We start from the raw sequence: 115,343 nt of genomic DNA, 5'->3' as shown, positions 1-115,343 counted from the left end.
TTAAATCTCATTAAGTTTGCATTACATTCTTGACACATTTTGAGATAAATATCACATTTAGCTCATTTTTGCGACGTCAGCAGTTAATAATAAGAAGAACTATGAACAGTCATACTGCAAGCAATAAAGAATATTTATTTCCATCAGATACCCCACTCGTTTCCAGTACCGATCCCAAAGGGATTATTACCCATTGCAACCAAGCTTTTATCGATACCAGTGGTTATAGCCGCGAAGAGCTCATTGGTAAACCGCACAACCTAGTTCGCCACCCTGATATGCCAGCAGCCGTTTTCGCCACCATGTGGAAGACACTTAAAGCAGGAAAAGTGTGGATGGGGCTAGTTAAAAACCGCCGCAAAAATGGCGATTACTATTGGGTCAGCGCGTTTGTCACCCCAGTATATGATGGCAAAACCTTAGTGGGTTATGAGTCAGTTCGAGTTAGCGCCGAACCATCAGAAAAACAGCGAGCGACTAAGGCTTATTCACGGATTCTCGCAGGGAAATCAGCAGCCCCATTAATGACTCAGCTAGGTCATCATACGGCAAAGATACTGCCAATTGTTCTACCTAGTCTAGCGCTGATGGGATACTTCGGCTTTCAAGGCAATCACACTGGGTTATTTGCAACGCTGACAACAGCTGTGCTTAGCAGCTTATGGAGTCTTAAACAACAAGCCGGTCATTGGCAGCACCTACTGGATATCAGCCCTAAATCGTTCGCAGACGCTACCGTAGCCCAAACCTACTTTGACGATGTCGGCATGAGTGCTCAAGCAAAGCTTGCCTTTATCAGCGAAATGGCAAGGTGTCGCACTGCGTTAACTCGCATTAACGAGTCGGTTTCGGGTTTAGGTGACATCTCCAATATCAGTAAAACCCAAGTCGCCGTAACTCAGACCTCCGTAGAACAACAAGGTATTGCCACACAACAGATTGCTTCAGCGATCACCGAAATGTCTCAAGCGATTCAAGAAGTCGCCCAAAAAATTGAGGAAAACTCTCATAGCGCTGAAAACGCCATTCAATTTGTGGATGCAGGTTCAAAGCTGGCTGATGAATCCTTGTCATCGATTCATCAACTCAGTCATACCGTCGACAGCATTGCTGTTACCGTTAAGGAATTAGCTGACTCAACCGCTGAAATCGGTCAAGCTGCTAATCTCATTTCATCCATTGCAGATCAAACCAACCTATTAGCGTTAAATGCTGCTATTGAAGCGGCTCGCGCGGGTGAGCAAGGCCGCGGTTTTAGTGTGGTTGCTGATGAAGTCCGCGCCCTCGCATTAAAAACTCGCGAATCAACCGACCAAATTCACAGCGTCATTAACCAGCTCTCACAAAGAACCACCAGCGCTGTAGAAATGTCGACCCAAGGTGAGCTTGCAGCAAAACACGGTGTGGAAGTCGTTGAAAATACCCGTAATGCCCTGAATGAAATTAAAGATGCGGTGGTTAATATTACCGATATGACCTTTCAAATGTCCTCTGCTGTTGAAGAACAAAGCGCCGTGGCCGAACACATTAACCAACAGATTATCGATATCGCAGACGGCGCATCTGAAACAGCCAATGCAGCGAATAAGTCACTTACAGCCAGTGAATCACTTGAAAACACTATCGGCATTTTTCATTCGCTGATCAGACGATTTAGAGTTTAAAAGTTTGGTGCGCGGCGCGCTACACTCCCCCGTGAGTGCTGCGCATCAAGCTTTCTTGTTGTATTAATATAACCCTGCCCTACAGCCCTAGCACTATGATGACCGAGTCGTTATAATCCCTGTCTTAATGCAGACCCATCTCTTTCAGACCTAGGAGCTATTTTTGGCACACACTTACATCCCATTAGATGCATACAAGCGCAAGTGGATTTTTAACCATAAAGATTTGCCTGTGTTAGATACAGATAAAGCGTTAATCAAGCCACTTACCGATAAGAGTGCAATGACTGTCTGGAATCAATGGATAAGTAATAAGTGTAATCGTGCTGAATTATTCTCTAAAGGTGACTGGGCGGCCAAACAAGACGCTTGGAAACAAACTGAACATTGGCAATCTGCATGGGACTCTGATGACAATGCATTGCTAGAGCCCATTGCTGAATTTATCGATTGGGACGACGATACCCAAGTGTTCTTCTGCTACGAAAAATATCAAATTATTGAAACCACTTGGGCGGTGTTTGCCCGTAATTGGAAAGCATTTTTGTTTTTCGATGACGGTCCAATCCTGATTGCTCCCAAGAAAAAACAAGCAATCATGTTTGAACAAAATGGACAATATAAGCTAGGGATGCGCAGCTAAAAACCGATTAGCCACGTTTACTCAAACTTATCAACGTGGCAAGGGCCTGTTGATCTTTCAAGGTTATTTTTGCAGCGAATTGTTATCCATTTATACAAGGCAGAGACTTTGTGGTGTAGTTATTCTACATAAAAAGTCGATAACGCAGTAAAAATGGACAACAAACGCTGCCCAAAGGGTTCGACTAAAAGTGTTTTACTCTTTGTTGGATGCATCTTTTTTTTAAAAGAAGTGCTTAGGTGACTAGGCATCAATCCATCCGCCTTAATTAAAATACTTTTATTTCGAACAAAACTTAACCAGCAAAGATCAACAGGCCCTATCAATACAATTATAAAAAGAGTCCCTCTATGAAAGCATTTTCAACAATCGCTCTAACCGCTGTTCTTTCAACAAGTTTATTTTCATCGACGCTAGTACAAGCTAAAACCGTATCAGGTGTCGAACTTGAAGATAACCTGACAATCGCAGAGCAGTCTCTTGCATTAAATGGCGCAGGTGTACGCAGTAAATTCTTTATGGATTTGTATGTTGGCAGCCTCTATATCGCAACGCCAGCAACCGATTTAACGTCTGTATTAGCACAACCAATAGCAGTTGTTCGCCTTAACATCACCTCAGGTATGATTACCTCAGATAAAATGGTCGATGCCATTAACGAAGGTTTTGATAGCGCAACTGACGGTGACATTAGTCCAATACAAGCTGAAATCACTCAGTTTATGGGCCTATTTACTGAAGAAGTCAGCAAAGGGGATCAATTTACCTTTGTTACTCATAAAAGTGCTGGCGTAACCAGTTTTAAAAACGGCGTTGAACAAGCCACTATTGAAGGCGAAGCGTTTAGACAAGCACTGCTGAAGATTTGGTTAGGCGACGACCCAGCTCAAAAGAGCCTACGCAAGAATATGTTAGCGAATTAGCCCTCGCTATTCTTGCAATAAAAAAGCGACCAATGGTCGCTTTTTTTATTGTTCACAACAATCTAATTATTGACTGATTAAAACTTAATATCGAACGCTAAACCAATAGCTGCTTGACTTTCTAGCTCATCAGTCACTTCTGGCTGACTTAACTCCATTTCACTGTTAAAGAAGTAACCGCCATAAGCATTCACTGTCGCTTTATCACTGATATTCCAGCCCGCTCTTAAAAAGCTCACCCACTCTTCCACTTCAATGGTTTGCTCAGCATCTGAAATCAAAAAGCGCTCTGTGCGTCGAGATGTCCCTAAACCAAAATCCCACTTTTCATTCAAATTATAAGTCAACTCAAGACCAGCAGGTCCACTAAAGCCCGCTTCAAAGGGGTTACCTAGCGTTAACTTATCAGTAATTTTCCAGCGCACGGCAATGTAAGGTACGGTTTTAACTTCTGAAATATCATTAAGATATGCCACACCAAAGCCGAGCATGTTGCCAGACTCAAAACGATACATCGCCGAGCCAACTACACCATAGCTTTGTGCATCTGAAGATGATGCGGTATTGGCATAAGCATATTGCAGCTTAGGCGCAACCATAAACATCCAATTCTGATTTGGACGGTAAATCAGTGACAAACCCGCACTGTATTTATTGATTGAACTCCAAGGCGTGACTTGGCCGTTCAACACACCGCTATCGATGTTTTTAAAGCCATAATCTAAATTGTCATAACCAATATTAGCGCCGATCATCCACTCTTTGTTGATTGGCATCGCACCCGATAACTTTAAGCGCCAAACATCACGTTGTAACTCAGCGTTAGTGTCACCCACTTGGGCTGAGTCTGTGGAAGTGCGCGAGACATGAAACTTAAACGGGGAGTAATCTCTCGCGATAACTTGAGGAGCAAGGAGAAGTCCAGCAAGCGCTGTTAACTTAACCACTTTTTTAACAGAACTTACATCAAGCTGATTAGCCTGGAACAAGCTTGGAATAACTTTCATTAACTGCTTCCTTTCTCATTATTGTTGTGGTCGAAATGATTAATACTCAATAGCAAAAGGTAATACCAAGGCACTACCAATTTGGATCACAATTTCAATATATTATGAGATATTACACAGTTTTAGCATGACACAAAAGCACTGATTTACATTCAAATCTTAAATACGGTGAGCCGTTAAAAATAGGTTAACGCTATCGTTGATATATTGCTCTCGACCTGCAATTAAATCGCTCACATCTAAGCCTAGCTCTAGTCGAAGCTTTACCTCACCAAACAACATTAAACATAACCTCACGGCACAGTCATGCGGCTTTTCAAAATAAAAAACGCCTTGTTTGTTGACTTCATCCAAGTACTCACTTAATAAGCCCAATATGTGTTTGGGGCCAGCATCAAAATAAAGCTTGGATAAATTCGGGTGAGTTTCAGCATGAGCCAAACAGGTTTTAAATACAGCAACGACTTCATCACTAATGATTAGCTCGCCAAACTGGTGCGCAAAGGTACGAATTGTATTTTCAGGATTTGTTGCGTCTTCTAGTAAGTTGCCCGTTAACTGATGAACAACACATTTAGATTCGATAGCAGCAATAAACAACTCATCTTTAGAACCATAGTGAGAATAAACCGTTTGCTTTGATACGCCTGCCTTCTTCGCCACCATATCCATACTGGTGCTCGGAAAGCCTTGAACACAAAAAAGCTCAATGGCCGATTGCAGTATCGTTGCTTTTTTTTGCTCACTTCTTGTTCGCGGCAAGTCATGATTACATGTCACTGGAATATCAGAAATTTTGCTCATAAACTCTTCTTTTTTGTCTCAACAGGCGCACGTTATCGCTTTACAACTAAACAACAATGATAACATTTATTCACAAATTAGACTAGACAGTCTAGTTTTTTGACCATAAACTAAGCCTAAAATGGACTAGACAGTCTAGTTTTAATTATTGAGCATCACACAGATGTCATTCGCAGGTCAATACAATAGCTATGATTTGCCTTGGAAGTTGCATTAGCAATAGGAATGTACCCATGAAAACAGCGACGCGTTCATTATCCGCACTCAGTATTGTCATTTCATTTTTGCTGCTAAGTGGTTGCGGCAATGATGAAACCATCCCAACGCCTTCTGTGGCTGTGCCGAATGTCATCACCCAACCCTTACGGTTTAATTCAAGTTATCAACATCAGCAAAGTTACACAGGCACTGTCCGCTCAGCTGATACCACAGGTGTAGGATTTGAACTTGCAGGCAAGCTAAGTGACATTATCGTCGACAGCGGTGATACTGTGATTAAAGGGCAAAAGCTTGCCACCTTAAACACCCAATTACTTGAAGCTGAGCTGCAACAATTAAGTGCATCACTGCAACAAACCCAAGCGGATTTAGATTTAGCCCAAAGTAACTTGGAACGCTCCATTGAGCTCAAAAAAAAGCAGTATGTTTCTGAGCAGCAATTCGATGAAACCCAGCAGCAAGTCGCTAGTCTTTTAGCCAATCAAAAACGCCTTAAAGCCTCGCTATACGCCACAGAACTTAAACTTGAGAAATCAACATTAGTCGCTCCATTTAATGGCACCATCAGCAAACGTCATCATAATTTAGGTGAAGTGATCGCGTTAGGTAGCCCAGTGTTTACCTTAATCGGCACAAATCAACAGCAAGCCTATATTGGTGTTCCCCATAGCGTCGCTCAAACGCTTAAATCAAATCAAGTCGTTGATATTCGCATTGGAGACCAAACCCATAAAGGCTTAATCGCTGGTATCAGCGCCGAAATAGACCCTGTCACTCGTACTGTTCAATTACGTATCGACTTACCCAACAATAGCCAAGTGATTAATGGCGAAATTGCCTACCTTGAGTATCAACAGCAAATTGCTGATGCGGGATATTGGGTGCCAATCTCATCGCTTACCGACGGTGTTAGAGGCTTATGGAATGTCTTTGTGGTCACGAAAAATGAACAAGGACAAGCCCGAATAGAACGTCGAGACGTTGATATTTTATATACCACAGAAAAACAAGCTTACATCAATGGTGCGATTCAAAAAGACGATGTAATTATTACTCAAGGCTTGCATAAACTGGTGGTAGGACAGCGTGTAAATCCCACTTCTGAGACTGTGGCGAGGTCATTATGATTAAGGCCTTTGTCGAAAACGGCAGACTCGCCAGTCTTATGATTGCATTACTATTGGTGGCTGGTTTAGGCGCTATTAGTAGTTTGCCTCGCACAGAAGATCCCACCATAACCAATCGCTTTGCTTCGGTTATTACCCAGTACCCTGGCGCCTCAGCTGAACGTGTCGAAGCGTTAGTCACTGAAGTATTAGAAAATGAGCTGCGCCGCCTAGAAGAGCTAAAGCTGGTTCAATCCACTTCTCGTCCTGGCATTTCAGTGATTCAATTGGAGTTAAAAGACACGGTACTTGATACTGCTCCCGTATGGTCTAGAGCCCGAGATCTCATTGCAGACAGTAAATATCAACTGCCTACATCGGCGCAAAATAGTTTACTGGACGATCAAACAGGCTATGCCAACACTGCCATTTTAGGCTTGGTATGGAACAGCGACACCCCCATCCGTACTGATGTGCTAAACCGCTACGCTAAAGAATTACAAAGCAAACTTCGGGTATTAAACGGCACTGACTTTGTAAAATTATCAGGCACACCTGATGAAGAAATATTAGTAGAACTTGATGGCAATAAAATCAGCCAACTCAAGTTAACCCCAGCAAGCATTGCAAGCATTCTGTCAAACGCTGACAGTAAAATTTCAGCAGGTGAAATCAATAACGCCACATTCAAAGCCTTAATTGAGGTATCAGGTGAGCTAGATTCCATTACTCGGGTCAGCGAAGTACCGCTAAAAATTGATGCAAGCGGCCAGATTATTCGCCTTGGTGACGTGGCGAATGTCAGTCGTCAACCGAAAACCCCTGCTACCAGCATCGCCTTAATTAATGGCGAACCTGGGGTACTAGTGTCAGCACGTATGATTGATAATAACCGTGTTGATAAATGGCAAGCACAAGTGAGTCAGGTAGTAGAAAGCTATAGTGCAAACCTGCCTGCTAACATTGAGGTGCAATGGCTATTTGATCAACAAGGTTATACCAGTGTTCGTCTTGGCGACTTAGTCATCAATCTGATCCAAGGCTTTTTGATCATTCTTTTTGTACTTATGTTAACACTTGGGCTGCGTAACGCCGTTATTGTGGCGCTATCACTACCGCTAACTGCGCTCTTCACCCTTGCTTGCATGAAATACACCGGCTTACCCATCCATCAAATGTCAGTCACAGGCTTAGTGGTTGCTCTTGGGATCATGGTTGATAACGCCATTGTGATTGTCGATGCCATTGCCCAGCGCCGCAAGCAAGGGCTAACCAAGCTTGAGGCTGTGAGTAAAACCTTGCATCACCTTTGGTTGCCTTTAGCTGGCTCTACTATCACCACGATGTTAGCTTTTGCGCCAATTGTACTCATGCCTGGCGCTGCTGGTGAGTTTGTCGGTGGCATTGCTATTTCAGTCATGTTCGCTTTGTTAGGGTCTTACCTCATTTCCCACACGATTATTGCAGGCCTTGCGGGACGCTTTAGTCAAGATAACGAGTCCATGGCTTGGTACCAAAAAGGCATGGCCTTTCCTCGCCTAGGACACGCTTTTAAAGTCAGTTTACGCTTTGGCTTATCAAAACCCTTACTCACAGCCATACTCATCGGAATATTACCGGTATCGGGCTTTTATGCTTCGACTAAAATGACCGAGCAATTCTTTCCGCCTTCAGACCGAGATATGTTCCAAATTGAAGTCTATTTAGCGCCTCATGTCAGTCTAGATAACACCCTTAAACAAGTTAAAAGCATTGATGAACGTCTTGAGTCGATTGACGATGTTGAAATGATCACTTGGGTGGTTGGCGGTAATACGCCTTCGTTTTATTATAACCTTACCCAACGTCAGCAAGGGGCAACAAACTATGCTCAAGCTATGGTGAAAGTCACTGATTTTAACGCTGCCAATAGATTGATTTTATCGCTGCAACAAGAGTTTGATGCTGACTTCCCTCAGGCACAAATCTTGGTCAGAAAGCTTGAACAAGGCCCACCATTTAATGCACCAGTAGAACTGCGGATCTATGGCCCGTCATTGGATACATTAAACCAGTTAGGCGAGCGAGCGCGTGGCTTACTGATGGACACAGAGGATGTGATTCATACCCGTGCCACCTTGAGTGCAGGATCACCTAAAGTCTGGTTACAAATAAACGAAGATGCCAGCTTAATGAGTGGTCTCAGTTTATCTGATATCGCTAAGCAAATAGAAATGGCGACCACAGGTATTATTGGCGGCAGCATTTTAGAGCAAACGGAATCATTACCTGTTCGAGTTAGGCTTGCTGATACGTCTAGAGAAGAAGCAACGCGTCTAGCAGAACTTAACTTAGTCTCTAGCCAAGGAGACACCATCCCGCTTTCAGCAGTATCACAAAACCAAATTAATGTGAGTCGTGGCGGTATTCCTCGCCGTAACGGCGAGCGAGTGAATACGATAGAAGCATACATCGTCAGTGGAGTTTTACCCGGTAAGGTGCTCAATGACGTTAAAACAAGGTTAGAACAAATTGAGTTACCGTCTGGTTATCATCTTGAAATTGGTGGTGAAAGTGCCAAACGAGACGAAGCCGTTGGTAATTTGCTGTCCAATATCGTCGTGGTAGTGACACTGCTATTGGCCACTGTAGTGTTATCGTTTAACTCATTTAGATTAACCGCCATTATCTTACTCAGTGCCTTCCAATCTGCTGGGCTTGGCTTACTAGCCGTTTATCTGTTTGGTTATCCGTTCGGCTTTACCGTCATCATTGGCTTGTTAGGCTTAATGGGCCTGGCAATTAACGCTGCTATTGTGATTTTAGCTGAATTAGAAGACGTACCAGAGGCCCGGTTAGGCAATAAAGACACCATTATTGCCTTAGTGAGTGGCTGTGGCAGACACATTGGCTCAACCACTATCACCACCATTGGCGGCTTTTTACCCTTGATCATTGCTGGCGGTGGATTCTGGCCACCCTTTGCCATTGCAATTGCGGGCGGCACATTACTAACCACCATGCTGTCACTTATTTGGGTACCCACCATGTACCTTATTTTAATGAAGAAAAAACAACAGAATTCTGAAATATTGTCGCCCGTACAAGTTTAATACAATCAACTACTAACCAACAAAAAACGACGCATTAATGCGTCGTTTTTTATTATAGAATCGCCAATTACACATTCACGAATTTACTCAATCTAGACATGATCTCAATCAAGTCATCTTGGCATTATTTGCTCTAGATTGGAGTGACCTTTAATTCGGAAACTATCAAATGAACTATCGAAGTTGGTCTCTAACAAAACAAATAACGTACTTTTCTTTAGCGCTGACGGTTTTAGTCTTCAGCATCATTTCTTCCGTGTCATATTTCAGCTCATCAAACGTATTAAAAGAAAAAGCCATCGACTCGATGAACGAGCAAATGCAGAGCAATGCAGCGCTAATTGAGCTGCAGTACACAAGCTTACTTGCCCTAGCCCGCCGTAATGCCGACATACTACGTGCAATGTACCCTGGAAACTTTCACAAACCAGATCGCACCGTCAGAGTTTACAGCACTCAAACACCTGCCCTAGTACATGAAAAAGAGCAAATTAACGCCACCAAAAGTAAAGTAGATCGTTTTTCAAACTTAACTGGCGGCACAGCCACCATTTTTGTAAAAGACGGCGATGACTTTCTTCGTATTTCGACTTCACTGAAAAAAGCCGATGGTAAACGGGCATTGGCAACTTACCTAGGTAGTAGCCACCCAGGCTACCAAACATTGATAAACGGTAATGAATATGAAGGTTACGCTAAACTATTTGGTAAAGACTACATGACCGTTTACCGACCAATCAAAAATGCCAGCAATGAAGTCATCGGTATTTTGTATATTGGTTTTGATATCACCGCCTCAATTTCTGAGCTGCAAAAGACAATTAATAATCTCAAAGTTGAAGAAACGGGCCATTACATGTTGGTACGCAACAATGACCAACGACTGATTTCGCATCCCAACTTCGCCACGGGTGAAGCATTAAATAGCGACATATTAAATGGCCTAGACATCAACCAGTTATTGGGCCGCCACCAAAGCGTTGAATATGTTAACCACCAACAACAGCAAATGTTTGCTAACAGTATCAATATACCGGGGTGGAACTGGACATTAATAGGATTAACTCAAACCGCTGAGCTTAATAATGAAAGCCTACAACTCTTGTATATTACCACTGGTGTTGCCGTATTAGGGATACTGCTAATAAGTGGGTTATTAGCTGCTCTGCAAATAAAAGCATTAGCGCCTTTGCAACGTTTCCAGCAACAACTGAAAGCCTTAGGTAAAGGTGATTTATCCCAGCAATTTGAAGTCAGTGATCCTAATAGCAAGAACGAAATAGATTTAATTACGCTCAGTGCTGCCGACATGTCAAACAACTTAAAAGAGCTGATTTTCTCGCTGCAGCACTCAGTAGAGACCCTTGAGTCACAGGCTCAAAAAGCCCAAGAGATGGCAAGGTTAAATGGCGATGAATCGGCATCATTAATGATGCAAACGAACCAAATTGCCACAGCAATTGAAGAGATGTCAGCTTCTATTCGAGATGTTGCTAGTCACTCGAACGAAGGGGCAGTCAAGAGCCAACAAGTGGATCAATCCTCTCGTAGCGGTCATAAGCAGCTTACTGACGTTGTTGAGTCGCTGAATGCGCTTAAAACCCAGCTTAATGAAAGCCAAGATAACATTGAAAATGTCAGTAAAGAGAGTGAAGCGATTAATCAGGTCACAGAAGTGATTAATAGTATTGCCGAGCAAACTAATTTGCTCGCACTAAATGCTGCTATTGAAGCTGCTCGAGCAGGCGAGCAAGGACGAGGTTTTGCGGTTGTCGCTGACGAAGTAAGATCGTTAGCACAGCGCACGCAAAGTTCGATTTCCGAAATCAGTAAAACCATTGGCCAACTGCAAGCGCAAGTTAAGGTTACCAGCCAGCAAATGTCAGACAGCCATAGACTCGGCACTGAATCGGCAGAGCAAGGCTTTGAGACCAGTGAACAGTTAAGCCAAATCACCGTAAGTATTGGTGAGCTTGCCACCTTCACTAGCAGCATTGCGAGTGCAACAGAGCAGCAAAGTGCAGTCGCTGACGAAATCACCCGTAACCTACATCAAATATCGACACTCGCAAACGAAGGACAAGAACGCGCTAGCGAAACCGTCGATGTGGCTGATGGACTCAGTTCTCTTGCCAGCGAACTGAATACTAAAATTAATTTCTTTAAAATCTAATGCGTTTCTTTGAAATAATATCCTGATAACTCAGGTCTTTATAAAGGCATGTCCCATAGGTACATGCCTTTTTTATTTGAACAAACAGCCTAACACACAGTGTATTTGATGTTAGTCCCTGGTGTTAAAAACGGAATCAATATGAAAAAACGAACTCTCGCAGCCCTTCTTGCATCTCACACTTTGGCTCTTGCTATTGGTTTTGGTGGTGGCATTTATGCCTTACCGATTTTAACTGCGCCTGATGCGCCTTCAAGTGAAAAAGTCGCATCGTTAGATACCCAACAACGCTACACAGCAGAGTTCACTCGGGACCTTAAAGACAGCGATGCACTGCACTGGGGAGAAGGAACAGTGATGATTGGCGATGATTACATTACCTTAAACGGTAAGCTATCGCCTGGGCCTGACTTTAAGGTATACCTTGCTAAAGAGTTTGTTGAAACAGAAGCCGACTTTAACCGCCTAAAGTCCTCTATGGTGCAAGTGGCTGACGTCAAAACCTTCGATAATTTTTTAGTGCCAATTACAAAGGATATTGATGTTGGCGATTACAATACCGTCATTATTTGGTGCGAAAGTTTCGGCCAATTTATTACTGCTGCTCAATATCAATAAAAGCAATTACCCCATAATCAATTCGCGATTTAGACTGTTCCTATTAAGAGTTAACATGAACAGCTGGCCTTCATTGAGTTAATAAAGCAATAAAAAACCCTGCACTATGGCAGGGTTTTTTATCAGCTCAAATTACTTACTTATCTTTTGCATCAGCTTCGCTGATACGATCTAAGTTTTCAGTGTTTTCAAGCCAAAGCGCATTAATGATGCCAAAAGCACAGGCTAGTAATACACCTAGTATCCAAGAGAAATACCACATAATGGCTCCTTAATTAATAAAGTGACGCTTTGTTCTTTTCAATAAACTCACGGTTTAGACGACCATACATCTTGAAGTACGTCCAAATGGTGTAGCTTAATACGATAGGTACAAAGATAATCGCAGCCCAAGTCATAACGTTCAGAGTCATTTCACTTGCTGTGGCATCCCACATTGTTAAGCTCACGTTTGGATCAAGCGATGAAGGCATGATGAACGGGAACATTGCTGCGCCACATGTCACGATAATACCTGCAATAGCGAGTGAGCTAAATAAGAATGCAAAGCCACTACGATTCAAACGACTAGCGAGTAATACAAGAATCGGCATAACTAGACCCAATACAGGGAATAACATTGTTAGCGGGTATTTATCGTAGTTAGCTAACCAAGCACCAGCTTCAACAGCAACGGTTTTAGTCGTTGGGTTTGAAGGGCCCGCAGTGTCAATTACCGAAGTAATAACATAGCCATCAATACCATTAACTAACCAAACACCTGCAGCAGCAAATAGTACCGTCACAAGTAAGCCACAAATTTGCGCCGCTTTAGCAGCACGAACACGTAGCTCACCTTCAGTTTTCATTTGTAGCCATGATGCACCTTGCATCATCACCATTAATGCACTGATTAAACCAGCAAGTAAACCGAATGGGTTTAATAAACCAATTAAGCCACCGTGGTATGTCGCACGTAAAAATTCGTCAAAATTAAACGGTACGCCTTGGAGTAAGTTACCAAACGCAACACCGATAATCAGTGGTGGAACAAATCCGCCAACGAATAACGCCCAATCCCACGACTTACGCCATCTTGGATCTTCAATTTTTGAGCGGTAATCAAAACCAACAGGACGTAGGAATAACGCAAACAGTACCAACATCATAGCCACATAGAAGCCAGAGAAAGATACACCGTAAACCATAGGCCAAGCAGCAAATAACGCACCACCAGCGGTGATTAACCAAACTTGGTTACCATCCCAGTGAGGAGCAATGGTGTTGATCATAATACGGCGGTCAGTGTCATCTTTACCAATGATAGGTAATAACGCACCCACACCCATATCAAAACCATCTGTCACAGCAAACCCAACTAGCAATACGCCAACCAGAGCCCACCAGATAAATCTTAGCATTTCATAATCAAACATAATCAGGTCCTCAGATTAAGCATCTTGGTTTTCAAAATGATATCTACCAGTCTTAAGGCTTGATGGGCCAAGACGAGCAAACTTAAACATTAAGAACAATTCAATCACTAATAGAATCGAGTAGAACACAGTGATAGAAATGATACTGAACCATAGATCAGACGTTGTTAGACTTGATGCAGACATAAAGGTCGGCAACACTTCTGAAATCGTCCAAGGTTGACGTCCGTACTCAGCCACGAACCAACCACACTCAATCGCAATCCAAGGTAGTGGTAAGCTGTATAGCGCCGCTTTAAGTACCCAAGGTTTTTCTTCAATCTTGTGACGCGTGCTTTGCCAGAATGCCGCAGCAAACACGAATAACATAATCACACCAGCACCAACCATCACACGGAATGACCAGAACATAGGCGCAACGTTAGGGATAGAGTCTTTCGCAGCAGCTTTAATTTGCTCTTCTGTCGCATCAACTACATTTTCAGTATAACGCTTCAACAATAAGCCATAGCCTAAGTCGCCTTTTACCGCTTCAAAGTCTTCACGTAGTTGTGGACTTTCGTCACCTGCACGCAGTCTTTCAAGGAATGAATAAGCAATCATACCGTTACGAATGCGCACTTCATGTTCATCAATTAAGTCGATGATACCTGTGACTTGCTCATCTAAAGAACGCGTAGCAATGATACCCATCGCATAAGGGATTTTTAGAGCAAAGTCAGTTTCCATTTTTTCTTGATTCGGGAAACCTACCGCAGTAAATGCTGCTGGAGCTGGCTCAGTGTGCCATTCCGCTTCAATTGCCGCTAACTTAACGCGTTGTACTTCACCTACTTTATAGCCAGATTCATCGCCTAGTACGATAACCGATAAAATCGCAGCCATACCGAAACTTGCTGCAATCGCAAATGAACGACGCGCAAATGGTAAATCACGGCCTTTAAGGATGTAGTATGAACTAATTGCAAGAACGAACATTGCACCGGCAACATAACCTGATGCAACCGTATGAACGAACTTAACTTGTGCTACAGGGTTAAATACCACTTCAGCAAAACTAGTCATTTCCATACGCATTGTTTCGTAATTGAATACTGACCCAACTGGGTTTTGCATCCAACCGTTTGCGATCAAAATCCATAGCGCTGACATGTTAGAGCCAATAGCAACTAACCAAGTGACAGCTAAATGTTGGCGCTTACTGAAACGATCCCAACCGAAGAAGAACATACCCACTAGAGTAGACTCTAAGAAGAATGCCATTAAGCCTTCAATTGCTAATGGGGCACCAAAGATATCACCCACATAATGTGAGAAATATGACCAGTTAGTACCAAACTGGAATTCCATTGCTAAACCGGTTGTCACACCGAGTGCAAAGTTAATCCCGAACAACTTACCCCAGAACTTAGTCATATCTTTATAAATTTGATTATCAGTCATCACATAAAGTGACTCCATGATCGCCAAAATAAAGGCTAAACCTAAGGTTAAAGGTACAAACAGAAAGTGATACATGGCTGTTAGCGCGAACTGCAATCGTGACAGCTCTACAACCTCTTCAATAATCATTGGCGACTCCTTACTCGGTACATCCAAATGCCATGATGATTCCCATCAATCACAACAAGTGCCATTGCAGGAAAAAATTTAAAATACTTTAAGTAGCAACATTGCCACGTTAACAACTTGTTAAACACAAGCTTTATTTCATCTCAATCTCGTGGGTAGTTTATCTTGTTAAAACACCTCGTAAATGAGACATTTATCACACTTAAGCGTAAAAAGTGACTTAACACTACAAAACTAAAACCACCAATAATGATTAATCATTAAATATCAACAACTTAAATAAAAAACCAAATACTGTAGACCTGTAATTTATATCACCGAAATTTGACTCCAATCAACATATTCAGCAATAAAAATGTGGTTTTTTACGGGTTTTGAGCATGGGCGCAAAGTACCACTTATTAGGTGTTGACCTCAACTCAAATAACTGCTAGGGATTTGTTTACATTTTTGTAAAATCAACATCTCTAAACCACCTAAAACTAATCAAAGCCCTCCTAAAGCAAAAAATAAACATTTAACATTTAAGACTTAGATTATCTACACCTAAACAGATACTACTCAACATTTAATAACGTTAAAAATCAGGAGGATAAGAGCTTAAATAACATTTCAACCAATATAAACCTTAAGTTTCGGATAAGTTATACTAATAGCTAAGATTAATTTATTTCGTTTGAGTGTTTTACAAGGAGAATATAGAATTCTCCTTGTATTCAGAGAAGGTCGATTGGACTTGAACAAAATGGACATCAAGTTGCATCCCCAACTCTACTAATTTTAATATTACTGAGTGGAGATTTAGCACATGACTAAATTATTTGAGCGTTTCATCAACAGCTACAAAAAAGTATTTGTTGAAATGTACCAAGCGTACTAAACCGTTTTATATTGTTGCTCATGTTTGTGTCTTAGCTTTAGACACCCATTGGCGGCAATACAATGAAAGGTAGATTAAAGTATGCAATTGCTTGCTGACTCTACTCGACATTACCCTTGATGTTTTGTTAGCGCAAAACAGCTCTTGCAGATCACTTGCAACATAGAGTATTGACTAGCCCTTTAGAGTTTCGATTCTAAGGGGCTTTTTAATGCCCCTTATTGATGTCTTTCTTTATCTCAAGTTTCTATATCTAAACTTTCTTTATTTAAAGTAAGAAGTATTCAAACATACGTTTGATATTGAGTTGTTGATCAACTTTTGGCTAAGGTTTGACCAACCGTCAAAATCCGTTTGGATTAAGTCAACGTCGTGGCGCTTCGCCCACACCAGAGCTAAGGGGGAAAGCGCTTGTCCCCCTTAACAATCCCTCAGCGCTCCGGCGAAATTTAAACAGCAAAATTTCCAACGGAGAATCATCCAGCGTTAACCTTCTTTTGCAGCCCGCTTCGTTAAGCTACAAAAATCACTAACGCTTCCGATGGGGCGTCTGATGTATAGAGAATTACGAATGTCACGATGGGATGGATGCCAAAGAGTCACCCTTCCCCTCGAAAGCTAGCTGGCATCTTAAGTGAAGGATACACTAACTGCCTTGAAGCACATGGATGTGCGAGAAAAGGCCGTGGCCAGACTCATGCGATTTTCTTGCTTACCTCAATTCAAATGAAACATTCGAAAAACCATTAAACTTGAATTTATTAAACAAATTCTCTCCGTTGATTTAATCTTATCAATCACTTAAGCTAGCTGGCCTATTACATACACATCAAAAGAAGTTTAATCACAGACATGGAGTTCACGTGATAAAGTATTTTCTTCTATTTACCTTCTTATTCTCTTCCTTCAGCGCTCAAGCAAATAAGTTAATTAACGATGATAGCGTCAGTAATCAGACAAATTGCTTTAGTACTATTTTTGCTGACTACGATACTTGGCATAAATTCATGGAAGAAAAGTATCGAAAGAAATTAAAAATTGAACACAAATTCAATAAAGCATTATCACAATTTGATGCCACGTTTGGCACAGAAAAGTTCAATCACTTTAAAGCGAATTTATCTTGTAGCACATTTAGTTATACGGTAAATAATACCGAGGTGATGGGCTATGTCATAAAACCCAAAGAGCCTGAAGCTAAGTTACCCGTTTTAATTTATAACCGCGGTGGTAACGGCAACTTTGGCAGTGTTGTCTTTGGCACGATGATGTACGAATTATTTCCGATTGTAGAGCAAGGCTTTGTCATCATCGGGAGTCAATACCGTGGAGTTCATGTTAAGCAGCCAAGTGCTAAAGATGAATTTGGCGGAAAAGATGTGAGTGACGTTATTGCTCTACTCGATTTAATCCCCAATACTGAAGGCGCAGATCCGCAGCGCATTGGCATGTACGGAGGCAGCCGCGGCGGTATGCAGACACATTTAGCCATGAAACAAGCAAGCGGCATCAAAGCAATTGCTACAATTGCGGGCGTATCAGATTTACAACAAGGGTTACTAGAACGCCCAGAAATGGAAAATGTTTATAAAAAACGAATTCCTTATTATGGGCTCAAAAAAGATGCAGAGTTATCGAAACGCTCTGTTATCAATTGGGTCAATGATTTATCCCCCAATGTACCTATCTTACTGATCCACGGCACCAAAGATAAACGTGTTGCAGCGGACCAATCCATTGTACTTGCTGATGCATTAACCAAATATGATATTCCCCATAAACTGGTGCTATATTCTGATGACCATTACTTGAGAAACAGCAAAGACAAGGTCAACTTGGAGTTAGTAAACTGGTTTCAAAAGTATCTTTAGACACAGGGGTTACTCAACTTCAACAGAGAGTTACTTATCTCTACTTGTGGAACGTGGCATTTTCCAAACTTCGTTTAGATTAACGTCGTGGCGCTTCGCACACACCAGACTAAAAGGGAGTGAACTGCTACTCCCTCTTACTTTTCGCTAAGAGCTACGCCCCGCAGCTCCGGCGAAATTTAAACAGCAAAATTTCCAACGGAGAATCATCCAGCGTTAACCTTCTTTTGCAGCCTGCTACAGCAAGCTGCAAAAATCACTAACACTTCCGATGGGGCGTTGCTTACCTCAATTCAAATTGTGCATTCTAAGAAGAACAAAACACCTATACAACTTGAGCTGTTTAGCTCTTTAATTTGTCACAAACACAGCCAAATCGAAGAGACAATAAACCCAGTGAAGATGCGTTCAAGACCTTCGAAAACATGGATGTGTTTACGGCGTGTCTTGGATGCATCTGCACATAAGGTCGCTCTTTCACATCTGACCCATAGGTTATGGGAAATGTCATGATGATGTCGGGAACATCATTGACCATGTGTTCACGACATTTCGCTCGTTCAGAACATCCTAGCGGCAAGCAATGGATTAGCTTGTGGTGTTGCCTTTAAGTAAATAAGCCAATTTGAATAAGGTATAAAGTTAGTGTTCGTAACTCGCTTTTTCCCCTAACGAGCTAGCAAGAGAAACTCATGTGGCGGAGAGTGGAAATATCACCTTATATTTTCTAATGTATTGCTCACTATATCTGACCTTAAAGCACTAGATAGATATACAGTTATCATTTTACACGAATGATTCTTGAGTAAAGAGAGTAAAAACTGGCTGATTTACGCTCGATAAACTTCTAGTTATTTGATAAGTTGTTGAATCTAAAGTTATTGATAAAAGGTTGTAGAGACCTCTACATCAAAGCGCTCACTTTTGCGGGCTTGATATTAATAAAAAGGGGGTTAAATTTTCGTTTTATCCATACTAAACAGTCGGTTGGCTTGGCATGGTTGCTGTTAAGCCGAATTTCAACCGGAAGATTATCGAGCAGCTATATAATAAGCTGTTAGGTAACTATGGGTCAATCATCATCACAAGCTTCAGTTTTTTATTCTGAAGTTATTAAAAGTGGTATCGTTTGGGGAATTAAGGATGCCCAAGGTTTTCCTGCGCCTTTAAATTCTGAAGGTAAAAGGGCTATGCCATTTTGGTCGTCTGAATCAAGAGCCGAATTGATAATTAAGAACTCTGAGAATTACAGCTTATTTAAACCTGTAGCGATCCCATTTAAAGACTTTTATGAAAAGTGGATTGATGGTTTAAATCGAGATGGTTTACTTGTAGGCATAAATTGGTCTGGTAAAAACGCTACAGGTTTTGATATTAGTCCTGTTGATTTAAAATCAAACTTAGACGCTAATCAAAACGTTACCTAACAAGTCACTTAAGCGGGACTAAAAACAGTTTGCTTGGTTCCGCTTCGCTTCACAATTTTAGCAAACTATTTATTAGCCCCTTAGTGGGGCGTTATGATTTTGGAGGTAATATTGGAAATTAGTGACTTAGCAAAGAGTATAAAAAGAGCAAAAATATTGGCGTTTTCTCTAATAGCTCTGATACCTACGGCTTATTTAGTTTGGTTTTATTTTATAAATGATCTTTCTCTCTCGACTGATAGTTCGATTTGGGGCACTTTTGGGGACTTTATTGGTGGCATTTTAAATCCACTGATAGCCTTATTGGCTTTCTATTGGTTAACTCAATCGGTACTAATTCAAAAGACCGAATTATCTGAAACTCAGAAAGTGCTCAAGGAAACTGAGAAGGCTCAAAAAGAACAGGCGCTAACTCAAGAAAAAAAGCGATTTGAAGACACATTCTTTTCTTTACTAAACCAACTCAATACCGTCTTTGACGGATTGAATGAGCGTTTGTTAGTCATGGACCGCCCGCAAGCTTCAAAAATCATGAAGCTGCATAGTGCAGTGATTAAAAATGGTACTGGTAATACAATTGAGAAAAGAGTCGCTAAGATGCGTGAATCTTCAAGCGATACGAGCCACTACTTCAGGGTTCTTTACCATATACTCAAGTTTATTTTGGAAAATAGTCGGTTCGATGCTGAACCAATGCTGTTTGAAGCCGCGGTCGAAAAAAAAGTTACTAGAACCGAGAAATTTTACTCCAACATTGTTCGCTCTTTCTTAAATAAGGAAGTTATCCAATTATTAGCCATCAATTGTGTAGTTGTAGATCCTCTAGACCCATACTATAAATATCACCAACTGGTTGAACGCTATTCCTTATTGGAACACCTACATATTGACGCTGAGTGGCAAAAGGAGTTGTTTGGAAAATATGATAAATCGGCTTTTGGTGAACACCCAGAAGTACAATCATAACAAAGCATTTAAGAGTGATTCGCAACACTTGCCAGTTTCGCTTCGCTCAAGTATAGCCAAGCGCCGCTCACACCTTAATGCGGCGTTATATTCGCAGGGAAGATCGGTTGTGCGTACAATATATTTATCTCTAATCATATTCGTCTCTTTTAATGTTTTAGGAAAAGAAATGCAGTACCCAAATGACGAAAACGGTCAAGTATTACAAAGCATGTTTGAGCGTGGAGTAAACCTAAATAGAGAATATGAAATAGACTTCTTTCATCTTTTTAACGACGAAGAGTCCGCTGTAAAAATGGCATATGAAGTCGACCATTCGTACGAAAACATTAAAGTTAAAATTTATACTAATGATGTTTCGAAAGGCTTTGATGTATACGTATCTGTCAACATGGCACCGACGCATGAAAATATTACACATGTAGAGGTGACTTTTGCGGACATAGCTACAAAACACGGCGGGAAAAGTGATGGTTGGGGCTTCGAAAGCGAATATAACAAGCCACTCAAACAGGACAAATAAAGCTTGGCTTTTGTCACTGCGTTCCAAAGTTTAGTCAAGCATTTTTGCGCCCATTAGTAAGGCGTTAAGAGGGGGAATTGTAATGAGCATCGTTAATATTCTTACCACGATCTATGGAGCTATGTTACTTCCATCATTCTTTATCTTTGCAACAATGAATGCTATTCGAGATGAGCATTTTGTTGGGGTTAATGCTTTTAAGATGCCATTCAATTTTGTTTACACAATGGCATTTCTGGCTTTACTTGTGCTAACAGCTTATTCTTTTTATCACCGATTCAAAAAGAAAACTAAGTTCCAGCTTGGAATAAATATATCAATTACAACATTTAGCATTTGCGGGATCATAATCCTTTTGGCTGCAATGCCGTGTTTTGTTGACTCAACAATAAGAGAAACATTAACTGATGTAGTTAAAAAATCTATGTTTTGTACCAGTTATTCGAATCGTACATATATCGGTGTTATACAATTTTCATTTATTGCGGGTGTATTATTGTTACTATCATCCGGTATAAAACGTGGCAGCTCTTAACAACGCCAGGCAACGGAAGCTATGCGATTCATCCTCACAATTTCACTCTTATTTCTAGCTAGTTGTGCCAACCTTAAATACTAGCCTGAAGATGGGCTCATAAAAATAGAGGTTCAGAAATTAGTACCAGCTGAAGATTGTAGTGACAAAGGCATTCGTGCATATTCGATAAAAGGTTCTAGTAAACGTCATTTGCTAGACAAAGAGATATTTTATGTATCTCCCGGCAACTGGGAAATTGCTTACTAGCCAACCTATGAAGAATCATAAAATGGTATGTGTGAAGAAATGCAGAGGCTAATAACTCATGGAGAATACACTATTTATCATGAGTTTAAACAAGGCTTTAGTTACTTCATCTACCTAAACTAAGAACGTGAGGCAGGCATTAAGCAAAATGCCATATAACAACCTAATAAATAAGGACTAAAAACAGTTTGCTGTTTTTGCTCCTCAACATTTTAGCCAACAATTTTATGCCCATTATTAGGGCGTAAGCACAGGGAGTCCGATGAAGTTTTTAGGTATATTTATCTTTTTCATATTTAGTTCAAATGTTTTAGCAGGCACACCTGCAACTCTTTCATTTGAAGATGCTGAGAAAATGAGAGTATCAGTATCTAGATGGTACGATATACCTGAAAAAGAACGCACTCCACATAAAGAATATCTTTCATGTACACCGTTTGAAATATTGGTTCCTCTCATCGATCAAAAGCATCCTGATTTTACCAAGCTTATTTTCACCTTTGAATTAATTAAAAACGGTAAAGTATTTCTAAACGGTAATTTGTCAACTTCTCCGTTTAAAACGGAACCAACAGGTGTTGGTACAGGATGTCTTCCTTTGGATAGTGAGTATCAAATTAATATGACTTTCTCTTATAATCCAGAGTCAGGATTAACTATGTGTCCACCTGCATATACAATAAATAATTTTACAGCCTTTGTTAAAAGTGCTTATAACAAGCAATTAAACAGGGAGTAACTATATGAATCGCAATTTGGTAATGTTTGGAACTGCAATAATCTTTCTTTCAGGTTGTAGTTCATCTTTTAAACATAATGAATTCCAATCACCTGAAGTAAAATTAGATCAAAATAAGGGCGTTCTAATCTCAACACCAGAAAATGGTTGGTATGATGAAACTGAATATAGAAATTCTGGTCGAATGACTGCAAATGCAGTTAGAAGTGCCTTTTCTAAAAACACTTCTAAAGTAACTATTACAACTGACTGTAAAGGTAAGGACTGTTTAGAATCTATTGATACGAATGTATATGGATACTTTGTTCAACCTATTATTTTGCATTGGGAAGATAGGGCTACAGAATGGTCTGGAAAATCGGATAAAATCGAAATTCAAATTATTACTTACGATTCACAGACCCAAAAAGAGATTGGAAATACAACGTACACAGGTAAAAGTAAGTGGTTAACATTCGGTGGAGATCATCCTCAGGATCTCCTTGAAGAACCAACCCATAAATACGTTGAAAGCTTGTATAAATAATTGCTAACAAGGCATTTAAACTCATTTCGGTCAAAAAATGAGTTAGCAATACTCCCTACACAAATCCCATACAATAAAAAAGGCGACCATTTGGTCGCCTTTTTGCTGTTCACTCAATACTAGGTTAAGTTACAACTTAACCTAACTTAACGCGTGCATTACGGAACATACGCATCCATGGGCTGTCTTCTGCCCACTCGTCTGGGTGCCATGAGTTAGCAACGGTTCTGAATACACGCTCTGGATGCGGCATCATGATGGTTACTCGACCATCTGTTGTCGTTAGTGCAGTAATTGCATTTGGCGAACCATTCGGGTTTTGTGGGTATTGCGTTGCGATTTGACCGTTACCGTCAACATAACGCAGTGCCACTGTACCTGATGCTTCAGCTGCTGCTAATGCTTCAACAGATTTAAATTCAGCGCGACCTTCACCGTGTGATACAGCGATTGGCATGCGTGAACCTTCCATTCCTTCAAAGAAGATTGATGGACTCTTTTGCACTTCAACCAAACTAGCACGGGCTTCAAAACGCTCTGAACGGTTACGGACAAAGTGTGGCCAATGTTCACTACCTGGAATGATTTCTTTCAGGTTAGATAACATCTGACAACCATTACAAACACCCAGCGCTAATGTCGCATCACGCTCAAAGAACTGAGAAAACTCACTGCGAGCACGCTCGTTAAATAAGATTGACTTAGCCCAGCCTTCACCAGCGCCCAGTACGTCACCGTATGAGAAACCACCACAAGCTACTAGACCTTGGAACTCTTCAAGACTAATGCGACCCGATAAGATGTCTGACATATGAACATCGCGGCTTTCAAAACCTGCGCGGTCAAATGCGGCTGCCATTTCAACGTGAGAGTTAACGCCTTGCTCACGAATAATCGCCATCTTAGGTGCTGCGCCTTTTAAGATATAAGGTGCTGCTACATCTTCACTTGGGTTAAAGCCTAATTTAACTGTTAGACCTGGGTCTTTAGCTTGCTGTTTAAGCTCAAATTCTTCTTTGGCGCATTCTGGGTTATCACGCATGGCTTGCATACGGTAAGTGGTTTCTGACCACATAGTACGAAGCGATACACGGGAATCACTGAATACTGCACGTTCACCGTCAACCACTGTGATGTTATCGTCAGTCGTTAATGTCGCAACGCTATGGCAATCAACGCCAGCAGCGGCAAATTGCGCTTTAATCGCTGCGCTATCTGCTTTAGCCACTTGGATAACCGCACCTAGTTCTTCGTTAAATAAACGTTCAAGGTCGTTACCTTTCAGTGCTGCTAAATCGATGTTTAGGCCAGTGTTACCAGCAAATGCCATTTCCACTAATGTGGTGAATAAGCCACCGTCACTGCGGTCATGGTAAGCCATCACTTTTTGCTCAGCGACTAATGGCTGAATGACTTCGAAGAATCCACGTAAGCTTGCAGCATCATCTAAATCTGGCGCAACATCACCCAGTTGGCTGAATACTTGTGCTAAACAAGAACCGCCTAAACGGTTTTGACCTTTGGCCAAATCAACCAATAACAGCTCAGTTTCGCCTTTGTTTGTGCGAAGCTCTGGTGTAACAGTATGACGAATGTCTTTTACCACACCAAAAGCAGTGATAACTAACGACATTGGCGATGTGACTGTTTTGTCTTGACCTGCATCATTCCACGCAGTCTTCATCGACATTGAGTCTTTACCCACAGGGATAGTTAACTCAAGCTCTGGACAAAGTTCTTCACCGACAGCTTTTACTGCTTCATAAAGACCCGCATCTTCACCTGGGTGACCTGCTGCTGACATCCAGTTAGCTGACAATTTAATGTCTTTGAATGAGCCAATATCAGTACCAGCAATGTTTAAGATTGATTCTGCTACAGCCATACGCGCTGATGCGCCAAAATCAAGTAGTGCAAGCGGTGTACGCTCACCAATCGACATAGCTTCACCAGCGTAGCTGTCAAAGCTTGACGCAGTAACAGCACAATCGGCAACTGGAACCTGCCAAGGGCCAACCATTTGGTCACGGTTAACTAAACCTGTCACTGAACGGTCGCCAATGGTGATAAGGAATGATTTATCTGCAACCGTTGGTAAATGTAGGATACGAGAAACCGCATCTTTTACATTTATTTCTGCTTGATTAAGCGCTGGCGATTTAGCTTTAGCCGAGACCACATCACGGCTCATTTTAGGCGCCTTGCCTAATAGCACTTCAAGCGGTAAATCAATTGGCTTGTTATCAAAGTGGCTATCTTCAAGGGTTAAGTGCTGCTCTTCAGTTGCGTCACCCACTACAGAAAATGGAGCACGTTCACGCTCACAAATCTGTCTGAAGGTTTCTAAGTTTTCAGGCGCAACAGATAACACATAACGCTCTTGAGATTCGTTACACCAAATCTCAAGTGGGCTCATGCCTGGCTCGTCTGAAGGCACGTTACGTAAGTTAAACAATGCGCCACGATCAGCGTCATTCACAAGCTCAGGGAAGGCATTTGATAATCCGCCAGCGCCCACATCGTGAATAAATTGAATTGGGTTGTCATCACCCATTTGCCAGCAGCGGTCGATCACTTCCTGACAACGGCGTTCCATTTCTGGGTTTTCACGTTGTACTGAAGCAAAGTCTAAATCTTCACTAGATTGGCCTGATGCCATTGATGAAGCAGCACCACCACCTAAACCAATGTTCATTGCTGGGCCACCTAAAACAATAAGCTTAGCGCCTACGGTGATTTCGCCTTTTTGAACATGATCTTCACGAATGTTACCTAAACCACCAGCAAGCATAATTGGCTTGTGGTAACCACGAACTTCAACACCGTTGTGGCTTGATACTTCTTGCTCGTAAGTACGGAAGTAACCCACAAGTGCTGGACGACCAAATTCGTTGTTAAAAGCAGCGCCACCTAATGGGCCTTCTGTCATAATTTCTAACGGAGTAACAATACGGCTAGGTTTGCCGTAATCGCCTTCCCATGGCTGTACAAAACCAGGGATTTTAAGGTTAGAAACACTAAAACCAGTTAAGCCCGCTTTAGGTTTTGAGCCACGGCCTGTAGCGCCTTCATCACGAATTTCACCACCTGAACCTGTTGCCGCACCTGGGTATGGGCTGATGGCTGTTGGGTGGTTATGGGTTTCAACCTTCATCAAAATATGCATTGGCTCAGTGTGATAGTTATACACACCGTCTTGATCAGGGAAGAAGCGACCCGCAACGCTACCGTTCATTACCGCAGCGTTATCTTTATAAGCCGATAACACGTTATCAGGTGTCACCTCAAAGGTGTTTTTAATCATTTTAAATAATGATTTTGGCTGAACTTCACCGTCAATAGTCCAGTCAGCATTAAAGATTTTATGACGACAATGCTCTGAGTTCGCCTGTGCAAACATCATTAATTCAATGTCGTTAGGGTTACGGTTTAAACGTACGAAGTTATCGACTAAGTAATCAATTTCATCTTCTGCTAGGGCTAAACCTAGTTCTACGTTGGCAACTTCTAATGCACGGCGACCTTCAGCAAGAATATTAATACTCTTAAACGGTAGCGGCTCAGTGCGTTCAAATAACACTGATGCTGCGGCAAACTCAGGTAAAATCACTTCAACCATACGATCATGGATTAAGCCTTTTACTTGCTCAAGTTGTTCGGTAGTTAATGAGGTACCGGCAACGTAATAAGCTACACCACGTTCTAAGCGTTTTACTTTGCTTAAGCCACAGTTTTTAGCGATATCGGTTGCTTTAGATGACCAAGGAGAAATGGTGCCAGGACGAGGGGTAACAAAAAATAACGAACCTTCTGGCGCATGAGATTCGATAGCAGGCCCGTAAGTTAAAATCGTTTCAAGCTGCTGATACTCTTTATCATCAAGCTTGTCACTTAAATCGGCTAAATGGATATACTCAGCGTAAATTTGCTCAACAGGAAGGGCTGCGCTTTCGCAGGCCTCCATAAGCTTTTGAACTCTAAAAGCTGAAAGTGCTGGGGCTCCGCGAATGATCTCAATCACGTCAATTCACCTTATTGATTATATTGGTAGGGTAAGAATTGGCGCTATTATAGGGAATCAGACTATATAAATCACCTAAGAAGGCTTGCTAGAACAGTGTTTCCCGTTAACGAAAACAATCAAAAATAAACTGCTGAATATCGTGTTATTATTTCAGCAACAAATTATGATAATTTTATTTTTTTAAATTCGAATTTACTAATAAATTCAACCGTATATTTTAACAGTTACCACCAGCAGACTAGGTGAAATACAAAACTACTGCTACAGTATATTTATACCGTAAAGGTTAACGCTGTTATGTTAATTCAGGTTATGGACAATCTGATTAGCAAACCAGCATCGATATAGGCATAAAACTAGCCGCAATATCAGAGCAAGCAACACTTAATCTTGCCTAGCGATACGCAGCCATAACAAGACTATTTATCATTAACGGATTTAACAAAGAGGGATATGAGTAAACTCTTAACGATAGTCTCTATCATTTCAATCAACTTTTTACTCAGTGGATGTCATCGAGCTGACATTACTATCACTGACTATGTTGAACAGCTCCCGCAGCGTACCGTGTTAAAGGTAGGGACGCTTTACGGCTCACAAACTTACCTTAATTCAGACCAAGGTGAGAGTGGCTTTGATTATGAAATGGCCGCTAAGTTTGCTGAATATCTCAATGTTCCTCTTGAAATGGTGCCCTACCACAATCGTCAGCAGCTATTTGAAGCATTACGCCAAAATGACATTGATATTGTGGCCGCAGCGATCACAACGACTAACAATCGACGTGAGCAGTTTCTTCTCGGTCCCACATTATATGAAGTCAACCAAGTCTTAATATACAAGTCAGGGAACCTTAAACCACGAGACTTTAATGATCTACAAGGTGACATTAGCGTTATCTCAGAGTCTGCCGCGGTCGATACCTTAATTAAGTTAAAGCAATCCAACCCGAACTTGTCTTGGAAACAAATTGTTGATGGCGACAATGAAGAGCTATTTTCAATGGTCGCCTCAGGCGAAGTGCTTTATACCATTGCAGATTCCAACAGCTTACTGATCAACCAACGCTACTTACCTGAACTACGTGCAGGTATTGTCCTTGATGAGAAAACCCAAGTGGTGTGGTTACTGCCACCAGTTAACAGCGATTATTTACTGAGTTCATTACTGTCTTTTTGGCACATTCAAAAACGTAATGGCACCCTAGAGCACCTTAACGAAAAATACTTTGGCCACGTAAAGCGTTTTGACTATGTGGATACTCGTGCTTTTATTCGTGCTATCGACAATGTGTTACCAGAGTATCAAGCACTATTTGAAAAGCATGCTGGCGATTTAGATTGGCGTAAACTTGCTGCAACCGGTTATCAAGAGTCTCATTGGAACCCGCACGCCCGCTCTCCTACGGGTGTCCGTGGCATGATGATGTTAACCCAACCAACGGCAAGCTCTGTTGGTGTCGATAATCGACTTGATGCTGAACAAAGTATTCGAGGCGGCGCGATATACTTACAAAAAATGATCGATCGTTTGCCTGAGTCTATTCCTGATAGCCAGCGAATTTGGTTTGCTCTTGCGTCATATAATATTGGCTTAGGTCATGTTGAAGATGCACGTAAAATCACTCAAGGTATGGGGAAAGATCCCAGCGCATGGCGCGATGTAAAACAAGTTTTACCGTTATTGCAGCAGCGTAAGTATTACAAAAATACTCGTTATGGTTACGCAAGAGGCAACGAAGCTGCCCATTATGTTGATAATATCCGTCGTTATTACGACACCTTAGTTTGGGTTGATAATCAAAATAAAGAACAAGCGATGCTCGCGGAGTCAAAAGCCAAAGAGGCAAGCGAGCAAGAATCGACTACCGAAGAGCAGCAAGATGATAAGCCTAACGAGCTCCTTAAATCATCGGCGCAATAAGCTCATGCACACGTCAAGAAGTGTCATTTAATAAAGCATTCATAATTACTTGGTATTAATAGTGTCAGGACATGATACTGACGTTTGAGTGCCCTACTGAATGAGAACGCCTGACTCGCCATTAACGTTAAGCGACAGGGCTTTACTGATGCAATTAAAAGAAAGATTCAGGGGGTTATAAGACATTCGTTCTAATGTCTTCACTTATACCTTATGTTCTAATAGCTTATGTTTTAACACCTTAGGTTTTAACACATTCGGTTTTACTGCCTGAGACTTTAACGAATAACTTTTAACGAATAACTTTTAACTAATAGATTTTAAATAATAGATTTCAACAAGTTAACAGGTGAAATATGAAAAGAAATAATAACGCTCGCCGCCGTAATATCATTAAGCTAAAGCAGCGCAAAATGCTTAACCGTCAAAAACTATTCTTCGCCTTTTTGCAGCAACAAGTCTGATTGCGCTTTAAATTGTTTTTTTAACGCTTTTTTCTCTTCTCGGCGTCGCTTAAAAAACTGACTTAATTGGCTCGCGCACTCATCAGCTAATACGCCTGAATCCACGCTAAGTTGATGATTAAAATGCGAGTCTTGTAGTAGGTTTATCACACTCCCCGCCGCGCCCGTTTTTAAATCTTTAGCACCAAAGACCACTCGTTCAATTCGACTGTGGACCATCGCGCCTGCGCACATTGGGCATGGTTCTAAGGTAACGTACAACGTGGCGCCTAACATACGGTAGTTTTCAAGCACTTTGCCTGCCGCTCTTATGCACTGCATTTCAGCATGGGCACTAGGATCATGCTCAGTAATACTTAAATTAAATCCTGATGCAATAAGCACATCGTCTTTGACCAAGACAGCCCCAACAGGCACTTCACCTAATTCTTCAGCTTTAGTCGCCAGCGCTAAAGCCACTCGCATCCACTTTTCATCTTGAGCTGCACGTACCGCTAACTCTTCAGCAGTTAATGGCTTAGCCTGACTCCTTTGCTGCTTTTGGCTGATATGGACTTTGTTTTCTAACGTCATGAGTATCTCTTAGGCTTTGCTATGTTTAACTTGTTGCATATAGCTTAATCATTAAATCTTATCGTGTATGGCAATACATCAAACTTCATTAGATTATACGGCAAACAGCAATAAATTTATCTCAATAAAAAAGGCGCCTAAGCGCCTTTTTTAATTAATGGAAACTTATTCCCATTCGATTGTCGCAGGTGGCTTACCCGAGATATCGTAAACCACACGTGAAATACCATCGATTTCATTAATGATGCGGTTCGATACACGACCTAAGAAGTCGTATGGTAAGTGTGCCCAATGCGCCGTCATAAAGTCGATAGTTTCAACTGCACGTAGTGAAACAACCCAGTCATATTTACGGCCATCACCCATAACACCTACAGAGCGTACTGGTAGGAATACAGTAAAGGCTTGGCTGACTTTATGGTAAAGATCTGCTTTATGCAGTTCTTCAATAAAGATAGCATCAGCTAAACGCAGTAAGTCACAGTACTCTTTTTTCACTTCACCAAGAACACGCACACCTAAACCCGGTCCAGGGAACGGATGACGGTAAAGCATGTCGTATGGCAGACCTAGCTCTAAACCAATCTTACGGACTTCATCTTTAAATAATTCACGTAAAGGTTCTACTAAACCCAGCTCCATATCATCTGGTAGTCCGCCTACATTGTGATGAGACTTAATCACGTGGGCTTTACCGGTGGCGCTGCCTGCTGATTCAATAACGTCAGGGTAAATTGTGCCTTGCGCTAACCATTTAGCATTGACACATTTCTTTGATTCTTCATCGAAGATATCAACAAATACATGACCAATGATTTTACGTTTAGCTTCTGGATCAGCTTCACCAGCCATCGCGTCTAAGAATCGATTTTCAGCGTCAACATGGACAATGTTCAGTCCGAAGTGGTCACCAAACATTTCCATCACTTGATTAGCTTCGTTTAAACGTAGTAAACCGTTATCCACGAACACACACGTTAATTTGTCACCAATGGCGCGGTGAAGCAGCATAGCGACTACTGATGAATCAACACCGCCAGATAAGCCTAAGATAACTTCATCATCACCGATTTGTTTTTTCAAACGTTCAATTGCATCTTCGATAATTGAAGAAGGTTTCCAGTTGGCATCACAACCACAAATGTCTAATGCAAAGTGCTCAAGCATGCGCTTGCCTTGACGAGTATGGGTAACTTCTGGGTGAAATTGAACGCCGTAAAAACGCTTGTCTTCATTCGCCATTGCAGCATATGGACAGGTTTCTGTTTTAGCGACAGTCACAAAACCTTCTGGGATTTCAGAAACTTTATCGCCGTGACTCATCCATACATCAAGCAAAGGTTTGCCTTCAGCGCTAATCGCATCTTCAATGCTTTTAAATAACGCCGATTCAGTTTGAATTTCAACTTGTGCGTAGCCAAACTCACCTTCACCTACACCTTGAATCACTTTACCGCCAAGCTGCTCAGACATAGTTTGCATGCCATAACAAATGCCTAAGACAGGCACGCCGGCATTAAATACATATTCAGAGGCACGTGGTGAGTTTTCTGCGGTCACACTTTCTGGACCACCTGCTAAGATGATGCCGTTTGGAGCAAATTCTTTAATTTGCTCCTCAGATACATCCCAAGCCCAAAGCTCACAATAAACACCGATTTCACGAATACGGCGGGCGATTAACTGCGTGTATTGCGATCCAAAATCTAGGATCAGGATTTTATGCTCATGAATGTTGCTCATGGGATACCTTATATCTGGGTTTACTTTTAAAAACAGTATTCTTCGTAGGTGTACTTCAACCTTGTCTCATTGTGTATTGTTAGTCACCACTGACGAGAAAAGTTTGAAAAAAAGCGGCATAACAATATGCCGCTTTATGATTTAAGAACCGCTACGATAATTCGGCGCTTCTTTACTGATCGTAACGTCATGAACATGAGACTCGCCCATACCCGCTGAGGTAATTTTTACGAATTCAGCTTTTTCATTTAATTCTTTAATGGTGGCGCAACCCGTCAGACCCATACAAGAACGTAAACCGCCCATGTGTTGGTGAATGATTTCTTTTAACTTACCTTTATAAGCAACACGCCCTTCAATACCTTCAGGTACTAATTTGTCAGCAGCGTTGTCGCTTTGGAAGTAACGGTCAGAAGACCCTTGAGTTTGCGTCATCGCACCTAATGAGCCCATACCACGGTATGACTTATAAGCACGGCCATTGTATAGCTCTGTTTCACCCGGTGCTTCTTCAGTACCCGCAAACATTGAACCTGCCATGATGCATGATGCACCAGCAGCTAAGGCTTTAGCTAAGTCACCCGAGAAACGAATACCGCCATCAGCAATAACTGGGATATCTAAATGTTTAACCGCTGCAGCAGCGTCAGATACCGCTGTAATTTGTGGCACCCCCACACCAGTAACGATACGAGTGGTACAAATAGAACCTGGGCCAATACCCACTTTAACGGCATCAACACCAGCGTCTACTAGGGCTAAAGCGCCTTCAGCAGTGGCAACGTTACCACCTACGATTTGTAAATCAGGGAATGAGGCACGAGTATCACGAATACGTTGCAGCACACCTTCAGAGTGACCATGAGATGAATCAATCAGCAATACGTCAACACCCGCTTTAACGAGCGCAGCAATACGCTCTTCGTTGCCAGCACCTGCGCCAACAGCTGCACCAACACGTAAACGACCTAATTCGTCTTTACATGCATTAGGCTTACGCTCTGCTTTTTGGAAATCTTTAACCGTGATTAAGCCTTTTAGCTTAAAGTTATCGTCAACCACTAATACTTTTTCAACGCGGTGTGAATGCATTAGTGTTTGCACTTCATCTAACTTAGTCCCTTCAAGCACAGTCACTAGACGATCTTTCGGCGTCATAACTTGCTCTACAGTACGGCTCCAGTCAGTAATGAAGCGAACGTCACGGCCAGTAATAATACCCACAAGCTCATTAGCATCGTTAATCACTGGATAACCAGCAAAGCCATTGCGTTCAGTTAATTCTTTTAACTCAGCAAGTGTGGTGCTTGGCGTGACGGTTACAGGTTGTTGAACGATACCCGCTTCGTAAATTTTAACTTTACGAACTTCTTCAGCTTGTTGTTCAATCGTCATATTTTTATGAATAAAACCTAAACCACCTTCTTGCGCCATGGCGATCGCTAAGCGAGCTTCAGTGACCGTATCCATTGCAGCAGAAACGATTGGGGTGTTTAATTCAATTTTTTTAGTCAGACGAGTTTTTAGAACAGCGGTATTTGGGAGGACGGTTGAGTGAGCAGGCACAAGTAGTACATCATCAAATGTTAGTGCGTCATTTCTTAATCTTAACATGCAACATCTCCCAGAAAGTGTAGGGTTTGGAAAGGGTAAATATTGCGGCGGGATTATACCTTGCATATTTAGGTTGGTAAATGGAAAATAGTTAAAAAATACTCTTAGTCGGTTGAATTTGATGAAAAGCTCGAAAAATAATGTTTACACGGTTTCCCGTTTAAACGGCGAAGTCCGCCAGCTGCTTGAAGGTGAGCTAGGTAAGGTGTGGCTTGAGGCCGAAATCTCGAACTTTGTTTCCCCAAATTCAGGTCATTGGTATATGACATTAAAAGACAGTCGCTCACAAATTCGCTGTGCGATGTTTAAAGGTCGTAATCAAACCGTGCCATTTAAACCTGTTAATGGCCAACAAGTATTAGTTAAAGGTTCTATCAGTGTTTATGAACCTCGTGGCGACTATCAATTACTTTTAGAGTCAATGCTGCCAGCTGGAGATGGATTACTTGCACAGCAATATGAAGCGCTTAAGCTTAAATTAGCTGCCGAAGGCTTATTTGCAACAGAAACCAAGCGACCATTACCGCAAAATATTCAACGAATTGGTGTTATTACTTCTGCCACTGGTGCTGCGGTTAGAGATGTGGTTAAAGTGCTTTCTACTCGCGACCCGTCAATTGAAGTGGTCGTTTACCCAACCCAAGTACAAGGCGCGACTGCAGCGAAACAAATCATCAAGGCAATCTCCACGGCCAATAGACGTTTAGAGGTCGACATTTTATTGCTTACCCGCGGTGGTGGCTCTTTAGAAGATTTATGGTGCTTTAACGATGAAGACTTAGCCCATGCTATTTATAATAGCGCCCTGCCCGTTGTCAGTGCGGTAGGTCATGAAATTGATACCACGATCAGTGATTATGTCGCAGATGTAAGAGCTCCAACGCCTTCTGCTGGCGCAGAGTTATTATCAGATGATAAAGGTAATAAGACCCAAAAGCTTAACTTGACCTTTTCACGGTTACGACAATCAATGCGTCATTACTTATTACATCAAAGTGCGCAACTCAGTGAATTAAGCCACCAGCTACAACGTGAAGATCCTAAAAGGCAGCTACAACAACTTGAGCAGCGCTTTGATGAGATGCAGTTAAAGCTTGAATCAGCCCTGCGTCATAAGCTTGCTAATGCAACATTAGCTCAGCAACAACTTAAGAGTCGACTGCAACAGCGATCACCCGCTCATAAGCTAACCTTAGAGCAAAACAAAGTGGGTTATCTCACCAATCGTTTAAAAGAAGCAATGAAAGCAAGGCTAGTAAATGCCAATCAGCAAGTGAATTACAGTGCGCATCAACTAGAAACCGTTAGCCCATTAGCGACATTAAGCCGTGGTTACAGTATTACTCGTGATGGTAAAGGCAATATTTTACAAAATGCCCAACAGGTAAAAGCGGGCGAAACGCTAACGACCAAGCTGCATCAAGGTGAAATTAAATCAGTGGTGGTGTAATTGGCCCCAAACGGCCAATGATAGAAATCACTGATAACAAAATCCCGCATTAAGCGGGATTTTGTTATTTGGTTTATGACTTTCCATCGTTGCAAGTTTAATCAGTATTGTTATTTAATCGCTTTGTTGGTAACACTGTTCGCTGTACACCTAACAACAAGAGTATGAGTAACGAAGTCCACGCCATACTGCCGCCACTGACATGCACCTCTGTTTCAATCACTTCAACGTATTCTTCCTCATAAACCCTATCTCTATCACTACTTTCTAATGGTAATGCATATAATCCATCAGACTCTTCACTACTTAATGTCGCCACAATGTCCTCGTACCCGAGTTCATATAAATCAATCAACACATCGTAATAATCAGTTTTATAACCTTGAGCTAATGTCGTTAATACTTCGTAATCGTCATCGGTAGCATCGCCATAGATAGTAAACACATCGGTAGAATAATAATGCTCCCAAGGGCCTCCATTACGACTTAAATAAAGTTCGGCATAAACATTAGCCGCCTCTCCTTGAGTAAAACCATAAACATCGGCATCAAAGGTCACGCTAAACGTTTGGTAAAAACCATCTTCGTCTAAATCATCAAATAAACGACTGTAAGCGGCATAAATTTCAAAATCTCGATAACCGACAATAGCCTGCTGATTTACCTGAGCCTTTTGTATTTTACTTAGCCCTGTGCCATTCGATAAGCTTTGCGCTGTAGGCAAGCCTTTTTGCACTTTTGCAGACATTACACCACTTGCCCGAAGCGCTATGATCTCGCTGCGGCTCAGTTTCTCTGCATGATTTTTTCCTGCGGACTCACCAGCTTGTCGCTGTTGCTTCTCTTTTAACACAAGTTCATTCAGGGTACTTTTTTGTTGTTCAGTCAATACGCCATGTTGAGCCTTAAACGGATCCCCCTGCTCAATGCTTGAGAGTTGACGCCCCTCACTGACAATTATGCTTTGCTGTGAAGTACTTGCCATTACTGACATCGAAGCACCCCCCAGCACTAGCATCAAAAAACGACTTATTGAGCTTATAGCGAACAATCTAATACGTCTTAAACATTGGTATTGTCTATTCATGTGTGTTCCCTCTTAATTGATATCACAGCCATCAATGGGTGATTGAATCACCGTGATTCCGTATCGTTAATGAGGGTTATTTAAGAACACTGAAAATGAATGCAAGCTGAACAGTGGAAGTAGAATATTGATAACAAGTTCTAGTTAACCATCAGAAATTGGTGATTAAATACAATTAAACGGCCATTCATCTTACATTCATATTCGCCGCGCAATACTTCATTTTCACAAAGGGAATGCAACTTCATACATAGCAGATGTTTCTATATTGAAAGGGATCTTTTACACTGATGACTGATTTCAAAGATAAATATTGAATTGGATTTGGCAATGAGCAAAGTAACAATGAAATTAAGCATACCTGTGTTAACGCTAATGTTGAGCTTTCTCAATATTGGATTAACCCAAGCTGCGCCTATTTCAGCTGTTTCTTCTATCGCATGGGGACAATCAACTCATCATGCTTCTCATCAAACACCGAACCAAAATAAACGAAATCAACCTAAGAAATTAGCAATCAACAGTTCACAGCAAGCGGCACAAGTTGCTAAAAGGCAATACGCTGCCAAAGTGCTTTCTGTTCAGTCAACATCAGTGAATGGTTCTCCTGGCTATCGAGTCAAACTGCTTTCTAATAAAGGCATGGTGTTTTACGCCACCGTGAATGCACGTACCGGTTCAGTTTCGAGGAATTAACCATGAGAATATTGTTAGTTGAAGATGATTTAGGCTTGCAAAGAAACCTAACCGAGCATTTACAAGCAGCTAATTACAGTGTCGATATATCATCGGATGGTGAAGATGGCTTGTTTCAAGCAACAGAGTATCCCTACGATGCTGCTATTATTGATGTGGGTTTACCTAAGATTGATGGATTAAGTTTGATTACTCAGTTACGCAATCAACAAATTGATTACCCTATTTTGATCCTCACCGCCCGAGATGGTTGGCAAGATAAGGTCCTAGGGTTAGATTCTGGGGCCGATGATTATCTCACCAAGCCGTTTCAGCCAGAAGAGCTGGTTGCTCGCCTGAATGCGCTTATTCGCCGTTCAGTCGGTCAGGCAAGTCCTATTGTTTCTAATGGTCCATTTAATTTAAATACACGCACGCTTGAACTAACCCATAATCAAGAGTCAATTATTCTCAGTAGCTCTGAATTTAAATTATTCGAATATTTCATGTTGCATCAAGGTGAAGTGATTTCTAAACCAACTTTGATAGAGCATATTTATGATCAAGATTTTGATTTAGACTCAAATGTCATTGAAGTTTTTATTCGCCGTTTACGAAAAAAGCTCGACCCTAACAGTGAATATAAATTGATTGAAACCTTGCGTGGGCAAGGCTATCGCTTACGCACGTTAAGTTAATCTTATGCACACTAAAATGACGAGGTTTATCGCAAATCAATTATCTAAGTTGACTCATTTAGTGCAGCTTAAGAACAAGTCATTTTCGTTAAAATCTGCTCAGCTAGATTCGCTTAAGTTAAGGCTAATGCTTAGCGGGTTATTGCTAATTGTGGTGTTACTGCCATTAATTGGTGTGACAGTTAATAGCGCTTTTCAGCATCAAATAACGCAATCAATTAACCAACAATTACGTGCTTATGTTTACTCTGTGTTAGCTGTAGCAGAAGTAAAAGACAATAGCGTAGTCATGCCTAATTATTTACTCGAAAATCAATTTAATGTGATTGGCTCAGGTCTATATGCTCTTATTACTACTGATAATCAAATGGTGTGGCAGTCAGAGTCTTTCTTTGGGTTAAGCCTCCCAACGCCAGCTAAAACAGAACTCGCGCTGCCTACTCCACCTATGGGGGAAGGAAAGCTGACTCAAGTAAGCTTTGATGACTTGGCAGGCAATGGCGATAACAATCATGTGGTTTATAGTTTCAGTGTCAGTTTTGAAACACCCAACGCGCCGCTACCTATTACAGTCCATATCATCAAGGACGATGCTGATTATCAAAAACAGATCAGCGAATTTAGCGCTACATTGTGGACTTGGCTGATTATTTTGATGCTTGTATTAGTGCTAATCCAAGCAATTTGGCTATTCTGGACGTTAAAACCCTTAAACCAATTTACGCGTGAGCTCGCCCTGGTAGATCAAGGTCAGCAAACTCGACTGAACTCTAACTACCCAGCTGAACTAAATGCAGTCGCAAAACAGCTCAATGTTTTACTCAGCACTGAACAACAGCAACGTCAGCGATATCGAAATGCACTAGCCGATTTAGCCCACAGCTTAAAAACCCCATTAGCAGTATTGCAAAGCCAAAGCGATTTAAGTGAAGACTCTAAAGAACAAGCAAGCAACATTAACAACATCATCAGTTATCAGCTAAATAAAGCAAAAATGTCAGCCAATACTGCATGGCATTTAGGGGTAAGTATTGATGAGGTCGCAGGGAAGCTGATTAGAACATTATCGAAAATTCATCAACACTCATCATTAGATATTGATTATCAATCACAAGCTGGGTTGATATTTAAAGGTGATGAAACGGATCTAAGCGAAATGTTAGGTAATTTACTCGATAACGCCTGCAAAGCAGCGAAGTCTCAAGTGTGTTTGTCAGTAACGCAATCGGAGTCATGTTTATTTTTTATTATTGAAGATGATGGTAAAGGCTTAACGGAGCAACAAAAAGAGACCATCTTTGAACGTGGTATGCGTGCTGATACTTACCACCAAGGTCATGGCATTGGACTTGCCATTGTGAAAGATTTAGTCACGAGCTATGAAGGTACACTCACTGTAAATGAGTCCGCCGAATATGGCGGCGCTAAATTTATGCTCAGTTTTGCTCGCTGATATTATTGGGTAGCTGACCTGCTGCTAGACTTTTGCTAAGGATTGCTAATCTATTATCATAAATGGCTAGCGTATTGCTAAAAACTGCCGCTAATGCTTTCTTCTAAAAACTCGTTTTACTCAACCTCGTTGCTGTTACTGCCACTATGTTTTACTGCAAATAGTGCTTTTAATTATTTGTTGCTCATCCTTGTGGTCACTTTTCTATTAATTTCTACGCTCATAATGGCCGCTTTCATCTTACGTTCATTTTCACTTGGTTAAGCTAGTTCTATCATTCGCAAAGTATCGATATTCGATATCTGGAGATTTTATGAGACGACTGCATTTTCCACATAAGCTACTCAAGGCTGGCATTATCAGTCTGAGCTTGCTGGTGCCTTTCTCGGTCATCGCCTCTGACAATAATGACACGCAGTATCAACAAACTCTGCCATCTGAAGCTGAATTGGCGCAAATGCTCGCGCCAATAGCGCTTTATCCTGATAGTTTACTGACGCATATTTTAATTGCATCGACATACCCGCTAGAAGTTGTACAAGCTCGTCGCTGGGAGGAACAACACAAGCATTTATCAAGCGAGCAGAAGATGCTGCAAGCTGAATCACAGTCATGGGATCCAAGCGTGACCGCATTAGTGGCCTTTCCTACAGTACTTGAAAAGCTCAATGAAGACTTAGCCTGGACTCAACATTTAGGGGAAGCATTTTTACAAGATGAAGCAAGTGTTCTTGCAAGTATTCAAACACTAAGACAACAAGCAGATGATGCTGATAGCTTCGATAATATGGATAACATGACCGTTACCCGTGTTGAAAAACAAATCATTATTGAACCGGCAAAACCTGAAGTCATTTACGTGCCGGTTTATGACCCAAGAATTGTATACGGTCACTGGCGCTGGCATGCTTACCCACCAGTCTATTGGCATTACCCCGCTTACGCCTACTATCGACCACATCGTCCGATATATTGGGGGCCGAGTGTATACATCAACTTTAATTATTTTTTTGGTGCAGTCCATTGGTCACATCATCGAGTTGTCGTGGTTAATCACCGTCACACCCGTTATTACCGCAAGCCACATAAAATAGCTTATAGCAGCGGCTCAAAGCGTTGGAAGCATAATCCGACTCATAGACGAGGTGTTGCGTATAAGTCGCCGAAAGTCAGCCACCGTTACGATAAGCTACGTCATAACAAGGTCAAGGTGGCTCATCATTCAACTAAGCATGGCATCAAAAGCAGCCAGCTTAATAAATCACATTATGCCAAGCAGTCGCAGCAGCAAAGAGTCAATAAAGCGCTGAAGCACAATAAGGCGCATGCTGTCAGTAAATCGGTTAAATCCGATAAAGCATACAAGGCAACAACGGCGAATAAAGCGGCGCATTTGAACAGAAGCACACATGTGAACAATAGCGCCCATGGGAAGAAAAGTGCCCATAAGTCGACAGCCTATAAAAGCCCGTCGAACGTGAAAGCATCAAGCCATCAAAATAAGGTGAAATCACATCAAATGAAAACTGCAGCGAGCTCAAAACAGTACGCTTCGAATCGTACAAGTGCTACCCGTTCAAGTACTCATAAGACGATGACCCAATCAAGAAATTCATCTTATAAAGCGTCAACTCAAAGGATGTCGTCTCAAAGAAGTACAGCTCAACGAAGTCATCGTACAAGCGCACCTAAACAGAAAGTACGTTAAATAGTGAGCTATAAATTTCTGCCATAAAAAAAGCCTGAACATCATTCAGGCTTTTTATTGGCAATAAATACCGTTTAATACTACTTTTTACGGCTGTTAATATGGCTCATAGCGCGTTTACGTCGACGCTCTTGGCTAATCGTTAGCTTTTCGTTCTTACCTTGGAACGGGTTCGCACCTTCTTGGAAACGAATTTGAATCGGCGTACCAATCACTTTTAATGAACGACGGAAGTAATTCATCATATAGCGTTTGTATGAATCCGGTAATTTGCTCACTTGGTTACCATGCACCACGACGATTGGCGGGTTATATCCACCTGCGTGAGCATATTTCAATTTAACACGGCGACCATGCACTAACGGTGGCTGATGATCATCTTGTGACATTTGCATAATACGTGTCAGCATTGAAGTACTCACACGACGAGTCGCACTGTCGTAAGCTTCTTCAATAGACTCATATAAATGGCCAACGCCTGTTCCATGAAGTGCTGAAATAAAATGAATGCGGGCAAAATCAATAAAGCCTAAGCGGCGATCAAGTTCGCTTTTAACACTTTCTTTAAAGTCTTGGTCAAGACCATCCCATTTATTCACTGCTAATACAATTGCACGCCCTGCGTTTAACGCAAAACCTAATAGACCAAGATCTTGCTCTGTAATACCGTCTTGCGCATCGATAACAAGCAGAACAACGTTTGAATCCTCAACCGCTTTCAGGGTTTTAATAACAGAGAATTTTTCGATTGTTTCATGCACTTTGCTACGGCGGCGAACACCTGCAGTATCAATCAACACGTACTCACGACCTTCACGTTCCATAGGAATATAAATACTGTCACGAGTCGTACCGGGTGCATCATAAACAACAACACGTTCTTCACCTAAAATACGGTTAGTCAGCGTTGATTTACCTACATTGGGTTTACCGATAATAGCCAATTTGATTGGCAAACTTTGTAAGCGCTCTTGCTCAGCTTCAGCTTCTTCTTCGGTATACTCACGAACGTCTTCGTCTTGCTCATCTGTTTCTTCACGCTTGATACCCATCGCTTCCGCATACGGTGCTAGTGAGTATTCAATCATGTTTGTGACACCACGACCTTGAGCCGCAGCCATTTGGTAAACTTCACCTAAACCCAGTGACCAAAATTCAGCACAAGCAGAATCAGCATCAATACCGTCAACTTTGTTTGCAACAACGAAAGTCGTTTTATCACGGCTTCGTAAATGCTCAGCAATGGCTAAATCCGCTGCTGTTAAGCCGGCACGAGCATCCGTTAAAAACAGTACAACATCAGCTTCTTCAATCGCCGCTAGCGACTGTTCAGCCATTTTGGTTTCGATCCCTTCTTCAGTGCCATCGATACCGCCAGTATCAACCACAATAAATTCGTAACCAGATAAAAAAGCACGACCATATTTACGGTCACGAGTTAAACCTGGAAAATCGGCGACAAGCGCATCTCTTGTGCGAGTAAGACGGTTAAATAAAGTTGACTTACCAACATTAGGTCGCCCGACAAGGGCCACTACAGGGATCATGATTTTGCCTCTAAAAACTTTTAAATAAAAAGCCCCCGGAACACACTTCCAGGGGCTCTAATAGGGTTTCAGGTTTAATTATGGCAGAACAACAGTCGCTAGCTTTCCGCTACGACCTTGTACATATACCTTGTCTCCAACCACAACCGGTTGTGAGAATAAACCATCACTATCAACCTCAACTCGCCCAGCAACTTCGCCAGTGTTGCGGTCGATAAAGTGTAGATAACCTTCAAAGTCACCTACAACAATATAAGAACCAATAACGGCAGGAGATGTTAAGCTACGGTTTGTTAACGTAGTATTACTCCAAAGCTCTAAACCATTTCGTCTGTCTACTGAATAGATACGACTATGGTCATCAACTAAGTATAGCCCAACACCTGCATAGGCCAATTCATTAAAGCTTGAATACTTACGTGTCCAAACAACACGACCCGTTCTCAGCTCCATTGACACTAGGTTACCATTGTAACTTACCGCGTATAAATTATCGCCCAAAATTAACGGTGTCATGTCCACATCGGCCATACGAGTAAACTCGTTACCACCGGTTGGATTATATACCGCTTGTTCCCAAGCAACTTGACCGTTATTTTTTACTACTACCGCTATTTTACCATCAGCAGTACCAAGGAAGAAACCACCAGAATCATATGCTGGAGAACCTGTTCCACGAAGGGTCAAGTTAGGTAGTTGCATTTCATGACTCCATAACTTGGTGCCATCTGCAATTGAAAAAGACTCCAGGTTACCATCACTGGTATGCACTGCGACAGAATCTTCCGATACCGTAGGAACTGACAGTAACTCACCACTTGCGATAGCGCTCCACTGGGTTTCACCCGTTTTTGCATCTAAAGCAACTAATAAACCTGACTCACCACCCACAAATACTTTGTTACGGCCAACGGTTACACCCGCAGCGATACGTGCTTCTTTTGTTTTAGCCAGCGCAGTATCTTTAAATTCTGACGCTAAATCTTTACGCCAAGCTACTTCACCAGTTTCTTCATTATAAGCAACAACTGTCCCATTACGATCAGCGGCATACACGTGACCATAAAAAATAGCTGGTTTTAACTGCGAGTAGTAATCGCCTACACCATTGCCAACGTTTACTTCCCAGTTCACTTCAGGAAAGACAGTGGCTTGAATTTCTGTAAGTTCTGTTACGACTTCTTCTTCGGTATCACTTGAAGAGCAAGCCGATAGCATTGCGACACTTAATCCAGCAGCAAGCAAGGTTTTGCATAAAGACTTCATTCGGCTAATTCCTTATGCCTTGTTTAAATTGTCTAGCTTCATTTGTAGCGCAGGGCTTGCTAATGCACCGCCATTATCAATTGCAGCTTGATAAGCAACTCGTGCTTTATCCATATCGCCTTGACGCACTAAAAAGTCACCTTTCAATTCATCACGCTGTGCATTAAATGCTTCATCTGTCACTTGATCTAATGTTGCAAGTGCAGTGCCTAAGTTACCTTGCTCAGCTTGAACTCGTGATAAACGAATTGTTGCTAGTGACGCTAAAGAAGCACCTGGATTTGAAGCAATAATTTTTGTAAAAGCAGTTTCTGCTTTATCTAAATCACCCGCTTCAACAGCTGCTTTTGCCGCCATTAACTCTAGCAACGCTTGGTAACCTTGTTGATCGTGTTGTTGACCAAACTCGCTCACTGCAGCCATTACCGCTGCGCTATCAGCTGAATTAGCACTGATACTTTGGAATGCTTCAGAAGCGGCTTCTGCATTTTCTAATTTGACGTCAGAATAATAGTTCCAACCGTATAATCCACCCAGACCTACTACAGCGCCAACAATGATTGAGCTGCCGTAATCTTTCCAGAACTGCTTAATAGCATCGACTTGTTGTTCTTCTGTGCTATAAATTTCCACGCGCACTTCCCCTTTCTATTCAGTTCTGTTTTATATCAGCGTCACGCTGACATTAAAATAATGATTTAATCGTGGTCGCCAAATCAGCTCGGGCAACCAAAAGTTGTTCGTTTTTATTTCTCAATGGTTTAACGGCGACTTGCTGGTTAGCAATTTCATCTTCACCAATGATAAGTGCGTATTCAGCGCCACTTCTATCTGCACGTTTCATCTGCTTTTTGAAGTTACCGCCACCACAATGAGTCATGACTTTAAGCGTTGGCAGGTTTTGACGCAACTCTTGAGCAATTTTAATTGCTTCAACAACACACTTTTCACCCATTGCTGTGACATAAACATCAACAACAGGTGCCACATCTTTATCAAGCTCTAGCGTTTGCAGTAGTAATACAATGCGCTCAAGGCCCATTGCAAAACCAACAGCAGGCGTATCTTTACCGCCTAACTGACCCACTAAGCCATCATAACGGCCACCAGCAAGAACAGTACCTTGCGAGCCTAAGCTGTCTGTTACCCACTCAAAAACCGTACGATTATAGTAATCTAATCCACGAACAAGACGAGGGTTAACTGTGTATTCGATGCCAACCGCGTCTAAGAGTTCACATAAGGTTGAAAAATGTGTTTTTGATTCTTCACCTAAGTAATCCATCAGTGCTGGTGCATCAGTTAAAATAGCCTGAACCTGCGGTGATTTAGAATCTAATACTCGTAATGGGTTTGAGTACATGCGACGCTTAGAATCTTCATCTAATTGTTCTTTGTGTTGCTCTAAAAATGCAATTAGCGCATCACGATAAGCAGCACGTTCCGCTGTATCACCAAGTGTATTCAGTTCCAGTTTTACGTGTTCTTTAATACCAAACGAATCCCAAAGGCGTGCAGATAACATTAATACTTCAGCATCAACATCAGCACTTGGAATACCATACACTTCTACACCAAACTGGTGGAATTGACGGTAGCGGCCTTTTTGAGGGCGCTCATGGCGGAACATGGGACCCATGTACCATAAACGTTGCTCTTGGTTATACAGTAAACCATGCTCATTACCAGCACGAACAGTAGACGCTGTACCTTCTGGACGCAGCGTTAAGCTGTCTTCATTGCGATCAGCAAAAGTGTACATCTCTTTTTCAACAATATCGGTGACTTCACCAATTGAACGTTTAAAAAGGTCAGTAGACTCAACAATTGGAGTTCGAATTTCGCTGTAACCATAAGCACTAACCGTTGAGCGGATAACCGACTCGACTTGTTGCCATAATGGGCTTTGCGTTGGCAGAATGTCATTCATTCCGCGGATTGCTTGGATCTGTTTTGCCACGTTGATTCGCCTACTTACTTGCTCTATTAGATCGATTAATAATCGATGACCGAGAGCCTTAATTTATTTTCACGCCTTACACAAAAAAACACCTACCATCGCTGGTAAGGTGTATTTTTCATGTAAAGCAAACTTATTCTGTTGCGTCTTTGATATCGATTCGATTTTGCATCATCGCCGCTTTTGCACGGATTTTGGCTTCTAATGAATCCACCAAATTATTGTTATCAAAACGCTCTTTTTGACGTTTACCATCGTCATAGTAACCACTTTTACCATGGCTACCTGTTAGCCCAATATCTGATACTAATGCTTCGCCTGGGCCATTAACCACACAACCAATAATAGAAACATCCATGGCAGTAGTAATGTCTTCTAAACGCATTTCAAGTGCATTAACAGTATTGATTACATCAAACTCCTGACGAGAGCATGAAGGACAAGCAATAAAGTTAATACCACGACTGCGAATACGTAGCGACTTTAAGATATCAAAACCGACTTTGATTTCTTCAACGGGATCGGCTGCCAATGAAATACGCAAGGTATCACCAATACCTTCAGCTAATAGCATTCCTAAACCAACAGCTGATTTAACTGAGCCTGCACGAGCGCCGCCAGCTTCAGTAATACCTAAGTGCAAAGGTTGTTTGATTTGCTTAGCCAATAAGCGGTATGACTCAACCGCTAAAAAGACATCCGATGCTTTAACACTGACTTTAAACTGGTCAAAGTTAAGGCGGTCTAAAATATCCACGTGTCGCATTGCTGATTCCAGCAGTGCTTCTGGTGTTGGCTCATGGTATTTATCCATTAAATCTTTTTCTAATGAACCACCATTAACACCAATTCGAATTGGAATATTTTTATCACGCGCGCATTCAACAACGTTGCGAATACGTTCTTCGTTGCCAATATTTCCTGGGTTAATACGTAAACAATCAACACCGTATTCTGCGACTTTGAGTGCAATACGATAGTCAAAGTGAATATCTGCCACCAAAGGCACGTTAACACTTTGCTTGATCACTTTGAATGCTTCAGCTGCATCCATAGTTGGCACAGAAACACGCACAATATCTGCACCGACTTTTTCAAGAGCGCGAATTTGTGCAACTGTAGCTTCGACATCAGTCGTTTTAGTATTCGTCATCGACTGAACTGCAATAGGTGCGCCATCACCGATAGGGACATCGCCGACATAAATGCGGCTCGAAGGACGACGGATGATTGGAGATTCGTTATACATAATCTGTTGCTCTACTGCTTATCTAATTACAATCAAGGTTACACTTTCGGCAAGGTTAGTCGCGCTACACTGCCTTCTGAAAAGTCAGCTAAACTGACATTTTCACCATTAAATTGAAGGGTCACAACTTGTGGAGCCCCTAAGATCAATTTGAACGGGGCAACGCCTTGTGCTTCAACCACTCTATCAACACCTTTGACACCATCAACAATGGTTTTGCCTGTTGCGTCAACGATATTCACCCAACAATCAGCACTGAAGCTCATAGAAATAGCATCTTGTGCAGCAACATTATCAGCAACCAAAGCGGATGCTGATTGTAACGCAGGCTCGACCACATTTTGTTGCGCATTATCAAGCATTACAACATCGGTACTCGTAGGCTCTACAGGTTGAACTGATGATGCCGGCAAATCTGAGTTGTTGCTTTGTTCATTTTGCAGGGCAGCCTGTTCATTTAACTGATCCGCTGGCTCTAAATACGCCATGTTAGGGTCGATTTCTGGCTCTAATAAATCTTCTGTTTGACTAACAACATTTGCAGCTGCAACTTCTTCTACGGTAGGTTTGGATAAATCTATCCCACTTAACATAGAGTCTTTTTGCACCCACCACACAACTAGCAGCGCTAACAAAGCAAGGACAATTAAATATGTCACTATTGTTAAGCGGCTATCACGAGCTTCACGTGTGGTTTTTCGAGAAAAACTCTGCATTGCTGCAGTTTCATCTGGCAATTGTTGCGCTAAACATTGATGTACAGCATCTACATCTGCTTCGATGTATTTGGCATAGTTTTTCGCATATCCACGTGCGTAGGTTGCTGAAGCAATATTATCAAATTTATCATTCTCAATATCTTCGATGATGCCAGGACGTAAATGTAATTGGGTCGCAACCGCATCAATCGATAACCCTTTTTTCTCTCGAGCTGTACGCAGCAACATACCAGCAGTAGATACTGCTTCAAGTATATCTGCCTGTTCAGCGTCACTCCCATTGGTTTGGGATGTTTGATTGTTATTTGTCATTAATGCAAAGTAGCCCTGTATTCTTTCGCTTGTTCTGATGTCGGGTATTTGGCAATTAAGGTAATACCATAGCGTTTAACCGCATCCTCATCTGCTAACTCGCGCGATATTTTTATTCCTAAAGCTAAACTTTCAGGCGTTTGCTCTGCCACTCGATGAAGACGGCTTAAGTTGAATTTAGCGCTATCGTAGTCATTCTCTAAAATAGCTAAATCAATTAACTCCATTAAAGTGGACTTTCTTCTTGGATCATAACGTAATGCATTTTCAAAGTACTGCTTCGCCTTTTCAGGCTCACCTGCAGATAAACTGCACACGCCAAGGTTTTCATAACTTGACGCGGTACGTGTGTATTCTTTTGCATTAATCGCATTTTTGAACATAGCTTCAGCTTGCGAATATTTTTCTTGTTGGCATAAAAATACACCAAAGTTGTTCATCGCATCACCCGTCGCATCACTGGTATTAATTGCTTTTCTGTATGATTCTTCTGTGCGCTCAATATCACCTACAGTCTGGTAATAATAGGCCATCGCTGTGTGAACTGCGCTTAATTGCGGCGCATACTCAACAGCACGGTTTAAGTTGAACTTTGCCTGCTCCATATTGCCACGGTTAAGGTAAGTTAGGCCTAATTGCATTCTTTCTTTTGCAGCAGACTGTTTATCCAAGGTTCTTTCAGAAACAGGGATATCCGTACCAGTATACGTTCTTTCCGTTACACAACCCACTAAAGGCAGTGATAAAGTAGCAATCATTAAAAGCTTCGGCAATCCGTGCATGATTTTTACGCCTATTAATCTATACAAACAATGAGTTAATCCATTGTGACCGAAATAGCACTCTCTTGCATGCGTTTTTTCGCAAGACGTTTAGTGCGGTCACGAATATCACCCGCTAATTGACCACAAGCAGCATCAATATCATCGCCACGTGTTTTACGAACGATAACAGTCAGCCCATATTCCATTAGCACTTTCGAGAATCGGTCAATTCTGGAATTAGAAGAGCGACCATAAGGCGAACCAGGATAAGGGTTAAATGGAATTAAGTTAATTTTACACGGTGTGTCTTTCATTAACTTGGCTAACTCGTGTGCTTGATCAGTACTGTCATTGATATGATCCAACATCACATACTCAACCGTTACACGGCCACGGTTAGCGTTTGATTTTGCTAAGTAACGACGAATACCAGCAAGGAACTCTTCCAATGGGTATTTTTTATTAACTGGAACTAGCACGTCACGCAGTTCATCGTTTGGCGCGTGAATACTCACAGCCAGAGCGACATCTAGCGCATCACCCAGTTTATCAAGCGCTGGAACAACACCAGAGGTTGATAAGGTGACACGACGTTTTGACAAGCTAAAACCAAAATCATCTAACATGATGTCCATTGCAGGGATCACATTAGCTAAGTTAAGTAATGGCTCACCCATGCCCATCATCACTACGTTTGTAATTGGTCGTTCGCCTGTTTCTTTTTGGAAACCTAAAAATTGCGATACTCGCCAAATTTGCCCAACAATTTCGCCAACCGTTAAGTTACGGTTAAAGCCCTGTTGAGCTGTAGAACAGAAGGTACACTCTAGCGCACAACCTACTTGAGATGACACACATAAAGTGGCTCTGTCTTCTTCAGGAATGTAGACAGTTTCCACTTCTTGGCCTTGGCCAACATTGATAGCAAACTTAATCGTGCCATCTTCAGATTTTTGGAATCTAGAAATTTCTGGCGCAACCACTTCACACTTACGAGCTAATTTAGCGCGTAGTGCTTTGTTAATGTTGTTCATTTCTTCGAAGTCGCTAACACCAAAGTGATAAAGCCATTTCATCAATTGATCAGCACGGAACGGTTTTTCGCCCATTTCGGTGAATAACGCTCTCATTGCCTTTCGATCAAGATCCAATAAATTGATCTTTTTCTCACTCATCTTGTGTAACCTCAAAAAAACCTAAAACCTGCTAGCGGGCGGCGAATTATACAGATCCTTACAAAATTTCGCCAGTGTCACTGCATTAAAGCTTTGATACTTTCACGACTGTGCTAAAATTTCGTTGGACTAATATTGGTCTGCCATATGGAGGTGTAATTCCACCTTTATGATAACTCTTATCATTATAGTATTTATCGCCATTGCAATCTCGTTTCTTTGCAGTGTATTTGAAGCGGTATTACTGTCTGTTACCCCTAGTTATATTGCCAACTTGGCAAAAACTAATCCTAAAGCCGCGAAACGGCTTGATAAACAGAAACAAAATGTGGAATCACCACTAGTTTCTATTCTGACATTAAACACCATCGCCCATACCGTGGGTGCCGCTGTTGCAGGTGCACAAGCTGCAAAAGTCTTTGGTGATGAAATGCTTGGAGTATTCTCTGGTGTGCTTACCTTCTTGATTTTATTCTTTTCTGAAATCATTCCGAAAACATTAGGTGCTAACTATTGGCGTTCACTCGCTGCGCCTGTGTCTTTGATTTTGGTTTGGATGGAAAGATTAACTAAACCGCTAATTTGGATGTCTTCTCAAGTGACCAAATTAATGGGGAAAGGCGATGAAGGCCAATATATCAGACAAGAAATGAGTGCGATGGCTGAAATAGGCTTGCGTTCAGGCGAACTAGACAAACAAGAGTCATCAATTTTGACCCAAATGTTGTCAGTAAAAGAAATGCCAGTTTCTGCAATCATGACGCCAAGAACGGTCATGTTTAAATTACCAATTCACTTGTCACAAGGTGAATTTGTACAGCAGTTTCTAGCGAAACCTTTTACGCGTATTCCTGTCTACGAAGATGATCCGGATAATATTATCGGTTACGTTAACCGTAATAATATTATTCAAGCAGAACGATACACTCCAAAAGAATCTATTGGTGTGTTGAAAAAGAATCTGCTTGTGATCCCTGAAACCGCGAAGATATTACCGATTTTCGAGCTCATGATTAAGCGCAATACAAAAATTGCCATGATTGTGGACGAATACGGCTCAGGTGAAGGTATTGTGACATTAGAAGATATTGTCGAATCTTTACTAGGCTTAGAAATTGTCGATTCAAACGACCCTGTCACTGATATGCAGCAATTAGCGCGTAAACTGTGGGGCACGCGAATGAAACATAAAGGCATCGTATTATCTGATGATGGCGAGTTTACAAAACAAACAACCCAGCATACAGCAGAGCCCGAGGTTGCGGCCAAAAATAGTACGATATAAAACAGTTTGATATTTCAATAAAAAGGGAGCCTAGCTCCCTTTTTTGACTATGATTATTGCGACTTTGCCAATAATAATACCCTCACAGAGTATTTATTTTTTGAGTCGTTTCCCAAAAAGGGGTTAACGCATTATCATGTCGCCAAGTTAATTACTTAAGCATTTACTAATAAGGGCTAATATCCAATTCGCTCTTACCATTTTTTGAGGACGAAATGCCGAATACCTATTCTTTATCACTTGCCCATATCAATGACACGCATTCAAATTTCGAGCCGAGTCAGGTTCAATTCTCCTTGTCGTTTAATGAGCAAACTTACCTTGCAGAAACGCAAACCGGCGGCTATGCCCGTTTGGGCCACCAAATTGAAACAGCAAGAATCGCGGCGATGAAAAACCAACACGAATTTATGTTTCTTCATGGCGGCGACAGTTTTCAAGGCACATTGTACTTTCGTGAATTTCAGGGCGCAGCAAACGCACATTTACTGAATATGCTTAAGCCAGATGCCATGGTATTAGGTAATCATGAGATTGATGCAGGCAATAGTCCTGTGTTGGCATTTCTAAATCGAATCGAATTCCCTTTGTTAGCCGGCAATATGGATTTAAGCCAAGAGCTTGAAGATAAAGAAGGTCGCTTAAAGCACCACCCAATGTTATTTGACTACGACACTGAGCAGCAATGTGCCAAAGTACTAATCAAACCCTTTTACGATAAACAAATTGCAATTATTGGGATCACTCTAGATCAAATGCCACTCATTGCTAGACCTGATCCTGACACCCACTTTATCAATGCTATCGACACCACTAAAAACACCATTGCAAAACTTCATCAACAAGGGATATACCACATTGTTGTACTCAGCCATTTAGGGTTAGATCAAGACCGTGAACTGGCTGAAAAAGTGGATGGAATAAGTGTTATTGTTGGCGGCCACTCTCACACGCTTCAAGGTGAGTTTTCAGATTTAGGTCTAAGTCACACAGAATACGGTGAACGTATTAACAGCACCCCTATCATTCATGCCAGTAAATATGCAGAAGTGCTCGGGCTCGCTCAAATTGAGTTCGATGAAAGTGGTCAATGCCTTTCATTAAATGGCAATAATTACTTTATGATTGATGAACAAATTAAAGTGTCACTCGATGCCAAACTGGCGAAAAAAGCTGATTTACAAGACATCAGTCAAGCTGAAATTGATGCAGTCACCTCCCAGTTGTTAGCTCACCCAGGAATATTGAATAATGCCGCAAATGATGAGGTTCACCAAACCATTATGCGAGATTACCGCCCTGCCTTAAATGCACTTGAAGAACAGGTATTGGCACATATTCCTCGAGATTTAATTCATACACGCCTTCCGAGTAAACACTTTCCACATGGCAGTGAAATTGCGCCTTGGGTGTGTCGAAGTATGTATAAAGCCACCAAACTATCAGAACCACAACTAGACTTTGCGCTGCATAATGCTGGCGGTGTTCGTCAGTCATTAATCAAGGGGAACCTGTCATTAGCTGACGTATTAGGGCGCATTTTGCCGTTCGAGTTACCTTTGGTGAAATATCAAATTCAGGGAAAGTTCTTATATCAAGCTTTGGAATCCGCCATTAACTCGGCAACAAATAATGGGGTAACAGGTACTGGCGCAGGAAGCTTTCCCTACACTTATGGTATTCGATACTTTTATGATGGCACTTTGCCTATGAGTCATCGTATCACCTTAATTGAAGAGTTCACTCAAGGCGAATGGCGAGCGATTGATTCACAGAAGCTATATATTGGCGTTTCAAGTGCTTATACCGCTGCGGGTAAAGAAGGTTACGATGCATTGTTAAAGGCGCATTGGCAGCAAGATATGGAGTCCATGACATTACCTGAAGCGTTTGTCGATTTTGTGTCGCAGCACGGTAATTTGATTGAAAATCCGTTACAACCGAATGTTCATTACATCAGTCACCGTTAATGTAGCTGACTTGGGTAATCGCTGAGATTACTAGTACTGAATTTAACAGCAATTACACTTTTACTATGACTTGCCAGTTATTTCGTTAATTGTTGGTAAGCATACTAAGATGCCAATTAACATAAGTCAGTCGTGCATTAGCCTAAGTTAATATAATTTATGATAATGTAGACTTCACAAATCTGCAGCGGATCACAGACCCAATGATCGCTTCATGATTTAATGATGTATCTTTATGTGGATTCATGACTTGAATCATTGCAAATTTTAGCCTAATCAAATAGGAAACAACTTCATGAAAGCAAAACTGATCAAATTAGCTGCAGCAGCAACATTAGCACTAGGCGTATCTTCAGCTTGGGCTGCAGGTATCATGCACCAGGGTGAAGTATTAGAAACAATGAACAGCGGTGGATACACTTACGTTCAAGTTAAAGGCGAAGACAAAACTTTCTGGGCTGCGGGTCCACAGGTTGAAATCGCTAAAGGCGATACTGTCAGCATGAATGAGCAAATGTGGATGAATGACTTCACCAGCAGCACGCTAAACAAAACATTTGACGAATTATTATTTGTTGGAAAAATCGAGAAGAAATAATTCGATTTAACCTCAAACAAGACATAATCGGTTAATGATTTCATTAGCCGATTTTTTTTGGTTAAACTGCCGTAATACGCATCTACATAAAGCAGCATTAACAAAATTTATGGAAAACACCTCTAACCAATCAATAACACCTTTTAGCCCACAATATGCTAGTAACGTTAGCCTGCTTGTCCACGAATGTATTCAGCACATTGACCATCCTCGCTACACACAAGCACATCTAGATGCGTGGTCAACTGCCCCTCGCTCAGCCAGACATTGGCGCCAACGCCTTTTGCGCAGTCAAAGCTGGCTATTATTAAATAACGGCCCATCACAGCCGGAAGTGATTGGTGTCATTAATGTTGAAACGGATTTTAACCATCGTGGGTATATTGATAGTTTATATATCAGCCCAGGCAAGCAGCGACAAGGCTTAGCTGGCAAGCTTTATCAAACACTTGAGCAATGGGCTATTGCTCAGGGTTATCATGCGCTCAGCGTGGATGCATCCTACTTATCTAAAGGCTTCTTTTTAAAGCAAGGGTTCCAGCAAGTGCAGCCAAGCTATCAAATCACAAAAGGACAGGTCATAAACGGTTTTTACATGAAAAAAGACCTCACATAACTCACACTACTTTTTAAGTAATGGCTGCAGCATTTCTTCTAAACCATTAAGTTTAACTTCATACATTAGCGCTAACTGCTCACCTAGTTTTCCTTCAGGAAAGCCTTTACTGTGAAACCAGACTAAATAAGGCTCAGGAAGTTCTAACAATTTACGTCCAGCATATTTTCCAAAAGGCATTTTCTGGTTAATTGCTTCTAATAATAACGCTTCATTCATTTTGACTCTTCCTAACAAATTAGATAATAGATTAGTATCTCGCTTATTCTGCTAATGCAGTGCGCTTTGCTCATCACGATCACGGGACGAATCATACCGTGAGTGATGGCATAGTAACATTACTCATTACCACTTATAGCGTTTAACCATGTACTATCTGTAAGCTTCTAGGTTAGTTTTTGCATATTTTATACCACAAGATATATACCGATTAGGAATAACAAAACTCTAAAAGACAGCTTTTAGCTATTAAAGTTACCCAGACTTTTTTACAAAAACACAAGAACAGAATACAAGCATCCCCTCGTCAATATTTTTACACGCTAACCTACTAAAAAATAATAAGTTCAGTTACCGTTTTATGACAAGAAACAAACCTGTCAATAAGTTGCCTCTAGTCAGTTTTTGTCAAATAAACACCATCAAGTCAAAATGACTTTTTAGTCAATATACTGCCAATTGACCCGTTACAAAACTGCACATAAAGTTAATAGCATTGAAGCTAAATGTTGCTATTTAATGACTGATTTAATCGAAGTTTGAGCTGTTTATCATCTCAATAATTCGGCTTTCAAATCGCAGTTATTGCATCATGCCCTTCTCACCAGGTTCACTGCAGCGAGTGTTTATATAGCCGTTCTCGTTGCACCTATCAGGAGATGTTGAAATGATCATATTAGTTGGCGGAGAAAAAGGTGGTAGTGGCAAAAGTTGCCTTGCACAAAATATTGCCGTTTTTCTCGCAAAAGATGCTAAATCAAGCATTATCATGGTTGATTGCGATCCACAAAGAACAACTTCAGATTGGATCCAAGCAAGAAATAACAACCCAGAATTACCCGGGATTAATTGTGTTCAACTATACGGAAAAATTCGCAACGATCTTTTAAGCCTTGAACAGCATTATGATTACGTTATTGTTGATTGTGGCGGACAAGATAACCTGGCACTGCGAGCGACGTTATCTGTCGCATCTCATGTATTGATGCCATTAAGACCTAAGCGCCGGGACTTAAAAACGGTCAGTCACATGGACGACATCATTGCCACCTGTAAAATGATTAACCCTAAAATGAGAGCCTCATTTGTCATCACTCAATGCCCAAGCTTACCGAACCAAGCAGGGCGTATCGTCGAAGCTAAAGAAGTCTGCAACACGTTCGATATCAATGTACTAGATGCAATTACCTATAGCCGCAATATTTACGATGACAGTGAAGAGTCTGGCTTATCAGTTATCGAAATTGACCCAACAGGCAAAGCTGCAAGCGAAATCAGGGCAATTGCCTGCGAGCTTCTAGAAGTACAAAACGCCGAACAGATTATTCAGCAACGTAATGATTCCGCTAATGTTACTCAACTGAGGGGGACCTATGGGGCTAGCAGATCTCAAGAAAAACGTTACGCCATGTAATACGATGTTTGAGCCACAAATGTCAGTGGATGATTTTATTGAGGCTGCCAACTTGTATGCAATGGGAAAACAGCATTCAAGTTCAAACAGCATTGAAAACGCAAATAAACAAGCAATGGAAAAGTTACTTGCGTTAACAGAAGCTAACGAGCCATTAGCTAAAAAGCCAGCACCATTTAAACGGGCGACCTTTACGCTAAGTGAGGATGCAATTAATCAGCTAACGCTACTCAGCCAAAGTAGCCATACTGCAAAATCGAAATTGATCCGTCAGCTGATACAACAGCATTTCTCACTGCCAGTGGCGGAGCAACGAGAAATTGAACAACAAATACAAATAAGGTAATGAACTCTAACTAGGATTGACAACACTAGCATTGTGACGCAAAAAATAATAAATCTCCCTCCCCCTCCTTTACTGGCAGCAACGTAAGTTGTTTGCCAGTTTTTTTACTCGCAAATCGCATCCTTGATATTATTTTTATTAGCTATACCTAAAATAAGCTTAGCATCTACAGATTAACCCTTGAATTATGACAACTTGCGCCCAATAACTATTTTAGGTTCAGGATATTTTATCTATGATGACTTAACACAAGGAAGGCAAATGTTTGCTCTTATCGCTTTGATTATCGTCTCAACGATTGCTATTGGTCTGATTATCAGTAAGCCAAAACGCAATCAAATAAGACGTGCAAAGGTAACTAAGCAGGCTTTCCCTAAACAATGGCGTCAAATTCTCAAACATCGTTTCCCTTACTTTAAAGCTATGCCAACGGATCTACAGTTACAGCTCAAAAAGCACATACAAGTATTTATCGAAGAAAAAGAATTTATAGGCTGTGATGGCTTTATCATCACTGATGAAGTGAGAGTCACCATTGCGGCACAAGCTTGCCTACTATTATTAAATCGAAAAACAGACTACTACCCTAAACTCAGACAAATTTTAGTCTATCCTTATGCTTTTATAGTGGAAAAGCAGGGAACTGATTTTGCTGGAGTTCAGTCAAACCAACGTAATGTTCTCTTAGGTGAATCATGGGGAAATGGTAAAATCATTCTTTCTTGGAAAAGCACCATAGATGGGGCTGCTGATCCGACAGATGGACAAAATGTCGTCATACATGAGTTTGCACATCAACTCGATCAGGAAAACGGCCAAGCAAATGGCGCGCCGCCGCTGCGAGATATCACGTCCTATTCTGCATGGTCAACGATTCTCGGGCAAGAGTTTGACGCATTGCAGCGCTGCGCGAGTCAACAACTCCCATCACTGTTTAACTATTATGGCGCTACCAACCCAGCCGAGTTTTTTGCCGTTATCACTGAAACCTTTTTTGAAATGCCCCATGATTTTTACCAACAGCATCCTTTGCTGTATAAAGAACTAAGCCGTTTTTATCAACTAGATCCAATTCATTGGCATTAGTCGTGATACCAATATCCGCTAACCTAAGTAACAGGAACTCCCATGCAAAAAGCCATTCTTACCTTATTACTCACCAGCAGTTTATGGGTTATGTCATCCCTCCCATCATCAGCCACAGTGGCGATATCAACCGAGTCGAAACAACTAGCTGACAATGTACTTAACCAACTGCATCAAGATGCTAGTGCGGCAAATTGGGATAGTTATTTTTCTTTATACGATACTGATGCAGTCTTTTTAGGTACCGATGCGACAGAGCGATGGGATATGAAAGAGTTTGAAGGTTATGCCAGACCAACTGATGGTTGGCACTATGAGGTGCAATCTAGGCAACTATTACAGTTCGACAATACCATTGTATTTGATGAGCTATTGAACAGTGCCAGCTATGGTTTGTGTCGAGGTACTGGTGCTCTGCAATTAACAGATCAAGGTTGGAAAATCGTCCAATATCATTTGAGTATTGCAGTCCCAAATGAAAACGCCAAAGCCGTTGCTAAGTTAATTGGTGCGGCTAAATAATCGATTACACAAAGCTCAATGGCCAGCATGTTTAAGCGCTGGCTATTTTCTTTGTATAGAGCTTGAGTAAGCTTTTACAAGGTAAAGAAACGGTAGTAAACCTTAAAACTGCATATGCTCACTGATGATATTGACGATTTCATCTTTAAGCCATTGCGGCCCATAGTCATTCATATCGTTATGTTTAGCATCTTTTATGGTCACCACTGAAATAGTTGTTACTTGTTCACTCGGTAGTGGCAAAACACCTTCATCAGCAGGGTAATCGCTCGCTCTAATCGAAAGCTGCGTGATCTTGGCATTACGCGGTAACGGAACTCGTCGATGATCCAAAGTAATGATTCGCGCGATGTAATCAGCATAGCCTGTTGATGATACTGGTTTTAAATTGCTCTCACTCTCACTCTCACTCTCACTCTCACTAAATAGTGAAATACCTTGGGTTGCTAGCCAAACTGAAATATCACCACCATTTGAATGGCCGACCAATGTCACATGCTCAAAATCGAACTCAGGCAAGTATTGACGACTTTGCTGCAAAATAAAATCAACAGTATTAGCACCTCGTTGCCAATTTTCAGCGCGTGTTTGGATAAATGGCGGCGTTCTTGATAATGCAGGATCTGTTGCTAACTCATGCTGAATCGCCACCACTAAGTATCCATTTTGCTGAAATAGCTGACTTATAAATTGATAATCTGTGTGTAATAGCCCATATCCGGAACCAATTATCATCACAGGACACTGCTGCTCGACATGGCAGGTAAAGCTTTTTTCGGGGAGATATAACTCTATTGGAATCTCTCTTTGTCTGAGAGTATCGACTATTAGAAGAGATTGCGGTTGAAATTGTGCTTTATCGATTTGAGCCATTGAGTTCACAAGTGAATTCGCAACTGAATTACCTGCAATAACACTCAAAATAACAGCCAATAAGATTAACGTACAATATTTGAAAATGTAGGAGCTTTTACCCTGTGATACTAATGCTAATTCCATTTAATTCGTCTTTAATAAAATGATTAAAATAATAGCTGATGACAATACTAGTCTAATGTCATTAACTTAAGTTATTAGCCTAAACCTTGCACAATCCCAAGCTTACTTCATTGTTAAACCAAAACATAAATTAGCCAGCTGACTCAAATGACAAAAACCATCAAAATCCTGTTGAGACAAAGGTCTTTCGGATGCATGCTTATCGGCATAAAACACCCCTATTACTTTGTCGTTTACGACAATTGGCGCAACCATAAAGCCTAAAGCAAAATTCACTTTGCTATTAAGGTCTTCATTTTGTCCTTGTTGAACCAACATTAGTTGGCTATTTTCAGCTGAGTGAATCAAGCTTGGTTTTTTAGCGTCAACGACCTGTGAAAATGGGTTCAACTCCCCTTGCATATCAATTAGTAACTCTTGCTTAAAAAACTCTGCACCCTCGCCAAACACAACCCGAGCAGATAGCTGCTTTCGGTTAAGTGATAGCAACATCACCGCGCATCTATCAACACCAACCCCATCTAAAATACCTTCTAATGCAGTCTGCACCACTTGATTAAAGTCCGCTTTTTGAATGGCATGCTCAGTCAATTCACGCAGCTTTTTCAATTGCAGCACTAAATCAGCATCACGAAATTGCGGTTTTTGTTCTGGCTTATCTAAGCACAAAATGATTTCTGCAGTATCGGGAAGGTATTGAATTAACTCAGTAGCCCCATAATCTTCAGCTAACCTCATTGTGGCTTCTGCGCAGCGACTGATCCTCGACTTACATTGCTCAAGACTAATTCCTTGAATTTCTGCAGCAGCTAAGAGTAAATCATTGAGCTTTTCTGGGTTAACATGAGGCTGATTCAACGCTTCAGAAATTTCATTGGCTAGAAAAATAGTCCTTATTTCAGGCATTCTCTCATCAGGGTGAGACAGTGATGTGGTTAATACGTCACCTAAGCCCCAAGCTCGAGCAATGCTTTGAGTTAATTGCGAAAATGATGTCCCAAGATGCTCACGCACAATAGCCTTTTCATCTTTTACTGATGGGGAGACTAATATCGCTTGATCTAAGTTATCAACAAATTCGCCACCAATGCTCCAAAATGCACTTTCACCAATGCGATATAATAACGAAGCGATAAACACTTCTTCACGAAGTGCTTCATCATAATCTTTAAGCATCACCCGCGAAATCATGGCAGCTTGAAAAGAGTGCGCCATGAGTTTGATTAGTCGTTGATACACAGACTCAGATAAATTGTTATTTTCGAGCAAACTGGTGAGTAGTTTGGCGGTAATACAAATATTGCGAATGGTATCAAAACCCAGTACCACCGCAGCTCTACTGACCGTTGTAACGTGATTAGTGCCTTTATTATAAATAGCACTGTTGGCCACACGTAATATCCGAGTGGTAAGCGCATTATCATGCAGCACACTACGACCTAATGTCGCCAATGATGACACATCATCTTTTGCCAGCTTTTCTAAATCCCTGACGGTTGAACACAAAGCAGGCATTTCTTGTTCACTGATACGCTTGGTCCAGTAGTCGACGCCTTTAGTGATAGGTAAAGAGTTTTTCAATGCTTAAGTCACCAATTGTTACAATAGTTTTACTATAACTCTTTATGTGAGCGGATGAAGCATTCTTAGCAAAAATCATTCGAAAAATTTATCAAAAAAAACGGCTCCGAAGAGCCGCAACACAAGCGATTGGTTGAAAACTTACTGGGTAGGAAGTTAAAAATCCTCGCATTAAGAACGACAACTAGCTTGCGCTAATATTCCAAATACTGGATAAAAACCCGGTGAAACCTGTAGGTGAGTAACACCGGGGGAAATCAGCTGCAAAGCAGCTAAACTGTTACAAGGTTAATAAAGGTTAAAACTGCTCTTCTTCGGTAGAACCAGTCAATGCCGTCACTGATGATTTACCACCTTGGATACAAGTCGTTACTTGGTCAAAGTAACCTGTACCCACTTCTTGCTGATGCGATACGAATGTGTAACCTTTTTCAGCAGCGGCAAATTCAACTTCTTGTACTTTTTCAACGTAGTGCTTCATACCTTCACCACGAGCGTAGTCATAAGCTAAATCAAACATGTTGTACCACATGTTATGGATACCCGCTAACGTGATGAATTGGTACTTGTAGCCCATATCTGAAAGCGCTTGTTGGAATTTAGCAATTGTTGCGTCATCCAAGTTTTTCTTCCAGTTAAATGACGGTGAACAGTTATAAGCAAGTAACTGATCTGGGTATTGTGCGTGAATAGCGTCAGCAAACTTCTTCGCTTCTTCAAGACAAGGTTTTGCCGTTTCACACCAAATCAAATCAGCATATGGCGCATAAGCTAAACCACGTGAAATCGCTTGGTCGATACCAGCATTCACACGATAGAAACCTTCTTCGGTGCGATCGCCGGTGACAAAGTCACGGTCATACGGATCGCAATCTGAAGTCATTAAATCTGCAGCGTTTGCATCAGTACGTGCAATGACTAATGTATCAACACCGCTAACATCTGCTGCTAAACGTGCAGCAACTAACTTTTGTACAGCCTCTTGAGTCGGCACTAATACTTTACCGCCCATGTGACCACATTTTTTAACTGATGCTAATTGGTCTTCAAAGTGAACCCCAGCAGCACCTGCATCAATCATAGATTTCATTAATTCGAACGCATTTAACACACCGCCGAAACCAGCTTCAGCATCTGCTACGATTGGTAGGAAGTAATCAGTGTAATTCTCATCACCTGGGTTAACTTCTTTGCCCCATTGAATTTGATCAGCACGACGGAATGAATTATTAATACGTCCAACAACTGCAGGTACTGAGTTAGCTGGGTATAATGATTGATCAGGGTACATAGTGCCTGCTAAGTTAGCATCTGCAGCGACCTGCCAACCAGAAAGATAAATAGCTTCAATACCGGCTTTTGCTTGTTGAACCGCTTGACCACCCGTTAATGCACCTAAAGAATTAACATAGCCTTTTTTAGCGCCGCCATTAACAAGATCCCATAGTTTTTCTGCGCCACGTTTAGCAATGGTATTTTCAGGTACCACAGAACCACGTAGTTTCACTACTTCTTCCGCTGTAAACGGACGCTTAACACCTTTCCAACGAGGGTTTTCAGCCCAATCCTTCTTAATCGCATCAATCTGTTCTTGACGAGTTAGTTGCTTATTAGTGTTAGACATAGTGTTACTCCTTCCTGTGTAATTCGTTATGTTTTACTGATTAATATCGGTGCTCACACCCCAATGTGAAGCACCATTTTTTAAGCGGTTAACAGCTCATAGCCTGGTAACGTTAAGAAATCGACAAGTTCATCTGAGGTGGTAATTTCATCAAACAAACAAGCAGCTTGATTAAATTTACCTTGGTTAAAACGTGCTGAACCTAGTTCCTGCTCAACATTAGCGAGCTCTTCACTGAGCATCTCTTTGAATAACGCTTTAGTGACAAGTTTGCCGTTAGACAGTGATTTTTCATGCTGGATCCATTGCCAGATTGAAGTACGAGATATCTCTGCAGTTGCCGCATCTTCCATGAGTCCGTAAATTGGGACACAACCGTTACCTTGGATCCACGCTTCAATGTATTGCAGCGCAATGCGGATATTTAAACGCATGCCATCTTCGGTACGTTCCCCATCACAGGGGGTGAGTAACTCGTCCGCTAAGATAGGCGCATCAACATCACGAGTAATGTGCAACTGATTAGTGCCTGCACCGATATAATCGTTGAATATGGTCATTGCTGTATCAGCAAGTCCAGGATGAGCGACCCATGTACCGTCATGACCATTGCGTGCTTCAAGTTCTTTGTCGCCTTTAACCTTTTGCAGTACTTGCTCATTTGCTTCAGGTGTTTTAGCTGGAATAAATGCCGCCATACCGCCCATCGCTAACGCACCACGCTTATGACAGGTTTTAACTAACAAGCGTGAATATGCACTCAAAAATGGTGTGTCCATCGTAACGGCTTGCCTGTCTGGCAATACACGGTCTGCATGCTTCTTCAGTGTTTTGATATAGCTAAAGATGTAATCCCAACGACCACAATTTAATGCCACAATGTTTGAACGTAACTCATAAAGAATCTCATCCATTTCAAATACGGCAGGTAAAGTTTCAATCAAACAAGTACATTTAATCGTGCCAGGTTTTAGACAAAAACGTTCTTCAACAAAAGCAAACACTTTTGCCCACCAACGTGCTTCAACATGGCTTTCCAGTTTTGGAATGTAAAAGTATGGACCGCTGCCTTTAGCTAAAAGCTGATGATAGTTGTGGTAGAAGTACATGGCGAAATCAAATAAGCCACCCGGGATAGCCTCACCTTTAAATTCGACATGCTTTTCTTTAAGATGCAAACCACGTACTCGACAAATTAGTACGGCAGGATCTTCATCTAAGCTGTAATGCTTACCGGTATTTTCGGCTGTAAAACTGATGTCACCTCTGACGGCATCTCGAAGGTTAATTTGGCCTTGAACCACTTTCTCCCAACTCGGCGCTAATGAGTCTTCAAAATCTGCCATAAACACTTTTACGTTCGCATTCAGAGCATTAATAATCATTTTACGGTCTACTGGACCGGTTATCTCAACACGACGATCTTTCAAGTCGTCTGGCATGCCTCGAATTGACCACTCACCGTCTCTAATAGCACGAGTTTCAGGTAAAAAGTCTGGTAATTCACCATTATCAATTCGTTGCTGTTTTTGCTGACGCTTACTTAGTAACTCAGGCACTTCTTGAGTGAACTCTTCACAAAGCGCAGCTAATAAAGATAAAGCACCATCATTAAATATCGTATCTTGTCCTGGGACCTCTGGACCGATTAATGCAAGTTCTGCACTTGTTGGTAATTCAGTATCAGCACTTGGCTGGGATTTCGCATATCTAGCCACTAATTGTTCTGCTGTCATATTAAGCCCCTTGAGCATAAGTCAGTTTCAAAAGAGAGAAGGTAGTCGTTAAATGTCATTCATCGTTAACTTGTCTAAGGTTGCCTTACCTAACCTTGGAAACTTGATGTCTCATTGTTATCCAGTCCTAAGTTAGTAAAAGAAGTTACGTAAAACTCAATAAGTCGTCTCAATGACAGTCTTACACGAACTCTTTAGGCCTTGCTCCTTTCCATCTCTATCTTCAAAACAAACTAGCCAATATTTAACCGTCAAATGTTTGTTTCGTACTAAAACCTAACGACAAACCTTTGCATTTGCAACAGCTTGAAATTGCTCTCGAGCGAATAAAAATAGCAATATAAATTGGTATGACCATAACAAATAAAAGATAAACACTTGATTAAAAACAACTTAAAATAAATCCATTTTGTTTTTATTTTTTCATTGGTCAATTGTCTTACAAGTTAACCAAAGACAAATCAAAGAAAATTAATCCGTAATTAAAATACGTAATGTAAATTTTTAATTACAGCATTTTTAGGGTTTTATACCAAAGTAGAATTAGATGTTTGTTTTGAACTGCCCTTAAGGTAAAGCAATTAAAATCAACAAATACAATATATTAGCTAAAGCGCCACCCCAACCCAATTCAAACAACCGTTTTAATTTTACGTTAACGTAAACGTAATGAACAGTGTAGAATATTTACTCTAGACAGTAACCGATGTAGTCCGATCAACATCACAAAAAATATTGGTTCAGCTGAAAAAAAAGACGTTTTTTTTTACAAAAAAGTTAAAAAAAACTGTGATTTCGAGTTTTACACTGAAAAAGCGCCATTGTGAGCAGCAAAAAAGAACACCATGCGTTAGCGATAGAATGAAGGGGTCATTGGTATAAGCTCAAAGATGCAACTCAAGATAGTGGCAGTGTCCCCAGGTTTAGCTGTTAGCTAAAAAACATACTCCTATTTGAGGTTCTACTCGTCGCTGCAAACATCGAGAATAATAAAAAGTAAGCAGTAAGCAGTAAGCAGTAAGCAACGAAGAAAATACGGCATACTAATGTTTTGAGTATCAATAAGAGTTCTGAAGACGAGAATGTTACCCCTTCCCCCTCTTTCATTTGGCTTTTCTATTCACACGATTAAGCGATACCGTTAAAACTTAAGATTGCAATAAGATGACGATAAGATTGCACTCAAGCGAGTAAGCTCTTAGTGGTTTAAAGATGCGAAGTAGCCGAAAGATAAAGCGCGAGTTACCATGCCTGCAAGCAGCCTATACGTAGCGTTAAATAGCGGGCTTTCGTTAAATTATCTACCGTGAAATTATCTACTGTTAAATGCGCTATCGATAAAGCACGCGATAACTTAAGCGCAGTGGTTGAGCCAAAGCTCAAAACATCACCAGTATTGAGATGTTAAATATATCAATAGAGAACGAGTTTTCTTTTACGAGATAAATGGGACTGCTCATCGGTTGAAAGCAATAAAGTGAGATAGTTTTTAGTTTGGCAGTTTTGTAAGTTAGAAGTGTTATAAACAGACGACCCTATTTCGTCCATTAGATTTGGCCTGATAAAGCGCTGTATCAGCTCTGTTGATAATAGGATCTAAGCTTAAATCTTCCTCCGCTTTATCACTGACTCCTATACTGGCTGTAATGGTAAATTGGTGACCAGAGTATCGAGTGTTAATGTTAGCAAAAGCCTGACATACATTCTCTGCCACTTCATTAGCTAACATTTTATCCGTGTTAGGCATAAAAATAGCGAATTCCTCACCACCTAAACGACAAGCAATATCGGTACTACGCTTATATTCATTGATGGTATCTGCCACTTTCTTTAACGCCCAATCACCAGTAGCATGGCCAAAGCTGTCATTGATTTTTTTAAACCAATCTAAATCAATCACTACAACGCTGAAAGTTCCACCACTGGCTAACGTTTTAATAAATTCATTCTCAGCCTTATCAATCCCTGCTCCACGATTAAACAAACCCGTTAATGAATCAACTTGAGCTTGCTTTCGGAACTGATTTCGTTGATTCCAAGCGGTATAAAGGAGTAAAGCCAATAACGCTACCGTACCTGCAAGTACCGTAGAAAACATAAACGAAGCGCTTTTCTCATTGTTTAAAATGCTACGTTGTTTGGCAATCATCTCGTGATCTTGTACTAACTTGTTTAACTCTCTGGTTTTTTCTGCACTATCAAACTTAACCATTTGGTAGGCATTTTCTTTAACCTTTTTCTCGTCTAGTAGTTGCACGCCAATAGCATGAGCTTGCACTTGATATTGATAGGCTTCTTTAAACTTTCCTTGCTTACTTGCGATCATCGATTGAACGTGAAAAGTTCGTTTCTTGCCTTTTAAATTCATCGGTTCATTAGGGAGTTGCTCAACAAGCTTGGCATACGTTAATGCTTGGTCATAATCCCCTAGATGAAAATACACTTCGCTTAAATAAGCATGGCTATCATGTATTTCTATATGAAATTTAAACGCTTGATAGCGCTCTAACGAATCCAAATACCCGCTAAGTGAAGCTTGGTATTGGCCAGTTTCAAATAATACGTGTGACTGGCCTTTAATAGCCATCGCAACAATAAGAGGAAAGTTATGTTTATTACAATACAGTTCGGCTTCTTTGAACTGAGAAGCGGACAATTCAAAATTTTCTAACTTTAGGTTTGCAACAGGTAAATATAATTTTGCGTAACATTCGTTTTTCTTATTTTCGCCTTTGTTTAAACTTAAAATCTCAGTTGCAGTGGTGAGCATCTCTTCAAATGCATCAAGCTCCATATACACGTTCATTAAGCGAATATACGCGTTTACTTTTATCTTACTGTCATCATAACTATCAATTCGGGCTAGACTTTCTTCCAATAATTGAAATGCTTGCTGATAATTATTCTGCCCAATATTGGCAGTGATTTTATACATCGAGATTTGCGTCATTAACTCGTTATCAGGCTTGAACAAAAGCGCCTTATCGAGCGTAAACAAGGCTTGTTCAAATTCACCTAAATATAAATGTTTAATACTACTAAGCGTATGAAAACGCGCTAACTGCAGTTGAGACAATTGGTTTTGTTGTTTTTCTAATGTTTCAATTTGCCTTTCTGATTCGGTTAAATCTACTTGAAGCGCTACCTCTAATGTGTCCAGTTGCTGATCAAAATCCACAGCAGCATTAATGGCATCACTAACAAGTAACGCCATTAAAACGACTGTGAAACGTAAAAAATGATTAAGCACGGCTATTTTGTATGATTTGATATCAGCAAGAATGCTTTCATTTCAATATCACCCGCTAATGCACTCACTGCTTTAGCATCACCAGATAATACTGCTTTGATTTCATTTTCAGATAAACCATAGTTTTTCATTGTCCCCTCAGGGTCTTTTTTATAGGTTTCTAATAATTTCGCATCAGTATTAAGTTCGGTAAAAAACTCCGTTAAATTTGCCATTCTATTTCCTTATTTGTTATTTCAGGTTTGGTTTACGTTATCCGATATCACACGCACTGATCCCAAGCTTTTCGAGAATACTCAGATTAAGGCTAAGTGTTTCTGAAGGTGGGATCATCAAAGTCGAGATCATTTCTAAACGAGCATTGGGTAAGTTTTTCAAGGGTAATCGCTCGACTCTTGGTGTTTGTGTCGGCAAATTAGCAGCTTCATAAATCACGACTTCATGATCTAGCGGATACCACTGAGATAAATGGGCGACTAAAATATCTAAGCGTTCGCGTGTGGTAGAGAATTCCGTTAACGTATGCTCGCCAGCTAATGCAATTTGCCACAGCAATAAATGGGTTTTGGGGTTTGGAGTATGCTGATACAGCATAAACTGAGTTGCTTCGTAGCTTTGGTGCCCTGAATGGCCAGGGTCAATACCTAAATCAGCCCATAGACAAGCCTCAGCAGAAATCCCCGGTAGCATGTCAGCTTGATAACCTTCTTCACGAGCTTGTGCAATAGCAAGATGTGAAATGCAAGCAAACACGCCAGGGTGACCATATAACGCCACCACCACATTTTTATCTAACCTGAGTTCGTTAAGAATAGCGTCAACCATTTGTGCATAAGTATCTCGGCGATTTTTAACTTCACCTTTTTGAGCATAAAAAGGCTGTAATGATCGATGATTATCATTCAGGCTTTGAATCCAACGTTCAGTAAAGCCATCTGGCACTAGAGAAAAAACAACATCGGCATGTTCAATATAACTTTGACTCAGCACACTAATGTGCCCAGCAAGTTGCAGACCCGTGCCGACAAAAACTAACCGACCATCTTTGGTTTCAGTATGCTGTTTTACGTTATGTTCAGAGTAAATTGGTGACATTATTTATCATTATTCTTTCGTCAAAAGTTAATTACTTAACAAACCTAACCGCCAATTAAATCCTATTAATATCTATATGATTCAAATTTTGCATAAGCGCTTATATCAAACTTATAGAATTACATTCAGATTTTCCATGATTTTCTACATTTTCGTAACATCATCAAGCGTAAAAGAATTTATAACTAAGTCATTTACCGATAGCATCATTGAACTATATCTATAATATCGACTCTATTATTCACATCGTTATAGCATTCTCAGCGAATAGCCCCTTGTCAGCATAGGGACCCCTTGGGTATGATGTCGTCAGATTTTTAGGAAGTAGCACAGACAATGATAAACAAAAAACAAAGTCTTACCCTTTTAGGCGCAGTTGCGCTTTCAGTTTCTTTAAGTGCGTGTAGTGTTTTTGATTGGCTGATCTATAAGCCGGATATCGCACAAGGCAACTACATGGAATTACAGCAAGTTGAAAAGCTGCGTGTAGAAATGACCAAAGAACAAGCTGAGTACATTCTTGGCCGCCCAGTTCTTCGTGATAGTTTTGCCGATAATGTTTGGTATTATGTTTATCACTTCAAAAGTGGCCGTGACGCAAGTATCACTCACAAAGAGCTCATATTGTTCTTTGAAGATGATTTACTTGTCAAAGTTGAAGGCGACTACAAACTCAGTGAGGACTTTGACACTCCTCTAGAATCAGGTGCCTTGCCTTCGATTTCATCTCCTACTGTTGAACCTTTACTTCCAGAACAAGATCCTGCATCAATTCGTCGTGATGCTAAACCTCTGGTTGAAGAGAACCGTCTAGAAAAAGAAAATGACGTGCCAACAGGAAATGAGAATATGCCAAAAGGCGAATAAGCATTAAGTGAAAAACTGACTTATACAAAAAAGCGGAAAGACACGTCTTTCCGCTTTTTTATTGTGAAAAATAATCTAAGTACACAACAAATTATGACACAGCTTCATCATTGTGCTTGTTCAAGCTCAGTGCCCACTGTGTAACCTTGAAAATTTCGCTAAATTTTCGCACCAGTAATCTTGTTGCTACGTCCCTCTTCTTTCGCTTTTTCTGCACGCTTACGGCGAACATCTTTAGGATCAGCAATCAAAGGGCGGTAAATTTCAATTCGTTGTCCAGGTACAAGCACCTCATCGTGCTTTGCTTGTCGACTAAAAACGCCTAATTTTACTTTAGCTAAATCGATATCTGGAAAGAAACTTGCCATGTTGCTTTGCTTTACCGCGTCAATAAATCGAGTACCAGGCGCAACATTAACCGTAATCACCTTTTGCTGCTCAGGTAATGCGTAAATAACATCAACTGGAAATAAGTCTGTCTCATTTGTCATGGTAAATCACCTTAGCTCGGTCAGTAAAAGCAGTTACCATTGAATTCATCAACTCTTTAAAAACACGACCAAATGCAATATCCGTTAGTGGATTGGAAAACTCAAAATTTAAATCGAACTCCACTTTACAAGCATCATCAGTTAACTCAGTAAAACGCCACATGCCATCTAGGTTTTTAAATGGGCCATTTTCTAATGTTAACGCCACACTTTTACCTGGCACCACTTGATTACGAGTGGTGAAAGTTTTTCGGATCCCAGCCTTTGAGACATCAACAGATGCAACCATGGTTTTACCATCAAACTCAATGACTTTACCGCCAACACAACCTGGCAAGAATTCATGGTATGACTCAACGTCATTAACCAAGTCATACATTTGCATCGCACTAAAACGAACCAACACGTTTTTTGAAATTTTTGGCATGAATAACAACACTATCGATAACAATGAAGCAATTTTAACACGCTTACAGTAAAACGCATCCATTACCCTGATGATTAAACTCGCATCTTTAAGTGGTTTGGGTATAATCCCTTGATTAGTTTTTTCTCTCCCCCATATCTACCACAGTAAGCATAAGTGACTAGAGTTTTTAAATGGGATAACAGCGGGCATTAAACGCGATTATGGTAAAAAAGAATTCAAAAAAGTCAAAGAATCCACCCGCTACGATTACACGTAATAAGCGCGCGACCTTTGAGTTTAAAATAGAAGATAAAATCGAAGCTGGATTAGAGCTTCAAGGCTGGGAAGTAAAATCCTTGCGTATGGGCAAAGTCACGCTTGCGGACTGTTACGTTTATATCAAGCATGGTGAAGCGTTTATGCATGGCTGCACAGTACAGCCTTTAAATACCGCATCAACCCATGTGGTTTGCGATCCAATTCGTACCAAAAAACTGTTATTAAAGCGCAGTGAAATTGATAAGCTTGAAGGCCTAATTGAGCGTCAAGGTTATACCTTAATCCCCCTTTCACTATACTGGCGTAAAGGCGCTTGGGTAAAAGTTGAAATTGGTTTAGGTAAAGGTAAAAAAGACCACGATAAACGCCAAGACACTAAAGAACGCGAATGGAAAGTAGAACAATCTCGCGTTATGAAGAAGTCTAGACTGGACGGATAATGTACAAACGATTGTTAATTGGTGAAATGCACTAGGTATTTTGGCATTTAACCGATACAATCAACAAACTTTGGGGGCGATTCTGGATTCGACAGGATTCACGAAACCCTGGGAGCATGTCGAGGGGCGGTTGGCCTCGTAAAAAGCCGCACTGTTATAGTTGCAAACGACTCTAACTACTCTCTAGCAGCTTAGGCTAGCTAGCCATCAACCACACGTCTTGCACATGGGCAGTGGATTTTGATGGTCATCTTACATCGTGCTAGCGAGGGAACCTTGTCTGGGGGTGAACCGCGAAACAGTACCGGACTCGCCTTGTAATATCCTGTCTTTCGGAGCTTGCAAGGTTAACCAAAAGAGAGACTAAACATGTAGCGCCTTGGATGTAGGCTTTCTGGACGCGGGTTCAAGTCCCGCCGCCTCCACCAAATACCTAAAAAGGGCTTAGCAGCAATGCTAAGCCCTTTTGTTTGCCTACAGATTTATTTTTGCCAGATAATACCAATCAACACGATACTTAAAATCCCATTCCGCATTATGTACCTGCCGCATATACATAGTGCTTGTTGACTTGGCACATAAAAAAACCTGCACTTGGCAGGTTCTTTTTATTATTATTTGAACGCTAAATTTAGTTTTGCTTTCTTACAAATTTAGACTTCAGCATCATTTGGCCATGGCCATCTACTTTACAGTCAATATCATGATCAGCATCAACAAAACGTTTAATAACGGCTTTGGTGCCTACTTTAAGCACTAATGAAGATCCTTTAACTTTAAGATCTTTAATCAGTGTCACTTTATCGTCTTCAGCAAGTAAGTTACCCACTGCATCTTTTAATATGATGGCATCAGGATCGATGATTTCTTCGTTTGGGTTCCATTCATGAGCGCACTCAGGACAAATAAGTTGCGAACCATCTTCGTATACATAGACAGATTCACATTTAGGACAAGGTGGGATAGCGCTCATGGTCAATTCTCTTTAATCAAAATAAGTGTGATTCAGTATAGGGTTAACTACTCAATCGATATCAGGACATTATAATCAATATATCTAATATCAGCTAGGCAGCAACTGTGCTCTTGTTAACAGCCTTGAGCATTCAAAGGCAATTTTTTCATTTTACAGCTAAGTTAATACATGAATTTGATGTGATTTTAGTTGCAACAGTTTTCCCCTAATTATCTTATTCGCTGGCACTTCAAGCTGATAATTCACTCGCGGCAAAAAAATCCAAATACTAAATGTTATTCATTAGTACCTTAACGCTGTAATCGAATTAACTAAAAAACCGCTAATAAAATACTGCTCATGCTGTTGACCTAGCTTAAAAATCAGCCCATATTGATAGATAATTGTTAATAATTACATAAACTTCACAGTTTTCAGTGATTGAGTTTACGTTATAGAATTCAAGCTTAAATACAGTAAAAGTAAGGTTCCTGATTGAGTTTACTTACTCATTATTTACATAAATGGAAGAAAAGGCTTGGGATACTCTTAGCCTTACTTTGCTTGTGGCCGCTACAAACTTGGGTCGTCTCGCTCCTTGCAACTAATGCACTCACCCCTTACGACATAACGCTATCCCTCCCGCTTTCCGAAAAATTAAATCAGCAATTTGGTCTGTCACCTACAAGTAAAATCAATAAGGTATTTGTTAGCGGTAATTTTTCAGACTGGCATAGTGATGATCCCTTTTATCAAATGCAGCTCACAGGTAAAAATCAATGGCAGTATCAGTTACCGCTCCATCCTGGAGATATAGAATATAAACTGGTATTAGAAATTGAAGGGCAAGCGAATCCAACATGGATTGTAGACCCAACTAACCCCAACACAGCAATTAACCCATGGGGCGATGCAAACTCCTTAATAGAAGTTGCCGATTGGCCAAAAGTTGCGGTCATTAGCCAACTATTAACCTTAGCGGTGATTGGCGCGTTTTTATTATATTGTGTGTTAGAACCATTATTGTATTGGTTATTGCACTTAAAAATGCCGCTTTATCGCAAACTTATGCTATCTAACCTTCTGATTTTAATCTGTATTCAAGTCATTTTCTTCAGCTATCAACTCCACCAAAACAGACAACTCATTAAACTCAGCATAAGTGATACTTTGCATAACATGCATTTGGTATTAGCCAGTAACCAGATTGATTTTAGTCAGCTTAGCAATCAAAAAGATGAAATCGACACAGCTATCGATCAGTACTTCGCTCAGGCAACCACGCGTATAGACAAAAAACAAACCAGCCTATTTCAAATCACTTTATCTGACTTTGCCGTTTTAGATAAAAACGGTGAACTTATTTCGTTGCATCATCGCCTTCAAAATCAATCTATCCAGCTTAATCGAGCCCAAAAACTCGGGTTTGAAAATACGCACGATTATTTTATTAAAGGAATGTGGGCAAGCTTGCTCCCCAACGCATTGAGTCAAGCGACGAATGGCCAACTTATTACAGCAAAACGCCCTGCTGCAATTCGTCATGTTGAAACGAATAAAACCCGCCAAAGTGAATGGGTTTTAGGCTTTAGCCAAGTTATGCAGCCCATCATTTCACGTGGGCAGTTACAAGGGTTTTATGGCGGTTCAATTCAGGTCAAACTCTATGGAGAGGAATTACTCAATACCTTATTTTTTCAGCTACTGCTGCTATCTGGGGTCTTGTCTTTAGCCAGCTGGTTATTAATGAGTGTGGGTAAAATTGTCACCTCGGATATATTGACACTAACCAATTGGACACAAAAAATTGTCAGGGGTGATTTAACCCAAAAGCTAACCTTAAATAGCCAAGATGAAATTCAGCAGTTAGGTGATAACTTTGAAGTCATGCGCCAATCCTTAGCGGATAATTTTCATAAAATTGAACAGCAAAACAGTAACCTTTTTAAAGAGGCCTACTTTAACAACTTAACCGGATTACCTAATAGAAAAAAACTGTACGCTGATTTACACCAACATCAAGCCTCCTCATTAATCGTCTTCAATATTAATGACTTTGGGCAAATTAATGATTTTTATGGTGTTAACGCTGGCGATTTGATTATCATTGAAGTGGCCAATAGTTTAGAACTCGTTTCAGCCCCTCATCACCTTTATAAAACTGGTGCTGATGAATTTGTCGTGCTCACCCACTCCCAATTCGATGATGCCCAGTTACAACAACTTGCTGTTCAAATCATTGATTATGTTAGCCATAAAGCCATTGCCATCGATGGTAATGAAATTTATGTCACATTAAGCGCAGGCGGTGCACACTGCGTCAATGATCAATATACTCAGTTACATCAACAAGCTGATTTAGCAAGGCGTATTGCTAGGCGGCATTTTCAACGATACCAACTATTTACAGCTGAAATGTCTAACCCTGAAGCTTTTGAAGCAAACATGCATCAAAGCCGCATGCTTGTTGCAGCAGTCACCCATGATTGGGTCACGCCCTATGTGCAATTAATTAAGCCAATAACTGAAAACTTGCCACCTAAGTTTGAGTGCTTGATGCGAATATGCTTAGACGATGGCACAGTGTTAACGCCTGCTCAGTTTATGCAAACTGCAGTGCGCTCCCGATTATATCCACGTCTAATGGCCGCGATGTTAACCAAGTCTTTTGCCTTGTTTAAAGGTTTACCCTATGCCTTTTCAGTTAACATTTCACTCGAAGATATTGCTGATACAGAAAGGGTTGAGCAATTGCTAAAATTATTAAAAGCCAATCCAGAAACATCAACTCGCTTAACCTTAGAGTTATTAGAAAGCGAAGAGATTACAAATTATGATTTGGTGCATGACTTTATTGAAAAAGTTAAGCCCTACGGCTGTAAAATAGCAATTGATGACTTTGGGGCTGGATATTCAAACTTCGTTCATTTAATGCGTTTGGATATTGATATCATCAAAATTGATGGTTCATTGATCCAGCATTTAGATCAAGACACTAAAGCACAGCACCTAGTAGAAACCGTATCAAGTTTTGCGAAAAAAATGGGCATTGAAACGGTTGCAGAATTTGTTGATTCTCCCCAAGTACTTGAGCGCGTGAAACACTACCATATCGATTATGCCCAAGGTTTTTTACTCGGAAAACCAGAGGCGAGCATTGCAGAAGCCTTATCCATAAGCAAACTTGAATCGCGCTAACTTATTAACGATATACTCATTAAAAAGGCAGCCTTGCTGCCTTTTTTAATACGTCTAACCTAGCTGTTTAGCAACTTACCATCGCATTGTAGGCATCAAACTAGCTCAGCTAACATGGCATCATCGTAAGCAGTCAGCTCTTCTCCACGACGTACCTTGCTCACATAATCAGGATTCGCAATAAACGCCCTGCCAATCGCCAACAAATCAAATTCATTCGCCTCAATGGCTTTATTGCCAGTTTCAGCGGTATAGCTACCAACCCCCACTAAGGTTTGATTGTAATGCTTTCTTAAATACGCGGACGCTTTACCATCTAGGTAGTCAAACTCCATTGCATCATCAAATATTCCTAAATGAATAAAGGCAAGTTGACGAGACTCTAATTGTTTAAGTAGGTAATCAAATACAGCCCGATCGCGGCTATCGGGTTCCATATTAAAATACGCCCCAGGTGATAAACGAATAGCCGTTCTCTCGTGGCCAATTTTAGCCACAATCCCATCTACTACTTCAATGGCAAAACGTGCCATATTTTCTGATGATTCACCATATTCATCTGTGCGGTTATTACAGGAGTAATGGAGAAATTGATCAATGAGGTAGCCATTAGCACCATGAATTTCAACGCCATCAAAACCCGCCTTGAGCGCGTTATCTGCTGCGGTTGCATAATCAGCCACCAGCTGAGTAATATCCTCACTGGTCGCTGCTTTAGGCTGTTGATACATTAACTCTCGATTGCGGGGTATTGTACCTTCTATGCCAATGTTTGATGCTGATAGCACTTCACCATTACCTTCACCAAAAAAGAATGGATGAGCAACACGTCCTGTGTGCCAAAGCTGAGCAAAAATTTTACCGCCTTTATCATGCACGGCCTTGGTGACAACTTTCCAGCCATCAACTTGTGCCTGGGTATAAAGTCCAGGTGTATTGACATAACCCTGGCCATCGGGACGAATAATGGTCGCTTCACTAATGATAAGTCCAGCATCGGCACGCCGAGCATAATAATCAGCCATGGTTTGCGTTGGAACTAAATCATCATCAGCCATGCAGCGAGTTAACGGGGCCATTAATATTCTGTTGTTAAGAGTCAAGGTGTCATTGAGTTTATAGGGAGTAAATAACGAGGCTGGCATAATGCTTCCTTGAAAATGAGATCGTTAATTGGTGTGGTAAATAAGTCACCGCGTTTGATGGCAGTATATACATACTTTGTCTGCCAGTTTAACAACAGATTAAGTTTGTCATATTTTATGTTTAAGCAACTAAGCGACTATCTCAAACATCTAGGACAATGATTCAACATAGATGCTCGTCATAAGTATGAAATGAATATTGAGACTCACTTTTTACAGTCGATTAGTTTGCCTCAAGATTACGAAGAAAGGAGGTAGAAAGTTCAGATTGATTGTCATTAATCAAATAACAATAATTAGTTACGGCTTAAGTGCTTTTTAAACAAGGTTTTTTTGCGCATAAACACGCTCACCCAATGAGTTAAGAATTTTACACTCGCCATCAAGTACAGCAATGATTGATTTACCAGCACGAAACTCATTTGGCAGCATCACCCTACCTGTTTCACTTACGTCAAGATCAGTCAACACGGTATTCTTCATCAGTAAGCCAACTGGGGCCTCGTAAAATAGCACGGTTACCGTAGCTTTGTTATTATCATCCGTGGTGGCAACTTCCTGGCTAACATCTGTCATATAGAACTCTCTTATTAATGCTGACTTATCAATGCAATCATATCGTTACTTCCCTCCAAGTTTAGCGCATTTTTACTATAGAGGGTTACTCACACAGCTTTGAGTTTAGATGATTATTAAGTCTATTTCCGCATTTTAGTAATCAATATCTTACACAAATCTAACAGTAACTATGTTAAATTGAATGCATTAACCCTATATCGGCTGATCTGTATCAATAGCTCTGCTCATATAGACTAAACAGCTGCGATTATTTTTGTTAGAATCAGCGGCAATTTTTCGAAATTTAAAACGAGATCAAGATGGGAAGAGCATACCAAAACCGCAAAGAATCTATGGCAAAGACTGCCGGCCAAAAAACGCGTTTATACTCGCGTTATGGTAAAGAAATTTATGTTTGTGCCAAAAATGGTGGTGTTGACCCTGACGGTAACCTAGCGTTACGCAGCTTAATTACTCGCGCAAAGAAAGACCAAGTACCAGCACATGTAATTGAACGCGCAATCGAAAAAGCGAAAGGTGGTGGCGGTGAAGATTACGATACTGCACGTTATGAAGGTTTTGGCCCTGGCGGGTGTTCAGTTATCGTTGACTGCCTAACCGATAACGTAAAACGTACCTTTACAGAAGTACGCCAAGCATTTGTTAAAAACGATGCTAAGTTAGGTGGCCCTGGTACTGTTGCCCACAGCTTTGATCATCAAGCCGTATTCGTATTTGCAGGTGATGACGACGAAGCCATTTTAGAACTGCTAATGATGGCTGATGTTGATGTCACTGACGTTGAACTTGAAGATGGCATGATCAGTGTATTTGCGCCAATTACTGAGTTTAACAAGGTACGTGTTGCACTGACTGAAGAAATTGCCGATATCAACTTTGAAGTTGAGCACATTACTTTTGTGCCACAAGCAATGACCGAAGTTACTGGTGAAGATGTTGAAACGTTTGACAAGTTTATTAACGCATTAGAAGATTGCGACGACGTGCAAAATGTTTATCACAATGCTGAAATTAATGATTAAACATCATTAGTTAACGGCCACAAAAAACGCAGTCATTTGACTGCGTTTTTTTATTTCGTTAGAAAGTCTTGGACTATTTCAGGTCCATCTCTTGCACTCTTTCATAAGCAATTTCAGGCGCTGTCACTTCAGGCTTGGCGTGTAAATCAGCTTTTAGCTGACCTTTGCGGTGTTTAAGAGCTGCATCAAGTTTTTTACCTGCACTTGAAAGTGCTGGATACATAACAGGATCTGAGGCTTTTGCTGCGATACGACTGCCTTCATAATTTGTCGTGATTTCAACTTCAAATTCGCCGTGTTCTTTTGAGATGATAATATCGAGTGATATTAGCGTTGGGAAATGGCTGGCAATTTTGGTGAATTTTGCGCTAACGTCTTGTTTTACAGTATCTGTAACATCAACATGGTGACCCGAAAGATTTATTTTCATAGATAACTTATCCTTTAATAATATAGCAAGGCTATATACTTCACTTTCTAGCAGATATTTATTCTTACATAAGTAGATTTTGGGGCGTGTGTCCTAGATCACAAGGGCCGTTGTATAAATTTTTGTTAACTTAGCTAACAACCTGCCTTCTTTTAATACTACTGTCATTTTCTTCCTTTACAGCTTTAGTATAGACACAAAAACCAAACAAAATCTGCAACTTTTGTCGTCTTTACATCAAAAATGCATTTATTGTCATTTTTCAGACAATTAGCCCTCTTTTTTGTTTAAATTTCATTCAGAGCAAGCCAGTTAACAAAGTAATATATTACTGTTCGCCCCCTTAAAAGGCGCTTTAAAACCGTTTTAGCACAAATAACATTGGGCTGCTTTTACCGAGAACCCTGCTATTTAACACTGAGTCATCCTGATCAAACATAATTAATAAAGCACTACCGACCAGCACGCTAGGTGTCATTCACAACACGTATTGCGGTTTTTGAACACAAAAAAGCCCAGCTTTCGCTGAGCCTTTTACCATCCACACAATTATCTAGTTAACACTATTAACGGTTAACGTAGGTGAACTTGAACTTGGGCCTGTTACCGTAAAGCGATAAGTCCCAGCTACAGCAACATCAAACAGCATATTTGCTCCTTTAGAGGCTAAGGTTTTCATATCGCCTTCAATCACTGCCTCTTCACCAGCTATAGCGCCAAAATCTACCGTTGACCAGTCTCCTGTGGCGATTTTGAACTCAGCAGTTCCAGCGTCAAGTGCAATATCGACAGTATATACAGATGATCCCTGATAACTGAGTGCATCCACTTCCCCCCACCCATTCATGCCACCACGAATGTAAACGGTATTACCAGCAAACATATCAGTTTTGTTTACTGTTAACACAGGTTCATTGCGATTAGTCATGTCTAGAGTGAAGGTATACATTTCTTCAGTTTCAAAGTTCAGGCTCATATTGCTACCAGAAACAGCTAATGCTTTTTCAGTCCCTAGTGTGACTGAACCATCGGCATCTAAGCTACCAAAATCAACAGTAGACCAATCAGCTGATGCCACTTTAAATTCATGGTTTGCTACAGATACCAAAATTTCTGCTTGATAAATACTACCGCCCATATATGTTAGCTCGTCAGTTTCACCCCAACCGTTCATGCCACCACGAATATAAACGCTAGTCCCCACAAAAGGCTCTTCGTTGTATACGGTAAGCACTGGGTTATCTTTATCTGCCGCATTGAGTGAGAACACGTAAGTTGCATCAGTTGCAGCTGTAAAGCTTAAGTTTGCACCACTTGGTGCAAGTTGCTCTGCTACGTCTTCATCTACACCTGCTTCAGCATCTGATACGCCGCCAAAATCAACGGTACTCCAATCTGCTGACGCTACTTTAAAGTCATAGCCACCCGCAGCAAGTGTAATCGCAACACGATATTCACCACTCCCCACATAGGTAAAGCTATCCACTTCACCCCAACCATTCATGCTGCCACGAACAAAGACTTCAGTGCTGCCATAAGGTACAACATCAGGTGCTCCTGCAGTGGCATCAGCACTTAATCCTGTCCCTTGGGTACCTCCTTGGTTTTTAACAAACACAGCTGTGGTATGAGCTGGAACGGTAAAGGTTCCTTCCTCAGTGCCTTCACTAAAGTTTGCACCTTGAACTGTTGAGTCAACTGACATAGCTAATGTTGGATGCAAGCTAAAGCCCGTTGCTGTTGAAACAGTATGAGATTGCTCACTATCACTACCATTTATCATCACCACCATGGCATCAACCGCAGGGTCAACATCCACTAGGCCAGCACCATCGTCAACACTCATCACGATAACGCCTTGCTTTTGGTTTTTACCAATATTATGGAAACCAACTCGATCAATAATGTCTTGTTCGGTAGTTAACCGCAGTAAAGGACTGCTTTTACGTATTGATAAGAACTCATTAAACACGCTTGAAGCAAACTCAATTTCAGACATTGATGGGGCTGAATTAGGATTACCTGCTAGTGCGATAATTTGTTCCATTTTCTCTGCATTATCTTGCTCTAACGGTAATCCAACATTCCAGTTATTGCTTTCCTTAGTAAAGTCGACCCAGTTAAACCAATCACCAGAGTCATAGGTGTTACGATCCAGTGATTTTGACCGCAACATATCACCACCCATTTGGAAGAACGGGATGCCTTGGCTCATTAATGGAATCGTTGCAGCAATGTTTTGCACACGAACTCGAGTATCAAGCGACATACCAATGTCATTTGAGTACTGCAAAATATCCCACAAGGTTTCATTATCATGCTTTGACACATAGTTAATACTGTCAGCAGGATCTAAAGTATAAGCCGTAGGCTGGGTGTTCCAGCTAAAGCTGCTGCCTGTTGCTGTATTACCATTAAAGTCTTTTAAGACGTAATTTTGTAAGTTACCAGCCATTGATAAACGCAGGGTGTCTTGGTCGCGTAAGTAGTCATCTTTTTGCTCCATAGCAAATAATGCACCGCCACGAACTGACTCACGAATACGATCATTAAAGGTACCGACTTCACTGCCTGCCATATTGGCCTGAACAGCTTGTTCAAATAAGCGGTTATCAGCTACTTCACCAAAGTTCCAACCTTCACCATAGAAGTAGTTATCAGGATCAACCGCTTGAACAGCCTCGCGAGCATCTAAAATACTGCTCTTAGGCATATGACCCATCACGTCGAATCTGAAACCATCAAATCCATACTGCTTGGCAAGAATGACCATGGAGTCTGAGACAAACTTATCCATCATTCGATGTTCTGTTGCAGTATTATCACAACAAGTCGATGACTCAATTTTACCGGTAATTTCGTTATAGCGGTGGTAGTAACCTGGCACGACTTTATCAAGTACCGAGTTATCCCAAAGTCCCGACGAACTCGTATGGTTATAGACCACATCAAGTACCACGCGTAAACCGAGTTCATGTAATGCTAAGTTCATTTCTCGCAGTTCTTTAATGCGAGCAACACCGTCAGCATCAGTCGCATAACTTCCTTCTGGGGTAATAAAATGTTGCGGATCGTAACCCCAGTTAAAGCTGTCATAACCACGCATAGCATTAACGAGTGCTTGCGCATCTTTAGAGCCTGGTAATGTTCCTTCTAAAATAGACTGAATAGTTGCCGACTTATCCTGAGTCAAACACGCATCTGCATTGTCATCAATCTTGTCACATAAGGTGCCCAAGGTATCTGAAATATCAACGCGCTCAGCTGGGTCTTCATTGACTGTGGCAATGTCATTGATTGGCAGCAAATGAAAATGTGTTACACCACTTTCAGCCAGCTTTCTAAGATGCTCAACAGGGTCACTTCCCTCTTCAGTAAAGGCTAAGTACTTTCCTCGATTAGCTTCAGTCGTGCTTTCATCACGTGCACTAAAGTCACGTACATGACCTTCGTAAATCACGATATCCTCAGGATTTGCCACCGTCATAACTTCGTGGCCATCCCAACCTTCAGGTTTTAAATCTGCATCACTCAAGTTAACAAATTGGCTGTAACGGCCATTAGTTGAGACATTAAGTGAGTAAGGATCCGTTGACTCGAGTGTTTCAATAGCCTGAGTAACAGGATGATAAACCACCAACTCATAGCGGTAATACATTCTGTCTAGGCTCATATCACCACTGAATGACCAAATACCCGTGTCAGCATCAAGGCTCATCGATTCTGTAGAGGTTAAGTTTTTCGCCGCGTCATAAACCTTTAAGTTTACCGACTGCGCTGTTGGCGCCCAGACATTAGCAATGATGTTACTACCGTCATATATTATGCCTAAATCAGCTTCGTCAGCATCGTTATCACCTGAGGTGTATAACGCATCCAATACTTTTGCCACTTGTACATGACTTGCCGCGACAGGTTTATTGTCACTGTCATAGGCCGCCATCACCAATTGATTTTTAGCAATAGACTTAGCTTCTTCTGCAGTAAAATTCGCTTCATAGGCAGGCCAATCAGCTAAATGTGGCACTAAGGCTTTTTGCACATCAGTTAGCTCACTGGTCATCACTTCAACCTGAGTACCACTGATGTTGCCATCATTATCAGCAGCAATTCCAGCTGATGCAGAATGATGAATGATGAACTTAGCAATGCCGTCGGGATCTTCATTCCATACAAAAGTGTTTTGATCTAACCAGTGAGCACTTGCACCAGCAATAGAAAAACCAACATCTAGAATCGGATAATCATACACATCACTTTCACCATGGATGGTAAAATTAGTACGGTTAAAGTTTGCTTCAGGCTCGCCGTCTTCGGCTAACACTTTAAGGTTCATGACTAAGTCACCATCCCCCAGTGCTTTACCTGAACCTTCAGTACCGATATGAACAATAAAGTTGGCACATTCGCCATAGCCTTCTTTAAGATTAATGATCCAATAGGCACCATAATTAGGGTCAATACCATCAAACGAATGACCATTAGCCCAATCAGTTGAATCAAACGGCGGCGCATAGCTATCACAGGTGTCATTATTCCAAGTATGCAGCTTATAACCTGGGTAATTAGGGTTCGAATCAGTATTATCGTTATCTTTAATTCGGTTGTAATACAACACAGCTTGGTTTTCACCAGCGTAAGCTACAGGCTCTGGTAGCTCAGGGTTATAGCCCACAATACAGCTTTCATTTTTTGCATCTGGAAATTTAGGTGCAGGACAGCTTAATGGCGGCGGAGGTACACATTCAGTGCCTGCTGCATTAGGGATATTCGGTACATTACACGTTAACAGCACTTCACCTGGCTCAGATGAATCCCCACCACCACAACCTGCAAGCGTCGCTAAACTGGCAGCAACTGCAGATAATTTCACGACTCTAGAAATACTCATCATGAGTGACTTCTCCCCATAGAATGTTGATTAAATTGCGTCATCAGTTTGTTGTTATTAATTTGATGACCCATCACACGAATTAACTGGATATTGTTCTTATTATTTTTGTTACATGGCATAAGTGAACCCCAAGTAAAATTCGCGGCCAAAGTACTGAATGGTGCCGGTTTTGTTTTCAGTGCCGAAGTAACTTTTAGTTGGCTCATCAGTTAAGTTATTCACTTGAAATAACACTCCTAAGCCATCAGTCACTTGGTAAGACGCTTGATAATCAAGCACTGTTTCACCATCAAAATTCACCACTTGTTCGTTAATGGCGACTTGCTCAGATACGAAATCATCACGGTAACGACCACTTAAACGAGTTTCGAAGCCTTCGTAAGAGTAAAAGAGCGTGGCGCTGACCACATTGTTAGATAACCCAGGTAAATCTTGCGTTGCCGTGTCACCACCTAAGTTAGTAATGGATTGCACTTCAGACTCGGTGTAAGAGTAACTTGCGTTAAACCCTAGCCCTGACCATCCTGCTGGTAGTGAAGCAAACACTTGGGTGTAAGCTAATTCAAGACCACGAATATAGCCGCCTTCAGCGTTATTGACTGCTGTGGTGTAAGTACCGTTAGTGGTTTCAATTTGCTCACCACTATCTTCATCAATAATGTAATCAGGGACGTTAAAACCGTTACCTTTAAAGTCGAAGTTATCAATCGCAATCGTGTCAATGAATGAGTCAATATTCTTATAGAAGACAGCAGCGACGACTGCCCCTTCATCAAAGTAATACTCATAAGATAAATCGTATTGATCTGCATAGAACGGCATTAAGAATGGGTTATTGGTACTTGAACCATTGATTTCACCATCATCTGAAACCGATGCACTGATATCGCCAGCTAAGCGATTAATCGGTGGGCGAGACATCACTTTTGCAGCGGCAAAACGGACCTGTGAGTCATCAGTGACTTTAAAGTTTAAGTTGATAGAAGGCAGGTAATCGGTGTAATCAACCCCCTGAACCGTTGGCGCATAGTTTTGGTTGATAATGCCAATTTCATCAGTAATATTCTGCGCACCTAAAGTCGGATCTCCTTCTACATTTTGAAGCATGGTCGCTGACTGGTCGGTATTAACCACACGAACACCAAAGTTACCCGTAATTGGTAATCCACCAATTTCAGTATCAATGTTTGCCATGACATAGCCAGACAAGACTTCTTCATACACCTCGCCACTTTGCAGCACTGACCAAGAATAGTTAGTTGTGTAGCCTTGTGGATCGATGACTCCACCCGCATTACCCCAAGTTTGTACAGGTTGTGGCGTGCCATCTGGGAACCATGCATTTAACGCTTTATCTAAATCAATGGCTAAATAAGAAGGGAAATATGAAAAGTCACCATCCCAGTCAACAACCGTTGTCATATCATCGGTAAGTTTGAGTGGCGGCTCAGATTTTGAAAATGCACCATCATTACCGTATTCAAATACTGAGCGATCGTTTGAGTAAGTGCGATCTGAATAGCGTGCGCCAAATTCTACACTTGCGATAAAGTCATTATCTAACTCATAAGTAAAATCTACTCGGTATGCTTTCACTTCATCTTCGTTTTCAAACGGATAAATACCGTATTTACTGACCATCACTCTGTCGATATCAGAAAATGTATCCGCTTGATTAAAGCCAACATCGGGTAAATCTAAACCATTTAATAAATAACTTACTGAAACATTCTCATCAAAAATAGGCGCATCCGCATTCGCATCAACAGCGACATTTGACCAAAGTAAGCCGTTTCTGAAATCACTTTTAGCCGCTGATAACGACACATCGACATTGACGTTTAATCTGTCTGTTACCTGCCAATCACCATTGATACCAAAGCTGTCGACCTCATCAAAATCTTGGTTATCATCATTGACGATTTCGACACGAGTGTAGCTTTTAGAAGTGCGGTTAAACGTGCCGCCGATAACTGAATTACCATCATAAGTTGGATTTGAAACACTGGCATCACGGCCGCCAAACTTGGTACGAAAACCACGAGCAAATGATTCGCTGTCAAAGCGGGACATAAAGGCATCAGCCTTTAAAACAAAATTGTCTACTGGTGCCCACTCAATGGCGGCCATGTAACCATTTCGAATTTCTACACCACCTAGATGTTGTACCTCAAAACCTTCACTGATGTATTCGTTCGCAGGGTTATCTTCAGGTCCATTGGTATCCCCTTCAATGCCGTCAACATCCTTGGAATCATTGTAAGCAAGGCCAATAAATTGGGTTGCGACACTCGGCTGTTCAAGACGAGCGTAACCCACTGCCACACCTAAGGTATCCTCTAGGAATTTACCTTGATATGAAAAACTTAAACGAGAACCAAAATCTTCGGCACCGTACACTTCATCGGCACGATCGTTATACATACCACGCACATTGGCAGTAAAGTTATGTTGTTTATCTTTGCTTAGAGGACTGACGGTTGTCAGCTCAACAGTACCCGCAACACCACCTTCAATAAGGGAAGCTTTAGGCGACTTGTAAACCGCTGCAGAACTAATTAATTCAGAAGGGTATTGGTCAAACTCAATACTACGAGACCCGCTCGTTGATACTTGTTCACGTCCATTTAAGGTTGAAAAAACAAAGCCACCCGACATACCACGAATGTTAATTTCAGCAGCTTGACCACCAGTACGAACAGCAGAAATACCAGGTAAACGGGTCAATGCATCGGCCATTGAAACGTCAGGTAGTGCACCTAAGTCATCGGCAGATAATTGCTCAGAAACGGTATCCCCATAACGTTTTGAGTTAAGTGAATCAATCAAACTACGACTATAGCCTTTCACACTGATCCGCTCGATGCCAGTTTCAGCTTCCGTATCATCCGCTTCATTGCTAGCTAACGCATTTGTGGGTTGTGTATTCTCTGTGGCACTCACTTCGACATCAGCTGTCGATGATTGAACCGTTTCAGTTTTTATCTCATCGGCCGCAAATGCGTCATTAGGAGTCAACATAATACTGACTCCTGCCGCTGCTAGCGCTAGTGATAACACACTAGGTTTACAATTGAACATTGAGTTTCCCCTCACCTTACTGACTTTATAGTCACCCAACATTCAGTTATACGACTCAGACTAATGGAATATCAGGCATTATTATCGAGTTATAGTAGTCATGGATAAGTATTAGTCTCAATTTTTTGCATACGTATTCATAACAAACTATTAACAAACAAATTCAAAAACGCTTACATAAACGAATGAATTAATGCGCAAAAAACAAACAAAGTGAAATGCAAAGGTATTTTTACGAATACAATAGAATTGAATTTTCTAAGCTTTAGTAGATTTCATCAGGTACTCAGGTAAAATGCAGGCTCGGTAAAAATGTATTTAAGGTAAGAACGCTAATTTATTTAGCAAACAATCGACTTTAAGCATTTGAATTGGCTAATAAAGGAAGCATTAATGGGTTTTAAGCTAACGGTAAACTGGCAAGCGGATCATTTTGAACATACCGCACCTGAATTTAACCGAGATCACCAAATTGAGTTTGGTTCAGGGCAAGTGATACAAGCTTCTTCAGCACCTGAGTACAAAGGTAATGACGAAAAAATTAACCCAGAAGAAAGCCTTTTGGCCGCCTTATCTTCGTGTCATATGCTGACATTTCTAGCCATTGCGCACTTAAAGCGATTAACTGTCGTATCTTATCAAGATAATGCCCGTGCTGAACTTGGTAAAAACGATTCAGGAAAATTGTCTGTCACTAAAATGCTCTTAAACCCGCAAGTAACGTTTGCTGAAGGCATTGAAGTCAGTAATGAAGTATTGCAAAAAATACACGATAAAGCCCATGCTAATTGCTTTATTGCGAACAGTATTAACTCTGAAGTATCAATAAATATCGATTAATATTCATTACCGAGTTAAGACAGATTTAACCTCTACTCAGCAACCGAGTAAGACATAAAAAAAGCCAATCATTGTGATTGGCTTTTTAGTGTCTAGATGACTTATTAGTAAAAGCCCTCGTCAGATACATTTCAATTTACGCACCTAAAAACGATGACTTAAATCGCTAAGCAACCATTTCCTGTTCTGCTTAGTCACTTTTAAAATAAGTCTATGGTTTAGGTAAAATATCCTCTGCAGTGCCTTGCTGTGGAATAGGTTTAGCACGTAAAGGTAGGATCGGCGTTTGTTTTAGTTCCTCTTTAAGGTAACTAATGGCCTTTTCAAGCTGCGCATCAGCACCGGTAAACGTTGCATAAGGCAAGTTATCAACTTCAATATCAGGTGTAACACCGTAGCCTTCAACAATCCAACGACCATCCATTGCATATTGAGGATACTCAGCGACGCGTGCCATTCCATTATCAGTCACTCGATTACGCCCTGATAACCACACTCCAGCACCTGCAGTTTGCTTGCCAATAATAGGGGCTAAACCTAATGCTTTAATCCCTGCAGAAAAAGTTTCACCATCTGAGTACGTCATTTGATCTGCAAGCACCACTAAATGGCCTCTAAAGGTTTGTTGCATATTGGTATTTGCTGAACCATGGGTCGGCTGCCAAAATGCCCAAGCACGGCGAAGCAGTTTTTCAATTATCCAGCTATCAATGTTTCCGCCTCGGTTTCGACGAACGTCGATAATTAAGCCATCCTTATCGTAATTGGTGTAAAACTCGCGTGCGAAACTTTCGATATCACCCGAACCCATAGCATACAGGTGCAAATACCCCATTTTGCCATCACTGGCCTTAGCGACTTTTTGCGCATTATTGTTAACCCAATCTAAGTAACGTAATTTAGCATCTGCGCCATTGCTATGAGGCACAACAATGGTTTTATGGCTATCTTTGCCACGCTTTAAATCAAGCAGTACCTGTTTTTCGGCTTGGTTTCGCAAGCTATGCGTTACATCCGCAACCGAGTTAATGGCTTTGCCATTAATGGCGACAATGATATCCCCTGGTTTAGCATCCACATTAATTCGCCCTAGGGGTGAAGCTTGAGAAGGCAACTCAGGATCATTCTGATAAATATGACCGATAATCACTCCTTTATCGGTTTGTGATAATCGCGCCCCTAAACTAGCCGCAGTTGCAGTCTCATTTTTAGTGACATCACCACCACGAACTTGGGAATGCAATGAATCGAGTTCCCCCATCATTTGCTTAAATATGTCATTAAGCTCGTTACGATCGGTCAATCTTTTTAATAAAGGTTGGTATTTTTGTTTAATGGCAGCCCAATCTTTACCTCGCATGCCTTTATCGTAAAAAGAGTCTCGATGCATCAACCAAGCATCTTCAAAAATTTGCTGCCACTCTTGCATAGGTGAGATAGCCAGCTGCCATTGAGCGGTATCAACTTGAGTGTTTTTAAGTTCAGCAGGTAGCTTATCGCCTGCGGCAACAATATGCATTTCAGCAGGGTTAGACTGCTTAGTTATGAGTAATTTCTCGCCGTCAGCAGACACAGCATAACCACCGATATCAGCCCCAAACTCGCTAATTTCAGCAGAGAGATGATCAAATTTAATGAGCTTTAAACTGGTCTTATTGGCATGAGTGTCCAATAAATACAACTTATCTTTTACCACAGTTAAATTAGCATAATTCCCTGATGCAACGGGTACTTGCCAAAGACGCTGAGTAATCCCTTTCCAGTCAACTCTGATTTTTTTAGTTGCGGTATTGGTCGCTTCTTCTTTATCTGCAATGGTACTTGCATTGAGTTCAGTCGGTTTTTCGAATGGAAATAACGCCTTCTCATTGAGTGCAATCGCAAACACTTGGGTGCGTTTATCAAAAATCGGCCCCATGTTTCTATCACCCCAAGGTGAACCTGGTGTTGCATCAAAGTGGCGATTAGATAAGAAATATAACCACTGCCCATCAGGGCTAAAACTAGGTGAAAATGACTCATATTTATCGCTAGTTAATGCTTGTGCTCTTTCATCTGATAAGGAGTACAACACCACCTGTGGACGCTGCTTACCAATTTCAGACTTAGTCACGGCGATAAGCTGACTGTTCGCAGACCAAACAATGTCCGCATATTCGCCTAACCCTTCCCCATTAACGATAATTTTTTTATTCTTGCCTTTTTTCAAGTCCAATAGCCACACGTTGCCGTCATAATCATCGTGAGCAATATAACGACCGTCTGGTGAAAGGTGTAAGCTGGTTCGTAGCGATGAGCCATCTTTGGTTAATTGTTTCGCACCTTCGCTACCATCCGCTGGGAATTGCCAAATCTCTTGTTGGCCTGAAGCATCACTAATGCCGTAAACCCATTTTCCGTCGACACTAAGAGCACCATTACGAACTCTAGCATCAGCAGGGGTTTTAATTTGAATCAGTCTACTGCCGTCATGACTGGCAACGGCGACATGACTACGTGCTGTAATAACCGCTTTATTACCCTTTGCAGCAAAAGCAACTGACGTGGCATATTGCATTGGATCTGCAATCCATTGCTCACGACGATGAGGAAAATCTGAAGTCAAACTAACATTGACGATGGACGAACTATTATTACTAATATCAAATACGTTAATGTCTGCGCCATGTTGAAACACTATACGTCCCTGATTTAATTGAGCGTCACGCACTTGCCACTCTGAAAATTGAGTATGCTGAGTCATGTCCTTGCCATCAACTGACATAGACCAAATGTTATCATTGCCAGATTGATCACTGACAAAGTACACGCGATTTTGCCACACCATAGGTTGTCTTACAGAACCCTGATGGGAGGCGGTAAGCTTTTGCGCTTCTTTTTTGCTACCCAGCTCATAGCGCCAGATTTCGCCTAATGCGCCACCTCGATAAACCTTGGCGTTATCTCCACTGGCTTGTAGACCAAATTGAGTGAAGTAAACATATTTACCTTGCGCATCAATCGCACCTTCAATGGCATCAGCTAGGGGAAGATCGGTTACGATTAATGACGATGGATTAACTGTTTTTAGTACCCAGTAATTTGCTGGACCATCGGCATTGTCAGTGGCATATAGGATCTCACCAGAAGCAGTCCAACCTTGCAGGCGAACCCGGCTATTCTCAAAGCTCACTCGTTTTGCAACACCGCCGGCCATTGGCATAACATACACTTCAGTTGCACCGTCATAATTGGCAGTAAAAGCCAACCACTGACCATCTTTTGAAATAGTCGCATCTAACTCTTCAGCTGCTTGAGTCGTCAATCTTGTCGCTGTAGTTTGGTTTAACTGACTGGTCCATAAGTCGCCTTCAGCGGTAAACACAACGGTTTGGTCGTGCAATGCTGGCGCACGATAGTATCCTTGATTTTCACTACTGACCGCTTGAAAAGCGATTCCTGAAAGCCCAAGGGCCAGCATGCAAGCGGTAACGGATTGACGAAGTTTCATGGTCAGAAAAGTCCTTGTAAATATTATTATTTTCAAGCACTCAAATTAGCAAAAAAAATGCAACTTATCAGTATCAAAATACGTTAATTAATGATTTATCCTCGATGAATTTGTAACCGAATACGTTAGTAAAAATACTCATCAGAGAATAAGGATTAACATGATTAAGTTAAGATAAAAAAAGGTAATAATATCAATTAAATATTATTACCTTTTTAATATTATGGCTTTGCGCTCACGGCGGCACTATTGAGTAGTCAACTGCCTTTTTAATTGCTGATACACTTCATGTTGTGGATGTTCTAATTCTACAATCCTCGGGAATCGCTGTTCAATCGTTTGTAGATATCGTTCAGCTTGTTGCCAATCTTTATCTTTAACTAATTGTGTTAATGTTTCCAAAGCTTGTTCGACTGAGTCATGTTGCATTAAAGGTTGTGACTGCATTTTATCTATCTTGCTAATACCTTGTGCTTCAGACAGTTTCATTTGACTTCGAGCGATATCTGAAGCGTGTTCCGTACTCACTTTCGGTGCTGCTTGTTGTTGAGTTAATGCTTGTATGGCTTGAGTCTCTTGCTGTGCTTGAGCCATCGTTTCAATATTCTGCTCAATACTTTGCTCACTTCCCTGCTCAATACGTTGACTTGAACTTGCAGGTTCATCAGCAAAAGTATTGGGCTCTGCACGCATCATAGCTGGCGAAGATGTCGTTTGATTAACCTCTGTCGCCATTGGAATCGCCTCTTCAATATCTGTCACAGCATGTTGATTAAACTCAGGATTGAGTAACATAACCGATGCTATGATCATCACTGATGCAGCACTTGATAATGGCAATTTATGCTTATGCCAAAAACTCACCTTAATCACATTGGAGTTGGAATTCTGCTGCGTTGTCTGTGTCGAACGCATTTTTGACTGAGCCAAAATTGCAGCATCAATCGCCGCAGAAGGCCGCTCTAAATTTTGTAGCTTATACAATGCAGAAATGTCTTGCTGCAACGCCGCAAAAGCTTCGTCAGTCATAGGTTCAGAGTCATTATTATCATGCTTACTCATGAGTCATTCCCTCCCACTTATTGGCGACACATTGTTTGATACTTTGATACGCATAGCGAATTCGGCTTTTAGTGGCTTCAACGGTAACATTAGCAATATCACTGATGGCGCTGGCTGTTAAGCCTAACTCGATGTTCAACAGAAATGCTTCTTTTTGCACCGCTGGTAATTTAGCTACGCAGGCTTTAAGTAATTGCGCTTGATGTTGTTGCTCTAAAACTTCATCTGGTCGCCCATTGAATTGTTGATTACCAATGTTGGCATCATACTCATCCATGCCCTGCTCACCTAATTCATCAAGCTTATCTAATGGTTTTACAGCACGGACATGATCGATTAATAAATTATGTGCAATACGGTATAACCAAGTAGTAAATTTAGCAGTAACTTGGTAATTATCAGCGGCATTAATCACTTTGCCCCAAGTATCTTGATATAAATCTTCTGCTAAGGTGTTATCGCTTATTTGGCGTACAAAGTAGCGATAAAGCGGCCCTTTATGTTTACTGTAAAGCGCTTCAAAAGCGTGAGCATCACCTTGCTGATAGTCCAACATTAATTGTTCATCGGATCTATCAACAGCTCTATTAGCTTGCTGATTTATTTCGTTATCTGTCACCACTGACTACCTTGGTTATAGGCTATTTTCGCATTAAACCAGTTTGCCCAGCGACGTAGGTAATGTCCACTTATTCACTGCATTGAGTCATAAAAAAACCTCATTCAATTTTCAGTTAACCTGAAATTAATGGTTTTGATTCTTTGTTTGCTTACCCTCTAACAACTCACCCTGTTTTGGTGGCAAAATGGGCTGCGGCATTGGATAAGGCGTGACCTGATTGGGAGGACGATATTGTTTACCTTGTTGCGACTTGGTTAGCTCATAAACCGACTTAACAAGCGCTAAAAACTCAATTTTATCGGTTGATGTGTTATCGCCCACAATTTGATTTAGTTCATTCACCGACTGGTTAGCAATATGCACTAATTCGTCATAATTAAACTGATGCACATAATGATTGTGATTAATAAGCTGACCCAGTCCAGCCACCGCAGTCGCAAATCGAAACTCAGGGCTAGCTTGTTCAAAGAACTTATGTTGCTGCGATATATCAATCGCGTATTCAGGTATTAACTGCTGTTTAGCTGTGGCTCTGGAATCCAAAATGACTAATTCGGCCATCGTTGTTGCGCTAAAACCTTGGTGAACACCACGATTACCAGCAGTATCACCCTCAATATTATTAACACCTACACTCATGGTTTGCTCGTTATATCTAAGCTCATATAACGCAACAAACTGTTTAGCATCACTCAGTTTGATATGAGGTTGAACATGTTGTGCAGGCCCCTTTCTACTATTAACTGCGGTATTGGTTTCATAGCCAATTAAACGATACTCAGACACTAATCTAGGATTAAACCTCACCAAAGTCTGTAGCCAATTAAAACCCAATGCGGCTTTTTCGCTGGCATTCGCGGTCAACTCAACATTCACAAGTAGTAAAAACGTGCTTTGATTGAATGGCGATGGCGCAAGTTCTGTGGTCACTTTATAGTTTTTTGACAACTCGCCGCTGTTAGCTAATGTGTTGTCAAATCGATAATCGAAATGGTTAACTAATTGATGGCTACTAACTGCGTTTCGTAAAGGTAACTGGCCTTGAGCTATCAAGGATTGTAGCGCATCGTAATCAGTATCATTAAAGGAAAGTCGGTATTGCGACAGCGGCGTTTCCCCTGTCACCATATTGCCACCATGACCATCAATGCTCAGCAGCCCTTGATAAAGCCCTGGTTTAACGGGCGGCATCGTCGGTTTTTTAGGAAGAATAATAGGATCAATAAGCTCTGCTTGTACGGCATTAGGTTTGTTCGTGACCTCAGCTCGCACATGTAGAGTAAGATTCACTAACAACACCAATAGTAATGTCAGACCAACTAAAATAGACGGCCATAAACGCCCTTTTTTGAAGTAATAGCCCTCCAATTTTTGACGTGATAACTTCGATGATGTTCCCATTTTTAGCCCCTTAACCGTTTTCACCTATTAGTAATAACGGATAACAAATCAAAAAGGGTTAAATTTTTTAAATAATATCAGTATTGCTACGACTCAAAAAAATAATTACGGTTATTACTGACTAAAAACACGTTCTAATTCAGGAATTAAAATGGCTTGTTCAGCCTCACCAAAAAAGTCAGCATGCATTTGAATAAAAGCTTCTTGAAAACTTTGTAGCCCCATAATTCGGTCAATTTCAGCAATGACTTTTTTACCTTTTTCGCCCTGTGAACAAACGATGTAACCATAAATAGGCTGAGTCACATGGCGAATAGGAATAGATTGATAATCTAAGCTCTGGTTATTGTCTCGTAAAAAGGCATCGACCACTTCACTGTACTCGATAATCCCCTTTACTCGCTCAGCTTTAAGCATTTTAATTAAACTGTTTGAAGAGCCCATCCCGCCACGAATATAGTATTGATGTGGGTTTCTTTTTATTTTCTCATCAATAAAGTCGCCATAAGCTCTATCTTTGACGACCCCAAGTTGACCATGTGTATCTGCAGGAAAATTCGCTAAATCAAACTCTTTGGGAAAGAGTTCCCGATTATGACTCATTACGATTAATCTAAGTGGAGGGTAAACACTGATAGGATATTTGGAAAAATGAGCGACACTTTCACGTTCTGCGGTTTTTATTTTATTAAACATGCAACTATTTTGCTGTTTAGATAATTCTAACCAACCACGAGTCATGCTAACTTGTTCTTGGTCAAATGTTAGCTGCTCATCACTAAACTCTGTTAATAATGCAATTGCTTCCATCTCTTCATTACCAGAAATAGACACTATCGTTTCATCAACTTCAGTTAACATAACGGCATGAGTTGCAGCTATAAGCTGCTGATTGAATGTAGTAAAAAAAAATACAGTGCAAAAAACTAGTCCCTTAGTCTTTAACCTTTCGAATGCCATAAAGTACCCTCGAGTTCAAAGCCTATGTCATTAACAGTAGAGTACCCTGTTAGCATTCGCAATCAGAAACTGAGTTTCAGCCGCAGAAAACACTGAAATGCAGCGAAAATAAAGCCAGCATGCTATTATCTAGCCCCTTTTTTATCGTCATGATTTTCATGGTGATAAGCCCTGTACCCTACGCAGGGAAAAGTAAGAAATAACCTAATAATATAAGTGTGTTAAGGAGTTATCATGCAAGCCCTTGTTGCCGTAGTAATGGGATCTAAGAGTGATTGGCCCACCATGGAAGCCGCCGCAGAAATAATGGATAAGCTTCAGGTGCCATATCATGTTGAAGTTGTCTCAGCGCATCGTACTCCTGACAAACTAATGGACTTTGCAAGCACTGCTGCCGATAAAGGTTATAAAGTGATTATTGGTGGCGCCGGTGGTGCTGCTCACTTACCTGGTATGATCGCTTCAAAAACCCGTTTACCCGTTCTTGGCGTGCCAGTACAAAGTAAGGCGCTTTCAGGAATGGATAGTTTACTGTCAATCGTTCAAATGCCTAAAGGTATTGCTGTGGGTACCTTGGCAATCGGCACAGCGGGTGCATTTAATGCTGGCTTACTTGCAAGTCAAATCCTTGCTGTAACGGACGCTGAACTTGCTGCTCGTCTTGATGCATTTAGAGATGATCAAACTAACACCATTCTTGAAAACCCAGATCCGAGGGAAGCTTAATAATGGCTCAGCAAACCCCTAAACAACATAATGTCTGGGTACTTGGCGATGGCCAACTCGGCGCCATGCTTTCCCATGCTGGTCAACCTTTAGCAATCAATGTCCAACCTGTGGACATCATGACGCCATCTAATGAGCGTTTACCGCTGAAAGATACTGATATTATCACTGCAGAGCGTGAGCAATGGCCAGAGTCATCCCTAAGCCTGCAATTAAGTGAACATCAGCATTTTATTAATGGCCCCGTTTTTGGGCGTTTGGCTGACCGCTTTACCCAAAAAAGCTTATTGGATGAACTATCGGTTCCGACATCGCCTTGGGAATTAGTTGATGACAATACCGATACCTCAAACTTGCATCAGCAATATGGTGATCGAGTATTGCTTAAACGCCGCACTGGCGGTTATGACGGCAAAGGTCAGCATTGGTTAAAGCAAGCTGAAGGAACAAAAATACCCGCTGATTGGCGCAATGAAGCCATTGCAGAGCAAGCAATCAATTTTGATGAAGAAGTATCAATTATTGGTGTCAGAACCCAAAGTGGTGAATGTGTTTTTTACCCATTAACCCTTAACTTACATCAAGATGGTATTTTAATGGCTTCTATTTCGCCATTAAGCCGATTAGACCACCTTCAACCACAAGCTGAAGCAATGTTAACCAGCGTCATGGATGCTCTCGATTACGTGGGAGTTATGGCGATGGAATGTTTCCGTGTCGGTGATGAACTACTGGTGAATGAGTTAGCACCACGAGTGCACAACTCAGGGCACTGGACACAGTCAGGCTGCCACATCAATCAGTTTGAATTACACCTGCGTGCATTGTGTGATTTACCGATCCACACCCCACAAGTTAACTATCAATGTGTGATGGTTAACTTAATTGGCGTGGATAAAGACGACCGCTGGCTAAGCTTACCGAATGCAGAGCTATTCTGGTACAACAAAGAAGTCAGAGTGGGCCGTAAAGTGGGTCACCTCAATTTATCAGCACACAATAAAGCGATGGTTGACGGCAGTATTGCACTATTACAGCAATGGATGCCTGAGCAGTATCAAGCCCCTCTTGCTTGGATATTGGCTGAATTCGAGCGTTAAATTGTAGTGAGGTTATATTCGCTATAAAGCAAAAAAGGAGCCTTAGGCTCCTTTTTTATTTGCTACCTTTAAGCTTGTTAAATACACACTCGGGTTAGTACTTGTTCAAGGTTTTCAGAGCTTGCCTTTTGTTGTTGTGCTCTTAATGAAATCGCTTCGAGATTTAATTGCACCTCATGGCTTAAACGTGAAATTTCAATCGCACGATTATTAATGCTTCCCGTTGAAGTTTGCTGACCTTGAATACTGTAAGTCATATTGCCAGCAACACTGTCTAACTGCTCAAAGACGTGTCCTATATCGCTAAAGGCTTGGGTCACACGCTGACATTGTTGTAGGCTTTCTTGAGTGACACGCTGACTTTCTCCGATGGCACTGACCGCATTTCCAGCTTTAGCTTGAAGCTCTAGCACAATTGATTGAATTTCAACTGTCGATTCTTGTGTTCGGTGCGCTAAGGCTCGCACTTCATCTGCTACAACAGCAAAGCCACGCCCTTGCTCACCCGCTCTAGCTGCCTCAATTGCAGCATTTAGGGCTAACAAGTTAGTTTGCTCGGCAATACTTTTAATGACTTCTAAAACGTTACCAATTTTCTGGCTATCACTGTTCAGCAAATCTAAATCAGACACCATGCTCTCAATGCCATTAGCAAAGGTCGTCATTGAGCTTTGGTTATTTTGTGCATCACTTGTTCCTGATGCTAATAGCTCTTTAACTTGAACTGATGTCGACTTAAGCTCTTCAGCATTAGTAAATAATTCATCCGCAGTGTGAACAATCTCAGTTAAAGAAGCACTTATTTGTTCATTCTCTTGTGTGCTTTGACTCATTGATGACTCAGCAGCTCCCATTTGAGAAGCAAGTTCATATGATCCTGAGCGAACATCATTAGCATCGGCTCGAATCTCATCAATAACAGCTTTCAAATCTTCAATGAAATCGCTTAATCCATTACTGATATTAGCAATTTGGTCATCTCCATTATCCTTTAATGGCTTATCGGGCGCTGTGTGAGTACTGACCACTAACGCTAAATAATGGCTCAATACATTTAAGCGTTTTTGTACTTGCTGCTGGTAAACATATAGCAAGGCAAACGACTGCGCAGTCCCTAAGCAAACAAGCAATATGACCAATTGGAATGTGGAGATTTGATCAGGAAGAAACAGTGAAACAACAATGGCGAGCAAGACAAACGACATGACGGGTAATAATAACCTCGTCTGCAATTTATTATTATCATTATGAGTTTGCATATAGGGTTCCGAAAACGAATAAATTATTTTAAACCTAAGTGGTTACAATTTTTATTATTGATAAATCGTAAGATGTTAAATCCTGTGCAACATTAAAGAATTAACACAATATCTACAATTGTTATCGGACATTGTCGCTGAAAGTTTAGATTTATTATTGTCAGTATTTTTATACAAATGAAATAAAAAAGCCTCGCATTGGCGAGGCTTATGGTTCAAGGCGATGGATTACCCAAAAAATAAACGCCATAACCAAGAAGAATCTAAGTCTTCTTTACAAGTGTGATATTGTTGAGCATAGGTTTTTGAACGTGCATCGACGCGATTGGCGACAGGGCCTAGCCACGCTTTGGCTTTATAAGTTCCCCGTTTGTAACCGCCCCATCCTTCGTGATAATTCAAATATTGATTTTTTGCGTCCCACTTAGAAATACCATTGATTTTATTAGTTTTATAAATAAACCACCCCATAAAATCCATCGCATCATCAAAGTTACTTCGACTCGACCATGAATTACCTGTTTCTCGTACGTAATCATCCCAAGTCATCGTTTTCGCTTGCGCATAACCATAAGCATCACTGGCACGCCCAATAGGAATAAAACCGAGGAAATATTCCATAGGCGGTGCAGCATTATGTTTAAATGAGCTTTCTTGATACATCATGGCTAAAGGCACATGAACCGGTACGCCCCATTTATCACGAGTATTGACAGCAGCTTTATACCAAGAGCGATTTTCTTGGAAAATAGAACACAGGTTATCAGGCTCTTTTGGTGGAGGTGTGGCACAACCGGTAAGTTGTAATAATAAAATGGTGCCTAAAGCACGAAAAAACCACTTCATAAAAGCCCTTATAGCAAATGAAAACAACTGAATATGAAAAACCAAAGACGGGTAGATTCTCACATCAAAGTGACAGAGATGCAAACCGCTTTATCATAAAAAAGCTGACGATGTCGTTATGATAAAGCGACAAAATATCCCATGACTTAACTGACGATTAGACAGTGTCGCTTAGACGGTTATTGACTGTCACGAATTGATATCATCGCAGTACATATAGGCTATTAACGATATTTTGAGGTCGCTAATTTTAAGAAGGCTAGTTTATGAGGCTAACTTTAAGTCACTTTGCTAAATGATTTTTCAGTCACTTTTTAAATAACTGCGTTGAAGAGATAAATGTAAAGCGATTAATTGAACACGAGGAAAATGAAAAATAGGTATGGGACGAAAAATAACTAAGCATTATTCCTTGATGCAATTATCGCTTGGGGAGCATTGAGTATTTATCCCATCTTATCGGTAAATACACATTCATAAGACGCTTGCTTCCAAACCACTGGCTGCCAATAGTCGCTATTAAGCCCTGTATATGTTTTATCAACTTTAAGTTCAGCTGCTAAATGATAGCGCTGCTCACGTTCAACCACAATATCCAGCTTTTTGGTTTGTCTGGCTGCGAGTTTAACTTTCAATTCTGGCGACTCTATTAGCTCAGCTAAAGTAAACGTGTGCTTACCTGCTGTCAGTTTATAATAAGGACGCGAAATAACAGCTTGACCATCAAGATGTGTGACAACCACCCGATATAGGTTGTCTGCAGTCGGCGGCGTTATGTAACTCGCAACCGAACCACACATAAACTCATCATCTGATGAACTTGCACACCCTTGAAGCAGTGCAAGCATCATCAATAATAAGGCCGTTATCTTCATTGATTAACGGCAACTGCTGGCTGCGCTAAATCAGCAAAATAATCCGCTAAAAACTCATCAAAGCTCACTGCGGGTTGTGCTTCAATATCTTGCTGCACTCTTAGAGATTCTTGCGCTTCAGCTTCATATTCAGCCAGAGTGTTGGCTGATAACGGATAATTAGACAGGTACTCATGGTACTGTTTTGCAAGTTGTTTCACCCACACACCATGATCAATACCTTGATTCACCACATCTTCAAGCACACGACCAGATAGTGTTTTACTTGGGTCGTTAATCGCTTCTTGCCACTGTGATAATGCTTGTTGGTACTGATTACCCTCACCATCAAGTAAAACAGCAAGTCGTGACATTGGCTCAAAAATATCACTTAACCATTCAGTTAACTTAACGTGTTGGCCCTTTCTACTTAAGGTTAAGTCAGGTTTACGACCTTCAAGTACAACAGCTTTTAAGTTAGCGGCTATTTCAGCCTCTCCTTCAACATCTGTTTTATCGGATGAAAGTAATAAACAATAAAGCAAGAACAAATCAAGGAACTTAACCTGACTAGCATCAATACCAATAGGGCTATATGGATTGACATCAAGAGCACGCACTTCGATATATTCTACACCAGCTCTAGCAAGCGCTTCAGATGGTTTTTCACCTGACTTAGCAACGCGTTTAGCCCGAATTGGCGAATAAAATTCATTTTCAATTTGTAAAACGTTGCTATTCAACTGGCGATATTCATTGCCAACCTTAACCCCGATTTTTGCAAAGCTTGCTGAAGGCATTCTAATCGCTTCGCCTACACCCGCTAGATACTCAGGTAGCGAGTTATAACTAATATCTAGCTGCTCCTGCTCTTTATTGGTATAACCTAAATCACTCATACGCAATGACGTTGCGTAAGGTAAGTAAAGTGTCCCTTTACCTGTTTTCTTAAAATCAAAATCAACTGGCTGTTCTTTAATAAACGAACTACATAGTGCGGGTGAAGAGCCAAAAAAGTATGGCAATACCCATACCAAACGGCGATAGTTACGGATCATGCCAAAGTAAGATTCTGAGATAAAATCTTGTCGAGAAAGCTGTTTATCACTTTTCTCGTACAAAGCATCCCACAGTTTTTCTGACACTGAAAAATTAAAGTGAACCCCTGCAATAATCTGCATTAAAGGTCCATATCTATGAGTTAGCCCTTGACGATAAAGGGTTTTCATTTTGCCATTATTTGAACTGCCGTAACGGGCGATCGGAATATCTTTCTCATCGCCAACATAACAAGGCATGCTGACAGGCCAGAGTGTTTGGCCATTCATATTTTTAACACTGTAGGCATGAGTTTGAGTCAAGCCATCTAATAAAGTGTCAATATTAGAATTAACTGGAGTGATGAACTCTAAAAGAGACTCACTGTAATCTGTGGTAATACGAGAGTGAGTTAAGGCTGAACCTAACTTTTCTGGGTGACCGTCTTTTGCTAATTGACCAGAGTCATCGATTCTTAAAGCTTCACGTTCAATGCCCCTTAACATACCGAGCAGTGATTCACGACCTTGGTCGTTGGAAAGGTAATCGATTATTTCATTGAATGAGTTCAATTTGCTGTTCTCTTATTGTAACCCGAATTAATAACTCGAATTAATCACTCGAATTAGTCAGCCGCATCGGTTCATATTGCGACTTACAATCTGCTAGACCTGCTATTAAACGATATTATTTCCAACAATGCATAATAAAATCTGCTTCATTGAATAAATTTACGTTCAATCGTCTTAAAATAAAAAACGGTAACATCATTATTGTCACCGTTATGTGGTCTTTCATCATATCAGACCCTATAAAACCTATATAGGGTCTATATTTTTAAAAACAATAGCGAAACCTATTTAATCTCTTTTATAGGATAGCCTAAAGCTTCGAGTTTAGGTGAAATCACCGTTTTATCGCCAACAATGACCATAATCATACTCGATAAATCTAACTGCGCTTTAGCTAACTCGTTAAGTTCATCTTTACTGATTGTCGCCACAATATCAGCCTGTTGCTCAGTAAAATCATCTGCCAATTGGTAACGCTGTATCATGCGCATAAAGCCAGCTTTTTGATATGGGGTTTCATACTCAAGCGCTTTACCTTGAGAAATAGAACTGCGCATGAAAGCTAACTCTTTATCCGTCATGCCTTCAGCTTGGAAACGTTTTATTTCATTCACAAATTCAGTCACAGACTCAGCCGTTACATCTGTGCGAACACTGGCAGTTGCTTCAAAACGACCGATAACATCATTACCATTAAAGCCAGTTCTTGCCCCGTAGGTATAGCCTTTATCTTCACGTAGATTCAGGTTTATACGACTATTAAATGCTCCACCTAATGGGTAATTCATTAAGAAAGATTTAAAATACTCCCCTGTCGCATCGTAAGGTAATGCTCGCTTACCGATCTTAATCACTGACTGAGCCGCACCGGGTTTATCAATAACGTAAATAGTGCCACCAGAAAGTGTTGGGAATGTTGGTAAGGCTTCAGCTTTATTTGCACTGCCTTGCCATTTCTCCAGTACAGAAAGTTCAGACATCACCTGTTGTTGAGGTAAATCAGACACTAACACCATCTGCGCATTACCTGCTTTATATTGGGTTTGATAGAACTGCTTTACGTCATCTAATGTCAATGCAGAAACTGTCGCTACACTGCCTGAGGCTTGTACGCTAAAGTGAGTATCTTCGCCAAAAAGTAATCCTGAAAATGCTCTACGAGCTAGATAGTTAGGATCTGATTCTTGGTGTTGTAACCCTTGTATTTCCTGTTGTTTTAGACGCTCAAAATCAGCCTCAACAAAACCTGGCGAAAATAACTTTTCTTGTAAAATTGCCAACGTTGGTGTCAGATTTTCAGTCAAACTCGATACTTGAATGTAGCTCTGAGTAGAGGTTGCTCCAAATGAAATACTACTGCCTAGCATTTCAAGTGCGCCTGCTAATTCTTCTGTTGTTCGTTTTTGACTCGACTCATTTAACATTGAAGCCGTTAAAGAGGCGACACCTGCTTTTTCAATTTCAGGTAACCGATTACCGCCATCAAGATAAATTAATAACTCTACCGTTGGGGTTTCATGGTTTTCTGTTCCCATGACCTCGATGCCATTTGCTAGTGATGCATTCCATAGCTTTGGTACTTTAAGCACGGGCGCAGCGCCTACCTTCGGCATCACGGTGCGATCAAAGCTTGAGGTAATTTGACGAACATTCTCTGTTCCTGTTACCGCTACATCGGCCACTGATTGCGTTACCGGAGTGAAGTTATCCTCTTTAGCGATAAGCTGTTTAGCCCCTTCAGGAACCACACTCATTACGACCATTGGTTTATCTTTAATATAGGTTTTAAAAACCCGCATCACATCTTCTTTGGTAACACTGGCATAACGAGCTAAATCACTGGCGACCATATTAGGGTTATCAAAAAAGGTTTGATTGTAAGCCAATGTAGAAACTTTGCCTTTCACACTTTGCATGCCGTAAATGGTATCGGCTTCAAATTGCACTTTTACTTTTTGTAGATCATCATCGGTCACACCACGCTGCTCAAACTCGGCAATCGAGTCATTAATTTTTTGCTCTAATTTAGCAAGGTCGGTACCTGATGCAGGATTTGCCAACGCATATAGAGTCAAACGACACGATAACTCTTGGCAAGGATGACCGACTGATGCCTGCACTGCAAAGCCATCTTTAACCAGATTTTTGTATAACAGCGATGTTTTACCGCCGCCTAAAATATTGGCCAATAAATCTAATGCAGCTTCATCTTCATGACGGGCATAAACTGTTGGAAAACCCATATAAATCAGAGGTAGATGCACCTTATCTTCCATCGAAATATATCGGGTTTCATCGAGAGTAACAGGGGTTTTAGGATCGGCTTTAACTTCAGGGCCACGGGCTAACTCACCAAAGTACTTATTAACCATGGCAAGCGTTTGCATTTCATCAAAATCCCCACCAATAGTTAACGTAGCATTGTTAGGCCCATACCAACGTTTAAAGAAGTTACGAACATCATCAACCGTTGCACGTTCTAGATCTTCTGGCCAGCCAATCACAGGCCATGAGTAAGGGTGTCCCTCAGGAAACATGGCTTGATTAAAGCGCTCATTCAAACGGCCATATGGTTGGTTGTCGATACGTTGAGCACGTTCGTTTTTCACCGTTTCACGCTGAACTTCAAATTTCTCACTGGTCAATGCTGGCAACAAAAAGCCCATTCGGTCTGACTCTAGCCACAACATTTTTTCGAGCTGGTTACTTGGCACGGTTTCAAAATAATTTGTTCTATCGGTATTAGTCGTCCCGTTAAGCGTGCCGCCAGCTTCTGTGACGACTTTAAAGTGTTGCTCATCTCCAACATGCTGGGAGCCCTGGAACATCATGTGTTCGAATAAATGAGCAAAACCACTGCGGCCTTCTACTTCACGAGCAGACCCCACATGGTAAGTAACATCAACATGAACAAGAGGATCTGAATTGTCCTGATGCAAAATAACTGTCAGTCCATTCTCTAACAAATATTTTTTATAAGGGATACTCACCGCGTCAGATACACCAACGGTTTCGATTAAAGTCACGCCTTGAGGCAAACTGGAGGACGTTTTTACGTCATGTGCGCAGCCACTTATGGCAATAGAGATCGCCGCTGCTAAGATCCATTTCTTCACTTAAACTTCCTTTAAAAAATTAATAGCATAATAGTATGGGCTTACGACCCTGCTTTATTCAGATAGTTTCCAATAGTAGTGAAAATTGCGCTATGGCTTGCAAAAATACAAACTAAAGTGATTGAAAGTTATATATTAATATTCAATATGATGGATACCCTACCTCGTAGGGTCATTATTACCACGCCAACATAAATGCTGCCACAATTAAAGAGTAACGAATCGTTTTACCGATGAGTATCATGATAGTCGATTGGATAATAGGTAACTTTAGCCATCCTGCGATTAAACATAAAATATCGCCGATTAATGGCAGCCAAGATAACAATAACGCCCAATAGCCATATTTTTCGATTAATTTTAGTCCATGTTGGTATTTTTTAGAGGCAAAGTCCTCTGGCGTCTTCGCAAAGCGGCCTAAATAGCCTAAATAATAACTGGTGATTGCCCCTAACGAATTACCAATACTGGCCACAACAAGCAATGCAAACCACGTTTGTGGGGCTTCATTCAATAAAGCGACAAGTAAAACTTCTGAGCCTCCTGGTAACAAAGTTGCTGCTAGAAAGGCCCCGCTAAACATTAACCATAACGCTGTCATTTACTTTACCTGATGATATTTATAGAGTTTTAATCACTTTGAAGTCACACCTTACCAAGGGTTAGCAAGTTGTTGAAATTTAAAGTACATTTAACAAGTCTCAAAAATGGTATAAGTTATATCAAAAACGGTTTGTCCCGTTATGTTTGACTCAATACAATTCGAAAATTGCTCCACCGAGAACTGTAGATAAGCAATATTAAAATAAGCTGAACCTTAATGATGTGAACCATCGTATTGCTTACGCAGCGTAACTTCCGCAATGACTATTCAATAGCCTTTGTGTAATTGTGTTCGGTTATTGAAATAATAATCCCCTTGCTGAAAACAACGGCAAGTATAATAAATAGTTGGAAATTTAATGATTTTTCAAACCTTGAAACGTATTCCTTTTTGGCAAAAAGTCCTCGCAGGTTTTGCTTTTGGTATCATGGCGGGTGTTGCTTTAGGCGAAAGCGCCGTAATGCTTAAACCACTCGGTGACTTGTTTATCAGTGCCATTAAAATGTTGGTCGCACCCTTAGTTTTCTGCGCCATTGTCGTTAGTATTACTTCTTTAGGTTCTCAAGCAAACCTTAAACGTCTTAGCTTTAAGACCTTGGGCCTGTTTATGCTAACAGGCACGGCTGCATCATTCATAGGTCTTGCCATTGGTAGTTCTTTTGATATGGGCGGCAGTATTGAGCTGGCGACAACGGAAGTGAGAGACCGTGATATTCCAGGGTTTGCTCAAGTCTTCTTAAATATGATCCCAGTTAACCCTTTTGCCTCATTAGCAGAAGGAAAAGTACTGCAAATTATCGTATTTGCTGCATTAGTGGGTATCGCTATTAATGCTGTTGGCGAAAAAGCTGCACCACTTAAAAATACCATTTCAGCTGGCGCAGAAGTCATGTTTGAACTCACTCGTATGGTATTAAAACTCACCCCAATAGGTGTATTTGGTTTAATGGCTTGGGTTGTGGGTGAGTACGGTTTATCAACCTTATTGCCATTAGGTAAGTTCATTATCGCAATTTATGTCGCAGCGCTCATCCACATCATTTTTGTCTATGGTGGCTTAATTAAGTTTGTCGCTAAACTGAGCCCGATACAATTTTTCCGCAAAGCCATGCCTGCACAGTTAGTCGCATTCAGTACTGCATCTAGCTTTGGTACATTACCAGCAAGTACTAAATGTACTGAATCAATGGGCGTATCTAAACGCTATAGTGCTTTTGTTTTACCTCTTGGCGCAACCATGAATATGGATGGTTGTGGCGGTATTTACCCTGCTATTGCGGCAATCTTCATTGCCCAAATTTATGGTATCCCATTAGAAATGAGCGATTACATGCTTATTGCTGTGACAGCTACAGTAGCGTCAGTTGGTACTGCAGGTGTACCTGGTAGTGCAATGGTTATGCTAACCGTTACCTTAGGTGTTGTTGGTTTACCGCTTGAAGGAATCGCATTTATTGCGGCAATTGACCGTGTAATTGACATGATCCGTACAGCAACGAACGTCACTGGCGATATGATGACAGCGGTTGTTGTTGGTAAAAGTGAAGGTCAATTTGATGAAGCGCAGTTTAATTCAAATGAAAAAATCATTGAGCAAACAGCATAGTTAATGACGTAATAAAGGATTGGTTAAAGATTCAGTTAATTTGCGACCAAACCTACAAAACGGCAGATGAATTGTTCATCTGCCGTTTTCATTTTATAGCCCAACCTATTTAAAAGTCGCGAATGACATTAGGCTAAAACTTTGCGTTAAACCATACCCACGCTTTGTCAGTATCCACTTTACCTGCTGCAACATCACCAGCTGAATAAGCCGCATATTTAACGCCAACGGTATAGTGGTCGTATAATGGCATACTAAAGACGGCGTTGATTTCTGAGCCTAAATCGTCCACCGCTGCACTTGATTCATCCGCATCAAACTCGTGATAAGCCACCGCCCATTTACCACCAATCACACTACCACCAATAGATGCATACAAGTCAGCCAAGCCTTCTTTAGGTGTTGTTAAGAATTGGTCGGTCCAACCATTAAAGCCATGTAGTGTTGCAAGTGGAGTCGAGAAACCATAGTCGCCACCATCTGAACCTAACAACTCGTAGCCTACTTTGAAGGTAACCACTGAAAAACCAACGCCCCCCTCAAGACTCATATAATCTGCAGAATAAGATTGCCCTGCTGTATCTGAATCCTGAGTGGCATATTCCGCTGTATAAAGTAACTTAATATCACCAATATCAGCTTTACCGGTAAAGCGAAGACCATAAGTGTCTAGACCGTTTTCAATATTAGTATCTTCTTCTAATAGGTAGCCATAGGCGCTTAACGTACCAAAACCCGTTTTTAATTGAGCATTGATTAAATTATCTTTTGAATCAATATCTTTTGCTTCTGCAAAAATACGATTTCGCTGAGTAATATAACCATAATCAATTTGGAACATATCATTGAACTTATATTCAAGCATGACGCCATCAAACGTCTGTCTATCTTGACGCCAACCCACATGTCCCACAAAACGCTGATTATCAAAGGTGATCACTTGTCGACCCCCTTTCACACTAAAACCTTCGTATTGGTATTTTAAAAATAGTTGATCAAGTTCTGTGGTTTCAGGATCGGCAATCACAGAATAATCAGGATTGTTTCCTAAAGTATCGTTATAGTCATCAACACCCGCTACGACACGTGAATCTTCGAACTCGACTAAAGAACTAAAACCATAGTAATCAGCTGTGGCGTAAGTTAATCGGGTACGTAACGTAAAAGCATCTGCATCTTTTAATGCGTTATCTTGCTCTACCATTTCATAACGCAGATTCAAATCGACTTTCACTTTCCCTTCAGTCACAGCTTCTGCAATCGTCGTTGCTTCTGCAGCATGTACTTGGCCCATCAATGCCAAAGATGCTGGAGCAATGATGGTTAACGCTGATTTTGCTAACCTTTTATTGATAAAACTCGCAAGTTGATTCTTTCTCATCATATTTCCCTTGTTGTAATTAAATCTTGTCCATCAGAGTAATCTTAGCCAACATTAGCAGTTTCATCGTTACTAATTGATGAATTACTAATATTAATAGTCTCAACTTTTCGTTGCTTCTCGTATAAGAACTTCAATACTTCAGCACGTAGACGGTTATATTCTTTGTCTTCTGCCAGTGCTAACCGCTCTCTTGGTCTTGGTAAATTCACGTCTAAAATTTCACCAACTGTCGCTGCCGGGCCGTTGGTCATCATGACAATTTTATCGGATAGTAATACGGCTTCATCCACATCATGCGTAATCATAATAACGGTGTTATTCAGCTCGTTTTGAATTTCCATTAGCGAGTCCTGCATGTGCGCACGCGTTAGTGCATCTAATGCGCCAAACGGTTCATCCATTAACAAGACTTCGGGTTCCATTGCCAATGCTCTTGCAATACCTACTCGTTGCTTCATACCGCCTGAGATTTCGCTAGGAAGCTTATGCATTGCATGTTCCATATGTACCAGCTTTAAGTTGTATTCAATCCAGTCCTTAATTTCAGCTTTGGATTTTTTATTCTTAAATACTTGTTTAACTGCTAGCTCGACATTTTGATATGACGTCAGCCATGGCAGTAATGAGTGGTTTTGAAACACAACGGCTCGCTCAGGCCCAGGCTCAGTTACTTCTGCGCTGTTTAAAATCACTCCACCTTGAGTGGCTTGATAAAGACCCGCTACGATATTTAGTACAGTTGACTTACCACACCCCGAATGACCAATGAGCGATACAAACTCACCTTTATTGATCTTCAGGTTCACTTCTTTAAGCGCTTTAAATGGACCATTAGGGGTAGGAAAATCCATATCGATATTACTGATATCTAAAAATACACTCATAATATTTACTCCTTGCGTCCCAAATTAACGGGCTTTATCCCATGAGAACCAAGCTTGTAGTGCAAGCATTGCTCTATCTAGTAAGAAACCAATAAACCCAATCACAATAACGGCTGCCATAATGCGAGATAACGACTCTGAACTTCCGTTTTGGAACTCATCCCAAACAAATTTGCCAAGGCCTGGGTTTTGCGCCAACATCTCTGCTGCAATTAACACCATCCAAGCCACACCGAGTGATAAACGCATCCCCGTGAAAATTAACGGTATTGATGCTGGTAATACGATTTTCTGCACATGAGTAAAGGCTGATAACCTCAATACTCGACTGACATTTAATAAATCAGTATCAATAGATGCGACTCCGATTGAGGTGTTAATGATCATTGGCCACAAACTACATAAAGTGACTGTGAGTAACGAATTGATAAACGATTTGGATAACATAGGATCTGGAGAGACATAAAGTGCGCTCACCACCATAGTAACCAGTGGTAACCAAGCCAATGGCGAGACGGGTTTAAACAGCTGCACAATAGGGTTTATTGCCGCATTTAAATTTTTGCTCAGCCCCATCCAAATACCCAATGGAATTGCGATAATCGCGGCTAATAAAAAACCTGACATCACGGTAATCAAACTCGTAACAATCTGATCAACAAAGGTTTCTTTACCTGTATAAGCTCGTGTCTTTGGCACATAAGTTGGATCTTTTGCCACGCGGGCTTCATTACGCAGTTTTTGACGCTCATAGAAAGCTGCCGCTTTATCTCGTTCAGCCACATGTTCTTGGTAAAGCGAGTCGAACTGAGCTACAACAGCCACTGGCCCCGGAAACTTACCCAACGAAGTGTTGATGTTATTTGCGCTGATAGACCATAAGACTAAGAACACGGTTAAGCCAATAATGGGTAACAGTAACGTTTTACTCATTTGACCTAGTTTCGAAAGCAACACGTTGGCAGATGACTTATCCATAGGAAGCCTCTGGGTAATTTTTGCAATGGTTGACATAGCTCTATCCTCACTTCGATAGCTGTAAATTACAGCTTATCGCCTTGTTTTAGACCAATGCTGAACTTATTGATGTAAGCATTAGGCGCGCTCCCGTCATACACGATATCGTCAATAAAGTGCTGCTGAGGTTTTTTAAAGCCAGTTTCAGTTGCAAAGTCTGGGAAATGTTTTGCATCAATGGTTTTGTCATCAATTAAGGATTGAGCAGCTTTAGCATAGATATCTGGGCGATAAACTTTCGCAGCAACATCTTTGTACCAATCATCAGGTTTATCTTCAGAGATCTGTCCCCAGCGACGCATTTGCGTTAAATACCAAATCGCATCTGAGTAATATGGGTAAGTTGCGTTATAACGGAAGAACACATTGAAGTCTGGAACCGCTCGTTTATCGCCTTTTTCATATTCAAATGTTCCGGTCATACTATTAGCAATGACATCGTAATCAGCACCAACATAATTAGATTGCGATAAGATTTTTACAGCTGCTGGACGATTGGCATTGTTATTATCATCTAACCACTTAGCCGCCTTAATCAGGGCACGAGTTAAACGAATCGTCGTGTTAGGGTATTTTTCAGCAAATTCAGCCGTGATCCCAAAAACCTTCTCTGGGTTGTCTTTCCAAATTTCATAGTCGGTGACAACCGGCACTCCAATGCCTTTAAATACGGCTTGCTGATTCCATGGTTCGCCCACGCAGTATCCATAAATAGTGCCAGCTTCAAGCGTTGATGGCATTTGTGGCGGAGGGGTTACAGAAAGAAATGCTTGCGCATCTAATTGGCCCGAAGTGTCACCTTTATGAGGCGCATAGTATCCTGGGTGAATACCGCCAGCAGCTAACCAATAACGTAGTTCGTAGTTATGGGTTGATACAGGAAATACCATGCCCATTTTGAACGGTTTACCAGCTTCAGTGTATTCCTCGACAACAGGTTTCAGCGCATCAGCTTTAATTGGATGAACAGGTTTGCCATCGCTATTTTTAGCGATGTTAGGTTTCATTTTTTTCCAAATATCATTGGATACCGTAATGGCATTACCGTTTAAATCCATCGAAAAAGGCGTAATAATATGCGCTTTAGTACCATAACCAATAGTGGCAGCTATTGGCTGCCCTGCCAGCATATGTGCGCCATCTAAGCGACCATCAATAACACCGTCTAATAACACCTTCCAGTTAGCTTGGGCTTCAATCGTGACGTATAGGCCTTCTTCTTCAAAGTAACCATTCTCATAAGCGATAGCGATAGGCGCCATATCAGTTAATTTAATAAAACCAAAAGTCAGTTCTTCCTTTTCTGGAAACCCGACCTCAGCCATGGCTGGCAATACGGCAGAAAAAGACATCACCAGTAATGTCTGTTTAAGTGCTTTTTTCCAATTCATCTTTAAATCCTTGTTAAGTGTTAAATAGGTAAAACAAAAAAGGCGCTAACTACCCCCTAAGGAATAATTAAGCGCCTTTGCTTAAATTAATTTACGACTAAAAAATGATTAATTCTCACGTTTAAGAGCAAAAACAATCAAAAACGGATAAATAAAATACAATTATAATCAGCCAATATGTGACCATTACTATTCAGCTAACGTGCCAACTTACTAAGATACTGTTTTAAATAGAAATTTCAAAACATTCCTCCAACATACCTATAAAGGGTAGTGCTAATTTAGTGCAAGATAAATAAAATCGCACCTAAATGGGTATAAAATACGAGTCGTTTTTTGGATTGAACAACAATGGAGCAATGCAAGCCTTAATATTGGATTAGGCTGATAAATCGACGTCCCTTAAGCCTTGCTAATCGAGTAAGAAAGAAAATAAAGAAAGGCTTATGAGTTAAATGCTAAGTGAAGATAGTGATAGAGCGAGAGAGTGAGAGAGTGAGAGAGTGAGCGAGAGAGTGAGAAAACTAAAACTCTGATACAGACGCGTAATAGATGGCACTATCTTCTGTTTAAACCGATGAGCTAGCGATGAACTCAGGCTCAGTATGACCAATGTGTTAGCAAAAAAAACCACTGCTTAGCAGTGGCTTTAATATAATTTACAACAAACAGAGTTAACGCAAGGTATTAACCCAGAACAGCCAACAATACACCAGCAGCAACAGCGCTACCCAGTACACCAGCAACGTTTGGTCCCATAGCATGCATCAATAAGAAGTTTTGTTGGTTTGACTCTAAACCTACCTTATTCACAACACGTGCGGCCATAGGTACAGCAGATACACCAGCTGCACCAATCAATGGGTTAATCTTCCCACCTGAGACTTTAGACATCAGTTTAGCCATCAACACACCAGCAGCTGTACCGATACTAAATGCGACAGCTCCTAAGACTAAAATACCTAAGGTTTCGATACGTAGAAACTCTTCAGCCTGCAATTTAGAGCCTACAGCTAAACCAAGGAAAATAGTGACAATGTTAATTAATTCGTTTTGAGCAGTGCTTGATAATCTATCTACCACGCCACATTCACGCATTAAGTTACCTAGACAGAACATCCCTACTAAAGGCGTTGCTGCTGGTAAGAATAAAATGGTCATTCCCACTACCATCAATGGGAAAATAATTTTCTCTTTTTTACTGACTTCACGCAGCTGTTCCATCTTAATGGTACGTTCAGATTCGTTAGTCAATAAACGCATGATTGGTGGTTGAATTAACGGTACTAACGCCATGTACGAGTACGCAGCAACTGCAATTGCCCCCAATAAATCTGGGGCTAGTTTAGAGGCTAAGAAAATGGCTGTTGGGCCATCGGCGCCACCAATAATCGCAATAGCCGCAGCATCTTGCATAGTAAACTCAAACCCAGGCACTAAATTTAATGCAATTGCACCAAGCAAGGTCGCAAAAATACCAAACTGCGCCGCAGCACCTAATAGTAAGGTTTTCGGATTAGCAATCAGCGCTCCAAAGTCAGTTAACGCCCCCACGCCCATGAAAATCAGTAATGGGAATATGCCTGTTTCAATACCAACATAGTAGGCATACCAAAGTAGACCGCCTTCGTCGGTAAACCCCGCATTAGGAATATTCGCCAGGATAGCACCGAAACCAATCGGCACTAACAAAAGTGGCTCGAAGCCTTTAGCAATGGCGAGATATAACAATGCCCCGCCAATTGCCATCATAAATAGTTGATCAGGTGCGAAGTTAGCAATACCTGTCTCAGACCAAAAGGCCATTAATCCTTCCATGCTATCTCCTACCTCTTACGCTAGTGCCAGTAATGGTGCGCCAACTGCAACTGCATCGCCTTGTTTAACCGCGATATTTCTGATCACACCTGTCGTTTCTGCTCGAACTTCGGTTTCCATCTTCATTGCTTCAAGGATTAATACCACATCACCCTCATTAACATGGTCGCCATCATTCACCATCACTTTGAAAATATTGCCTGACAGCGGTGCGTTCATCGTGACTTTAATTTCATTACTCGCCGGCGTTAATGGTGCAAGCGGAGCTGGCGCTTGAGAACCAGCTGATGATGAAGTGGGTACAATTTGGCTAATATCTCCACCTTCACTGACTTCCACCACAAAATTTTGCCCTTGGACATTAACGGTATAGGTTTCAGGCCCTTTGTCTTTTTTATCAGCAACAACCGCCATATCATCAGCACTTGGAATAGGCTCAAATGCGTCCGGATTACCACGGTTAGTTAAGAACTGTAATCCAATTTGATTAAATAACGCATACGTCATCACATCATCATCAGTTTCTGCCGCTAAAGTAATATTGTCTTTCTTAGCGATATCAGCCAACTCTTGGCGTAACTTATCTAGCTCTGGTGCAATAAGATCGGCAGGACGACATGTAATGGCCTCACCACCGTCTAGCACTCTAGCCTGAAGTTCAGCGTTAACTGGTGCAGGTGTTGCACCGTACTCACCTTTTAATACGCCTTCAGTTTCTTTAGCTAGGGTTTTATATCGCTCACCCATTAGGACATTAATTACTGATTGAGTACCTACAATCTGTGACGTTGGCGTCACCAAAGGTAAGAAACCAAGATCTTCACGTACACGAGGGATCTCTTCTAATACAGCATCCATTTTGTCTGCAGCGCCCTGCTCTTTGAGCTGGTTTTCCATGTTGGTTAACATGCCACCTGGCACTTGTGCTCGTAAAATGCGTGAATCAATACCTTTAAGCGCACCTTCAAAACGAGCATACTTTTTACGAACTTCTCTAAAGTAAGCTGCAATTTCTTCTAACAGCGCCATGTCATAGCCAGTTGAGCGGCCATTATCTTCAGCCATTGCGACTAAGGTTTCTGTCGCTGAATGTCCATATGTTTGGCTCATTGACGAAATGGCGGTATCAAGTACATCAATACCCGCTTCAATTGCTTTTTGATAAGTTGCAGTGCTTAAACCCGTTGTAGCATGACAATGCATAGACACTGTTAAATCCGTTTGAGATTTAAGTCTGCTAATCAGGTCAAACGCTTCCATAGGTTTGAGTAGACCTGCCATGTCTTTTATACACAATGACTCACAACCCATGTCTTCAAGGTTTTTAGCCATATCAACCCAAGTATCAACGGTATGAACTGGGCTAGTTGTAAACGAAATAGTCCCTTGAGCATGACCACCAACCTGTTTCACCGCTTTAACAGCCGTTTCTAAGTTACGAACATCATTCATTGCATCAAACACACGGAACACGTCAACACCGTTAGTATGCGCACGCTCCACAAAGCGAGTTACTACATCATCAGCATAATGACGATACCCCAAAAGGTTTTGACCACGTAACAACATTTGCTGCGGCGTATTTGGCATGACCTTTTTAAGTTCTCGGATACGATCCCACGGATCTTCTCCTAAATAACGAATGCATGAATCGAAGGTCGCGCCTCCCCATGATTCAAGTGACCAATAACCGATTTTATCCAGTAAAGGAGCGATAGGTAACATATCGTCTAAACGTAGGCGTGTTGCCAAAATAGACTGATGGGCGTCTCGTAATACTACATCTGTTAACGCTAAAGGCTTGCTCATAATTACTCCTAAACTATTAATCTTTGGCACGGTACTGATGAATAGCAGAAGTGATTGCTGCTACTAACTTAGGGTCAAGTGTTGCTGCTGATGCAGGTGCTTGCGCTATTGGCGCCGACGCTGCTGCAACTTGATTTTCTGACTTGGTTAATCTGGCGACGATAGTGATACCGACGATTAACAAGCTTAAAAAAATAAAGACTAAGCTCATCCCCATTATCATCACGCCTAAGGCGTTAAATAATTGCTCAGATATTGAAGTCATACATCCTCTCTTGTCTTAGTGTTCAATCAGTCATTGCACACAGGATCCGTTCTGATTACATACGCCAATAATGAAGTCATATATGAAATTAACTCACGCACCAAAAGTAGGCATTCATTAATTCACAAACGGCATTCAGAATAAATATTCAGTCTATCTTAACTAATTTATGATTATAAAAAGCTAACCAACCAGCTAATTTAGTTATATCAAATTCTTCATTGACGAAAAATATAACTAATCTATAACAATTAATCCAACACTTTGTAAATTGGTCAGACCAAAAATAATAAAATTAAAAGGGTATAGGTGATAATTCTATAATTAAAATGAGACTTTTATGAGAATAATTTAATTTTGATGGGTTTATGAAGAAAATGACAAGATTATGACGACTTCTAACTAAAAAGTGATATCAAGATAAAGAACAACCAATCGCCCTAAAGAAGTGCAGATGATGGAAAAAGCATAAATATGCCAATTTTATCGTGATTAATTGACTATTTATTACAATCGAGCAGTTACATGGTAAATCATGCTCCTTAGTGTGCCTGTTGCCATTAGATCAACGCTGATGATCCATGTTAAGAGTGATTTCACCTAAAAGAGTACCACTATAGATAATGCGTATGTTGAGTTGCAAAAAAGATCCCCTTAGCCGCAGACTCTATATAGAGCTCAAACGCATGCTAACCAACATCAAGCGAATTAAAAGCTGTTAACACGTATAGATTGGCTAAAAATATAAACAGCATTAAAACGACGCTGGCAGCCTTGAAAGGAAGGTAATTGAATTTAACACTGTGAAGGCTTTGCTATATTACGCAAAGTGAAAATAGAAAAGTGACACTTAAATTGAGCAGTGATGAACCTGCAATAAAAAATGCCCTGTAGCAAGCTACAGGGCATTCTCTAATAATGGTGCGCGTGGGAGGATTCGAACCTCCGACCGCCTGGTTCGTAGCCAGGTACTCTATCCAGCTGAGCTACACGCGCAAATCTTTTATATCGCTCGCTTAACACGAGTTTGCTCATTGCTAATGAGCTTAGTTGCATGGTTTAGATTATGCAAATAATGGCGGAGAGGGAGGGATTCGAACCCTCGATGGGAGTTAAAGCCCATACTCCCTTAGCAGGGGAGCGCCTTCGGCCACTCGGCCACCTCTCCGAACAATAATGGTGCGCGTGGGAG

The 115,343-nt window shown here is 41.1% G+C and carries 88 protein-coding genes, 2 tRNA genes, 1 other RNA gene and 1 pseudogene; 37 read left to right on the top strand and 55 right to left on the bottom strand.

Going from position 1 to position 115,343, the window contains the following annotated elements:
* Window positions 1-101: 101 nt before the first annotated feature.
* From AB4128_RS11375 to AB4128_RS11365, 3 genes are all read left to right on the top strand, one after another.
* A complete protein-coding gene (locus AB4128_RS11375; RefSeq protein ID WP_372037707.1) occupies window positions 102-1,664 on the top strand; it encodes a methyl-accepting chemotaxis protein in 1,563 nt (520 codons plus the stop codon).
* A 163-nt stretch (window positions 1,665-1,827) separates the two neighbouring features.
* Window positions 1,828-2,307 carry a DUF2947 domain-containing protein gene (locus AB4128_RS11370; protein ID WP_055025085.1) on the top strand — a complete coding sequence of 160 codons (480 nt, stop codon included), beginning with the start codon at window positions 1,828-1,830 and terminating at the stop codon, window positions 2,305-2,307.
* Window positions 2,308-2,657: 350 nt separating this feature from the next.
* Window positions 2,658-3,230, top strand: a complete 573-nt coding sequence (locus AB4128_RS11365; protein WP_055025086.1) for a chalcone isomerase family protein — start codon at window positions 2,658-2,660, stop codon at window positions 3,228-3,230.
* 77 nt (window positions 3,231-3,307) lie between these two features.
* Here AB4128_RS11365 and AB4128_RS11360 read toward each other — a convergent pair whose 3' ends face one another.
* Together AB4128_RS11360 and AB4128_RS11355 are read right to left on the bottom strand one after the other, a co-directional pair.
* Window positions 3,308-4,237, bottom strand: a complete 930-nt coding sequence (locus AB4128_RS11360) for a DUF6268 family outer membrane beta-barrel protein (RefSeq protein WP_372037705.1) — start codon at window positions 4,235-4,237, stop codon at window positions 3,308-3,310.
* A 159-nt stretch (window positions 4,238-4,396) separates the two neighbouring features.
* On the bottom strand, window positions 4,397-5,041 hold the full coding sequence (locus AB4128_RS11355) for a TetR/AcrR family transcriptional regulator (protein ID WP_372037704.1): 645 nt from the start codon (window positions 5,039-5,041) through the stop codon (window positions 4,397-4,399).
* 233 nt (window positions 5,042-5,274) lie between these two features.
* Here AB4128_RS11355 and AB4128_RS11350 point away from each other — a divergent pair, with 233 nt between their 5' ends.
* The 4 genes from AB4128_RS11350 to AB4128_RS11335 all read left to right on the top strand — a co-directional run bounded on the left by AB4128_RS11350 (window position 5,275) and on the right by AB4128_RS11335 (window position 12,249).
* Window positions 5,275-6,387 carry an efflux RND transporter periplasmic adaptor subunit gene (locus AB4128_RS11350; RefSeq protein ID WP_372037703.1) on the top strand — a complete coding sequence of 371 codons (1,113 nt, stop codon included), beginning with the start codon at window positions 5,275-5,277 and terminating at the stop codon, window positions 6,385-6,387.
* Window positions 6,384-9,458, top strand: coding sequence for an efflux RND transporter permease subunit (locus AB4128_RS11345; protein ID WP_372037701.1), 3,075 nt, complete (start codon window positions 6,384-6,386; stop codon window positions 9,456-9,458). Before AB4128_RS11350 ends, AB4128_RS11345 begins: the two co-directional genes overlap by 4 nt.
* A gap of 169 nt (window positions 9,459-9,627) precedes the next feature.
* Window positions 9,628-11,631, top strand: a complete 2,004-nt coding sequence (locus AB4128_RS11340; RefSeq protein WP_372037700.1) for a methyl-accepting chemotaxis protein — start codon at window positions 9,628-9,630, stop codon at window positions 11,629-11,631.
* 141 nt (window positions 11,632-11,772) lie between these two features.
* A complete protein-coding gene (locus AB4128_RS11335) occupies window positions 11,773-12,249 on the top strand; it encodes a DM13 domain-containing protein (protein ID WP_055025092.1) in 477 nt (158 codons plus the stop codon).
* Between the two features lie 136 nt (window positions 12,250-12,385).
* Here the strand turns inward: AB4128_RS11335 and cydX are convergent, their stop codons facing one another.
* The 3 genes from cydX to AB4128_RS11320 are packed head-to-tail and all read right to left on the bottom strand — an operon-like array spanning window position 12,386 to window position 15,236.
* Window positions 12,386-12,511, bottom strand: a complete 126-nt coding sequence (gene cydX, locus AB4128_RS11330) for a cytochrome bd-I oxidase subunit CydX (protein WP_063124246.1) — start codon at window positions 12,509-12,511, stop codon at window positions 12,386-12,388.
* 13 nt (window positions 12,512-12,524) lie between these two features.
* On the bottom strand, window positions 12,525-13,664 hold the full coding sequence (cydB, locus tag AB4128_RS11325) for a cytochrome d ubiquinol oxidase subunit II (protein ID WP_055025093.1): 1,140 nt from the start codon (window positions 13,662-13,664) through the stop codon (window positions 12,525-12,527).
* Window positions 13,665-13,679: 15 nt separating this feature from the next.
* A complete protein-coding gene (locus tag AB4128_RS11320; protein WP_065108577.1) occupies window positions 13,680-15,236 on the bottom strand; it encodes a cytochrome ubiquinol oxidase subunit I in 1,557 nt (518 codons plus the stop codon).
* Between the two features lie 1,743 nt (window positions 15,237-16,979).
* Here AB4128_RS11320 and AB4128_RS11315 point away from each other — a divergent pair.
* The 7 genes from AB4128_RS11315 to AB4128_RS11285 all read left to right on the top strand — a co-directional run bounded on the left by AB4128_RS11315 (window position 16,980) and on the right by AB4128_RS11285 (window position 22,952).
* Complete coding sequence (locus AB4128_RS11315; protein ID WP_372037699.1) at window positions 16,980-17,987, top strand: alpha/beta hydrolase family protein; 1,008 nt, start codon at window positions 16,980-16,982, stop codon at window positions 17,985-17,987.
* 1,067 nt (window positions 17,988-19,054) lie between these two features.
* Window positions 19,055-19,414, top strand: coding sequence for a DUF2750 domain-containing protein (locus AB4128_RS11310; protein WP_372037698.1), 360 nt, complete (start codon window positions 19,055-19,057; stop codon window positions 19,412-19,414).
* A 111-nt stretch (window positions 19,415-19,525) separates the two neighbouring features.
* The gene (locus tag AB4128_RS11305) at window positions 19,526-20,380 is read left to right on the top strand and encodes a putative phage abortive infection protein (protein ID WP_372037697.1); all 855 of its coding nucleotides are present in this window, start codon (window positions 19,526-19,528) and stop codon (window positions 20,378-20,380) included.
* On the top strand, window positions 20,337-20,903 hold the full coding sequence (locus AB4128_RS11300; RefSeq protein ID WP_372037773.1) for a ribonuclease E inhibitor RraB: 567 nt from the start codon (window positions 20,337-20,339) through the stop codon (window positions 20,901-20,903). Before AB4128_RS11305 ends, AB4128_RS11300 begins: the two co-directional genes overlap by 44 nt.
* 82 nt (window positions 20,904-20,985) lie before the next feature.
* Window positions 20,986-21,438: a hypothetical protein gene (locus AB4128_RS11295; RefSeq protein ID WP_372037696.1), complete on the top strand. Its 453-nt coding sequence runs from the start codon at window positions 20,986-20,988 to the stop codon at window positions 21,436-21,438.
* A 511-nt stretch (window positions 21,439-21,949) separates the two neighbouring features.
* On the top strand, window positions 21,950-22,426 hold the full coding sequence (locus AB4128_RS11290; RefSeq protein WP_055025664.1) for a hypothetical protein: 477 nt from the start codon (window positions 21,950-21,952) through the stop codon (window positions 22,424-22,426).
* A 4-nt stretch (window positions 22,427-22,430) separates the two neighbouring features.
* Entirely contained in the window at window positions 22,431-22,952 is a 522-nt protein-coding gene (locus AB4128_RS11285; protein ID WP_119968512.1) for a DUF4823 domain-containing protein, read from the top strand.
* 136 nt (window positions 22,953-23,088) lie between these two features.
* Here the strand turns inward: AB4128_RS11285 and purL are convergent, their stop codons facing one another.
* Window positions 23,089-26,970 carry a phosphoribosylformylglycinamidine synthase gene (gene purL, locus AB4128_RS11280; RefSeq protein ID WP_080917495.1) on the bottom strand — a complete coding sequence of 1,294 codons (3,882 nt, stop codon included), beginning with the start codon at window positions 26,968-26,970 and terminating at the stop codon, window positions 23,089-23,091.
* A gap of 459 nt (window positions 26,971-27,429) precedes the next feature.
* On the opposite strand from purL, the gene mltF reads away from it, so the two are divergent.
* A complete protein-coding gene (gene mltF, locus AB4128_RS11275; protein WP_080916295.1) occupies window positions 27,430-28,899 on the top strand; it encodes a membrane-bound lytic murein transglycosylase MltF in 1,470 nt (489 codons plus the stop codon).
* Window positions 28,900-29,330: 431 nt separating this feature from the next.
* On the opposite strand, the gene tadA is transcribed toward mltF, so the two are convergent.
* From tadA to guaB, 3 genes are all read right to left on the bottom strand, one after another.
* Complete coding sequence (gene tadA / locus AB4128_RS11270; protein ID WP_192021340.1) at window positions 29,331-29,936, bottom strand: tRNA adenosine(34) deaminase TadA; 606 nt, start codon at window positions 29,934-29,936, stop codon at window positions 29,331-29,333.
* 165 nt (window positions 29,937-30,101) lie between these two features.
* Window positions 30,102-31,679: a glutamine-hydrolyzing GMP synthase gene (gene guaA / locus AB4128_RS11265; RefSeq protein WP_055025666.1), complete on the bottom strand. Its 1,578-nt coding sequence runs from the start codon at window positions 31,677-31,679 to the stop codon at window positions 30,102-30,104.
* 141 nt (window positions 31,680-31,820) lie between these two features.
* Window positions 31,821-33,293 carry an IMP dehydrogenase gene (gene guaB / locus AB4128_RS11260; RefSeq protein WP_055025667.1) on the bottom strand — a complete coding sequence of 491 codons (1,473 nt, stop codon included), beginning with the start codon at window positions 33,291-33,293 and terminating at the stop codon, window positions 31,821-31,823.
* A 121-nt stretch (window positions 33,294-33,414) separates the two neighbouring features.
* On the opposite strand from guaB, the gene xseA reads away from it, so the two are divergent.
* Window positions 33,415-34,743 carry an exodeoxyribonuclease VII large subunit gene (gene xseA, locus AB4128_RS11255; RefSeq protein WP_372037695.1) on the top strand — a complete coding sequence of 443 codons (1,329 nt, stop codon included), beginning with the start codon at window positions 33,415-33,417 and terminating at the stop codon, window positions 34,741-34,743.
* Between the two features lie 97 nt (window positions 34,744-34,840).
* Here the strand turns inward: xseA and AB4128_RS11250 are convergent, their stop codons facing one another.
* Window positions 34,841-35,830, bottom strand: a complete 990-nt coding sequence (locus tag AB4128_RS11250) for a choice-of-anchor H family protein (protein ID WP_372037694.1) — start codon at window positions 35,828-35,830, stop codon at window positions 34,841-34,843.
* A gap of 330 nt (window positions 35,831-36,160) precedes the next feature.
* On the opposite strand from AB4128_RS11250, the gene AB4128_RS11245 reads away from it, so the two are divergent.
* From AB4128_RS11245 to AB4128_RS11230, 4 genes are all read left to right on the top strand, one after another.
* A complete protein-coding gene (locus AB4128_RS11245) occupies window positions 36,161-36,526 on the top strand; it encodes a PepSY domain-containing protein (protein WP_225442085.1) in 366 nt (121 codons plus the stop codon).
* 2 nt (window positions 36,527-36,528) lie between these two features.
* Window positions 36,529-37,203 carry a response regulator transcription factor gene (locus AB4128_RS11240; protein ID WP_372037693.1) on the top strand — a complete coding sequence of 225 codons (675 nt, stop codon included), beginning with the start codon at window positions 36,529-36,531 and terminating at the stop codon, window positions 37,201-37,203.
* Between the two features lie 127 nt (window positions 37,204-37,330).
* Window positions 37,331-38,656: an ATP-binding protein gene (locus AB4128_RS11235; RefSeq protein WP_372037772.1), complete on the top strand. Its 1,326-nt coding sequence runs from the start codon at window positions 37,331-37,333 to the stop codon at window positions 38,654-38,656.
* A 313-nt stretch (window positions 38,657-38,969) separates the two neighbouring features.
* Entirely contained in the window at window positions 38,970-40,364 is a 1,395-nt protein-coding gene (locus AB4128_RS11230; RefSeq protein ID WP_119968508.1) for a DUF3300 domain-containing protein, read from the top strand.
* Window positions 40,365-40,444: 80 nt separating this feature from the next.
* Here AB4128_RS11230 and der read toward each other — a convergent pair whose 3' ends face one another.
* The 8 genes from der to AB4128_RS11190 form a co-directional block, all read right to left on the bottom strand.
* The gene (gene der / locus AB4128_RS11225; protein ID WP_372037692.1) at window positions 40,445-41,911 is read right to left on the bottom strand and encodes a ribosome biogenesis GTPase Der; all 1,467 of its coding nucleotides are present in this window, start codon (window positions 41,909-41,911) and stop codon (window positions 40,445-40,447) included.
* Window positions 41,912-41,989: 78 nt separating this feature from the next.
* Window positions 41,990-43,177, bottom strand: coding sequence for an outer membrane protein assembly factor BamB (gene bamB / locus AB4128_RS11220; protein ID WP_080916303.1), 1,188 nt, complete (start codon window positions 43,175-43,177; stop codon window positions 41,990-41,992).
* Between the two features lie 12 nt (window positions 43,178-43,189).
* On the bottom strand, window positions 43,190-43,810 hold the full coding sequence (locus AB4128_RS11215) for a tetratricopeptide repeat protein (RefSeq protein WP_055025674.1): 621 nt from the start codon (window positions 43,808-43,810) through the stop codon (window positions 43,190-43,192).
* A gap of 52 nt (window positions 43,811-43,862) precedes the next feature.
* Window positions 43,863-45,137: a histidine--tRNA ligase gene (gene hisS, locus AB4128_RS11210; RefSeq protein WP_055025675.1), complete on the bottom strand. Its 1,275-nt coding sequence runs from the start codon at window positions 45,135-45,137 to the stop codon at window positions 43,863-43,865.
* Window positions 45,138-45,270: 133 nt separating this feature from the next.
* Window positions 45,271-46,386, bottom strand: a complete 1,116-nt coding sequence (gene ispG / locus AB4128_RS11205; RefSeq protein WP_055025676.1) for a flavodoxin-dependent (E)-4-hydroxy-3-methylbut-2-enyl-diphosphate synthase — start codon at window positions 46,384-46,386, stop codon at window positions 45,271-45,273.
* Window positions 46,387-46,424: 38 nt separating this feature from the next.
* A complete protein-coding gene (locus AB4128_RS11200; protein ID WP_372037691.1) occupies window positions 46,425-47,417 on the bottom strand; it encodes a RodZ domain-containing protein in 993 nt (330 codons plus the stop codon).
* Entirely contained in the window at window positions 47,417-48,202 is a 786-nt protein-coding gene (gene pilW, locus AB4128_RS11195) for a type IV pilus biogenesis/stability protein PilW (RefSeq protein WP_055025729.1), read from the bottom strand. Before pilW ends, AB4128_RS11200 begins: the two co-directional genes overlap by 1 nt.
* A 32-nt stretch (window positions 48,203-48,234) precedes the next feature.
* Window positions 48,235-49,356 (bottom strand): bifunctional tRNA (adenosine(37)-C2)-methyltransferase TrmG/ribosomal RNA large subunit methyltransferase RlmN, encoded by a 1,122-nt coding sequence (locus AB4128_RS11190; protein ID WP_372037690.1) that lies wholly within the window; start codon window positions 49,354-49,356, stop codon window positions 48,235-48,237.
* A 169-nt stretch (window positions 49,357-49,525) separates the two neighbouring features.
* On the opposite strand from AB4128_RS11190, the gene AB4128_RS11185 reads away from it, so the two are divergent.
* The 4 genes from AB4128_RS11185 to AB4128_RS11170 all read left to right on the top strand — a co-directional run bounded on the left by AB4128_RS11185 (window position 49,526) and on the right by AB4128_RS11170 (window position 53,825).
* Window positions 49,526-50,641 (top strand): CNNM domain-containing protein, encoded by a 1,116-nt coding sequence (locus AB4128_RS11185; protein WP_372037689.1) that lies wholly within the window; start codon window positions 49,526-49,528, stop codon window positions 50,639-50,641.
* Window positions 50,642-50,856: 215 nt separating this feature from the next.
* The gene (locus AB4128_RS11180) at window positions 50,857-52,611 is read left to right on the top strand and encodes a bifunctional UDP-sugar hydrolase/5'-nucleotidase (RefSeq protein ID WP_372037688.1); all 1,755 of its coding nucleotides are present in this window, start codon (window positions 50,857-50,859) and stop codon (window positions 52,609-52,611) included.
* A 295-nt stretch (window positions 52,612-52,906) separates the two neighbouring features.
* A complete protein-coding gene (locus AB4128_RS11175) occupies window positions 52,907-53,209 on the top strand; it encodes a hypothetical protein (RefSeq protein ID WP_055025681.1) in 303 nt (100 codons plus the stop codon).
* A 109-nt stretch (window positions 53,210-53,318) separates the two neighbouring features.
* Window positions 53,319-53,825 carry a GNAT family N-acetyltransferase gene (locus tag AB4128_RS11170; RefSeq protein ID WP_372037687.1) on the top strand — a complete coding sequence of 169 codons (507 nt, stop codon included), beginning with the start codon at window positions 53,319-53,321 and terminating at the stop codon, window positions 53,823-53,825.
* Window positions 53,826-53,831: 6 nt separating this feature from the next.
* On the opposite strand, the gene AB4128_RS11165 is transcribed toward AB4128_RS11170, so the two are convergent.
* On the bottom strand, window positions 53,832-54,044 hold the full coding sequence (locus tag AB4128_RS11165; protein ID WP_055025682.1) for a DUF3820 family protein: 213 nt from the start codon (window positions 54,042-54,044) through the stop codon (window positions 53,832-53,834).
* Window positions 54,045-54,711: 667 nt separating this feature from the next.
* Here AB4128_RS11165 and AB4128_RS11160 point away from each other — a divergent pair.
* The 4 genes from AB4128_RS11160 to AB4128_RS11145 all read left to right on the top strand — a co-directional run bounded on the left by AB4128_RS11160 (window position 54,712) and on the right by AB4128_RS11145 (window position 57,412).
* On the top strand, window positions 54,712-55,458 hold the full coding sequence (locus AB4128_RS11160; protein WP_372037686.1) for an AAA family ATPase: 747 nt from the start codon (window positions 54,712-54,714) through the stop codon (window positions 55,456-55,458).
* Window positions 55,418-55,804 carry a hypothetical protein gene (locus AB4128_RS11155; protein ID WP_065108595.1) on the top strand — a complete coding sequence of 129 codons (387 nt, stop codon included), beginning with the start codon at window positions 55,418-55,420 and terminating at the stop codon, window positions 55,802-55,804. Before AB4128_RS11160 ends, AB4128_RS11155 begins: the two co-directional genes overlap by 41 nt.
* A gap of 261 nt (window positions 55,805-56,065) precedes the next feature.
* Window positions 56,066-56,890 (top strand): zinc-dependent peptidase, encoded by an 825-nt coding sequence (locus AB4128_RS11150; RefSeq protein ID WP_372037685.1) that lies wholly within the window; start codon window positions 56,066-56,068, stop codon window positions 56,888-56,890.
* 42 nt (window positions 56,891-56,932) lie between these two features.
* Window positions 56,933-57,412 (top strand): nuclear transport factor 2 family protein, encoded by a 480-nt coding sequence (locus tag AB4128_RS11145; RefSeq protein ID WP_055025686.1) that lies wholly within the window; start codon window positions 56,933-56,935, stop codon window positions 57,410-57,412.
* 102 nt (window positions 57,413-57,514) lie between these two features.
* Here AB4128_RS11145 and AB4128_RS11140 read toward each other — a convergent pair whose 3' ends face one another.
* From AB4128_RS11140 to AB4128_RS11110, 7 genes are all read right to left on the bottom strand, one after another.
* Window positions 57,515-58,411 carry an alpha/beta hydrolase gene (locus AB4128_RS11140; RefSeq protein WP_372037684.1) on the bottom strand — a complete coding sequence of 299 codons (897 nt, stop codon included), beginning with the start codon at window positions 58,409-58,411 and terminating at the stop codon, window positions 57,515-57,517.
* 102 nt (window positions 58,412-58,513) lie between these two features.
* Window positions 58,514-59,992: an HDOD domain-containing protein gene (locus tag AB4128_RS11135; protein ID WP_372037683.1), complete on the bottom strand. Its 1,479-nt coding sequence runs from the start codon at window positions 59,990-59,992 to the stop codon at window positions 58,514-58,516.
* Window positions 59,993-60,290: 298 nt separating this feature from the next.
* Window positions 60,291-61,616, bottom strand: coding sequence for an isocitrate lyase (aceA, locus tag AB4128_RS11130; RefSeq protein WP_055025689.1), 1,326 nt, complete (start codon window positions 61,614-61,616; stop codon window positions 60,291-60,293).
* Between the two features lie 80 nt (window positions 61,617-61,696).
* Complete coding sequence (gene aceB, locus AB4128_RS11125) at window positions 61,697-63,352, bottom strand: malate synthase A (protein ID WP_082972227.1); 1,656 nt, start codon at window positions 63,350-63,352, stop codon at window positions 61,697-61,699.
* A 1,519-nt stretch (window positions 63,353-64,871) separates the two neighbouring features.
* A complete protein-coding gene (locus AB4128_RS11120; RefSeq protein WP_162928442.1) occupies window positions 64,872-66,566 on the bottom strand; it encodes a GGDEF domain-containing protein in 1,695 nt (564 codons plus the stop codon).
* 38 nt (window positions 66,567-66,604) lie between these two features.
* Window positions 66,605-66,817, bottom strand: coding sequence for a hypothetical protein (locus tag AB4128_RS11115; RefSeq protein WP_055025691.1), 213 nt, complete (start codon window positions 66,815-66,817; stop codon window positions 66,605-66,607).
* Window positions 66,818-66,854: 37 nt separating this feature from the next.
* Window positions 66,855-67,697 (bottom strand): SAM-dependent methyltransferase, encoded by an 843-nt coding sequence (locus tag AB4128_RS11110; RefSeq protein WP_372037682.1) that lies wholly within the window; start codon window positions 67,695-67,697, stop codon window positions 66,855-66,857.
* Between the two features lie 336 nt (window positions 67,698-68,033).
* Here AB4128_RS11110 and AB4128_RS11105 point away from each other — a divergent pair, with 336 nt between their 5' ends.
* Window positions 68,034-68,564, top strand: a complete 531-nt coding sequence (locus tag AB4128_RS11105; RefSeq protein ID WP_055025693.1) for an outer membrane protein assembly factor BamE — start codon at window positions 68,034-68,036, stop codon at window positions 68,562-68,564.
* Between the two features lie 158 nt (window positions 68,565-68,722).
* Here AB4128_RS11105 and AB4128_RS11100 read toward each other — a convergent pair whose 3' ends face one another.
* Together AB4128_RS11100 and AB4128_RS11095 are read right to left on the bottom strand one after the other, a co-directional pair.
* Window positions 68,723-69,055, bottom strand: coding sequence for an RnfH family protein (locus AB4128_RS11100; RefSeq protein ID WP_065108602.1), 333 nt, complete (start codon window positions 69,053-69,055; stop codon window positions 68,723-68,725).
* A complete protein-coding gene (locus tag AB4128_RS11095; RefSeq protein ID WP_372037681.1) occupies window positions 69,045-69,482 on the bottom strand; it encodes an SRPBCC family protein in 438 nt (145 codons plus the stop codon). The genes AB4128_RS11100 and AB4128_RS11095 overlap by 11 nt, the downstream gene beginning before the upstream one ends.
* 203 nt (window positions 69,483-69,685) lie before the next feature.
* On the opposite strand from AB4128_RS11095, the gene smpB reads away from it, so the two are divergent.
* Window positions 69,686-70,183, top strand: coding sequence for an SsrA-binding protein SmpB (gene smpB, locus AB4128_RS11090; RefSeq protein ID WP_055025695.1), 498 nt, complete (start codon window positions 69,686-69,688; stop codon window positions 70,181-70,183).
* Between the two features lie 72 nt (window positions 70,184-70,255).
* Window positions 70,256-70,611, top strand: a transfer-messenger RNA (tmRNA) gene (gene ssrA, locus AB4128_RS11085).
* 203 nt (window positions 70,612-70,814) lie between these two features.
* On the opposite strand, the gene AB4128_RS11080 is transcribed toward ssrA, so the two are convergent.
* Entirely contained in the window at window positions 70,815-71,156 is a 342-nt protein-coding gene (locus AB4128_RS11080) for a zinc ribbon domain-containing protein YjdM (RefSeq protein WP_055025696.1), read from the bottom strand.
* A gap of 477 nt (window positions 71,157-71,633) precedes the next feature.
* Here AB4128_RS11080 and AB4128_RS11075 point away from each other — a divergent pair, with 477 nt between their 5' ends.
* A complete protein-coding gene (locus tag AB4128_RS11075) occupies window positions 71,634-74,336 on the top strand; it encodes an EAL domain-containing protein (RefSeq protein WP_372037680.1) in 2,703 nt (900 codons plus the stop codon).
* A 95-nt stretch (window positions 74,337-74,431) separates the two neighbouring features.
* Here the strand turns inward: AB4128_RS11075 and AB4128_RS11070 are convergent, their stop codons facing one another.
* Window positions 74,432-75,481, bottom strand: a complete 1,050-nt coding sequence (locus AB4128_RS11070; protein WP_372037678.1) for an alkene reductase — start codon at window positions 75,479-75,481, stop codon at window positions 74,432-74,434.
* Between the two features lie 318 nt (window positions 75,482-75,799).
* Window positions 75,800-76,057, bottom strand: coding sequence for a TIGR02922 family protein (locus tag AB4128_RS11065; protein ID WP_055025699.1), 258 nt, complete (start codon window positions 76,055-76,057; stop codon window positions 75,800-75,802).
* 302 nt (window positions 76,058-76,359) lie between these two features.
* Between AB4128_RS11065 and AB4128_RS11060 the strand changes: the two genes are divergently transcribed.
* Window positions 76,360-77,082: a YebC/PmpR family DNA-binding transcriptional regulator gene (locus AB4128_RS11060; protein WP_055025700.1), complete on the top strand. Its 723-nt coding sequence runs from the start codon at window positions 76,360-76,362 to the stop codon at window positions 77,080-77,082.
* A 73-nt stretch (window positions 77,083-77,155) separates the two neighbouring features.
* On the opposite strand, the gene hpf is transcribed toward AB4128_RS11060, so the two are convergent.
* The 3 genes from hpf to AB4128_RS11045 form a co-directional block, all read right to left on the bottom strand.
* Window positions 77,156-77,512: a ribosome hibernation-promoting factor, HPF/YfiA family gene (hpf, locus tag AB4128_RS11055; protein ID WP_055025701.1), complete on the bottom strand. Its 357-nt coding sequence runs from the start codon at window positions 77,510-77,512 to the stop codon at window positions 77,156-77,158.
* Window positions 77,513-78,065: 553 nt separating this feature from the next.
* Window positions 78,066-82,406: an alpha-1,6-glucosidase domain-containing protein gene (locus AB4128_RS11050; RefSeq protein ID WP_372037675.1), complete on the bottom strand. Its 4,341-nt coding sequence runs from the start codon at window positions 82,404-82,406 to the stop codon at window positions 78,066-78,068.
* A 108-nt stretch (window positions 82,407-82,514) separates the two neighbouring features.
* Window positions 82,515-85,487 (bottom strand): TonB-dependent receptor, encoded by a 2,973-nt coding sequence (locus AB4128_RS11045; protein WP_372037674.1) that lies wholly within the window; start codon window positions 85,485-85,487, stop codon window positions 82,515-82,517.
* Window positions 85,488-85,880: 393 nt separating this feature from the next.
* On the opposite strand from AB4128_RS11045, the gene AB4128_RS11040 reads away from it, so the two are divergent.
* Entirely contained in the window at window positions 85,881-86,327 is a 447-nt protein-coding gene (locus tag AB4128_RS11040) for an OsmC family protein (RefSeq protein WP_055025704.1), read from the top strand.
* A 211-nt stretch (window positions 86,328-86,538) separates the two neighbouring features.
* Here AB4128_RS11040 and AB4128_RS11035 read toward each other — a convergent pair whose 3' ends face one another.
* The 6 genes and pseudogenes from AB4128_RS11035 to AB4128_RS11010 all read right to left on the bottom strand — a co-directional run bounded on the left by AB4128_RS11035 (window position 86,539) and on the right by AB4128_RS11010 (window position 93,862).
* On the bottom strand, window positions 86,539-89,817 hold the full coding sequence (locus tag AB4128_RS11035) for a S41 family peptidase (protein WP_372037672.1): 3,279 nt from the start codon (window positions 89,815-89,817) through the stop codon (window positions 86,539-86,541).
* Between the two features lie 246 nt (window positions 89,818-90,063).
* Window positions 90,064-90,879 carry a hypothetical protein gene (locus AB4128_RS11030; protein ID WP_372037671.1) on the bottom strand — a complete coding sequence of 272 codons (816 nt, stop codon included), beginning with the start codon at window positions 90,877-90,879 and terminating at the stop codon, window positions 90,064-90,066.
* Window positions 90,872-91,435 (bottom strand): sigma-70 family RNA polymerase sigma factor, encoded by a 564-nt coding sequence (locus AB4128_RS11025; RefSeq protein ID WP_372037771.1) that lies wholly within the window; start codon window positions 91,433-91,435, stop codon window positions 90,872-90,874. The genes AB4128_RS11030 and AB4128_RS11025 overlap by 8 nt, the downstream gene beginning before the upstream one ends.
* A gap of 189 nt (window positions 91,436-91,624) precedes the next feature.
* Window positions 91,625-92,377, bottom strand: a complete 753-nt coding sequence (locus AB4128_RS11020; RefSeq protein WP_372037770.1) for a YfbK domain-containing protein — start codon at window positions 92,375-92,377, stop codon at window positions 91,625-91,627.
* 15 nt (window positions 92,378-92,392) lie between these two features.
* Window positions 92,393-92,629: pseudogene (locus AB4128_RS11015) on the bottom strand (von Willebrand factor type A domain-containing protein); the annotation flags it as partial.
* Between the two features lie 387 nt (window positions 92,630-93,016).
* A complete protein-coding gene (locus AB4128_RS11010) occupies window positions 93,017-93,862 on the bottom strand; it encodes a hypothetical protein (protein WP_119968494.1) in 846 nt (281 codons plus the stop codon).
* Between the two features lie 234 nt (window positions 93,863-94,096).
* Here AB4128_RS11010 and purE point away from each other — a divergent pair, with 234 nt between their 5' ends.
* Together purE and purK are read left to right on the top strand one after the other, a co-directional pair.
* The gene (gene purE / locus AB4128_RS11005) at window positions 94,097-94,588 is read left to right on the top strand and encodes a 5-(carboxyamino)imidazole ribonucleotide mutase (protein WP_055025709.1); all 492 of its coding nucleotides are present in this window, start codon (window positions 94,097-94,099) and stop codon (window positions 94,586-94,588) included.
* 2 nt (window positions 94,589-94,590) lie between these two features.
* Window positions 94,591-95,688: a 5-(carboxyamino)imidazole ribonucleotide synthase gene (gene purK / locus AB4128_RS11000; protein ID WP_372037669.1), complete on the top strand. Its 1,098-nt coding sequence runs from the start codon at window positions 94,591-94,593 to the stop codon at window positions 95,686-95,688.
* Between the two features lie 77 nt (window positions 95,689-95,765).
* Here the strand turns inward: purK and AB4128_RS10995 are convergent, their stop codons facing one another.
* The 6 genes from AB4128_RS10995 to AB4128_RS10970 all read right to left on the bottom strand — a co-directional run bounded on the left by AB4128_RS10995 (window position 95,766) and on the right by AB4128_RS10970 (window position 103,974).
* Window positions 95,766-96,947, bottom strand: coding sequence for a methyl-accepting chemotaxis protein (locus tag AB4128_RS10995; RefSeq protein WP_055025711.1), 1,182 nt, complete (start codon window positions 96,945-96,947; stop codon window positions 95,766-95,768).
* Between the two features lie 228 nt (window positions 96,948-97,175).
* The gene (locus AB4128_RS10990) at window positions 97,176-97,793 is read right to left on the bottom strand and encodes a hypothetical protein (RefSeq protein WP_055025712.1); all 618 of its coding nucleotides are present in this window, start codon (window positions 97,791-97,793) and stop codon (window positions 97,176-97,178) included.
* A gap of 446 nt (window positions 97,794-98,239) precedes the next feature.
* Complete coding sequence (locus AB4128_RS10985) at window positions 98,240-98,668, bottom strand: hypothetical protein (protein WP_119968492.1); 429 nt, start codon at window positions 98,666-98,668, stop codon at window positions 98,240-98,242.
* Window positions 98,665-100,257, bottom strand: a complete 1,593-nt coding sequence (gene gshA / locus AB4128_RS10980; RefSeq protein WP_372037667.1) for a glutamate--cysteine ligase — start codon at window positions 100,255-100,257, stop codon at window positions 98,665-98,667. The genes AB4128_RS10985 and gshA overlap by 4 nt, the downstream gene beginning before the upstream one ends.
* A gap of 284 nt (window positions 100,258-100,541) precedes the next feature.
* Complete coding sequence (locus AB4128_RS10975; protein ID WP_372037666.1) at window positions 100,542-103,373, bottom strand: M16 family metallopeptidase; 2,832 nt, start codon at window positions 103,371-103,373, stop codon at window positions 100,542-100,544.
* Between the two features lie 178 nt (window positions 103,374-103,551).
* Window positions 103,552-103,974: a YqaA family protein gene (locus AB4128_RS10970; RefSeq protein WP_055025715.1), complete on the bottom strand. Its 423-nt coding sequence runs from the start codon at window positions 103,972-103,974 to the stop codon at window positions 103,552-103,554.
* A gap of 361 nt (window positions 103,975-104,335) precedes the next feature.
* Between AB4128_RS10970 and AB4128_RS10965 the strand changes: the two genes are divergently transcribed.
* Window positions 104,336-105,583, top strand: coding sequence for a dicarboxylate/amino acid:cation symporter (locus AB4128_RS10965; protein ID WP_372037664.1), 1,248 nt, complete (start codon window positions 104,336-104,338; stop codon window positions 105,581-105,583).
* 133 nt (window positions 105,584-105,716) lie between these two features.
* Here AB4128_RS10965 and AB4128_RS10960 read toward each other — a convergent pair whose 3' ends face one another.
* The 9 genes from AB4128_RS10960 to AB4128_RS10920 all read right to left on the bottom strand — a co-directional run bounded on the left by AB4128_RS10960 (window position 105,717) and on the right by AB4128_RS10920 (window position 115,319).
* Window positions 105,717-106,964, bottom strand: a complete 1,248-nt coding sequence (locus AB4128_RS10960) for an alginate export family protein (RefSeq protein ID WP_055025717.1) — start codon at window positions 106,962-106,964, stop codon at window positions 105,717-105,719.
* Window positions 106,965-107,008: 44 nt separating this feature from the next.
* Entirely contained in the window at window positions 107,009-107,851 is an 843-nt protein-coding gene (locus AB4128_RS10955) for an ABC transporter ATP-binding protein (protein WP_055025718.1), read from the bottom strand.
* A gap of 24 nt (window positions 107,852-107,875) precedes the next feature.
* On the bottom strand, window positions 107,876-108,865 hold the full coding sequence (locus AB4128_RS10950; protein ID WP_372037663.1) for an ABC transporter permease: 990 nt from the start codon (window positions 108,863-108,865) through the stop codon (window positions 107,876-107,878).
* A 29-nt stretch (window positions 108,866-108,894) separates the two neighbouring features.
* Window positions 108,895-110,259: a CmpA/NrtA family ABC transporter substrate-binding protein gene (locus AB4128_RS10945; protein WP_055025720.1), complete on the bottom strand. Its 1,365-nt coding sequence runs from the start codon at window positions 110,257-110,259 to the stop codon at window positions 108,895-108,897.
* Window positions 110,260-110,946: 687 nt separating this feature from the next.
* Window positions 110,947-112,077 carry a sodium ion-translocating decarboxylase subunit beta gene (locus tag AB4128_RS10940; RefSeq protein WP_055025721.1) on the bottom strand — a complete coding sequence of 377 codons (1,131 nt, stop codon included), beginning with the start codon at window positions 112,075-112,077 and terminating at the stop codon, window positions 110,947-110,949.
* A 15-nt stretch (window positions 112,078-112,092) separates the two neighbouring features.
* On the bottom strand, window positions 112,093-113,886 hold the full coding sequence (oadA, locus tag AB4128_RS10935; protein ID WP_372037662.1) for a sodium-extruding oxaloacetate decarboxylase subunit alpha: 1,794 nt from the start codon (window positions 113,884-113,886) through the stop codon (window positions 112,093-112,095).
* A 16-nt stretch (window positions 113,887-113,902) separates the two neighbouring features.
* Window positions 113,903-114,151 carry an OadG family transporter subunit gene (locus AB4128_RS10930; protein ID WP_065108618.1) on the bottom strand — a complete coding sequence of 83 codons (249 nt, stop codon included), beginning with the start codon at window positions 114,149-114,151 and terminating at the stop codon, window positions 113,903-113,905.
* Window positions 114,152-115,070: 919 nt separating this feature from the next.
* Window positions 115,071-115,147: transfer RNA gene (locus tag AB4128_RS10925), tRNA-Arg, on the bottom strand.
* Window positions 115,148-115,227: 80 nt separating this feature from the next.
* Window positions 115,228-115,319, bottom strand: a tRNA-Ser gene (locus AB4128_RS10920).
* Window positions 115,320-115,343 lie beyond the last annotated feature (24 nt).

It is taken from the genome of Shewanella sp. 10N.286.52.A9 (assembly GCF_041468985.1).
In the GTDB taxonomy this organism is placed as follows: Bacteria; Pseudomonadota; Gammaproteobacteria; order Enterobacterales; family Shewanellaceae; genus Shewanella; species Shewanella japonica.
Note: the sequence above shows the minus strand (reverse complement) of the source record. Positions and strands in the feature narration are given on the sequence as shown.

Bases quoted from the DNA above. Each gene is read 5' to 3' on its own strand.
- AB4128_RS11375 (WP_372037707.1), top strand. From the start codon at position 102: ATGAACAGTCATACTGCAAGCAATAAAGAATATTTATTTCCATCAGAT.
- AB4128_RS11365 (WP_055025086.1), top strand. From the start codon at position 2,658: ATGAAAGCATTTTCAACAATCGCTCTAACCGCTGTTCTTTCAACAAGT.
- AB4128_RS11360 (WP_372037705.1), bottom strand. From the start codon at position 4,237: ATGAAAGTTATTCCAAGCTTGTTCCAGGCTAATCAGCTTGATGTAAGT.
- AB4128_RS11355 (WP_372037704.1), bottom strand. From the start codon at position 5,041: ATGAGCAAAATTTCTGATATTCCAGTGACATGTAATCATGACTTGCCG.
- AB4128_RS11350 (WP_372037703.1), top strand. From the start codon at position 5,275: ATGAAAACAGCGACGCGTTCATTATCCGCACTCAGTATTGTCATTTCA.
- AB4128_RS11345 (WP_372037701.1), top strand. From the start codon at position 6,384: ATGATTAAGGCCTTTGTCGAAAACGGCAGACTCGCCAGTCTTATGATT.
- AB4128_RS11340 (WP_372037700.1), top strand. From the start codon at position 9,628: ATGAACTATCGAAGTTGGTCTCTAACAAAACAAATAACGTACTTTTCT.
- AB4128_RS11335 (WP_055025092.1), top strand. From the start codon at position 11,773: ATGAAAAAACGAACTCTCGCAGCCCTTCTTGCATCTCACACTTTGGCT.
- cydX (WP_063124246.1), bottom strand. From the start codon at position 12,511: ATGTGGTATTTCTCTTGGATACTAGGTGTATTACTAGCCTGTGCTTTT.
- cydB (WP_055025093.1), bottom strand. From the start codon at position 13,664: ATGTTTGATTATGAAATGCTAAGATTTATCTGGTGGGCTCTGGTTGGC.
- AB4128_RS11320 (WP_065108577.1), bottom strand. From the start codon at position 15,236: ATGATTATTGAAGAGGTTGTAGAGCTGTCACGATTGCAGTTCGCGCTA.
- AB4128_RS11310 (WP_372037698.1), top strand. From the start codon at position 19,055: ATGGGTCAATCATCATCACAAGCTTCAGTTTTTTATTCTGAAGTTATT.
- AB4128_RS11300 (WP_372037773.1), top strand. From the start codon at position 20,337: ATGATAAATCGGCTTTTGGTGAACACCCAGAAGTACAATCATAACAAA.
- AB4128_RS11295 (WP_372037696.1), top strand. From the start codon at position 20,986: ATGAGCATCGTTAATATTCTTACCACGATCTATGGAGCTATGTTACTT.
- AB4128_RS11290 (WP_055025664.1), top strand. From the start codon at position 21,950: ATGAAGTTTTTAGGTATATTTATCTTTTTCATATTTAGTTCAAATGTT.
- AB4128_RS11285 (WP_119968512.1), top strand. From the start codon at position 22,431: ATGAATCGCAATTTGGTAATGTTTGGAACTGCAATAATCTTTCTTTCA.
- mltF (WP_080916295.1), top strand. From the start codon at position 27,430: ATGAGTAAACTCTTAACGATAGTCTCTATCATTTCAATCAACTTTTTA.
- tadA (WP_192021340.1), bottom strand. From the start codon at position 29,936: ATGACGTTAGAAAACAAAGTCCATATCAGCCAAAAGCAGCAAAGGAGT.
- guaA (WP_055025666.1), bottom strand. From the start codon at position 31,679: ATGAGCAACATTCATGAGCATAAAATCCTGATCCTAGATTTTGGATCG.
- guaB (WP_055025667.1), bottom strand. From the start codon at position 33,293: ATGTTAAGATTAAGAAATGACGCACTAACATTTGATGATGTACTACTT.
- xseA (WP_372037695.1), top strand. From the start codon at position 33,415: ATGAAAAGCTCGAAAAATAATGTTTACACGGTTTCCCGTTTAAACGGC.
- AB4128_RS11250 (WP_372037694.1), bottom strand. From the start codon at position 35,830: ATGAATAGACAATACCAATGTTTAAGACGTATTAGATTGTTCGCTATA.
- AB4128_RS11245 (WP_225442085.1), top strand. From the start codon at position 36,161: ATGAGCAAAGTAACAATGAAATTAAGCATACCTGTGTTAACGCTAATG.
- AB4128_RS11240 (WP_372037693.1), top strand. From the start codon at position 36,529: ATGAGAATATTGTTAGTTGAAGATGATTTAGGCTTGCAAAGAAACCTA.
- AB4128_RS11235 (WP_372037772.1), top strand. From the start codon at position 37,331: ATGCTTAGCGGGTTATTGCTAATTGTGGTGTTACTGCCATTAATTGGT.
- AB4128_RS11230 (WP_119968508.1), top strand. From the start codon at position 38,970: ATGAGACGACTGCATTTTCCACATAAGCTACTCAAGGCTGGCATTATC.
- der (WP_372037692.1), bottom strand. From the start codon at position 41,911: ATGATCCCTGTAGTGGCCCTTGTCGGGCGACCTAATGTTGGTAAGTCA.
- bamB (WP_080916303.1), bottom strand. From the start codon at position 43,177: ATGAAGTCTTTATGCAAAACCTTGCTTGCTGCTGGATTAAGTGTCGCA.
- ispG (WP_055025676.1), bottom strand. From the start codon at position 46,386: ATGTATAACGAATCTCCAATCATCCGTCGTCCTTCGAGCCGCATTTAT.
- AB4128_RS11200 (WP_372037691.1), bottom strand. From the start codon at position 47,417: ATGACAAATAACAATCAAACATCCCAAACCAATGGGAGTGACGCTGAA.
- AB4128_RS11190 (WP_372037690.1), bottom strand. From the start codon at position 49,356: ATGAGTGAGAAAAAGATCAATTTATTGGATCTTGATCGAAAGGCAATG.
- AB4128_RS11185 (WP_372037689.1), top strand. From the start codon at position 49,526: ATGATAACTCTTATCATTATAGTATTTATCGCCATTGCAATCTCGTTT.
- AB4128_RS11180 (WP_372037688.1), top strand. From the start codon at position 50,857: ATGCCGAATACCTATTCTTTATCACTTGCCCATATCAATGACACGCAT.
- AB4128_RS11175 (WP_055025681.1), top strand. From the start codon at position 52,907: ATGAAAGCAAAACTGATCAAATTAGCTGCAGCAGCAACATTAGCACTA.
- AB4128_RS11170 (WP_372037687.1), top strand. From the start codon at position 53,319: ATGGAAAACACCTCTAACCAATCAATAACACCTTTTAGCCCACAATAT.
- AB4128_RS11165 (WP_055025682.1), bottom strand. From the start codon at position 54,044: ATGAATGAAGCGTTATTATTAGAAGCAATTAACCAGAAAATGCCTTTT.
- AB4128_RS11160 (WP_372037686.1), top strand. From the start codon at position 54,712: ATGATCATATTAGTTGGCGGAGAAAAAGGTGGTAGTGGCAAAAGTTGC.
- AB4128_RS11155 (WP_065108595.1), top strand. From the start codon at position 55,418: ATGGGGCTAGCAGATCTCAAGAAAAACGTTACGCCATGTAATACGATG.
- AB4128_RS11150 (WP_372037685.1), top strand. From the start codon at position 56,066: ATGTTTGCTCTTATCGCTTTGATTATCGTCTCAACGATTGCTATTGGT.
- AB4128_RS11145 (WP_055025686.1), top strand. From the start codon at position 56,933: ATGCAAAAAGCCATTCTTACCTTATTACTCACCAGCAGTTTATGGGTT.
- AB4128_RS11140 (WP_372037684.1), bottom strand. From the start codon at position 58,411: ATGGAATTAGCATTAGTATCACAGGGTAAAAGCTCCTACATTTTCAAA.
- aceA (WP_055025689.1), bottom strand. From the start codon at position 61,616: ATGTCTAACACTAATAAGCAACTAACTCGTCAAGAACAGATTGATGCG.
- aceB (WP_082972227.1), bottom strand. From the start codon at position 63,352: ATGACAGCAGAACAATTAGTGGCTAGATATGCGAAATCCCAGCCAAGT.
- AB4128_RS11120 (WP_162928442.1), bottom strand. From the start codon at position 66,566: ATGGCGTTACTTGTTAGTGATGCCATTAATGCTGCTGTGGATTTTGAT.
- AB4128_RS11115 (WP_055025691.1), bottom strand. From the start codon at position 66,817: ATGGCAAATTTAACGGAGTTTTTTACCGAACTTAATACTGATGCGAAA.
- AB4128_RS11110 (WP_372037682.1), bottom strand. From the start codon at position 67,697: ATGTCACCAATTTACTCTGAACATAACGTAAAACAGCATACTGAAACC.
- AB4128_RS11105 (WP_055025693.1), top strand. From the start codon at position 68,034: ATGATAAACAAAAAACAAAGTCTTACCCTTTTAGGCGCAGTTGCGCTT.
- AB4128_RS11100 (WP_065108602.1), bottom strand. From the start codon at position 69,055: ATGACAAATGAGACAGACTTATTTCCAGTTGATGTTATTTACGCATTA.
- AB4128_RS11095 (WP_372037681.1), bottom strand. From the start codon at position 69,482: ATGCCAAAAATTTCAAAAAACGTGTTGGTTCGTTTTAGTGCGATGCAA.
- smpB (WP_055025695.1), top strand. From the start codon at position 69,686: ATGGTAAAAAAGAATTCAAAAAAGTCAAAGAATCCACCCGCTACGATT.
- AB4128_RS11080 (WP_055025696.1), bottom strand. From the start codon at position 71,156: ATGAGCGCTATCCCACCTTGTCCTAAATGTGAATCTGTCTATGTATAC.
- AB4128_RS11070 (WP_372037678.1), bottom strand. From the start codon at position 75,481: ATGCCAGCCTCGTTATTTACTCCCTATAAACTCAATGACACCTTGACT.
- AB4128_RS11065 (WP_055025699.1), bottom strand. From the start codon at position 76,057: ATGACAGATGTTAGCCAGGAAGTTGCCACCACGGATGATAATAACAAA.
- AB4128_RS11060 (WP_055025700.1), top strand. From the start codon at position 76,360: ATGGGAAGAGCATACCAAAACCGCAAAGAATCTATGGCAAAGACTGCC.
- hpf (WP_055025701.1), bottom strand. From the start codon at position 77,512: ATGAAAATAAATCTTTCGGGTCACCATGTTGATGTTACAGATACTGTA.
- AB4128_RS11050 (WP_372037675.1), bottom strand. From the start codon at position 82,406: ATGATGAGTATTTCTAGAGTCGTGAAATTATCTGCAGTTGCTGCCAGT.
- AB4128_RS11045 (WP_372037674.1), bottom strand. From the start codon at position 85,487: ATGTTCAATTGTAAACCTAGTGTGTTATCACTAGCGCTAGCAGCGGCA.
- AB4128_RS11040 (WP_055025704.1), top strand. From the start codon at position 85,881: ATGGGTTTTAAGCTAACGGTAAACTGGCAAGCGGATCATTTTGAACAT.
- AB4128_RS11035 (WP_372037672.1), bottom strand. From the start codon at position 89,817: ATGAAACTTCGTCAATCCGTTACCGCTTGCATGCTGGCCCTTGGGCTT.
- AB4128_RS11030 (WP_372037671.1), bottom strand. From the start codon at position 90,879: ATGAGTAAGCATGATAATAATGACTCTGAACCTATGACTGACGAAGCT.
- AB4128_RS11025 (WP_372037771.1), bottom strand. From the start codon at position 91,435: ATGTTGGACTATCAGCAAGGTGATGCTCACGCTTTTGAAGCGCTTTAC.
- AB4128_RS11010 (WP_119968494.1), bottom strand. From the start codon at position 93,862: ATGGCATTCGAAAGGTTAAAGACTAAGGGACTAGTTTTTTGCACTGTA.
- purE (WP_055025709.1), top strand. From the start codon at position 94,097: ATGCAAGCCCTTGTTGCCGTAGTAATGGGATCTAAGAGTGATTGGCCC.
- purK (WP_372037669.1), top strand. From the start codon at position 94,591: ATGGCTCAGCAAACCCCTAAACAACATAATGTCTGGGTACTTGGCGAT.
- AB4128_RS10995 (WP_055025711.1), bottom strand. From the start codon at position 96,947: ATGCAAACTCATAATGATAATAATAAATTGCAGACGAGGTTATTATTA.
- AB4128_RS10990 (WP_055025712.1), bottom strand. From the start codon at position 97,793: ATGAAGTGGTTTTTTCGTGCTTTAGGCACCATTTTATTATTACAACTT.
- AB4128_RS10985 (WP_119968492.1), bottom strand. From the start codon at position 98,668: ATGAAGATAACGGCCTTATTATTGATGATGCTTGCACTGCTTCAAGGG.
- AB4128_RS10970 (WP_055025715.1), bottom strand. From the start codon at position 103,974: ATGACAGCGTTATGGTTAATGTTTAGCGGGGCCTTTCTAGCAGCAACT.
- AB4128_RS10965 (WP_372037664.1), top strand. From the start codon at position 104,336: ATGATTTTTCAAACCTTGAAACGTATTCCTTTTTGGCAAAAAGTCCTC.
- AB4128_RS10960 (WP_055025717.1), bottom strand. From the start codon at position 106,964: ATGAGAAAGAATCAACTTGCGAGTTTTATCAATAAAAGGTTAGCAAAA.
- AB4128_RS10955 (WP_055025718.1), bottom strand. From the start codon at position 107,851: ATGAGTGTATTTTTAGATATCAGTAATATCGATATGGATTTTCCTACC.
- AB4128_RS10950 (WP_372037663.1), bottom strand. From the start codon at position 108,865: ATGTCAACCATTGCAAAAATTACCCAGAGGCTTCCTATGGATAAGTCA.
- AB4128_RS10945 (WP_055025720.1), bottom strand. From the start codon at position 110,259: ATGAATTGGAAAAAAGCACTTAAACAGACATTACTGGTGATGTCTTTT.
- AB4128_RS10940 (WP_055025721.1), bottom strand. From the start codon at position 112,077: ATGGAAGGATTAATGGCCTTTTGGTCTGAGACAGGTATTGCTAACTTC.
- oadA (WP_372037662.1), bottom strand. From the start codon at position 113,886: ATGAGCAAGCCTTTAGCGTTAACAGATGTAGTATTACGAGACGCCCAT.
- AB4128_RS10930 (WP_065108618.1), bottom strand. From the start codon at position 114,151: ATGACTTCAATATCTGAGCAATTATTTAACGCCTTAGGCGTGATGATA.